Below are 115,343 nucleotides of genomic sequence, written 5' to 3'. Positions count from 1 at the left end.
TCCTGTCTGCGGCGCTGTCGCTGCTCCCGGCCAGGATCAGGGCCCGGCTGGGCTGGACGACGGCGGTGCTGCGCGCCCTCAGCCTGCTGGGGTTCGCGGCGATGGCCGTCGCACACCTCGGCATGGAGACCGCGTTCAGCGACGCGGGTTTCCGCGGCAACGTGCAGTCCCTGATCCACAGCGCCTTCACCGGCATCGACGGCCTGCTCATCCCGCTGGTCTTCATCACCGCGGTGGCGATCGTGGACTTCGCGACCGATGTCTCCACCAGCCTGGCCGAACCGGTGCGGTCCGCCCAGGCCCGGCTGCTGAGGTGGCTCAAGGCGGCCCTGCTCGCGGTGATCCTGGTCAAGCTCTGGTTCGCGGTCGTCCGGCACTTCGACTACTGGTCGACGGTGCTGGCCCACCAGCCGGTCGCCGTGGTGAGGACGCTCCTGGTGTTGGGCCTGATGGCCGGCGTCTCGGCGTACGTCCTGCGGTCCACCCCCGCCGGCACGGACACCCACGTCGACGAGGTCAAGGAGCGGCTCACGATGACCGGTTCCTTCGTGCTTTCCGCGGCCGTCCTCGGCGCCCTGGTGGTGGTGGGCCTGGGGCAGCTGATCTTCACGGTCACCGAGGACGCCTGGGCGGTCGAGTACTCCGACGACTACCCGGTCGACACCCTCTCCGACGCCATCCCGATCGTCGCGTCGGTCCTGTGCCTGGGTTTCGGGATCTGGCTGCTCCGCACCGGGTCGGCGCGGCTGGGTCCGCAGCGTTCGCGCGAGCTGGGCTCGGGGCTGCTGATCCTCGGCGCCTGGAACCTCCCCGCCTGGATCGATGCCGCGACCGAGCTGAGCTGGGGCTTCTCCTACCCGACCATCGACGTCGGCGTCACCCTCGTGGCGCTGGGCTGGCTGCTGGTCCGCTGGCGCCGGGTCGACACCGGCGAGGTCTCGCTGCTCCTGGCGGTGGTGGTCTTCTCCTGGCTGGTGATCAGCCGTGGCGACTACCTGTCGTTCCTCGGCGGGCTGCTCGGCCTGCCCGGTGTCGTCGTGGTCGTCTTCGGCGTCCTCTACACACTGCTCAGCGGGTCCGGCTTCACGACCGAGTCGAGCAAGCGGCTGCCTCGCGAGTCGCGCACCCTCATGTTCGTGGGCTACCTGCTCCTGTCCGTGACGATCCTCAACTGGCACGAGGTCATCCACGACCCGCAGTCGCCGCTGTTCGCGACCTCGGCGTTCTACTTCCTCGGCCTCCCGCTGGCGATCTGGCTGCTGATCCGCCGCGTGGTGCCGCGGCAGCTGGCCCCGGCGGGTGCCCGGGACGTCTGACCGCTCAGGCCGCGGTCTTGCGGTGTCCGACCATCACCACGCCGTCGACCACCTTGACGTCGTAGGCCGCCACGGACACGTGCGGGTCCTCCAGGCACTGGCCGGTCCGCAGGTCGAACGCGTGCTTGTGCAGCGGCGAGGCCACGAACGGCACACCCTCCCGGGAGCCGACGATGCCCCGGGCCAGCAGGGACTGACGGGAGAACGGGTCGTGGTTGGCCAGCGCGTAGACGGTGTCCTCGTCGTACCGGAAGATCGCCACGGCCTGACCGTGGACCAGCGCCGCGACCCCCCGCGCCACCTCGAGCTCGGCCACCTGACACACCGGCTGCCACTCCTCGAGAGCGTCGGTCCGAGACGGTGTCACGGAGCCGACCGTAGGCAAGGCAGGTTTCGGCTCGGCGCTGCTGTGTAACGAGCATGTGAACCCGCACGCCCCGGCCTCGGGCTACCGTCGGGCCGTGCCCGCCGCCGTCGTGATCCTCGCCGCCGGTTCCGGGAGCCGGGTGGGTGCGCACACCAACAAGGTGCTCCTCCCGCTTGGGGATGTTCCGGTCTTGGCCTGGTCGGTGCGCACGGCACTGGCGCTCGACGACGTACGCCGGATCGTGCTGGTCGTGCGCGCCGGCGACGAGTCAGCCGTCCGGGACGCCGTCGCTCCCCTGCTCGGTGCGCGGGAGGCGCTGCTCGTGACCGGCGGTGCGAGCCGGCACGGCTCGGAGTGGCAGGCGCTGCAGGTCCTGGCGGCCGAGATCGACAACGGCGACCTGGACGCCGTCGTGATCCACGACGGCGCCCGGCCCCTGGCCTCGGCTGCACTGTTCCGGGCCGTCCTCGAGTCGGCCCGCCAGCACGGCGGCGCGCTCCCCGTGGCGCCACTCCACGGACTGGTCCGGTCGGACCTCACCGCCGTCGGGGGCGACCTGGTCGGCGTCCAGACCCCCCAGGCGTTCCGGGCCGGGCCACTGCTCGCGGCCTACCGGGCGGCGCAGGCCGACGGCTTCGAGGGCACCGACACGGCGGCGACGTTCGAGCGATACGCGTCGGGCCGCGTCGCGGCGGTGTCCAGCGGTGCCACGAACCTCAAGATCACGTTCCCCGACGATGTCGGGGTCGCGGCACGGCTCAGTGAGCGGTGAGCGCCTCCAGCAGCGGGAGGTCGTCCGGACCGGTCACCCGGCGGGCGGCGGGCGGGGCCTCGATCGTCACCACCGGGTGAAGTTCGGCGAGCCGGGCCACGAGCTCGGGGAGGTGGGTGCTGGGCAGGCCAGGCAGCGCCGCCACGAGGTCGGGCGGGAGGACCACCGGTGACACCACCTGGACCAGCCCGTCGCGATCGATCGTGCTGCCGGCGTAGCCGTCGGCGACCACCTTCACCGTGTCGGTGACCGGGCGGACGGCGACCACGACGGCGTCCGAGCAGGCCGCGACGCAGGTTGCGATGAACTCGGGCGGGGTGAGGGGGCACAGCGGGTCGTGGAGGACGACCGGCTCTCCCGAGGCGACCAGGGACGACCAGGGTGTGCCGGCGTCGACGAGCGTCACGCCGGCTTCGCCGAGTGCCCAGGCGGCGCACGCCACCAGCGGCTCCCCGTGCACCAGAGCGAAGGGCAGCGAGCCGCGGTCCTGGTCGAGGACCAGGCCGAACGCGGAAATGTCGAGACCCCCGGGATCGTGGTCCCGGGGGTCTCGGTCGTCGTGGGTGCGTCCGGTCAGGAGGCGAGCACCTCGTCGAGGATGGCCTCCGCCTTGTCCTCGTTGGTGTGCTCGGCCAGGGCCAGCTCGGAGACCAGGATCTGGCGCGCCTTGGCCAGCATCCGCTTCTCGCCCGCCGACAGGCCACGGTCACGCTCGCGGCGCCACAGGTCGCGGACGACCTCGGCGACCTTCATGACGTCTCCGCTGTGGAGCTTCTCGAGGTTGGCCTTGTAGCGGCGCGACCAGTTGGTGGGCTCCTCGACGTGCGCGGCACGCAGGACGTCGAAGACCCGGTCGAGGCCCTCCTTGTCCACCACGTCGCGGACGCCGACGAGGTCCAGGTTGCACGCGGGGACGCGCACGACCAGGTCCTGCTGAGCGACGATCCGGAGAACGAGGTATTCCCGGTCCTCCCCCTTGATGGTCCGCGTCTCGATGTCCTCGATGATCGCGGCGCCGTGGTTCGGGTAGACGACGGTCTCGCCGACGGTGAAAGTCATATGCTGCGTTCCCCTTTGTTCGGTACTCAATGTTACCACGCAGATCCCTCGACAGATTCGGTGTTTCCGCAGGTCAGAGCCACAATCCGCACTTGACAGATCTCGGCTCGGTGTGGTGCAGCCCACGTCGCACCACCCTTCGCGGGGGCGTCGAGAACCACGAAGTCGCAGGTGAAAGGGCCCGTCGGGCCTCGCGGGCCGGACGCGTGGTCGATACTGCCGGACATGGTCGGGATCGGCCGGCGGCGCCGGCGGGAGGACGTGGCAGACCCCGGGGACGCCGTCGCGGAGCCTGTGGAGGAGCCGGAGCCGGTGGAGGAGCCGGAGCCCGTGGAGGAGCCTCGGCCCTTCTCGCTGCGCAACCTCACTCCTCTGCTGCTCGTCCAGGCCGCCCACCCACGACAGGCGATCGTCACCGCGCTGGCGATGGGTGTCGCGGCCGCCCTGGCGGGCCGTCCCACCCGGGAGTTCCTGCTGGTCATGGGCACCGTGCTCGTCGGCCAGGCCTGCCTGGGGTGGTTCAACGACCTGGTCGACCGGCACCGCGACGCCCGGCACCAGGCCACCGGCAAGCCGGTCGCCGACGGGCGGCTCGACCCGGGCACGGTCTGGTTCGTGCTGGCGGTCGGGGTGTTCGTCGTCGTACCCCTGTCGGTCGCCAACGGCGTCTACGCCGGTGGGGCCTACCTGATCTCGCTCGGCGTCGCCGTGCTGGGCACCTGGATCTGGATCCGCAAGGGCTTCTTCTCGTGGGTGCCGTGGGCGGCGTCGTTCGGCTTGATGCCGGCGTTCCTCTCCTACGGCGGCTGGGGCGGGCAGGACAACGGTGCGCCGCCGGAGATCCTGGTCACCGTCCTGGCTGCGGCGCTCGGGATCGGCGTCCACTTCCTCCGCGCCCTGTGGGGTCTCGTGCCGGACAACGCCGACGGCTGGACCTACCTCCCCCTCAAGCTGGGGCTGCGGCTCGGGGCCTCGCGGCTCCTCTGGGTCTCCTCGGTCTACACCGTCGGCGTCGCGGTGGGGCTCGCGTTCGCGGCTACCTCGGTCGGCCTCGCGCAGTAGCCCCATTAGGGTGTGCGCATGCAGCTGCGACGCCCCTTGGCGCTCATGACCGGGGCCCTTGTCTTGTCCCTCGGTGGTCTCACCTCCTGCGGCTTCGACCTGGCGACCGACCAGCCCTACACCCCGGGCGACGGGACCAACGCCTCCGACGGCGGTGTGGACGTGCTGGCCGCCGTCGTCGTCGCGGCGCAGCCCAACGAGGGCACTCTCGTCCTCACCCTGGTCAACAACTCAGAGACCGACATCTCGCTCAACGGCGTGGCCGGGGCCGAGCTCGAGGTGGACGACTTCGAGCCCGTGGAGGTGGCCCCGGGCGACGCGGTCAACCTCGCGGAGGAGGGCGGGATCCTGGTGGCCGGCGACTTCGACGCCGGCCAGATGCTTCCGCTGACGCTGACCTACGCCGACGGCAACACGATCGGGCTCAACGTCCCCGTCGTGACCGCCTGCGACCACTACGAGGGCCTGGACCTGACCGAGGACTCGGAGTTCATCCCCTACGACTGCGAGTTCGAGGCGCCTCCGGCCGGTGGCGAGGGGCACTAGATGACACTCACCCTGGTCCTGCTCCGCCACGGCGAGAGCGACTGGAACGCCAAGAACCTGTTCACCGGCTGGGTCGACGTCCCGCTCAGCGAGAAGGGCGAGGCCGAGGCCGAGCACGGCGGCCGCCTGCTCGCCGAGGCCGGGCTGCTGCCAGACCTCGTGCACACCTCGCTGCTGCGCCGCGCGATCACCACGGCGCACATCGCGCTGGACGTCGCCGACCGCCACTGGATCCCGGTCCGCCGCGACTGGCGGCTCAACGAGCGCCACTACGGCGCACTCCAGGGCAAGAACAAGAAGCAGACCCTCGAGCAGTACGGCGAGGAGCAGTTCATGCTCTGGCGCCGCTCGTTCGACACACCGCCCCCGCCGATCGACGACGACTCCGAGTTCTCCCAGGCGGGACTACCGCAGTACGCCTCGCTGGGCGCCGAGATGCCCCGGACCGAGTGCCTCAAGGACGTCATCGAGCGGTTCCTTCCCTACTGGGAGTCCGGCATCGTCCCCGACCTGCGCAGCGGTGCCACCGTGCTCGTGGCTGCGCACGGCAACTCGCTGCGCGCCCTCGTCAAGCACCTCGACGGCATCAGCGACGACGACATCGCCGGCCTCAACATCCCGACCGGCATGCCGCTGCTCTACGAGCTCGACGACGACCTCCAGCCGACCGTCCCCGGCGGCCGTTACCTCGACCCCGAGGCCGCGGCTGCCGCAGCCGCGCAGGTGGCTGCCCAAGGCAGGTAATCGTCAGCCCACGTGCGAGCGAAGCGAGCGTTGCGACCGGAGGGAGCGCGCCTCGTGATCGGCTCCGGCGGCCACGACGACGGCGAAGCCCGCGAGCGGAGCGAGCGTCGTCGTGGGCCCGGGGCCGAAGCTCACGAGGGTAGAGAACCAGCGAGCGTCGTCGTGGCCCCGGGGCCGAAGCTCACGAGGGTAGAGAAACAGCTCCCGGGTTCTCGCCCGTCACGACGAACACCACCCGGTTGGCCACCGAGACCGCGTGGTCGGCGATCCGCTCGTAGTAGCGGCCGAGCAGGGCCACGTCGACGGCCGCCTCGACCCCATAGCTCCAGTCGTCGGACAGCAGCTCGGTGAACGACGTACGCCGCAGGCCGTCCATGACCTCGTCGTCGCGGCCGAGCTCGATGGCGGCGGCCACGTCGCGGTCGGTGATGATCGCGCTGAGCTGCTGGACCATGTGCTCGGCCACCTGGGCCATCTTCGCCACGGTCGGCTGCACCTCCACGGGCACGGCGACGTTGGGCACGCGCAGGCGGGCGATCTTGGCGACGTGGACGGAGAGGTCGCCCATGCGCTCCAGCTCGGTGACCATCCGCAAGGCGGCCACGACGGTGCGCAGGTCACCGGCGACCGGCTGCTGCAGGGAGAGCAGGGTGAACGCCTGGTCCTCGATCCGCTCCCGGGCCAGGTCGATCTCGACGTCGGCGCTGATCACCCGTTCGGCGGTCTCGCTGTCACCGGTCAACAGCGCCTCGGTCGCCAGGTGTACGGCGTCCTGGACCCTGGCGCAGATCGCGGCCAGGTCGACGAAGATCGAGTCGAGCTGCTCATGGAAGGCCTCACGCATACCCGTGAGCCTAGGCGCACGACATGACCAGTCGGGGTGACGACGTGAACGGGCGGTGAACGTTTCGAAGCCGCGTCGCCGTCGGTCAAGACCCGTCTCACCAGGCAATACCCTGAAGACGTGGATCCGACGTTCCAGGCGTTCCTCGCCGCGGTCATCGGCGCCGTCGTCGCCGGTGGCGCGGTGCTCGCCTGGCACATCAGCGACCGGCAGCAGTCTGCCGCGCTGGTCGTCCCGCCACCCGTGGTCCCCCCGGAGGTCGCTGCGGTCCTCTCGGTCCTGCGCAGCAGCTCGGTCGTCGTCGACGACGCCGACCTGGTCGTGAAGGCGTCCGCACCGGCCTACGCCTTCGGCCTGGTCCGCGGGTCGCAGGTGGTCAACCCGGAGCTGAGCGAGGTGGTCGCGCAGGTGCGCCGGGACGGCCAGATCCGTGAGGTCGAGCTCGTGATCGGCCGCGCGGGCGAGCCGGCGCGCCACGTCACCGCCCGGGTCGCGCCGCTGGGCAGCCGGCTGGTGCTGGCGCTGGTCGAGGACCGTACGCGGGAGCGACGCATCGAGGAGGTACGCCGCGACTTCGTCGCCAACGTGAGCCATGAGCTCAAGACCCCCGTCGGCGCCATCCGGCTGCTGTCCGAGGCGGTGGCCGAGGCCTCCGAGGACCCCGAGGCGGTCAAGCGGTTCGCGGAGCGGATGCTCACCGAGACCGACCGGCTCGGCCGGCTGGTCCAGCAGATCATCGAGCTGTCCCGGCTCCAGGCCGCCGACCCGCTCGAGACCCCCACCCGGGTGTTCCTCGACGACGTGCTCGGGTTCGCGGTCGACTCCAGCGCCATCGACGCCAGCTCGAAGCGCATCGAGGTCGTCACGTCCGGGACTCCGGGGCTGGAGGTGCTCGGCAACGAGAAGCAGGTCACCGCCGCGGTGGCCAACCTGGTCTCCAACGCGGTGTCCTACTCGCCGGAGGACTCGACGGTGCTGGTCTCCACCAAGGCCGTCGACGGCAACGTCGAGGTCTCGGTGGTCGACCAGGGCATCGGCATCCCGCACGGTGAGATCGACCGGATCTTCGAGCGCTTCTACCGGATCGACCCGGCGCGGCACCGCTCCACCGGCGGCACGGGCCTGGGACTCTCGATCGTCAAGCACGTCGCCGCGACCCACGGCGGCGAGGTGCGGGTCTGGTCAGTGGAGGGGCAGGGGTCGACGTTCACGCTCACGCTGCCCCAGCACGTGCCCGACGAGGACACCGCCCTGCACGACGCCGACGAGACCACCGAGCAGGGACCAGTGAAACCCGTGCAAGCCGAACAAGAAGGAGTGCGCTCGTGACCCGAGTGCTCGTCGTCGAGGACGAGGTCAGCTACAGCGAGGCCCTCGCCTACATGCTCCGCAAGGAAGGGTTCGAGGTCGCGGTCGCCGCCGACGGCAACGCGGCGCTGGCCGAGTTCGACCGCAACGGGGCCGACATCGTGCTCCTCGACCTGATGCTCCCCGGCATCCCCGGCACCGAGGTGTGCCGCACCATCCGGCAGACCTCCAGCGTCCCGGTGATCATGGTCAGCGCCAAGGACGACGAGGTCGACAAGGTCGTCGGGCTCGAGCTCGGTGCCGACGACTACGTCACCAAGCCCTACTCCCCGCGCGAGCTGGTCGCTCGCATCCGGGCGGTGCTGCGCCGCGGCATCGAACCGGACCTGGCGCCGACGACCCTCGAGGCCGGCCCGGTCCGGATGGACGTCGAGCGGCACGTCGTCACCGTCGACGGCCAGGAGCAGCGGTTGCCGCTCAAGGAGTTCGAGCTGCTCGAGATGTTCCTGCGCAACCCGGGCCGGGTCCTGACCCGCGGCCAGCTGATCGACCGGGTGTGGGGTTCCGACTACGTCGGCGACACCAAGACCCTGGACGTCCACGTCAAGCGGCTGCGCTCCAAGCTCGAGCCCGACCCGGCCGACCCGAAGTACCTCGTCACCGTGCGCGGCCTGGGCTACAAGCTCGACCTGTGACGGCATCTCCGAGCGCGGCGTCCGAGCTTGCGAGGACGCCGATCAGCGAGGATGTCTCGAAACCGTCGTACGACGACCGATAACCGCTCGTGGATGTCGGCGGTCGTTCCTAGGCTGGGTCCGTGACCGCCGCCCCCGAGATCCGTCCTTCCGAGGCGGCCCGGCCCGCCCCGCCGGTGTGGCTGCCGCCCGCCGCCGTGGGTGTGACGCTGGTGCTGTGGGCGTCGGCGTTCGTGGCGATCCGCCACCTCGCCGACGCGTTCTCCGCCGGCTCGCTGTCCCTCGGCCGGCTGCTGGTCGGCTCGCTCTGCCTCGGTGTGGTCGCGCTCAGCCGCGGCGTGCCCCGGCCCACCGGCCGCCAGTGGGTCGCGCTCGTCACGATCGGGGTGCTGTGGTTCGGCATCTACAACGTCGCGCTCAACGCCGGCGAGCAGCACGTCGATGCCGGCACGGCGGTGATGCTCATCCAGGTCTCGCCGGTGCTGGTCGCCCTGCTCGCGGCGACGTTCCTCCACGAGCGGTTCACCACCTACCTCGCGCTCGGTCTCGCCCTGGCGTTCGGTGGCGTCGCGCTGATCGCCACCGCGTCGGACTCCAGCGGCGACCGCAGCGTGCTGGGCGTGGTGCTGTGCCTGGTCGCTGCGGTGGTCTACTCGGTCAGCCTGGTGCTCCAGAAGCCCCTGGTCGCCACCATCCCGGCGATCCACGTCACCTGGATCGCCTGCACCATCGGCGCCGTGGTCTGCCTCCCGTTCGCGGGCCAGCTCGTCGGCGACGCCCGCGACGCGTCGGCCGCCGACCTGTGGTGGGTCGTCTACCTCGGCGTCTTCCCGACCGCCATCGCCTTCACCACGTTCGCCTACGCGCTGCGCACCATGACCGCGAGCAGTCTCGGCGTGACGACCTACCTCGTGCCGCCGATCACGATCGTCATGGGCTGGCTGTTCCTCGACGAGGTCCCGCCGACGATGGCTTATGTCGGCGGTGCGCTGGCACTCGTCGGCGTGGCCGTGGCTCGCCGCAAGCCCCGAACGCTGGCGGAGGAGACCGTCACTCCAGCATGATCGCGGCGTGAGTGCTGTCGCGGACGTTCTGGTCGGCCTGGTCGCCGCCCTCCATCTGGGCTTCCTGGTCCTCGAGATGTTCCTGTGGACCACGCCGACGGGGCGCCAGGTGTTCGGGCTGGACCCGGCGTTCGCCGAGCAGAGCAAGGCGCTGGCCGCCAACCAGGGGCTCTACAACGGCTTCCTGGTCGCGGGACTCGTGTGGGGGCTGGTCGCCGACGCGACCGACGTCAAGCTGTTCTTCCTCGCCTGCGTGGTCGTGGCCGGGATCTACGGGGCTGCGACGGTCAGCCGCCGGATCCTGGTGGTGCAGGCGCTACCGGCCGTCGTCGCGTTCGTCCTGGTCCTCGCCGGCAGCTGACTCGGACTCCTCCTCGGCTTCGAGCCAGCCGCGGAACGCCTCGAGGTTGTGGGTCGGCTCGCCGCGGTCACGGCGCCACTGCCACTCCTTGCGGATCGACGAGGCGAAGCCGAGCTCGAGGATCGTGTTGAAGGACTCGTCGGCGGCCGACAGGACGGCGCCGAGCAGGCGGTCGAGCTCGGCCGGGTCGTCCGGGTCGAGGACCGAGAGGGGCAGTCGCGCGTCGAGGTAGATGTCGCCGACGGCGTCGATGGCGAAGGAGACGGCGTAGAGGCGCAGGTTGCGCTGCAGCAGCCACTCGTAGACGCGCTCGTGGTTCTCGTCCGGCTTGCGGCACACGAATGCATGCACACCCAACGCGTGCCCGCCGACGTCGAGACGCACCGCCGTCTGCAGCTTCTTCTCGCCGGGCAGCGAGAAGCTGAACAACCCCTCGCCGGTCTCGTCGAAGTCGATCTCGTGCTCGGTGAGGTAGTCGCGGACCACCTGGCGGGCGTCCGTCGTCCGGTTGTGGGTCATGCCGGCTCGCGGAGCGCGGCCGCCGCCCGCTCGTAGACCTCGTAGGTGCGGTCCGCCGTCGCGTCCCAGGAGAACAGCCGCGCCTGCGCGAGTGCGCCGGCCTCCAGGCGTAGCCGCAGGTCGTGGTCGTCGAGGATGCGGGTGAGTGCCTCCGCCCAGTCGTGCGAGTCGTGGCCCTCGACCAGGAGACCGCTGTGTCCGTCGCGGACCACCGTGGTCAGACCGCCCACGGCGGCCGCCACGACCGGGGTGCCGGTCGCCTGCGCCTCGGCGGCGACCAGGCCGAAGGACTCGTTGTAGGAGGGGACGGCCACGGCCGTCGCCGCGGCGAACCACCGCGCGAGCTCGTCCTGCGAGACCGGCGGAACGAAGCGGACCACGTCGGCGATGCCGAGGTCGGCGGCGAGGTCGGCCAGCGCCTGCGGCTTCTCCAGCCCCGAACCCGAGGGCCCGCCGACGACCGGGACGATCAGCGAGCCGCGCCGCCCCGGCTCCCGCTGCAGCATCTCGGCCACCGCGTGCAGCAGCACGTCCGGGGCCTTGAGCGGCTGGATCCGGCCCGCGAAGAGGAGTACGTCGGCCTCGGCGGGGATGCCCAGGCCGGCCCGCGCCTCGGCGGCCGCAACCGGGCGGAACACCTCGAGGTCGACCCCCGGATGGACCACCTCGACCCGGCCGGGGTCGGCGTCGTAGAGCTCGATGAGCTGCTTGGCCTCGATGTCGGTGTTGGCGATGAGCATGTCGGCGGCCTCGACGACCTGCTCCTCACCGATCAGGCGAGCGAGCGGCTCGGGGATGTCACCGTCGGCGAGCGCGTCGTTCTTGACCTTGGCCATCGTGTGCATGCTGTGGACCAGCGGCACGCCCCACCGGTCCCTGGCCAGCGCGCCGACCTGGCCGGACAGCCAGTAGTGCGAGTGGACCGCGTCGTAGTGACCGAGGGGCTGGGCGGCCTCGGCGCGCAGCACCTCGCGCGCGAACACGCACAGCTGGGCCGGCAGTTCCTCCTTGGTCAGTCCTTCGAAGGGTCCGGCGTGGATGTGCCGGACGGTGACCCCGTCCATCGGTCGGACCGCAGGCTCCAGCGCCGAGCTCGTGGCGCGGGTGAACACGTCGACCTCGAGGCCACGCTGCACCAGACGCTTGGCCAGCTCGATGACGTAGACGTTCATGCCGCCCGCGTCGCCCGTGCCCGGCTGGTCCAGCGGGGAGGTGTGCAGGCTGATCATGGCCAGCCGCCGCAAGGGCTCGCCCATGTATGCCTCCGTCCGGGGTAGTCCGAGACACACAACACTGCAGTCCGTCCCCCGATTCCCGAGTGAGGAGGGGTGTTCTACTTCGAGGTTCTACTTCGAGTGGGTGCCACCCCTGGGAGCCGCCTCGTCGGCCGAGCTGCCGTCGCCGCCGAGCAGGGCCGCCGCGCAGATCAGTGCGAGCGCGAGCCCGAGCCCACCGTCGACGATGTCGTCGGAAGCCTCGGCGCGGAGGACCTCGATGATCGACCAGACCAGGAGCGGGACGCACAGCCCGACGATCAGGCGCAGCCAGGTCGCCCCTGACACGAGGGACGCACCCAGGCCCACGAGAGCCACCAGGATGAGTGCCGCGCCACCCCAGTAGAGCGCGTTGGCCGCGGCCGAGGCGGCCTCGTAGTCGTTGACGGCGGCCTGGCCGAGCCAGCAGAGGCCGCCGAGCACACCCGCGATGCGGACGAGTGTCCGGTGGGACATGTGGGCACCTCCCCCCGAAGGTCATGTGCAGTCCGGCGGACAGTGTGGCAGGCCCGGCCTCCGATGTCCCGGGTGCCTCACCAGAATGGTCTGCGTGACCACCCCACCCCAGCAGGCCGAGCACTCCCGTTCCGCGGTCGTCACCGGCGCGAGCAGCGGCATCGGCGCCGCCACCGCCCGGCGGCTGGCCGCGGAGGGCTTCCACGTCTTCTGCGCGGCCAGGCGCGCCGACCGCATCGAGGCACTGGCGGCCGAGATCAGCGGCACGGCCGTGGTCTGTGACGTGACCTCGGCCGACTCCGTGGCCGGGCTCGCCGCCGCGGTCGGCGAGCACCTCGGCGTACTGGTCAACAACGCCGGTGGCGCGTTCGGTGCCGCGCCGGTGGCCGAGGCCGACACCGAGGACTGGCGGGCGATGTACGACGTCAACGTGATCGGCCTGATGCAGGTGACCCGGGCGCTGCTGCCGGCCCTGATCGCCTCGGGCCGGGCGTCGGGCGCGGGCACGATCGTCAACGTCGGCTCGACCGCCGGCCGGGTCGCCTACGAGGGCGGTGGGGGCTATACCGCCGCCAAGCACGGCACCAAGGTCGTCACCGAGACGCTCCGCCTCGAGCTGTGGGACCAGCCGGTCCGGGTCTGCGAGGTCGCCCCCGGCATGGTGCGGACCGAGGAGTTCGCGCTGGTCCGGCTGAAGGGCGATGCGGAGAAGGCGGCCGCGGTCTACGCGGGGGTCGCCGAGCCGCTGGTCGCCGACGACGTCGCCGATGCCATCGCCTGGATGGTGACCCGGCCACCGCACGTCAACGTCGACGAGGTGGTGATCCGGCCGCGGGCGCAGGCCGCACAGCACTTGGTGCACCGGGTGTTCGACGAGTGACGACGAACGATCTCGTGGAAGAGTGAGCCTCATGGGTGAGATGCAGACCATCGGCCTCGTCGGCGGGATGAGCTGGGAGAGCAGCGCGGCCTACTACCGCGACCTCAACCTCGGCGTCCAGCGCCGGCTGGGCGGTCTCTCGTCCCCCAAGCTGGTGCTCAGCACCGTCGACTTCGCTCGGCTGACCGAGCTCGAGGACGCCGAGAAGTGGGACCAGATCGGGGCGCTGCTCGCCGAGGCCGGACGCGGCGTCGAGCGCGCGGGCGCGGACTTCCTGCTGCTGTGCACGACGACGTTCCACAAGGTCGCCGACCAGGTGCAGGCCGCCGTCGGCATTCCGCTGCTGCACCTCGCCGACGTCGTCGCCGACGCGTGCCGGGCGGCGGGGGTCACGAAGGTCGGGTTCATCGGCACCTCCGTGGCCATGTCCGACGGCTTTTTCACCGACCGCATGGAGACCCACGACCTGGAGGTGCTGGTCCCCGACCCGGCCCACCATGACTACCTCAACTCCGCGATCTACGACGAGCTCGTGCACGGCCATGTCCTCGACCGCACCCGGCACCGCGTCGTCGAGATCATCGACGAGCTCTGGGACGCCGGCGCCGAGGGCGTCCTCCTGGGCTGCACCGAGCTCGAGCTGCTCATCCACCAGGCCGACTGCGACATCCCCGTCTTCCCCTGCACGACGCTGCACGTGGAGGCGGCGCTGGACCGGGCTCTGGGCGGGCAGGCTGCGGGATAGTCCCAGACGTTCGGCACGGCGACACGCCGCGCCGGCGTCCCGAAGGTCGGGGACTATCGCGACGGGTCGGCCGCCGGGTCACCGTCCAGGACCAGATCGGCGATCCGGCGCAGGTCAGCGGTGAGGTGCTGCTCGGGGACGGTGGCCCGGTCGCCGCAGAGGTCGAAGTCGTAGACATACGTGTCCGGCTTGGGCAGTCCGCCGGCCACCTCGGACAGGTCGACGCGCTCGACCAGGGACGCGACCTCGACCTCGCGAACGCCGTCCCGGTCGAGGTCGAGCTCGCCGGCCACGGTCCGGCCCAGGAACCCGCCGGACCGGCTGACCACGACCCGGCGGCCGGCCGTCGGGGAGGATGGCGGAGGCCCGGGCGGCGTGGACGAGGTCGCGGCGGGAGTGACCCCGACCGTCTCCCATGCCTCGCGTACGACGTCGGCGTGCTCCCCCGCGGCGGCGACGGTCGCCGCGGCGAAGCCGGCGAAGTCGGTGCGGGCACCGACCTGACCGCCGGTGAGGGCGGCGTACCAGATCAGGCCGGCGCCCTCGGCCGACGAGCCGCCGATCCCGGTCGCGGCGAGGTGGAAGGCGCGGTTGGGGATGCCGGAGTTGAGGTGGACGCCGCCGTTGTCCTCGCGGGTCTCGACGTAGTCGTCGAGGTGGGCCGGCTGCGGGTCGCGGCCGAGCACCGGATCGTCGTAGGCCGTCCCCGGGGCGGCCATGTCCCGCAGCCCCCGCGCCTGCACGCCGGGCAGGAACAGGTCCGACCCGATCAGCCAGTCGGCCTCGGCGGCCGACTGCCCGCGCAGCCGTTGTTCGAGACAGGCCGCGAAGACGTCTGACACGGACTCGTTGAGCGCGCCGGGCTGGCCCTGGTAGGCGAGGCCGGCAGTGTGCTCGGTCAAGGCGTGCGCGAGCTCGTGCCCGACCACGTCGACCGGCTTGGTGAACCTGTCGAACACCTCGCCGTCGCCGTCGCCGAAGACCAGCTGGGTGCCGTCCCAGAACGCGTTGACGTAGTCGCGGCGGTAGTGGACGGTCGCCACCACGGTCGCGCCGGCGCCGTCGTAGGAGGCGCGCCCGTAGACCTCGTCCAGCATCGCCAGTGCGCCGGTCAGGCCGTAGGCCGCCTCGTCGACCGCGATGTCGCCGGTCTCCGGATCGCCGGCCGACCGCACCAACCGGCCCGGCAGCGAGGAGCCGGACGCCGCGTCGTGGACTGCCCACGCCGGGCCCCTCACCAGGGCAACGGTGTGTCCGGGCGCCTGTCGCCGGAGCCTGACCTCCTCGTCGAGCGCGATCATCCGCTCGAGCTCCGCGGCCCGCTGGGGCAGCCGAAGAGCCAGCTCGCGCAGGAGGTAGGGCGGCAGGAAGCAGGTAGACCCCGAGATCATGGCCCCGAGACTAGGGACCGGCCCGGACAACCGACTAGGTCGCCAGCCGGACCCGGCCGTAGCGGAATCCCACCATCCGCTGGAAGTGCCGCAGGCCGTTCTTCTGCGCGCCGGGCGGCTCCGTGTCGATCAGCCAGCGCACTCCGCGGCGCGACAGCTCCGCCACGAGTGCGTGCGTCATCAGGTAGCGGCTGTCGCTGTGGACCGTGCTGCGGCCCAGCGTGCGGAAGTAGCGCAGCGTGGCCAGCTCCCCGTCGACGGGGGTGACCGAGAGCAGGAGCGGCTCCCCGTCACCATCCACGGCCACCAGCCACAGGTCGTGATCGAGCAGGTCGTCGTTGTCCGGCGTCGCGACCCGGTGGGTGTCATCGGGGTGGTTCTGCTCAGCCCGGTTGGCGAGCGCGAGCAGCCGCAGCCGCTCGTCTGCGTCGGTCACGGAGCGGCAGGTCACCCCGGCCCGCTCGGCGGCCCGGATCTTGCGGCGCAGGGTCTGGGCACGGCGGCCGGTGACGTGGTCCCGCGGGTCGTCGGGGACCGCGAGCATCGCCGAACCCAGCAGCCGCGCCGGCACCCGCAACGGTCCGCGGGCGTCGAGCGTCGCACGGATCGCCCGGCCCCCCGGGATGTCGGAGGGCCGCGCCTCGACGACCGGGAGACGCAGGGTCGCCCGAACGGCTCCCCAGAGGCGCAGGGGGTGGCGCAGCAGGTAGCGCGGCCCGCGCCACGGCGACTCGACATAGGACGTCCAGAAGTCGGCCAGCTCGCGGTCCGCGGGGTCGGTGGACACCCTTCTCACGGTATCGGCGATGCGGGTGCGAAGCGCCCAGAACCGTAGAGTCGACCCTTGTGCCTGAGCTCCTCCACGCCCCGCTGCGCAACGTCGCGATCGTCGCCCACGTCGACCACGGCAAGACCACTCTGGTCGACGCCATGCTGCGCCAGGCCGGTGCCTTCACCGTCCACCAGGCCGAGACCGTCGTCGACCGGGTCATGGACTCCGGCGACCTCGAGCGCGAGAAGGGCATCACCATCCTCGCCAAGAACACGGCGGTGAAGTACGGCGACCTGACGATCAACATCATCGACACCCCCGGGCACGCCGACTTCGGCGGCGAGGTCGAGCGCGGCCTGTCGATGGTCGACGGCATCGTGCTGCTCGTCGACGCCAGCGAGGGCCCGCTCCCCCAGACCCGGTTCGTGCTGCGCAAGGCCCTCAACGCCGACATGCCGGTCGTGCTCGTGGTCAACAAGGTCGACCGTCACGACGCCCGGATCAGCGAGGTGGTCGACGAGACCTACGAGCTGTTCCTTGACCTACTGGACGAGAGCCACGGCCAGGACGCCCTGGACTTCCCGGTCGTCTATGCCAGCGCCAAGGCCGGCATCGCCTCGCTGACCCAGCCCGCCGACGGCGGCCTGCCCGACGGCTCGGACCTCACCCCGCTGTTCAAGACGATCCTGGACACGATCCCGGCGCCGACCTACGTGCAGGGCGCCCCCCTCCAGGCCCACGTCACCAACCTGGACGCCTCGCCGTTCCTGGGCCGGCTGGCCCTGCTGCGCATCCACGCCGGTGAGCTGCGCAAGGGCCAGAACGTCGCGTGGATCCGCCGCGACGGCGACGTCAAGACCGTCAAGATCACCGAGCTGCTGGTCACCGAGGGCCTGGAGCGCAAGCCGGGTGACGTGGCCCGCGCGGGCGACATCTGCGCGGTCGCGGGCATCCCCGACATCACCATCGGCGAGACGCTCGCCGACCCGGAGAACCCGGTCGCGCTGCCCCTCATCCACGTGGACGAGCCGGCCATCTCGATGACCATCGGCACCAACACCTCGCCGCTGGTCGGCCAGGTCAAGGGCCACAAGGTCACCGCCCGGCTCGTCAAGGACCGGCTCGACGCCGAGCTGGTCGGCAACGTGTCGCTGAAGATCCTGCCGACCGACCGCCCCGACGCCTGGGAGGTGCAGGGCCGCGGCGAGCTGGCGCTGGCGATCCTGGTCGAGCAGATGCGGCGCGAGGGCTACGAGCTGACCGTCGGCAAGCCGCAGGTCGTCACCCGCGAGATCGACGGAAAGGTGCACGAGCCGATGGAGCGGCTGACCATCGACGCCCCGGAGGAATACCTCGGCACCATCACCGAGCTGCTCGCGTCCCGCAAGGGCCGGATGGAGTCGATGACCAACCACGGCACCGGCTGGGTGCGGATGGAGTTCAAGGTGCCGGCGCGCGGCCTGATCGGCTTCCGGACCGAGTTCCTGACCGACACCCGCGGCACCGGCATCGCCCACCACATCTCCGACGGCTACGAGCCGTGGGCCGGGGAGATCCGCTCGCGCAACTCCGGGTCGCTGGTCGCCGACCGCAAGGGGGCCGCGACGGCGTACGCCATGACCTCGCTGCAGGAGCGCGGCGTGATGTTCGTGGAGCCGACGACCGAGGTCTACGAGGGGATGATCGTCGGCGAGAACTCCCGCGCCGACGACATGGACGTCAACATCACCAAGGAGAAGCAGCAGACCAACATCCGCTCCTCCACGGCCGACAACTTCGAGAAGCTCATCCCGCCGCGCAAGCTCTCGCTCGAACAGTGCCTGGAGTTCTGCCGCGAGGACGAGTGCGTCGAGGTGACGCCCGAGTCGGTGCGGATCCGCAAGGTCGTGCTCGACGCCAACGCGCGCGCGAAGACCGCGAGCCGAGCGCGTAAAGCCGACAAGTGACCCCCTGAGGCACGCCGGCGTGCATGGCGACGGTCCGGGGTCACTTGTCGGCTTTCTGCGAGGCGAGCGGTCGCGCGACGAAGGAGCGCCGACGGCCAGCCAGGCGCGCAAGGCCAACAAGTAGCCCCATCGGCCGACGGCATCTTGGTAACGATTTCATCTCATCCATGGAAGCGCTCCCACGTATGGCGTACGTCGGCCCAGGCCTTTCCACGCGTGACTCTTGACGAGGTCTGTGACGCGTGCCATGGTGACGCCCGTCACTGAGTGAGAGCGCTCTCACGGCTCTCACCGCCCAACCGGCAGGAGTTCACCGTGTCGCACCCAACCTTCAGGCCGGTCGCCCGGCCCCGTCCCCGGTCCCGCATCCGGACCGGCCTGACCCTCGGCGCGCTGGCCGCGCTGGTCCTCGGAGTCACCACCGCGTGCGGCAGTGACGACGAGGGCGGCGAGGGTGGCAAGACCACGATCACCGTGGCCACGTTCAACGAGTTCGGCTACGAGGACATCATCGAGGAGTGGAACTCCACCCACGACGACATCCAGATCAAGCAGGTCAAGGTCGGCACCTGGGACGACGCGAAGGCCAACCTCTACACCAAGCTCGCCGCGGGCTCCGGCCTCTCCGACATCGAGGCGATCGAGGGTGACGCCATCGCGGCCGTCCTTGCCGAGAGCGACGCGTTCGAGGACCTGACCGACCCCGCCCTCGACGGGCGTTGGCTCGACTTCGTGGTCGAGCGTGGCACCAACTCCGAGGGCCAGCTGATCGGCTACGCCACCGACATCGGCCCCGAGGGCATCTGCTACCGCGCCGACCTGTTCGAGCAGGCCGGTCTGCCGACCGACCGCGAAGAGGTCGCCGCGCTGATGGGCACCTGGGACGACTACTTCGCCACCGGTGAGAAGTTCGTGGCCGCCGTGCCCGACACGGCGTGGTACGACTCGTCCGGTGGCCTCGCTCAGGCGATGCTCAACCAGGTCGAGAACCCCTTCGAGACCGACGACGACGCGATCGAGGTCGACAACCCCGAGCTGAAGGCGGTGTGGGACGCGGTGACGAGCAACGTGGAGACGCTGTCGTCGCGCAACTCGCAGTGGGGTGACGACTGGACCGCCTCGTTCCAGAACAACGGCTTCGCGACCATGGCCTGCCCCGGATGGATGCTCGGCGTCATCGAGGGCAACGCCGAGGGCGTCGAGGGCTGGGACATCGCCGACGTGTTCCCCGGCGGTGGCGGCAACTGGGGTGGCTCCTACCTGACCGTCCCCGCGCAGGGTGACCACATCGAGGAGGCCAAGGAGGTGGCCGCCTGGCTGACCGCTCCGGAGCAGCAGATCAAGGCGTTCAAGGCCAAGGGCACCTTCCCGAGCCAGGTCGAGGCGCTCTCCAGCCCGGAGATCACCGACGCCGTGGAGCCGTTCTTCAACGACGCCCCGGTCGGCGAGATCCTGGCCAACCGCGCCGAGGCGGTCACGGTGCAGCCCCACAAGGGTCCGAAGTACTCCGACATCCTCCAGGCGTTCCAGGCCGCGATCCTCCGGATCGACGACGGCTCTCAGGACGCTGACGAGTCGTGGGAGCAGTTCCTCGTCGACGTCGAGGCCCTGGGCTGAGACTTGTCCCAGCCCAAGCCCGACGATGCAGACACCCGGAGCGGGAGGGACGCCTCCTCCCTCCCGCTCCGGGCGCCGGACTCCCCCGGGAGCGGCGCAACCCGGCTGACCTGGCGGCAGCGTCTCTCACACTGGGACGCCAGGTGGTCGCCGTACCTCTACGTCTCGCCGTTCTTCCTCGTGTTCGCGGTCGTGGGCCTCTTCCCACTCGTCTACACGGCCTACGTCTCCCTGCACGACTGGAGCCTGCTGGGCGGGAAGGGCGAGTTCGTCGGCCTGCAGAACTACCGCGAGGTCTGGGACAACCCCTACTTCCTCAAGCAGACCGTCAACACCCTCAGCATCTTCGTGCTGTCCTCGGGTCCCCAGATCGTCATTGCCGTGGTCCTGGCCGCGCTGCTCGACACCCAGCTGCGCGGCCGGACCTGGTGGCGGATGGGCATCCTGCTGCCGTTCGTCGTCTCGCCGGTCGCGGTCGCGATCATCTTCGGCAGCCTGTTCGGCGACAAGTACGGCGTCATCAACGAGGGCCTCAACGCCCTCGGCATCGATGGGATCGCCTGGCACACCGACCGGCTCGCCAGCCACGTCGCCATCGCCACGATGGTCAACTGGCGCTGGACCGGCTTCAACGCCCTGATCTTCCTGGCGGCCATGCAGGCCGTCCCCCGCGACCTGTATGAGTCGGCGGCGCTCGACGGCGCCGGCAAGGTCCGTCAGTTCCTGTCCGTCACGCTGCCGATGATCCGGCCCACGATGATCTTCGTGGTCATCACCTCGACCATCGGCGGGCTGCAGATCTTCGCCGAGCCGCGGCTCTTCGACGAGACCAACGCCCGCAACGGCGGGGCGGACCGGCAGTTCGGCACCATCACCATGCTGATCTACGACTTCGGCTGGCAGCTGCGCGACCTGGGCCGCGCCTCGGCGACCGCCTGGATGCTGTTCGGCCTCATCCTGGTGCTGGCGCTGGTCAACCTCATGCTCAGCCGCCGCATCGGCAGCCTCGGAGGCCATCGATGACCCGCCGTCCCGGTTTCGTCGTCTACGGCCTGCTCGCCGCCTTCCTCCTGGGCTCGGCGGCCCCGTTCTACTGGTCGTTCCTGCTCGGCTCGCACACCGCCGAGATCGCCGCTCAAGGTGTCCCACCGCTGCTGCCCGGCGGCCACTTCCTCGACAACGCCAAGCGCGCCGTCGACACCATCCCGTTCTGGAAGGCGGTCGGCAACAGCATCTTCGTCTCGTCGGTCGCCGCCACCTCGACCGTGGTGTTCGGGACGCTGGCCGGCTACGCGTTCGCCAAGCTGCGCTTCCGCGGCAGCAACGGCCTGTTGGCCTTCGTCGTGGCCACGATGGCGGTGCCGACGCAGCTCGGGGTCGTCCCGCTGTTCATCCTGATGTCCAAGCTCGGCTGGACCGGGACGACCTGGTCGGTGATCGTCCCGTCGCTGGTGACGGCGTTCGGCGTGTTCTTCATGCGCCAGTACCTCGTCGACGCCGTGCCCGACGAGCTCATCGAGGCCGCCCGGATCGACGGCTGCTCGCAGATCAGGATCGTCTGGCACGTCGTCGCGCCCGCGGCCCGCCCGGCCGCTGCGATCCTGTGGCTCTTCACGTTCATGGCGACCTGGACCGACTTCTTCTGGCCGCTCATCGCCCTGCCCCCCGACAACCCCACCATCCAGGTGGCGCTCAACCAGCTCCAGAGCGGGTTCTTCAAGGACTACAGCCTGGTGCTGGCCGGCACCACCCTGGCCACCATCCCGCTGCTGGTGCTCTTCATCCTCACCGGCCGCCAGCTGGTCGCCGGCATCATGCAAGGAGCCATCAAGGGATGACCGACCTCAACACCCGGCCGCAGGCCACAGCCGAGCTCGCCTTCCCGACGGGGTTCCTGTGGGGAGCGGCCACCGCGGCCTACCAGATCGAGGGCGCCGTGGCCGAGGACGGCCGCACCCCGTCAATCTGGGACACGTTCTCCCGGATCCCCGGCGCGGTGGTCGACGGCGACACGGGCGACGTCGCCTGCGACCACTACCACCGGATGCCCGAGGACGTCGCGCTGATGCGCGAGCTCGGGCTGGCGTCCTATCGCTTCTCGGTGGCCTGGCCCCGGGTGCGGCCCGACGGCGGCGCCGTCGACCAGCGCGGGCTCGACTTCTACCGCCGCCTGGTCGACGAGCTCAACGACGCCGGCATCCGCCCCTGGCTCACGCTCTACCACTGGGACCTGCCGCAGGCACTCGAGGACGCCGGCGGCTGGACCAACCGGGACACCGCCTACCGGTTCGCTGAATACGCCGCGACGGTGCACGACGCGATCGGCGACCGCGTGCCGGTGTGGACGACGCTCAACGAGCCGTGGTGCTCGGCGTTCCTCGGCTACACCGGCGGCGAGCACGCGCCGGGGCGGCAGGAGGGCGTCGCCGGTCTTGTCGCCGCCCACCACCTGATGCTCGGGCACGGCCTGGTCGTGGACGAGCTGCGCCGCCGCGGCGCCGACAACGACCTGGGCATCACCCTCAACTTCACGGTGGCCGACCCGCACGACCCCGACGACCCGGCCGACCGGGATGCCGCCCGGCGGATCGACGGCCTGCACAACCGGTTCTTCCTGGACCCGGTGTTCCGCGGTGCCTACCCGGCCGACGTGCTCGCCGACACCGGCGACCTGCTGTGGCAGGGCGAGCCGTGGCCCACGGTGGTTCGCGACGGCGACCTCGAGCTGATCAGCACCCCGCTGGACGCCCTGGGCGTCAACTACTACAACGGCGAGTCCGTCTCCGGCAGGCCGCACGCCGCGGTCACCGGGGTCGACGGGGCGCACCCGGCCCGGCCGACCCGGATGCCGTTCGTGGGCTGTGACGACGTCACGTTCCCCAGCCGCGGGCTGCCGGTCACCGACATGGGCTGGGAGGTCCAGCCGGAGGGCCTCACCCGGCTGCTCGCCCGGCTCGCGGAGGACTACGACGTCCCGCCGATGTACCTCACCGAGAACGGCGCGGCCTACGTCGACGTGCCCGACGCGGACGGGCGGGTCCACGACTCGGAGCGGATCGCCTTCGTCGCCGACCACCTGCGCGCCGTACACGCCGCGATCGAACGGGGCGTCGACGTGCGGGGCTACTTCTACTGGTCGCTGCTGGACAACTTCGAGTGGGCCTACGGCTACGCGAAGCGTTTCGGCATCGTCTACGTCGACTACGAGTCGCTCCAGCGGACGCCGAAGGAGAGCGCCCGGTGGTACGCCGGCGTCATCGGCCGCAACGCGCTGGGAGCAGTACCGTGACGCGCGTGCCGGACCCGCGCGACAGTCCGAGCCCCGGCGGGTCGCCGACACTCGAGGAGGTCGCCCGGCTGGCCGGCGTCTCGCGAGCCACCGCGTCCCGCGCGATCAACGGCGGCAACCGGGTCAGCGCGCAGGCGCAGAACGCGGTCGACGAGGCGGTGCGGGCCCTCGGCTACACCCCCAACCCAGCGGCCCGCAGCCTGGTCACCCGGCGTACCGACTCCGTGGCGCTGGTGGTGCCCGAGCCCGACGAGCGGGTGTTCTCGGACCCCTTCTTCGCCCGGACCCTGCGCGGGGTGTCCCGGGTCCTCACCGAGCGCGACCTGCAGCTGGTGCTGCTCATGGCCCGGCCCGGGCCCGAGGAGCAGCGGATGCTGCGCTACCTGCGCAACCGCCACGTCGACGGCGCCGTGGTCGTCTCCCACCACGAGGCCGACAGCCTCGCCGACCACCTCGCGGCGCTCGACCTGCCCTGCGCGTTCGTGGGGCGCCCCTGGACCAGCGCCGACCGGGTCTCCTACGTCGACACGGACAACGAGGCGGGGTCCAGGCTGGCCACGCAGGTGCTGCTCGACCGCGGGTGCCGGCGGATCGGCGCGATCGCCGGCCCGGCGGACATGACCGCCGCCCAGGACCGGCTGACCGGGTTCCGGGCCGCGATGGCCGACGCCGGCTTCTCGGCCGACGCGGTCGTGCACGGCGACTTCACCGAGCGCGGCGGCGAGGCCGCGGCCGTCGCGCTGCTGGAGCAGGCGCCCGACCTCGACGGCATCGCGGTCGCCTCCGACCTGATGGCGGTGGGCGCCCTGCGGGTCCTCGCCGCCCAGGGACGCCGGGTGCCCGACGACGTCGCGGTCGTCGGTTACGACGACCTGGGGCTCGCCGAGATGACCGACCCGCCGCTCACCACGGTCCGCCAGCCGACCGTCGACATGGCCGAGCAGGCCACCCGGCTCCTGCTCGAGCAGATCGACGGCGGGCGGGGCGGCCACCCGATGCGGGTGATCTTCCCGCCGTCGCTGGCGCGGCGTGCCAGCGCCTGAGTTTCATCGGCCGGCCGATGAAACTGGCGCCTGGACGACGAAGGTTCATCGTCCGGGCGTGAGTTTCATCGGCCGGCCGATGAAACTCGCGCCTTGCCGGTCCGCCACAATGCGCGCGTGCTCCTCGACGTCCAGCTCGACGGCCGGCCCGACCAGGCCGCGACACGCGCGCGGGAGCTCGTGGACGCCGGGGCGGCCGGGCTGTTCACCTTCGAGGGGCCGCACGACGTGTTCCTGCCGCTCGCGGCGGCCGCCGGTGTCGTCGAGGCCGACCTGATGACCAACGTCGCGATCGCGATGCCGCGCTCGCCGATGCACCTCGCGCACGCGGCCTGGGACCTGCAGCTGATGTCCGGCGGCCGGTTCCGGCTCGGGCTGGGCTCCCAGGTCCGGCCGCACATCGAGAACCGCTACGGCGCCACGTGGTCGCCGCCCGCCGCCCGGATGCGGGAGATCGTGCTGGCGGTCAAGGCGATCCTGGGCTCCTGGCAGGACGGCACCCGGCTCGACTTCCGCGGCGAGTTCACCAAGCACACGCTGATGCCGCCGACGTTCGTGCCCGGCCCCAACCCGTTCGGCGCGCCACCCGTGCTGCTGGGCGCGCTCGGCCCGGTGATGACCCGGACCGCGGCCGAGGTCGCCGACGGCCTGCTCGTCATGCCCTTCCACAGCCACCGGCACGTCAGGTCGCGGACCCTGCCGGCCGTCGCCGAGGGGCTCGCCCGGGCCGGCCGCTCGTCCTCGGACTTCTCGATCTATCCCCAGGCGATCCTGGCCATGGGGCGCAGTGCGGCCGAGCTGGACGCGGCGACCCTCGGAGTGCGCGGGCTGCTGGCGTTCTACGGCTCCACCCCGGCGTACCGCCCGGTGCTCGACATCGAGGGCTGGGGCGACCTGCAGCCGCAGCTCAACGCCCTGTCGAAGACCGGCGATGTGGCGGCGATGATCGACCTGGTCACGCCCGAGATGGTCGAGACGCTCGCGGTCCGCGGCACGCCCGAGGAGTGCGCCGCCGAGCTCTTGCGGCGGTTCGGTGACTTGACCGACCGGGTCTGCTGCTACTTCCCGGGCTACGACGTCCCGCTGGACCAGGTGTCGGCGTTGGGGGCCGGGCTGGCGGGCCGCCGCTTGTAACCCGGTGTCCGGACCACTCCCACGGTGGCCGGACACCGTGGTAGAGGTCTGGACACCGGGTTACAGCTCCGCGGCCAGGCCGGCCACCCGCTCCACCTGGCCGACGTCCGACGACGTGGGGATCAGGTGCACCTCGTCGCACCCGATGTCCTCGAGACGGCGGAGTACGTCGCGGAGCTCGGCCTCGGTGCCGGCGAAACCGGTCGTGGGAGCCATCGCGTCGACGAACTCGGCCGGGATCCAGTTCATGTAGTGCCGCAGGTGCCGGTGCACCTGGTCGCGGGCGGCGCCGGAGCCGTCGTCGAGGGCGAACCAGAACGACGTGGTCAGCCGCGGGGCCGCCCGGCCGGCCTCCGACCAGGCGGCCCGGGCCAGGTCGAACAGCGCGGCGACCGCGGCCACGTCGAGGTCGAGGGTCACACCGGCCAGGCCGTCGGCCCAGTGGGCGGCCGAGCGGATCGTCTTCGGCCCCATGGTCCCGACCAGCAGCGGGGGTCCGCCCGGCTGCAGTGGCGCCGGGCCGACCGGGCGCATGGCCTCGGTGACCTTCTGGCCCGCCCAGACCCGCTTCATCACGGCCACCCGCGAGGCCATCTCCGCCATGGTCTGGGAGACCGGGTCGGCCGAGACGGCGCGGTAGTCCTCCTCCCGGCCGCCGACGCCGAGGCCGACGGTGAGGCGGCCTCCCGACAGGCGGTCCGCGGTCGCCAGCGACTTCGCCAGCAGGACGGGGTCGTGCAGCTGCGGGACGATCACGGTGGTCACCAGCCGCACCCGGGAGGTCCACGCGGCGCAGGCGCCGAGCAGCACCAGCGTCTCCGGGTTGTCGAAGGCCATCCGCTCGCCGAAGCACAGCGAGGCGAACGGCCCGTCGTCCACGGCCCTGGCCCAGCGCTCCAGCGTCGAGTCCGCCTGCCACAGGTCCGGCTCCATCACCGGCAGCGTCATGCCCAGGTCCACGGGCGAAGACTAGGAGGTGCGCACGCCCAGCCCGTCGATCCGGACCGGCTTGCCGCTGCGGGTCACGATCCGCACCACGCCGCTGCGGGGCGAGGCGAACGCCGCCAGCGGGACCACCTTCGCAAAGCGATGTGGACCCGAGAGCCGCACCCGCCCGACCAGTACGCCGCCGAGATAGACGCGCACCCGGCCGTGACCCGTCCCGGTGCCGACGACCAGCGCCAGCGCCTCCACACCGGACACCCGGTAGGTGAGCGCCGCCTTCTTGGTGGCGGCGGCGGTGTAGGTGCCCCGGTAGGCCGCGGCCGAGGTCCGGCGCTTCCACCGCTTGCCCGCGGACAGCCGCCGGTCGTCGACGGGCACGGTGAACACCGTGGCGGCCGGCGTCGGGTCGAGGCTTCCCTCGGCGTCCCGGGCGGCGACGGTGAGCCGGTGCGTCCCCGCGGACAGGCCGGACAGGGTGAGCGGCGACGAGGTGCACGCGACGACGACCCCGTCGAGACGGCAGACGAACGTCGACCCGGCCTCCGACGAGGCGTAGGCCACCGAGGTCGACGACGACAGCAGCCAGGTCGGTGGCCCGGAGGTCAGCCAGGTCTCCGGCGGGGTCGGCGGGGTCGGCGGGGCCGGCGGTGGCGGCCCTGGGGCGGTCACGACCACGGCCGTCGGTGCCGAGGAGCCGCCCACCCAGGACCCACCGAGGGACAGGACGACCTGGTAGGTCCGGCCGCCGGTCGCCGGCAGGTCGGCGGAGTGGGTGCAGGACGCGGTCCCGGCATCCGACACGGGCACCGCGCCGCACAGCACCTCGCCGGTGGTCGCGTCGGTGAACGTCAGCGTCGCGGTGCTCAGCGGAGCCGGGGTGCCGTCCGGCACCTCGACGACGGTCGCGGACAGCGCGAGGTCGACCGCGTCGGGGCCGCCGGTGGGCGCCGCGACCTCGGTGGGCCCGTCGTACGTCGCCGTCGCCGACTCCCCCGTCACGACGACGTTGCGGTCGAAGGTCTTGGTGTCGACGCCGTCGGTGACCTCGAGGTGGACGGGGTAGGTACCCGGCGGCGCGAGCGCCGTGCCGGTGACCGCCCATGACCCAGGCCCGTCCTCGGCGAGGGACAGCCCCGACGGCAGTCCCGTGAGGTCGGCGGTCAGCGCGTCCGGCGGCGCGTTGCTGGACTCGGCGGCGAAGGCGAAGACGAGAGGGTCGGAGTGCTGGGTCGCCGGCGCGGCGGGCACGCCGGTCACCGTGAGGCCCGCGGGAGGCGGCGTGACCGAGACGTCGGCGTCGCTGACGTCGAAGAAGTAGCCGTCCACCGCCTCGACCATGAACCGCACCGCCGCGGCGTCGACGTCCGGGAGCGTCACGGTGTGCGAGCCGTCGTTGGGGGTGGTCGCCGCCAGCACGGTGCCGAAGGTCTCGCCGCCGTCGGTCGACATCCGGATCCGGACGTCGGCGGCGAGCGCGGCGGTGTTGGCGGTCCAGGTGACCGTCTGGGAGGTCCCGCCGGTCAGGATCGCCGGCTCCGCGTGGCTGGTGACCCGGAACGGCCCGGTCGTCTTGTCGACGGTGAGCGTCACCTCGTCGTTGGCCACCCCGCCGGCGGCGTCGCGGTCGCGGGCGACCAGCCGGAAGTGCAGCTGGGTTGGGGTGTACGCCGCCGTGGGCAGCCACTCCGCGTAGCACTCGGCGGCGCCCGGCCCGGCCGCGCAGGTGCCGGTCTCGGCGTTGGTGTGGCCGGCGACCACCTGGGCGAGGTCGGGGAAGGTCCGGGTGGCCGAGGCCGCGGGCACCGGCGTACGGAACAGCGGTCCGTCGGTCTTGGCCGGGTCGGTCAGCGCGAGACCATCGAGACCACCGAGGTCGGCCTGCTCCCACTGGTAGACGAGCGGGTCGCCGTCGGCGTCGGTGGCGGTGCCGGTCAGCGCGAACGGCGTGCGCAGCGGGATCGTCCGGTCCGCGGGTGCGGTGACGACGGGGTGGTGGTTGGCGGAGGTGGCGGCGGTCCCTCCCGGGGCCTGCAGGCCGCCCTGGTCGATGTCGTTGACCGCGGCGGTGAACGTCCCGGCGAGCGGCACGACCGTGGGCTCGACGACGTCGGTGAAGCTGGCGAAGGTGAGCTCGAAGCCACGGTCGTCGAAGACGCCGGTCTGCCAGAACGGCCGGACCTTGGAGATGATCGCCTCCGGCACGGCGGCCAGCACCGCGGCCTTGATCGCCGTCTCGTTGTAGTTGACGCCGCGGGTGATCGGCGCGGTCTCCACGCCGGCGAACGACAGCTTGAACGAGTCGGAGCCGTCGAAGTCCTTGAACGCGACCGACTGCACCTCCATGGCGAGGGCGTCCTCGGGCACCGCGCCGTCGCCGACGACGTAGGTGCCGACCTCGGCCCGGCTCACCGTCGAGAACCACGGGTCGGCGTCCGCCTGGACGTCGTCGACGCCGCAGGTGCCCGCGCCGCCCATGATGCTGGTGCCCGAGCCCGGCTCGACCGCGGTGTCCTGGTTGCGGTCCTCCTCGCACCAGACCCCGTCGAAGGTCGGGCTCGCACCCAGCTGGTGCCCGAGCTCGTGCGCCACTCTGTCGACGACGAACCCGTCCCCGGACGGCGTCGGGCTGCCGGAGCAGCCGAACGCGCGGTACTCCGTCCCGGCCGTGGCGGGGTACGCCGCGCCCCCGGCCGCGGAGCCCAGCAGCAGGTGCCCGATCTCGTAGCTGCGCGCCCCGAGGAGCTGCCCGATGACCAGGCGCGTGCGCCGCAGCGTGTCGTCGGTGCAGGACGCGAGGTGGTCCGGCGTGAAGCACGGCTGCGCACCGCACGGGCCGTTGGCGGCGGTGGCCTCGGCGGTGGTGCGCAGGTTGAGGTCGATGGAGCCCGGCGCCAGCACGAACCGGATCGCCAGCTCCTCGCCGAAGAGCTGGTTGAGCCGGTCGACCACGAGGCCCTTCGCGGCCAGCACCTGGGCGTCCGACTCCGCGTCGGTCGTCGCCGTGGGCGCCACCGCGGCGGCGTACGCCGGGTCGCTGAGCAGCGCCAGCCGGTAGGTCCGGAGCACCACGGACGCGCCGGGTGCCTCGCCGACCGACGCGGCAGGAGCCGCCGGCAGGAGGGCAAGCGCCGACGCGCAGAGCACGAGAGCGAGAGCGCGGCGCACGGCGGTTCCTACGGGGTCCGGCCCGAGTGGCGGGGGAGGTCGTTTTCGACGGTACGACGCGGGCGCGGGCGGCGAGGGCCGAACGGGAGAAGTCGAGTCCCTACGATGCTCGGGTGACTGCCGAGCGTGATCCCATCCGTGAGGCACACCGCCAGTGGGTCGCCCACGGCTGGGAGGCCGCAGCCGACGGCATGGCGATGGTCACCTCCGTCGTCCGCGTCCAGCAGCTCCTGCTCGAGCGGATCGACGCCGTGCTCCGCCCGCTCGGCCTGACCTTCGCCCGCTACGAGGTGCTCCGGCTGCTGTCGTTCTCCTCGGCCGGCGCGATGCCGATGACCCGGATGGGGTCCCTGCTGCAGGTGCACCCGACCTCGGTGACGTCAGCGGTGGACCGCTTGGAGAAGCAGGGCTACGTCGCCCGGTCCCGCCGCGACTCCGACCGCCGCGTGGTGCTGGCCTCGATCACCGACTCCGGCCGGGCCGTCGTGGACCAGGCGACCGCCGGCCTCAACTCCTCGGTCTTCGAGAACCCCGGCCTGTCCTCCCCCGAGCTCGCCGACCTCACCCGTCTGCTCGGCCTGCTGCGCGCCGGTGCCGGCGACCACGTGGGCTGAGGATCCGGCGGTCGGGGGCCGCGCGATAGTCCCAGACGTTCGGGACAGTCGTACGGCGTGTCGGCGTCCCGAACGTCGGGGACTATCGCGTCGCGCGCGCGGGAAGGTACGATTACTAGGACGTCCAACTAATTCCGCGAGGTGTCGATGTCCGACCTCCATGTCCCGACCAACCCGGTGCGGGTGGTGACTGCGTCCAGCCTGTTCGACGGGCACGACGCGGCGATCAACATCATGCGCCGGATCTTCATGAGCCAGGGCTGCGAGGTGATCCACCTCGGGCACAACCGCTCGGTCGCCGAGGTGGTCGACGCGGCGGTCGAGGAGGACGCGCAGGGAGTGGCCGTCAGCTCCTACCAGGGCGGCCACGTCGAATACTTCGAGTACCTCGTCGAGTCGCTGCGCGACCGCGGCGCCGGGCACGTCAAGGTCGTCGGCGGCGGTGGCGGGGTCATCGTCCACGACGAGATCGAGCGACTGCGCGCCAGCGGCGTCACGATCTTCTCCCCCGAGGACGGCCAGCGGATGGGCCTCCCCGGGATGATCAACTCGGTCGTCCGCGACCTCGACGTCGACCTCTGGGAGCAGCGACCGGTCAGCGTCGACGCCGTGCTCGGCGGCGACAAGGCGGCCGTGGCCCGGGCGATCACGGGCGTCGAGCTCGGCCGGGTCCCCGACGCCGACCTGACGGCGCTGCGCGACGCGGCCAACCGGCGGCACGTCCCGGTGCTCGGCATCACCGGCACCGGCGGGTCCGGCAAGTCCAGCCTCACCGACGAGCTGGTACGCCGCTTCCGGGTCGACCAGCAGGACAAGCTGCGGATCGCGGTGGTGGCCGTCGACCCGACCCGGCGCAAGGGCGGCGGCGCGCTGCTCGGTGACCGGATCCGGATGAACAGCCTGTCGCTGGGCCGGACGTCGGACGACGACCGCGCCTACTTCCGCTCGCTCGCCACCCGCGGCGCGCACGAGCTGCCCGACCACCTCGGCGACGTCCTCACGGTGCTCAAGGCCGGCGGCTTCGACCTGGTGGTCGTGGAGACGCCGGGCATCGGCCAGGGAGACGCGGCGATCATCCCGTTCGCGGACACCAGCCTCTACGTGATGACGCCGGAGTACGGCGCCGCGTCCCAGCTGGAGAAGATCGACATGCTCGACTTCGCCGACGTCGTGGCGATCAACAAGTTCGAGCGCCGCGGCGCGGAGGACGCGCTGCGCGACGTCGGCCGCCAGCTGGTCCGCAACCGCGAGGCGTTCGGCAAGCAGCCGGAGGACATGCCGGTCTTCGGCACCAGCGCGGCGACGTTCAACGACGACGGGGTCACCGCGCTCTACCAGCACCTGCGGGCGCGGCTCGCCGACGACGGCCTCACCCTCGACGAGGGCGTCCTCGAGCGGGTCGACGTCCGGCACTCCTCACGGATCCGCCAGGTCGTTCCCGGCGACCGGGTGCGCTACCTCGCCGAGATCGCTCAGACCGTGCGCAGCTATCACGCGCGGACCGACGAGCTGGTCGAGCAGGCCCGGCGGCTGCAGCGGCTCGACGCGGTCGCCGCCGAGCTGGCCGAGGGCGAGCGCGGCGGCGTACCCGCTCTCCTGGAGCAGGCGCGGTCCGACCTCGACAAGGACGTCGCGAGCCAGCTCGAGCACTGGCCCTCGGTCGTGCAGGAGTACGACGGACACCCCGGCCGCGAGTCGCTCTCGGGCAACCGCGTGCCCCGCGTCGCCGTACCCCGCTACGCCGACCACGGCGAGCTGGTGCGCTTCTGGCGACGCGAGAACCTGCCCGGCCGGTTCCCGTTCACCGCGGGTGTCTTCCCGTTCAAGCGGGAGAACGAGGACCCGGCCCGGATGTTCGCGGGTGAGGGCGACCCGGCGCGCACGAACCGCCGCTTCAAGCGGCTCTCCGAGGGGCAGCCGGCCACGCGCCTCAGCACGGCGTTCGACTCGGTCACCCTCTACGGCCGCGACCCCGACGAGCGGCCCGACATCTACGGCAAGGTCGGCACGTCCGGGGTGAGCGTCGCGACGCTGGACGACATGAAGGAGCTCTACGACGGCTTCGACCTGCTGTCGCCGACGACGTCGGTGTCGATGACGATCAACGGCCCGGCGCCGACGGTGCTCGCGTTCTTCCTCAACACCGTGCTCGACCAGGCGAAGGAGAATGGCGTCGACCCGGCGTACGCCCTCCAGACCGTGCGCGGCACCGTGCAGGCCGACATCCTCAAGGAGGACCAGGGCCAGAACACCTGCCTGTTCTCCACCGAGTTCAGCCTGCGGTGCATGGCCGACATCCAGGAGTGGTTCATCGAGCAGGGAGTGCGCAACTTCTACTCGGTCTCGATCTCCGGCTACCACATCGCCGAGGCCGGGGCGAACCCCATCAGCCAGCTGGCGTTCACGCTCGCCAACGGGTTCACCTACGTCGAGTCCTACCTGGCGCGCGGCATGGACATCGACGACTTCGCGCCCAACCTGTCGTTCTTCTTCAGCAACGGCATGGACCCCGAATACTCCGTCATCGGCCGGGTCGCGCGCCGGATCTGGGCGGTCACGATGCGCGACAAGTACGGCGCCAACGAGCGCTCCCAGAAGCTGAAGTACCACGTCCAGACGTCGGGGCGGTCGCTGCACGCGCAGGAGATGGACTTCAACGACATCCGCACCACGCTGCAGGCGCTGATCGCGATCTACGACAACGCCAACTCGCTGCACACCAACGCCTATGACGAGGCCGTGACGACGCCGTCGGACAAGTCCGTACGCCGCGCGCTCGCCATCCAGATGATCATCAACCGCGAGTGGGGCCTGGCGATGAACGAGAACCCGCTCCAGGGTTCCTACGTCATCGACGAGCTCACCGACCTGGTGGAGGCGGCGGTGCTGGCCGAGTTCGACCGGATCTCCGAGCGCGGCGGCGTACTCGGGGCGATGGAGACCGGCTACCAGCGTGGCCGGATCCAGGACGAGTCGATGCTCTACGAGCACCGCAAGCACGACGGCTCGCTGCCGATCATCGGCGTCAACACCTTCCGCAACCCCGACGCCTCCGACGGGACCCCGGACCACGTCGAGCTCGCCCGGGCGACCGAGGAGGAGAAGGCCTCGCAGCTGCGGCGGGTCCAGGACTTCCAGGCCGCCCACGCCTCCGAGGCCGAGGCCGCCCTGGCCCGGCTCAAGGCGGCCGCGGTCGCCGGCGACAACGTCTTCGCGGTGCTCATGGACGCCGCCCGGGTCTGCACGCTCGGCCAGGTCACCGAGGCGTTCTTCGAGGTGGGCGGGCAGTACCGGCGGAACGTGTGAGGGTCGGGTGATGCCGCCCGCCCGCCCAGCCACCCGCGTCGTCAGCCTGGTCCCCTCGATCACCGAGGCCCTGGCCTCGGTGCGCCGCGAGGCGGTGGTCGGCGCGACCGACTGGTGCACGCATCCGGCCGACCTGGACGAGACGCTCGAGAGAAGGGTCCGGGGCACCAAGAACCCCGACCTCGACGCCATCCGCAGCCTGCGCCCCGACGTGGTAATCGCCAACCGCGAGGAGAACCGCGAGCTCGACGTACGCCGTCTCGAGGAGTCCGGCGTCCGGGTCGAGGTGACCGACATCGAGACCGTGCCGCAGGCCGTCGACGCGTTCGAGCACCTCTTCGACGACGTGCTGGGCTGGGACCGACCCGCGTGGTTGGCCGAGGTGCGCGACCGATGGTGCGGCGACCTGCCGCCGGTCACCCGCCGGGTGGCGATCCCGATCTGGCGGGACCCCTGGATGGTCGTCGGCCGCGACACCTTCACCGGCGACCTCGTCCGCCGCCTCGGGTGGCACAACGTCTACGCCGGCGCGGCCGACCGCTACCCCAAGGTCGGCGCGGCCGAGATCGACAGCAAGGGCGCCGACGTCGTACTGCTCCCCGACGAGCCCTACGTCTTCACCGCCGACGACGGCCCCGAGGCCTTCACCCGCACCCCGACCGAGCTCATCTCCGGCCGGCTCATCACCTGGTACGGCCCCTCGCTGCTGGAGGCGAGCCGGCTGGGCGGATAGTCCGTGACGAAACGGCCCCCAGGCGGAGGCACCGAGGGCAGAAACGTCACGGACTACCCCCCGCTAGATTCGCTTGGTGCAGATGATCCTGGGCCCGACACCCGGCCGACTCGAGGCCGACGAGGTCGTGGCCGCCTATCCGTGGCCGGAGGGCCGCCGGTGGGTGCGGGCGATGATGGTGACCACGCTGGACGGCGCGGCGGCCGGGCCGGACGGGCTGAGCGGGTCGATCTCGGGCGAGGCGGACAAGCTCGTCTTCGACGCCGTACGCCGCCACGCCGACGCGGTGCTGATCGGCGCCCAGACCCTGCGTGCCGAGCGCTACGGCCCGATGCGCGCCAAGGGGGAGGACGCCGAGGCACGCCGCGCCCAGGGGCTGGCGCCGGCGCCGCGGCTGGCGGTCGTCAGCCGGTCGCTCGACCTGCCGTGGGACGAGCCGGTGTTCACCGAGTCGGCGCTGCCGGTGCTGGTGCTGACGGGTCCCTCCGCCGACCCCGAGCTGGTCGCGCGGGCCTCCGAGCGGAGCGAGGTCGTCAACGTCGCCGCCGACGGGGACCCCCGGGCGTTCGTCGACGCCCTCGAGCAGCGCGGCTTGCGGCGGATCGTCTGCGAGGGCGGGCCGACCCTCCTGCGCCACCTGGTGGCGGCCGGGATGGTCGACGAGGCCGACATCACCGTCTCGCCCGTGATGACGGGCACCGGCACCAGCCCGGACACCCCACGGCTGCCCTCGGTGGTCGGCTTCGACCTGGTGCAGGTGCTGACCGAGGACGGCTTCCTGATGGGCCGCTACGTGCGGCCGGAGGCCTCGTGATCTCCCTCGAGACGCTGGCCGGCCTGGCCGCCGCGCACCTGCAGGACCTCGGCGTGGCGGTCCCGCCGCTCGAGGTCAAGGGCCGGGTCCTCGACACCGACCAGCGGGCCGCGGTCATGGGCGTGGTCAACCTGTCGCGCGACTCGACCTACCGGCCCAGCATCGCCCCCTCGACGGTCGACGCCGTACGCCGGGGGAAGGTCCTGGCCGCCCAAGGTGCCGACCTCGTCGACGTCGGCGCCGAGTCGACCAACGGCCCGGCCGCCCGGGTGGGGAGCGAGGAGCAGGTCCGCCGGCTCGTCCCCGTGGTCGAGGCGCTCGCCGCCGACGGGATCCTGGTCTCGAGCGAGAGCTATGACCTCGAGGTCGTCCGGGCGACCCTGGCCGCCGGTGCCGCGGTCGTCAACCTCACCGGCTCGACCGACGACGACCCGGTGTTCGCGCTGGCCGCCGAGCACGGCGCCGCCGTCGTGCTCTGCCACGTCGAGGGCGCGCATGCCCGCGACCTGGACGGAGCGGACCTCGCGGCCGACCCGCTCCCCCGGATGCTGGAGGGCTTCGCGGCGCGGATCGACCGCGCCCGGGAGCTCGGGGTGGCGGGCCTGGTCGTCGACCCCGGTGTCGGCTTCCACTTCGGGGTGGCGCAGACACCGGCCGAGCGCCTCGACCACCAGACCAGGATCCTGCTCAACGCCTTCCGGCTCCGGAGCCTGGGCGTGCCGGTCTGCCAGTCCGTCCCGCACGGGTTCGACCTGTTCCAGGACGAGTTCCGCACCGGCGAGGCGTTCTTCACCGTGCTGGCCCGGCTCGGCGGCGCGGGCCTGATCCGCACCCACGAGGTGCCCCGGGTCGTGCCGGTCCTGCGCGCCCTGAGCGAGCTCACTGTCGCCTGACCCCTACTCTCCTCTCCATGCCCGGAGCCGCGGTGAAGAGGTTGGCCGTCGCCGGCCTGCGCCGGACCCCGTTGGCGCTGTCGACGCCGGTCGTCCGCCGGCGGGTACGCCGGGCCCAGGCCGACCCGGTCGCGCGAGATGTCGCCCGGCGGCAGATGGAGTTCCTACTCGGCGCCAGCCGACCCGAAGCCGACCTCGACGCAGCGGCACTGCGACACCTCGAGTACGCCGTCTGGCGCCGCGAGCTGCGCTGGCACCCGAAGGTGATCACACGTCAGCCCGTCACCGGGATCGAGCACCTCACACGAGTGCGGGGCGCTGACGGAGGCCTCATCCTCTGCTTCCTGCATCACGGTCGCTTCGACGGGGCGTTCGGAGCGCTCAAACGGGCCGGGGCCCCGCCGATCACCACGGTCGGGCACCAGATGCTTTTCGACTCCGACAAGCCCGCCTACCTCGCCGCACACCTGCGCGTCGTCGAGAAGGGGTCGACCATGGTGCCCGCGACGCTCGGCTACGACGGACTGCGCGACCTCGTCTTGGAGGGGCACACGCTGGCCATCGCCGTGGACCTCCCGGGAAGCACCCGGGTTCGTTTCCTTGGTCGGGACCTCCGGTGCGCGTCGGGCGCCGCCCGGATCGCGTTCGAGACCGACACGCCAGTCGTTCTCGTGCTGGCCCGCCAGACCGACGGCGTGAACCAGCGCCTGCAGCTGACCGAACCCCTCATCCCCGGTGAGCATGGGAACGCCGTGGCTCTGCTGCAGAGCATGCTCGACCGCTTCGAACCCGCGGTCCTCGACTGGCCCGAGGCCTACGACTGGCCCCGGCCGAAGTTCGTCCAGCTCGACGCGGACGGTCAGCCGGTGTCGTACGAGCGCGACCCCGGAGAACCGGACCACGTCAACCCATGAGTCGCCACGGAGCGGTGAGCAGGTTCCTGCGCCAGCTGGGCTGGTCGTTCACCAGCAAGATCGTCTCCGCGGCGCTCCAGCTCGTGGTGATCGTGCTCCTGGCGCGCGGGCTGGAGCCGTCGCAGTTCGCCGCCGTCGCCTCGGCCAACGCCGTCATGCTCGGCGTCGTCGCTCTCAACGGGTTCGGCCTCATCAGGCAGATCCAGTACCGGCGCTCCGTCCACCGCGACGACCCGAACCTGCCAGCGATCTTCGCGGTGTGGCAGCGGTTCACCAACGCGAGTGCCGTCCTGTGGCTGGTCGGCTGCCTGGTCCTGTGGACAGCAACCGGCCACGAGCTCTTCGCCCAGTTGGCGCCGATCGCGGTCTGGCTCCTCTTCGAACAGCTCACGACGCTGTGGAACGGGGTCTCACTCGTCGACGACCGGGCCCAGGACCTGATGCCGTCGTACCTCTGGCGGCGCGGCCCCGTGGTTGTCGCACTCGCCGTTGCACTGGCGCTCGACCTCGACGTTGTGTGGACCTGGTCCCTCTCGCTGACCGCTGGCTCGGCGCTCGCCTACCTGACCGGCCTGCGGCGAGCGGAGCCGTGGGCGCGCAGGCTCGTCGTCGCCCGTCGCCCGGCGGGTGAGGTCACCTTCGACTTCGGCTACTGGTGGACCGAGGTCGGTGCCACCCTGCGCGACTTGGACGTCGCTGCGGTCACGCTGGTGAGCGCCACCCTCGGTGGTGCGTACGCCCTCCCGGCGCGCCTCGTGCGACCCATGAACCTGGTGACCGTGGCCGTGACCTCGGTCGCCTTCCCCAGGATCGCGCGGCTCCGCCAGGTGACCCAGCGCCAACTCGTAGTGGGCTCGTTGCTGGGGACCGCACCGGTCGCGGGCGTCGCCGGCGTCACCGCCATCGCAGCCGGACTGCTACCGCGGGTGGTCGGGGACGAGTACGCCGGCGCCGTGCCCGTTCTTCGCGTGCTGTGTCTCAACGCGGTTGTCGTCGGCTTCGGTGCGCTGCTGGTGGCCTTTATGCAGGCGCGATCAACCGCGGCGAACCGGTTCACCGGGCGGCTCACACTCGCGATCGCCGTCGGACAGGTGTCCTCGGCCACGATCGCCGCCGGGCTGGGGAATGCTGTGGATGTTGCCTGGGCGGTCACGGCCGTGCTCGCCGTCGGGGTCGCGGTGCTCTACGCCCGCGCGGCCCACGAGTGCCGGCTGGAGGCGGTCAGCGGAGGAAGAGCCGAACCGCCCGGGCCAGCGCAGCGGCGTACGCCGCCCGCCCCTTCGGCGTCGTCATGAGCCGGGCGTCGGCGGCGTTCTTCATGTTGCCGAGCTCGACCATGACCGTCGGCACGTCGGAGAGGTTGAGGGTGCCGAGATCGCTGCGGAAGTCGAGGCCGTCGCCGCCGGCGATGTAGTTGGCCCGCGGCACGTGCTTCTTGACCAGCGAGGCGCGGGCCAGCAGCGCGAGCCGCTTCGACGGCTTGTAGATGTCGTGGGTCCACGGCTTGCGGTCGGTGGGGGCGATCACGTGGAAGCCGCGGGCGCCGGCCGCATAGGAGCCGTCCGCGTGGATGCTGATCTTGAGGTCGGCGGGGATCCGGTTGCCGGCCCGGCCGCGGCGGTCGACGCACGGGCCCCAGCGCCTCTGGCTGTTGACCTTGCGGGTCAGCACCACGCGGGCGCCGAGCCGCTCGAGCTGGGCCTTGAGCCGCAGCGACACCCGCCAGGCGAACGTCGCCTCCGGCCAGCCGCCCCGAGTCGCGGTGCCGGTCGTGTTGCAGGCCTTCTTGAACCCACCGGCCGGCACCAGCTTGTTGATCTGGGCCGGGAAGTTGTGGTTGCCCAGCTGGTGACCGGGGTCGATCACGACGACCCGACCCTGCAGCGGCTCGGCCTCGCGGACCAGCAGCGTGCGGTCCTCGGCGTGCGCCGGCGCGGCCACGACCAGCGAGGCGGCAAGAGAGGCGGCAAGAGAGGCCAGGAGCACCCGCGCGGCGTACGTCACTACTCGTAGCCCAGGATCTCCTGGCGCTTCTCGCCCCAGGCCAGCGCGGAGGCGATCGCGTCCTCGATCGAGAGCGCCGACCGCCAGCCGAGCAGCTCGGCGGCCCGGTCGACGTTGGCGTAGGCGCCGACGGCATCGCCGGGACGAGGCGGCGCCTCCTTGATCGGCACCTCGTGGCCGAAGACCTTCTCGAACGCCGCCACGAGCTCGCGCACGGTGGTGCCGTCGCCGGTGCCGAGGTTGATGATGACGCTGGGCTCGCCGACCGCGGCCAGCACCTCGTCGAACTGCTCGACCGCGCGGACGTGGGCCTGCGCGACGTCCCACACGTGGATGTAGTCGCGGATGCCGGTGCCGTCACGGGTGGGGTGGTCGGTGCCGGTGATCGTGAAGGCGTCCTTCTGGCCACGGGCCGCCATCACCAGCTGGCCGAGGACGTGGGAAGGCTCCTTGGCATAGATGCCCGACTCGAGGTCGGGGTCGGAGCCGATCGGGTTGAAGTAGCGCAGGATGATCGCGCGCAGGTCGGTGGCGACCGCCATGTCCTGGAGGACCTGCTCCATCATCCGTTTGGTGCGGGCGTACGGCGACGGCGGGTCGAGCGGGTCGGTCTCGACGACCTCGAAGCCCTCCTTGGCGGCGTAGAGGCTGGCCGAGCTGGAGAACAGCACCCGCGGCTTGCCGAGCCGCTCGAGCTGGTCGAAGAGCTCCAACGACTTGGCGACGTTGTCGCGGTAGTACTCATACGGCTGCTCGACCGACTCGGGGACGACGATCCGGGCCGCCATGTGGATGGTGGCGTCGAGGTCGGGATGCTCCTCGACGACCCGGGCGAGCAGGGCCCGGTCGGCGATGTCGCCCTCGTAGAAGATCCGGTCGCGGACGAAGACCTGCGGTCCGGTGAGCAGCGAGTCGAGGATCACGGGCGTGTGCCCGGCCTCCTCGAGCGCCTTGGCGGTGATCGAGCCGATATAGCCGGCGCCGCCGGTGACCAGTACCTTCACCGGCCCCACTCTAGTGACGGGCGAAGCAGCCCTCGGCCCGGCTCTGGTCGAGGATCGCCTGGGTGAGCGCCTTGTTGCCCTTGCGGGTCGGGTGGACGCCGTCCTCGAGGGTGGTGGTCTCGGTCAGCAGGCCGAGCGTGTCGATGAAGGTGAACCCGTGGCGGGTCGCGGCATCCCGGACCACGCGGGTGATCCGGTCGCGGTTGTCCATGCGCCCGGCGGGCCCCCAGGGCACGACGACGATCGTGCAGGTCCGGTCGGGGCCGCGCAGCCGCTGGATCTCGGCCATGAACGACTCGGCCGCGCGGCGTACCTGCTGGTTGGGCACGAGGTCGTAGCCACCGCCGGGACGGCAGGTCTGGGTGTCGGTGCGCCCACCCTCGATGATGACCGCGCCGGCTCCGGCCACGACCTCGGCGACGCCCGGGCGGGCCAGCTGCTGGGCGAAGGTGCTGCCGGTGCAGCCGACGAGCCCCGGGTTGACGAAGCCGGCGCCGCCCTCGGCCCGGACCTCGGGCCGAGCGCCGAGCTCGTGGGCCACCATGCTCCAGAAGCCCTGCGCGGCGTCACCGCCGCGGTTGTTGAACCGGGCCGAGATGGAGTCGCCGAAGACCATCAGCGTGCGCGCGAGCCGGGTCTTCGCGTGCACCGTCTCGGCGGTGTCGGCCATAACCCGGGTCACTGCCTGGGTCACTGCCTGGGCCACCACCTGCGGCGCCGCCGGGGCCGGGCTGGCGAACCTGGTGGACGACGAGGCGGCGGGCCCGGTGGCCACCAGTCCGGCGGTCACGGCGAAGCCCAGCACCACGGTCGTGGCCACCACGAGCGCGACGACGCGCTGCTTGCGGACCGCCAGGCGGGACACGGGCACGGGCTCGACCAGTTCGACGGGGTGGACAACGGGGGACAGCGACAGCCGAAGGTACGGCGCAACGGCCCCCTGGCGTGCCCGAATCCGCCAAGTCGAACCGAACGGTTGAGCTCGGTCCGGGCCGGGAGCGACCTCCGCGGACGCTCGCACCGGCCCGGACCGTTGGGAACCAGCTTCCGCTGATCCCAGTGTGACTCCCCCCAGAGCCACAAAGCAAAAACGCTTGCGCACACCCTGGGGTTACGCCGGAAGACTTCCGGCGTCCTGCGGTCTAGGCCAGATGGGGCCCGTGTGACACGTGGGGCGTCTGGCCGCGCTCACGCCACCCCGATGGGTGGGTCGGCCCCACTTTCGGACCCGGGGCCGTAGCGCGAGGGGAGGGTGGCCGTTGGACGGACGCGACGCCAGCACAGGCGTCGCGCTTCGCTCGTTCGGCAGGGGGTTGCCGGACGAACGCCACCCAGGGGGAACCACCGCATGTCCGCCTTCGCTACAACGCGCCGCCGCCACACCAGGCGACCGCGCGTCAGCATCGTCATCCCAGCGCTCAACGACGCCGCCAACCTGGCGATGCTCCTTCCTCGGCTACCGAAGGTCCACGAGGTGATCCTCGTCGACGGCGGGTCCGTCGACGGCACCATCGCCACCGCGCGCCGGTTGGTGCCCGATGTGGTCGCGGTGCTGCAGGCCCGGACCGGCAAGGGCAACGCGCTGGCGTCGGGCCTGGCCCGGGTCTCCGGCGACGTCGTGGTGGTGCTGGACGCCGACCACTCCGGCCACCCGGCCGAGATCGCTCTGCTCGTCAGCGCGCTGGTCGACGGCGCGGACGTCGCCAAGGGCTCGCGCTTCATCCCCGGCGGCGCACCCGCCGACCTCCTTGCCGGCCGGACGTTCGGCGACCGTGCCATCAACGCGGGCGCCAACCTGGCGTTCCACGCCCGTTTCACCGACCTGCGCTACGGCTTCACGGCGTTCTGGTCCGACCTGATCCCCGTCCTCGCGCTGCCCGACCACACGGCACCGCCGACAAGCAACCGTCGGATCCCGTGGGGTGACGGGGCCGAGGTCGAGACCCTCATCAGCTGCCGCCTCGCCGCCGCTGGGCTCGACATCGTCGAGGTCCCGTCCGTCGACCTGCCGGGCCGCTACGTCGAGTCCGGCCCGGCCGCCCTGCGCGACGGGCTCCGGCTGTTCCGCACCCTGCTCGTCGAGGCGTGGCGCGCCCGCAGCGCTCGCCGCCACTCGGGTCGGGGACACCACGGACTGGGTGACCTGCCGGCGGCGCTGGAGCACGTGCGTGAGACAGCGGCCGCCGAACAAGTCACCAGGGAGCGCGGCGCGGCCTGAATCGACCGCCACATTTCGGCGCGGTCGTCACCCGTTAACGGGCCGTGAACAATTCGACTTCTCCGGCCCCTTTCCCCTCGTCGGGGTCGCGAAATCCCAGGTCAGCACGTAACGTCTGGACCTGTCGTCTCTCGACGTCGGACCCACCGACCGACGTCAACCGGGGGAGAGTCGATGCGATGGCTGGGCAGATTGGCTCAGGTGCGCACACCCCGGTGGTGCACGGAGCGGGGCCCACCATGACGACGACGACGACCGAGATGCGACAGCGCATCGACACCGGGGCGTCGAGCCGAGCGCTGCGGCTGCTACCCGGCACCGCGCTCCTGACCGACCTGGGTCTGGTCGCCGCATCGGTGCTGCTGGCGGCACTGGGCCGCAAGCACCTGGCGCTCTTCTCCAGCAGCGCGGACGTCTCCTCCTCCCTCGTGGTCGTCGGCCCGCTCCTGGGCCTCGGCTGGCTCGCATTGATCTACTTCTGCGGGGGCTACCGGGCGGAGGTCTTCGGTGCCGGCACCGACGAATACAAGCGGGTCGCCAACGCCTCCGTCATCACCGCGGGACTGCTGGGTGTCGGCTGCTACCTGGCGAAATACCCGATGTCCCGCGGCTTCTACTTCCTCGCCTTCGCCATCGGCATCCCTCTCCTGCTCGTCGGCCGCTGGGTGGGCCGTCGAGCCGTCCACCGGGCCCGGATCGCCGGTCGGCTCCAGCAGGGCGTGCTCATCGCCGGCACGGCCTCCCACATCGACGAGATCGCCGGCGTCCTGCGCCGGGAGAGCTGGCTCGGCTACCGGATCATCGGCGCGGCCACGCCCCCGAGCGACACCCGCGAGGAGACGCCCGCGGGCATCCCAGTGCTCGGTGACACCGACGACGTCACCGCCCTGGTGATGAAGACCGAGGCCGACGTCATCTTCTTCGCCGGCGGCTCCATCGGCACCGGCGCCAAGATGCGCCAGGTGGTGTGGGACCTCGAGCCCCACAACGTGCAGGTCGTGGTCGCCCCCAGCGTCACCGACATCTCCCGCGAGCGGGTCAAGGTCCGCCCGGTGGGCGGCCTGCCGCTCATGCACATCGACCCACCGACCTGGTCGAGCGCCACCCGGCTGGGCAAGCGGCTCTTCGACCTCGTCGTGGCCGCGCTGCTGGTCGTGGTGTTCGCGCCGCTGCTGCTCGCGAGCGCGGTGGCCGTCAAGGCCGCGGACCGTGGCCCCGTCCTCTTCCGGCAGCCCCGGATCGGCCGCAACGGACACGAGTTCTCCTGCCTGAAGTTCCGCAGCATGGTCGTCGACGCCGAGGAGCGGCTCGCCGACCTCCACGCGGAGCACGGCTATGAGAGCGGCCTCTTCAAGATCCAGGACGACCCCCGGGTGACCCGCCCCGGACGCTGGCTGCGCCGCTACTCCCTCGACGAGCTCCCTCAGCTGTTCAACGTCCTCCACGGCGACATGAGCCTGGTCGGACCGCGGCCGCCGCTGCCGCTCGAGGTCGAGCAGTATGGCGAGGACGCCTCCCGCCGGCTGCACGTGCGGCCCGGGATGACCGGCCTGTGGCAGGTCTCGGGACGCTCGGACCTGACCTGGGAGGAGGCCCTGCGGCTCGACCTCTACTACGTCGACAACTGGTCGATGCTCCAGGACCTCAGCATCCTGGCCAAGACGTGGCGGGCCGTGGTCTCGCGCCGCGGGGCCTACTGACGCCGTCTCGCAGGGTCGGGCAGACTGCGCTACATGCGCACCGCCCTGATCACCGGCATCACCGGCCAAGACGGCCTCTACCTCGCCGAGCTGCTGCTCGCCAAGGGCTACGACGTGCACGGGGTGATCCGCGGGCAGAACAACCCGAAGCGCGACCTCGTCGAGGACCTGCTGCCCGAGGTCACGCTGCACAACGGGGATCTCACCGACATGTCGAGCCTGATCCGGGCGCTACGCGACTCCGAACCCGGCGAGGTCTACAACCTCGGCGCGGTCTCCTTCGTCGCCTACTCCTGGGAGAATGCACATCTCACCACCGACGTGACCGCCAAGGGCGTGCTCAACATGCTCGAGGCGATCCGGCTGCACACCGGCGACAACCCGGCGGGGGTGCGCTTCTACCAGGCGTCGAGCTCGGAGATGTTCGGCAAGGTGCACGAGTCGCCACAGACCGAACGGACGCTGCTCTGGCCGCGGTCGCCCTACGGGGTGAGCAAGGTCTTTGGCCACCACATGACGATCAACTACCGCGAGTCCTACGGGATGCACGCCTCGTCGGGGATCCTCTTCAACCATGAGTCCCCGCGGCGAGGTCAGGAGTTCGTCACCCGCAAGGTCAGCCAGGCGGTCGCCCGGATCTCCCTGGGACTCCAGGACGAGCTGGTGCTGGGCAACTTGGACGCCGAGCGCGACTGGGGATTCGCGGGCGACTACGTCGAGGCGATGTGGCTCATGCTCCAGCAGCCGGTGGCCGACGACTACGTGGTGGCGACCGGGGAGACGCACTCGATCCGCGAACTCGTCGACGTCGCGTTCCGCCACATCGGCATCACCGACTGGACCCCCTACGTCAGGCAGGACAAGCGATACATGCGCCCCGCCGAGGTCGACCACCTCATCGGCGACGCGACCAAGGCGCGCGAGGTATTGGGCTGGAAGCCGAAAGTCGGGTTCGAGGAGCTGGTGCGGATGATGGTCGAGGCAGACATCGCCGCTCAGAGGGCTGGCTGGTGACACGCGCCTTCGTCACGGGTGTCGGCGGTCAGGACGGGAGTTACCTGACGGAGAGGCTGCTCGGCGAGGGTATTGAGGTCCACGGGCTCATGCACGCGGACGACCCGGTGCCGGACTGTCCAGGAGTGGAGCTGCACACTGGGGACATCGCCCTGGTGGGCGAAGTCCGCTCGCTGCTCCTCGACCTCGCCCCCGACGAGGTCTACAACCTGGCCGCAGTCAGCTCTGTGGCCCGTTCCTGGGCCGAACCCGACCGCACCGCGGCGGTCAACGGCACTGGGGCGGTCGGCCTGATGGAGTCGGCGCTGCAGGTCCAGCAACGAACCGGCCGCCGGGTGCGCTTCGTGCAGGCGTCGAGCGCGGAGATCTTCGGCATGCCGGAGTCGTCACCTCAGAACGAGGGGACACCGGTGAGGCCGGTCAACCCTTACGGCGCGGCCAAGGCGTATGCCCACCTCGCCGTCGGTGTCTACCGCGCCCGCGACCTGCATGCGGTCAGCGCGGTCCTCTACAACCACGAGTCCCCGCGGCGACCAGAGCAGTTCGTGACCCGCAAGATCACCACCGGTGTCGCCGCCATCGCCCGCGATCAGAAGCAGCGACTGGTGCTCGGCAACCTGGAAGCGCGACGTGACTGGGGGTGGGCTCCCGACTACGTCGACGCGATGGTCCGCGCCGCCAGAGCCGACTGCGCTCAGGACTATGTGGTGGCCACGGGCGAGAGCCACTCGGTCGCGGAGTTCGTCGCGGCCGCGTTCACGCACGTCGGGATCGACGACTGGGAGGCGTACGTGGAGGTCGACCCGCACCTGCTCCGGCCCGTCGACGCGGTTGAGCTCAGGGGCAACCCCTCGCGGGCCCGGTACGCGCTCGGCTGGACACCGAGCGTCACGTTTGCCGAGTTGGTCGGGCGGATGGTCGCCGCCGACCTGGAGCCGGCCACTCGACAGTGACGGACCTGAGGTTTGCCGGGCTGGTCGACGTCATGCCCCAGCTTGGTTGCCAGCTCACACGCGAAGAGCTGAAGCGGGACCGCCGCCAGCAGGTGTGCAGCAGACCGGCACGCCAGAGCCGGGCAGGGTGAGCGGTCCCAGGAGGTCGCCCGCCATGCACTAGGTCAGGAAGGCCTTGGTCCAGTGCTCGACGGCGTGCTTCGCCACCATGGCGGCGTAGTGCGAGGTGACGCAGGCGACGACCACGATCTTGTCGTCGGAGTGACTCGTCGGCCGCAGCGGCACCCGCAGAGTGATGCCCCTCCGCGAACCCCAGGGGTGGTGACGCGAGGCGGGCCCCGTTAGCGCGGGTCGTCGAGCAGGCTGAGCAGATAGGTGCCGTAGCCGCTCTTCATCAGCGGCTGGGCGGCCTCGGTCAGCTCCTCGTCGGACAGGAATCCCATCCGCCAGGCGACCTCCTCCGGGCAGCCGATCTTGAGGCCCTGCCGGTGCTCGATGGCGCGGACGAAGTTGCCGGCCTCGTCGAGGTCCTCGAAGGTCCCGGTGTCGAGCCAGGCCGAGCCGCGCGGCAGCACCTCGACCTGGAGACGGCCCTGCTCGAGATAGACCCGGTTGAGGTCGGTGATCTCGAGCTCGCCGCGCGCCGACGGCTTCAGCTCAGCGGCATGGTCCACCACGTCGGAGGAGTAGAAGTAGAGACCGGGCACCGCGTAGTGGCTCTTGGGGTGGGCCGGCTTCTCCTCCAGCGACAGCGCGCGGCCGGACTCGTCGAACTCCACGACGCCGTACGCCGTCGGGTCGGCCACCCGGTAGCCGAAGACCGCCGCCCCGTCGATGTCGCTGAAGCGCACCAGCCGCTCGCCGAGGCCGCCGCCGTAGAAGATGTTGTCGCCGAGCACCAGCCCGACCGGCTGGTCGCCGACGTGGTCGGCGCCGATGATGAACGCCTGCGCGAGACCGTCGGGGCTCGGCTGCACGGCGTAGGTGATCGAGACACCGAACTGTGACCCGTCGCCCAGCAGCCGGCGGAACTGGTCGGACTCGTGCGGCGTGGTGATGACCAGGACGTCCCGGATGCCCGCCAGCATCAGCGTGGTGAGCGGGTAGTAGATCATCGGCTTGTCGTAGACAGGCATGAGCTGCTTGCTCACCGCGAGGGTGATCGGGTGCAGTCGTGAACCGGTGCCACCGGCCAGGATGATTCCGCGCACCTGCAAGACCCTAGACTGGTGCCCCGTGACTCGCTTACTCGTGACCGGCGGCGCCGGGTTCATCGGCTCCAACTTCGTGCACCACGTGATGCAACACACGGATGCGACGGTGACGGTCCTCGACAAGATGACCTACGCCGCCAGCCGGGAGTCCCTCGACGGGCTGCCCGAGGGCCGAGTGAGCCTGGTCGTGGGCGACGTCGCGGACGCCGAGACCGTCGACCCGCTGGTGGCCGAGCACGACGCGGTGGTCCACTTCGCCGCCGAGTCCCACAACGACAACAGCCTCGACGACCCGAGCCCCTTCATCCGCACCAACATCCTCGGCACGTTCACGCTGCTCGAGGCGGTCCGCAAGACCGGCACCCGGCTCCACCACGTCAGCACCGACGAGGTCTACGGCGACCTCGACCTCGACGACCCCAAGCGCTTCACCGAAGACACGCCCTACAACCCGAGCAGCCCCTACTCGGCCTCCAAGGCCGGCTCGGACCACCTGGTCCGCGCCTGGGTGCGCAGCTTCGGGGTCCAGGCCACGCTGTCCAACTGCTCCAACAACTACGGCCCCTGGCAGCACATCGAGAAGTTCATCCCCCGCCAGATCACCAACATGATCGACGGGGTGCTGCCCAAGGTCTACGGCGACGGCCTCAACGTGCGCGACTGGATCCACGCCGACGACCACTCCTCGGCCGTGCTCCGGATCCTCGAGCAGGGCCGGATCGGCGAGACCTACCTGATCGGCGCCGACGGCGAGAAGAGCAACCTCGAGGTCGTCACCGCGATTCTGAAGTACTTCGGCCGCGGCCCCGACGACATCGAGTTCGTCACCGACCGTGCTGGCCACGACCGCCGCTATGCCATCGAGTCCGGCAAGCTGCGCGCCGAGCTCGGCTGGGCGCCGCGCTTCCAGGACTTCGAGGCCGGGCTCGCCGACACCATCGAGTGGTACGTCGCCCACGAGGACTGGTGGCGGCCGGCCAAGCAGGCCACCGAGGCGGCGTACGCCGCCAAGGGTCAATGACCTCCCCACGTGCTGGTCGAGCAGCGAGCTCTGGCGAGCGTCGTCGAGACCTCGCAAGCCGAGGCTGGAACTGATGGCTGAGCTGTCCATCGAGACGACCGACATCCCCGGCCTGCTCGTCGTCCGGCTGCCGCTGCACGAGGACAGCCGCGGCTGGTTCAAGGAGAACTGGCAGCGCGCGAAGATGACCGCGCTCGGCCTGCCCGACTTCGGGCCCGTCCAGCACAGCGTGGCCTACAACGCGCGCCGTGGCGTGACCCGTGGCGTGCACACCGAACCCTGGGACAAGTTCATCTCCGTGGCCCAGGGCCGGATCTTCGGCGCCTGGGTCGACATGCGCGAGGGCGACTCGTTCGGCAAGGTCTTCACGATCGAGGCCGACCCGACGGTCGCCGTCTTCGTGCCGCGTGGCGTCGGCAACTCCTACCAGGTGCTCGAGGACGGCACGACCTACTCCTACCTGGTCAACGACCACTGGCGGGCCGGCCTGGCCTACCCCGCGCTCAACCTGGCCGACCCGACCGTCGCCATCCCCTGGCCGATCCCGCTGGCCGAGGCGGAGATCTCCGACAAGGACCGGACCACGCCGATGCTGGCCGACGTGGAGCCGATGAAGCCGAGGAAGACGCTGATCATCGGCTCCCTCGGCCAGCTGGGCCGCGCCCTGACCGCCGCGTTCCCCGGCGCCGACCTCGTCGACCTGGACGAGCTGGACGTCACGGACTCCGCCCAGGTGGCGGCGTTCCCCTGGCGCGACTACGGCCTGGTGCTCAACGCCGCCGCCTACACGGCGGTGGACGCCGCCGAGACGCCGGACGGGCGCCGCACCGCGTGGGCCGCCAACGCCGGCGCACCGGCGACCCTGGCCCGGCTGGCCGCGGAACACCGGTTCACGCTGGTGCACTACTCGACGGAATACGTCTTCGACGGCACGGCCGACCCCCACACCGAGGGCGAGCCGCTCTCCCCGCTCGGGGTCTACGCCCAGAGCAAGGCCGCCGGTGACATCGCGGTGGCCGCGGCGCCGCGCCACTACGTGCTCCGCACCTCATGGGTGATCGGCGAAGGCAACAACTTCGTCCGCACGATGCAGACCCTCGCCGCCAAGGGCGTCAGCCCGTCGGTGGTCGACGACCAGGTGGGGCGGCTGACGTTCACCGACGAGCTGGCCCGGGCCACCGTCCACCTCCTCGACACCGGGGCGGCCTACGGCACCTACAACCTCAGCAACGGCGGCGAGCCGATGTCGTGGTGCGAGATCGCCCGCGAGGTGTTCGCCCTGAGCGGCCGGGACCGTGAGGACGTCACCCCAGTGACGACCGAGGCCTACTACGCCGGCCAGCAGGGCCTGTCCCCGCGCCCGCTGCGCAGCGTGCTGGACCTGTCCAAGATCAAGGCCACCGGCTTCGAGCCCGAGGATGCGATGGTGGCCCTGAGGCGCTACCTCAGCGCGTAGGTGGTCGAGCAGCGACCCGGTAGGTGGTCGAGCAGCGACCCCCAGTAGGTGGTCGAGCAGCGACCCCCAGTAGGTGGTCGAGCAGCGATGCGAGCGCAGCGAGCGAGCGTCGTCGAGACCACCCTCACGAAGGCACCCGCTCATCCACAGCCGCTTACCCACCAGGTGCGACCCGCAGCAAAGAGGGCATGCACCAGACATGCCCTACACCTACATCCTCGAGTGCGCAGACGGGTCGTTCTACGTCGGCAGCACGATCGACCTCGGTCTACGCCTCTTCCTCCACAACGAGGGCGTCGGCTCGGCGTACACCCGGCCGGCTCGGCGCCGCCCCGTGACGCTTGTGTGGTCAGTCGAGTTCGAGACGATCGGTGCCGCGTTCGCCTTCGAGAAGCAGGTGCAGAACTGGGGTCGGGCCAAGCGAATAGCCCTGATCGAAGGCCGCCTCGACGACCTGCCCGCCTTGGCTCGCGGCCGCAACCGGCCACCCAAGCCGGACTAGGCCCACTCAGGCGCGACCAGATGGTCGCGCAGCGACACCACCAGGTGGTCGAGCAGCGATGCGAGCGCAGCGAGCGAGCGTCGTCGAGACCACCCTCACCCAGGCACCCGCTCCACCACAGCCCCAGCACCAACTCACCAGGTCTCGACGACGCTCGCTAGCGCTCGCTGCTCGACCAACGAGGGGCGCCAGCGCAGCGAGCCAGCGTCGTCGAGACCACCCTCACCCAGGCACCCGCTCCACCACAGCCCCAGCACCAACACACCAGGTCTCGACGACGCTCGCTCGCGCTCGCTGCTCGACCAACGAGGGGCGCCAGCGCAGCGAGCCACCGTCGTCGAGCCCACCCTCACCCAGGCACCCGCTCCACCACCAACACACCAGGTCTCGACGACGCTCGCTAGCGCTCGCTGCTCGACCAACGAGGGGCGCCAGCGCAGCGAGCCACCGTCGTCGAGCCCACCCTCACCCAGGCACCCGCTCCACCACAGCCCCAGCACCAACTCACCAGGTCTCGACGACGCTCGCTAGCGCTCGCTGCTCGACCAACGAGGGGCGCCAGCGCAGCGAGCCAGCGTCGTCGAGACCACCCTCACCCAGGCACCCGCTCCACCACAGCCCCAGCACCAACTCACCAGGTCTCGACGACGCTCGCTAGCGCTCGCTGCTCGACCAACGAGAAGGGCTAGCTCGCCGCTCGACCAACGAGGGGCGCTAGCGCTCGCTGCTCGACCAACGAGAAGGGCTAGCTCGCTGCTCGACCAACGAGGGGCTAGCCGCTGCGGCCGTAGTCGTCCTCGAGCCGGACGATGTCGTCCTCGCCGGTGTAGTCGCCGCGCTGGACCTCGATGATGACCAGCGTCTGGTCCTGCTCGTTGCTGATGCGGTGGGGCTGGCCGAGCTCGACGTCGACACACTCCCCCGGGCCGGCGATCCGGGTCTCGCCGTCGACCACGCAGGTCGCCTTGCCGGTCACCACGACCCAGTGCTCGGCGCGGTGGTGGTGGTACTGGTAGGACAACCGGCTGTGCGGGTCGACGACGATCCGCTTGACCTTCCATCCGTCGCCCTCGTCGAGCACGTGCCACGACCCCCACGGTCGGGTCTCAGACTCCACTCCGCTGCCCCTTGCTCCCTCACGACTACGTCAGGCGCCACCCTACGTTCCGCGACCGCATGATCGACGAAGGCCTCGGTTACAGTTGACTGGACATTTCCGGGCACTGTCCCGCGAGACACCCATGGTGAGCGGGGACCAGACGTTGGAGCTCAAGGACTACTGGCGGACCATCAAGCGCCGCTGGGTGTCTGTCGTCGTCATGCTGCTGCTGTGCGTGAGCGCGGCGGCGTTCGTCACCTGGCAGACCACGCCGCAATACTCCTCCACCGCCCGCCTCTTCGTGGCCACCAACCAGGGCGGCGGAGACTCCGTCTACCAGGGCAACCTCTTCGCCTCCGAGCGGGTCACGTCCTACGCCGACCTCGTGCCGAAGTCGCCGAGCATCGCCACCGAGGTGGCGAGGCTGTTAGACGACGGCAGCGAGCCCGACGAGCTGCGCGAGCAGATCACGGCGACCGTGGTGCCCGAGACCGTCAACCTCGAGCTGACCGCCACGGATCCCGACCCGTCCCGCGCCCGTGACATCGCGCAGGCCTACGCCCAGGCGCTGAGCGACCTCGTGCCGACCCTGGAGCCGGCCTCGGCAACGGGCGAGCAGATCATCGTGGCCCGGGTGGTCGACAACGCCCAGGTCTCCACCACGCCGGTCGCCCCGCAGCCCACCCGCAACCTAGGCCTCGGCATCGTGCTCGGGCTGCTGCTCGGGGTCGCCCTCGCGGTCGTGCGGGAGCTGATGGACACCACGGTGAGCTCCGCCGAGGACGTCGCCGAGGCCACCCCGGCGCCGATCCTCGGGCGGATCAACGCCGACCCGGCAGCGGCGAAGCTCTCCCCGGTCGCCGCGCTGTCCGGCCCCACACGCTGGGCCGAGGCCTTCCGGGTGCTCCGCACCAACATGCAGTATGTCGAGGTCGACCACGACAAGAAGGTCTTCGTGGTCACCAGCTCGCTCCCCGGCGAGGGCAAGACCACGACCTCGGTCAACCTTGCCGTCACCATGGCGATGGGCGCCCACAGTGTGGTGCTCGTCGAGTGTGACCTGCGCCGCCCGATGGTGGCCAAGCGGCTGGAGATCGACGGCGCGATCGGCACGACCAGCGTGCTGGTCGGCCGGGTCAAGCTCGAGGACGCCCTCCAGACCTACGGCGACACCGGACTGCACGTGCTGGCCTGCGGCCCGATCCCGCCTAACCCCTCCGAGCTCCTCCAGTCACGTGCGATGGCCGAGCTGCTGGCCGACCTCCGCGAGCAGTTCGACATCGTCGTCATCGACGCCCCGCCGCTGCTCCCGGTCACGGACGCGGCGCTGCTGGCGGCGATGTCCGACGGCGCGATCGTGGTGACCCGTCACGGGCGCACCACCCGCGACCAGCTCGCGCACGCCATCGAGCGCCTCGACGCGGTCGACGCCAAGACGCTGGGCGTCGTCCTCAACCTGACCCGCGGCAAGGACGGCGGGGACGCCTACGCCTACAGCTACAGCTACAGCTATGCCCCGCAGCGCACGGCTAGCGACGAGTCAGGCCGGCGAGGGCGGGACGGACGTCGGCGAGGTAGACGAAAGCCGCGATAGTGAACGCCAGGCTGAGGATCAGCAGTCCCCCGCCGAAGAGCAGCTGTAGCACCACCCCGAGGCCCAGGATGATCGTCCACGCGGGCTTGGTGAGCTTGCCGGCGGCCTCGTAGCTCTCGGCCGAGAACGTCAGCGAGCTGACGAAGGCATAGATCTTGACGGCGAGCACGACGAAGTAGACAAGGAGCATGATGCCGCTCTGGATGCCGAACACGTCCACCACGACAGGGTAGTTGGTCGGCGCGAGCCCTAGCCCGCCCACACCGCCTCGATGACCGCCGGCGCCTGCGTCGGTCCGCTTTCGATCAGTCCCCACGAGGCGAATGGGCCCAACAACTCGTCCGCCCGGGACTTCGTCGCAGTCGTGACCAGCCCGGTCGGGTCGACGACGAAAAGCTCGTCGCCGTCACGCACCACCCGGAACTCGAGTGGTCCAGCGGCGGGGTCGAACGTCCCCTCGGCCAGCACCTGCCTTCCCCCGGCGCTCATGAACGCCAGGCTCCACGTGCCGGGGGTGGCGACGAACCGCATGCCGCTCGGCAGGTCCCCGGCGTCTTCCTCGAGCGCGACGACGGCCGAGGACTCCCAGGCCGCCAGGACGGCCGAGCCCGGCTCGTCCTTCGCGAAGCGCACCCGGAAACCCAGGGAGCGAACCGCCGACTTCAGCTCGGTCTCGACGAGACCGAGCCCGCCGGCCCCTGCGATGTCGACGGATCCGTGGGTCAGACCCTTGGCCGTCGCCTTCATGCCGGTGGCGTTGCCGGGCGAGTCGTAGACGACCGACCCGTCGGGCAGGTCGTCACCCTTGGTGAAGTCGGCGAGCCGCTGGTCGGGGACCTTGGGGACCTTGACGTCCCCGGCGGCGGTCGGCTCGCCGGTGGGGGTCGGCTGGTCAGTCGACGTGGGGGTGTCCGACGCACTCGGCGAGGTGTCCTGGGCGAGCTCCGAGTCGGCAGCGGTCTCCCGGGTCAGCGCCAGGTAACAGAGGGCGACGGTGACCGCGGCCAACAGCAGCAGCCCGAGCCACTGCAGGGCTCGGGCACCCGATCCCCGTACGGCCGCCATTCATTCACCGTAGCGAACAGACACGAGGCCCCCCGCAGCACATACCTGCGGGGGGCCTCGTCGCTGACTGGGTCAGCTGAGGGTCAGCTGACGGTCTTGGCCGCCGACTTCACCGTCTTCTTCGCCGCCGTGCCGGTCGCCTTGGCCGACTTCTTGGCCGGGGACTTCTTGGCCTGGGTCACGGTGGTCTTCGCCTTGGCCTGGGTGGTCTTGGCGTTGGCCACGGTCGCCTTGGTGGCGGGCTTGTTGCGGAACTGCTTGACGACGGTCTCGCCGCGCTTGGCGAGCTCCTCGTAGGTGTCGGTCGCGGTCTCGACGTTGGCCGTCACGAACTTCTCGGCCTCGGCCCGCAGGGCCGCGACGCGCTTCTCGATCAGCTCACGGCGAGCCGCGGCCTCCTTGGTGGCCTCCTGGCGCAGGGCCTGGGGCTGGAAGTCGAGCTCGGTGAGGGTCTTCTGGACCTCGGCGAAGCGCTTCTGGGCGTCCTTCTGGACGTCCTCGAACCGCTTCTGCGCGTCCTTCTGGATCTCCTCGAAGCGCTTCTGCGCGTCGGTGGCGAGCTCCTTGACGGTCTCGACCGCGAGGTCGACGACGCCGACGCCGGCGTGCAGCGTGCGGGTCGCTTCAGTCTTGATGTCGAACTTGGCCTTGGCCATGTCCATCTCCTTCTCGTTGGGGCCGGCGTCTGCCGGCGATGTCTGGTTGCGGTGAGGGTCGGTCGGGCCTACTCGGCGGAGTGATCCGCGCCCGTGTTGAGGGCGAGGAACGACGAGTAGACGTCGAGCAGCGACTGCTTCTGGCGCTCGGTCAGCCCGGTGTCACCGAGGATGGCGAGCTCGACCGAGCCCCCCACTCCGTCCTCCGGGCTGAGGATCCCGGCCCGGACATAGAGCGACTCCGCGGAGATCCGCAGCGCCTTGGCGATCTGGGCCAGCACCTCGGCCGAGGGCTTGCGCAGGCCGCGCTCGATCTGGCTCAGGTAGGGGTTGGAGACCCCTGCCTGGTCAGCCAGCTGACGCAAGGAAAGCCGCGCGTTGATGCGCTGCTCCTTGAGGTAGTCACCGAGCGACTCGACAGCGCTGTTGACGCGCTCCCCGACCCGCTCGCCGACACTCGCCTTGGCCATACCTCCATTGTGCTTGCTGGAGTTAGCAGATGCAAACTGAGCGACTGTCTGGAGTGTCACATTTCCGCTAGGAATAAGGCCTTCCCGAGTCATCCAGCGCTTGCAGAATTCTAGAGTACGGCGCGGACCTCGCCCACCGGCTCGCCACCCCCCAGCAGGTGGTGGACGCCGGTCGCGCGCACCGCCTCGGTGTCCACGCCCGGCTCGGAGTCGACGCCCGACCGCCGGAGGGCTGCGGCCATCACGACCGGACGCGCCCGCTGGCCGCCGTCGTCGGTCTTGAGCGCGAAGGCCCGGCCGTCCGGCAGCGCCACGGCATAGCAGGACTCCGCGCCCGCCTTGCCGATGGCTCCAGGGATGGCGGTCAGCAGGGTGAGCTCGTCGCGCCGCGAGCCGGACACCATGGCTGGGTGGGCCCGGATCGCCTCGGCGACCCGGTGTCGGCTGCCCTCGGTGGCGGTCGCCAGCGCCGCGAAGCCGCGGGCCAGCCCCACCAGCGAGGCCGAGAAGAGCGGCGCGCCACACCCGTCGACCGCCGTCGCGACAATCGGCTCTCCGGTGAGGCCGGCGAAGGTCCCGGCGAGCGCGCGCTGCAGCGGGTGTGCGGGGTCGCGGTAGGTCGACACGTCCCAGCCGTTGGCGACGCAGGTGGCGAGCATCGCCGCGTGCTTGCCCGAGCAGTTCATGGCGATGGGCTCGCGGCCCCGGCCGTCGCGGAGCCAGGCGTCGCGGTCGACGTCGTCCAGCGGCACGTCGGGCGGCGTCTGCAGCGCCGACTCGTCGAGCCCGGCGCCCGCCAGGATCCGCCTGGCGCCGTCGAGGTGCATCGGCTCGCCGGAGTGGGAGGCGCAGGCCAGCGCCAGCAGGTCCGGAGGCAGGTCGAGCCCCAGCTCGACCATGCCGACGGCCTGCAGCGGCTTGTTGCTCGACCGCGGCAGCACCGGTGAGGTGACGTCGCCGACCGCCCAGTCGACCGACCCGTCCGCGGCCAGCGCCACGACCGACCCGTAGTGGTGGCCCTCGACAAAGCCGGAGCGGACGACCTCGGCGATGACGACCGGGTGTGACACGGATTCCCCTCGGTGGTTGAGGAGGGCGCGCAGCGCCCGTCTCGAAACCTCGCAAGCCGAGGCTGGAACCCCACCGTATCGACCGCCCCTGGCAGGATGGCCGCCGTGTCCGCGCCCGTCCCCCAGCACTGCCCCACCCCGGTCGAGCTGGACGACCTCGAGCTCCTGCTGAGCGGCGCGGTGCCCGGCGTCGACGGCTTCAACCAGCCCGACAGCCCGCTGACCCTGCGGCTTCCCGACACCGTCGGCGAGCAGGCTGCCGCCGCCGGCGCCGTCGAGCTCGTCGACCCCGAGGGCCTGCCGCTGGCCCGGGTGGCGTGGCCCGACGGCACGGTCGAGCCGCTCGCGCACCCGACGTTCGGCGCCTTCCGGCACCTGCGGCTCACGCCCGCGCAGTATCGGGCGGCCCATGTCGGACGCACGGTGGTGCCCGTGACCGACGCCCTCACCGAGAGCCAGCTGCACGAGGTGGCCGTCCTCGGGCCGGTCGCGCTGCTCGCCCTGGTCGGCCACGGCACCTCCGCGCTGTCGCCGGTGGCCCTGGTCCGCGCGACGCTCGCCGCCGCCGCCCAGTTCGACGACGCGGTGGTGGTGACCGTCCCGCTCGCCTCGCACGGCGACCCCGACACCGACCGGATGCTGCACTGGGCCGTTCTCTCGACCTACGTCGACCATGACGCACAACCCCCGCTGGTCGAGCTCGCCGCGCCCGACCCAGGCGGCGCGCGCTACCCGGCCGAGATCGCCGACATCGTCCACACCGACAAGCCCCCGCCGGACGAGCGAGGGCTCGTGCTGTTCTTCACCGGCCTCTCCGGGAGCGGCAAGTCCACCCTCGCCCGGGCCCTGGTCGACCGGCTGCACGAGCAGGGCCGTCGGACGGTGACGAGCCTCGACGGCGACGTCGTACGCCGCCACCTGTCCGCGGGCCTGACCTTCTCCAAGGAGGACCGGGAGACCAACATCCGCCGGATCGGCTGGGTAGCCGCCGAGATCGCCCGGCACGGCGGGGTGGCGGTCGTCAGCCCGATCGCGCCGTTCGACGAGACCCGCCAGCAGGTGCGAGCGATGGTCGACGACGCGGGCGGCGCGTTCTTCCTGGTCCACGTCGCCACGCCGCTGGAGGAGTGCGAGCGCCGCGACCGCAAGGGCCTCTACGCCAAGGCTCGGGCCGGCGAGATCCCGGAGTTCACCGGCATCTCCTCCCCATACGAGGAGCCCCAGGACGCCGACGTCCGCGTCGACACCACCGGCCGCACCATCGAGGACGCCCTCGACGACGTGCTCCTCGCCCTGCGCGACGCCGGCCTTCTCGATCTGACGTCTTCGGTGGTCGAGCAGCGAGCGCCAGCGAGCGTCGTCGAGACCCCGACCGAGCTGGTCGAGCAGCGAGCGCCAGCGAGCGTCGTCGAGACCCCGACCGAGCTGGTCGAGCAGCGAGCGCCAGCGAGCGTCGTCGAGACCCCGACCGAGCTGGTCGAGCAGCGAGCGTCAGCGAGCGTCAGCGAGACCCCGACCGAGCTGGTCGAGCAGCGAGCGCCAGCGAGCGTCGTCGAGACCCCGACCGAGCTGGTCGAGCAGCGAGCGTCAGCGAGCGTCGTCGAGACCCCGACCGAGCTGGTCGAGCAGCGAGCGCCAGCGAGCGTCGTCGAGACCCCGACCGAGCTGGTCGAGCAGCGAGCGTCAGCGAGCGTCGTCGAGACCCCGCAAGCCAACGCTGGAACTGGATCCAAGCCCTTCCACGTCCTCTTCGTCTGCACCGCCAACATCTGCCGCTCGGCCTCGCTGGAGGCGATGGCCCGGCACGCCGCGGGCGACGACACCGACCTGGTCTTCAGCAGCGCCGGCACCCACGGCTGGACCGACCACGGGGTCGAGGACGCGATGCGCGCCGCGCTGCCGGCCGACCTCGACACCGCCGAGTTCCGGAGCCGGCCCTTGACCAGGCAGATCGTGGAGGAGGCCGACCTGGTGCTCACCGCCGAGACCGCGCACCGCTCGTTCATCCTCGACGACCAGCCGCAGCTCTTCCGCAAGGTCTTCACGCTCGGCCAGTTCGCCGAAGCCGTGGCGAAGGCGCCGGCCGGCCTGACCCGCTACCAGCTCCTCGAGCACGTCGCCACCACCCGCGGTCACGCCGACCCCGGTCTCGACGTGCCGGACCCCTACCGCCGCGGCCCCGCGGCGGCCGCCGCCTGCGTGACCCGGCTCGACGAGCTGCTGCGCGCCGTCCTCCCCGCCCTGTCCCGCTGACGCAGCGCCCATTCGACCACTCGGCGCGGTGAGTTGGCTTTCTTTACCGACTTGATAGACAATCTCGCCCATGGACCTCGGCACCGCCTTCCTCTCCATTCTCGCCGCGGGGTTCTTCGTCGGCATCGTGGTGGGGCTGACCGGCATGGGTGGCGGGGCGCTGATGACGCCGGCACTGATCTTCCTGGGCGTGGGTGAGGCCGCCACGGTCGTCACAGCGGACCTGACGGCGGCCGCGGTCTACAAGACCGGCGGCGCTCTCGTGCACGCGCGCGAAGGCTCGCCCCACCTCGACCTCGCCAAGTGGCTGATCCTCGGCTCGGTGCCGATGGCCCTGCTCGGCCCCTACCTCGTGGCCGGGCTCACCAGTGACGAGGACCAGCTCAACTACGTGCTGAAGATGTCGATCGGCTTCGCGCTGCTGCTGGCCGCGTCGACCTACGCGCTGCGCCTCTACATCAACCTGCGCCGGGTGCGCGGCGGCGTGCCCAACGCCGACCCCAACCCGGCCGTGCGGCCGGTCCCCACCCTGTTGGTGGGCGCCCTCGGCGGCCTGCTCGTCGGCATCACCAGCGTCGGCTCCGGCTCGGTGATCATGGTGGCGCTGCTGATGCTCTACCCCGGTCTGGCGGCGGTGCGGCTGGTCGGCACCGACCTCGTGCAGGCCGTCCCGCTCGTGCTGGCAGCGGCCATCTCCAACATCGTCCTCAACGGCATCGACTGGGACATCCTCATCCCGCTCGTCATCGGCTCCGTGCCCGGCACCCTCATCGGCGCCCGGATCGCCCCCAAGGTGCCGCAGTCGTTCATCCGGCGCGGCATCGTCGTGGTGCTCACCATGAGCGGCGTGGCCCTGCTCGACAAGGCCGGCTGGGCCCCTCTGGGCAAGGAGGAGACCCACCCGGTGCTCATCGGCGTGATCGGCCTGGTGATGGTCGTGCTGGTGCCGGTCGTCTGGGGTTTCCTGCGGCGCAGCCAGGGCCTGCCGATGTTCGGCGCACCGACGGTCGCCCAGCTCGAGGACCCGGACTTCGTCGCGGGACGACGGCGGACCTAAGCCGCCTCACCGTCAGGCCGAACGTCCCTGGCCCTGCGGGTCCGTGCCCGAGTAGGCAGGACCATGGCCACCCCGCAGACCAGCCTCGAGATCGCCACCGCCGCCACGTTGCGCCCCATCTCCGAGGTCGCCTCCGACCTCGGCCTCGACGAGGAGCAGCTGGAGCACTACGGCCGGGGGGTGGCGAAGGTCGACCTCTCGGCGCTGGACGGCTCGGCCGCCGCGGCCCGCAGGAAGGCCAGGTATGTCGTGGTCACCGCGGTGACCCCCACGCCCCTGGGCGAGGGCAAGACCACCACCTGCGTCGGCCTGGCCCAGGGGCTGGTGGCTCGTGGCTCCAAGGCGGTCGTGACGCTGCGGCAGCCGTCGATGGGCCCGACGTTCGGGATCAAGGGCGGGGCAGCCGGCGGCGGCTACAGCCAGGTGGTGCCGATGGAGCGGCTCAACCTGCACCTGACCGGCGACTTCCACGCCATCACCGCCGCGCACAACCTGCTGGCCGCCGTCGTTGACAACGACCTCCACCAGGGCAGCGCCGTGGGGCTCGACCCGCGCAGCGTGACCTGGCGCCGTGTCATGGACGTCAACGACCGGTCGCTGCGCAACGTGGTGATCGGGCTGGGCGCCCGGATGGACGGGGTGCCCAGGGAGAGTGGCTTTGACATCACCGCGGCCAGCGAGGTGATGGTGATCCTGACCCTCAGCACGTCACTGCAGGACCTGCGTGAGCGGCTCGGCCGGATCGTCGTGGGCACCACCTGGACCGGCGAAGCGGTCACTGCCGAGGACCTCAAGGTCGCCGGCGCGATGGCGGTGATCCTCAAGGACGCCCTCAAGCCCAACCTGATGCAGACACTCGAGGGTGGCCCCGCCCTGGTGCACTGCGGCCCCTTCGGCAACATCGCCACCGGCACCTCCTCGGTGATCGCCGACCGGATCGCGCTGTCGCGGGCAGACATCGTGATCACCGAGGCCGGGTTCGGCGCGGACATGGGGGCCGAGCGGTTCTTCGACGTGAAGTGCCGAGCCGACGGGTTGACGCCCGACGCGGCCGTCGTGGTGACCACGGTGCGGGCGATGAAGGCCCACTCCGGGCGCTACGACATCCGCCCCGGCAAGGGGCTCCCGGCGGCCATGCAGGCCGAGAACCCCGGCGACGTCACCGCGGGGCTGCCCAACCTGCAGGCGCACATCGAGATCGTCCGGCGCTTCGGGGTCACCCCCGTGGTTGCCATCAACGCCTTCCCCGAGGACCACGACTCCGAGCACGAGGTGATCCACCGGCTCTGCGAGCGCCTCGGCGTCCGGTGTGCGGTCACCCGCCACGTCGCCCAGGGCGGGGCCGGCGCGGACGCCCTCGCTGAGGAAGTGCTCGAGGCGCTCAAGGAGGGCTCGTCGTTCCGCTATCTCTACGACCTGTCGGCGCCCCTGGTGGAAAAGATAGAGACCATCGCGACCCAGATCTATGGCGCGGACGGGATCGACATCTCGCCGGCGGCGGCCAAGGCGCTCGCGGAGTTCGAGCGGCTCGGCTTCGGCAGGCTGCCGGTCGTCATCGCCAAGACCCACCTGTCGATCAGCTCGGACCCGACCCTCCGTGGGGCACCGACCGGGTGGCGGATGCCGGTGCGCGAGGTGCGGGCCGCGGCCGGAGCCGGCTATGTCTACGCGATCTGCGGGGACATGCGCACCATGCCCGGCCTGCCGAAGCACCCCAATGCCACCCGGATCGACCTCGACGCCGATGGCAAGGTGACCGGCCTGTTCTGAACGGGCTGTCCTCGCCAGTCCGCGGGAGCGGGCCGAGTAACGTCAGGCGCGTGCGACGAGGGTCGGTGCTGCTCGTGTTCGTCGCGGTGACGGTGTTGACCCTGATGCTGCTGGCAGGCCACGGTCCTTGGGCAGGACAGGTGATCTTGGAGTTCGACAGCGGCCACGGACTCAACAGTGGCGACCTGCTCCCGTTGGTGCTGTGGGCGGGGTCGGCACTGGCGTGCCTGGTCCTTTGGCGGACCCGCGACTGACTCAGGTCCCTTGGACACGCGTGCGTCAGCCCGCCCGGACCGCCTCAACCGACGCCGGGCCCTGTTCGGGACCGGTGTCGGAGACCCCCAGGAGGCCGGTCAGCGCGGGCATGTCCAGCCCGATCACCTGCACGTCGCCGTAGAGAGGCCCGGCGGAGGACACATCGCCGCAGCCGCTCCGCCGAACCGATGGCGGCAGACCGTACAACTCAATCTGCGAGTTCTACGAGAGTCCGTGAGAGTGACCACCATCGCGCCCGGGGCCGATCGCACCCACCCATCCAGCATGACAAGGCCCTTACTGCGACGGCGTCCCCTTCCAGGGGGCTAGGTCATCGGCGTAAGACCTGCCACTCCTCCGTGCGATAGGCCTACTTCAGTCGCAGAGCGACCCGCCAGCCTCCTGTGGTCTGCCCGACCACCTCGAAGTCCCTGAGGAACGACCGCGAGTAATCATCGAAAGCCTTGGCCTCGCCGTCAGCGCCGCCGAACTCATCGAAGATCAGGATGGTGCCGGGTTTCGAGATGACGTCCAGCTTGCACAGCCCGTAGAGCGTCGAGGTGTAGAGGTCGGCGTCGTAATGGACGACTAGTTGGTTTCGTTGCTCGAACCCGTCAAGGAACGGCGGGATGGTCTCTTGGAACCACCCTTTGACGAAGTGGACCCTTTCGTCGTCGACTACCGGCACGTTGCCGCCGGTGTCGAAAGTTCCTTCCGCCATGGAGTTGAAGGCGCCGCTCCACGCTTCGGGCAGGCCCTCGAATGAGTCGAACCCCCAGAACCGGGAGCCGGGGTTTGTGTTCGCCTGGGCCCAGTACTTGATCGACTCGCCTTCGTAGACGCCGAGCTCGAGGTAGTCAATGGGGCCATCGATCCCCTCGAGCAAGAAGTCGTATAGGCGGCGGCGATCGCTGAACTCGTTATCCGTTGGATGGGCCTTTAGCCACTGACCAAACCAGGCGTGCGCGTTGAGCGCCTGAAAGTACGGCCGGAAGGGACCTAACCCATGGCGGACCACCTGTTGCTTGACTGATTGACGAAGCACTTGTCGCAACCCTTCGATGCCGGCGTTTCGTGAGAGACGACCAGATCACGTCAGGGTCGACCGCGTCCAGAGAGGCTTCCAAATGGCGCTGGGGGTTGGGAGCGGTCAGGCCATCCAAGTATTGCGGGCAGACGTGTTGACATGGGTCACCCGGGCCAGTGTCGGACTCGAGAGGTGCCGTAGCCGCTACGCACGCTGGTGTCGGTGGGCTGCAGGCGCGGTAGCCAGGCCGCCCGGATGCGCAGGGTCGCCTCATACTGGAAGTCCAAGGAGACCGACCCAGCGCCGTGGAGCGGATCCAATCGCTCACGGTGACGATGGTGGGACCGCGCTGTCGGTCTTATCGACCGCGAGGTCCGCCGGAGGCGTCGACCTTGGTCAGCCTGCCGTTGCTCACAGCACCGCACCCTTGGCGCGGGTCAAGATGTTGTCCACCGTGGACACGAGCGTGTGTATGACGCATCCGGTCTCTCTTTACGCAATATGGGTGGCTGCCTCGCTGCCCCGCGAAGGGACACCTTGCGGTCCTGATGCCCGCGCCTACCCCGCCCAGACCGCCTCGATCGAGGCGGGGACCTGCTCGGGACCGGTCTCGGAGAGCCCCCACGAGGCCCAGGGCCCGGCCAGCCGGGCTGCTCGCTTGTCCTCGACCACGGTGACCGCCCCGGTCGGGTCGACGACGTAGAGCCGGCTCCCGCTGCGGCGCACCTCGAAGGTGGCCGGGCCGTCGGTGGCCGCATAGGTGCCGGATCCGATCACGATCACCTCGCCGTCGACGACGGTGAGCTCCCACCGCCCGGGCGAGGCGACCAGGCGCATGCCGGTGGCGGGGGTGCCGGCTCCCTTGCGGTCGGCGTCCACCAGCGAGGTCTGCCAGCCGACGAGCGCCACGGACCCCGAGCTGGCGTCCGGGAAGCGCACCCGGAGGCCCAGGAGCCGCACCTCACCCTTGAGCTTGGTCTCGACGAACCCCACCGCACCGGACGACTCGGGCTCGCCGTGCACCAGCAGCCCGCCGGTCAACGCCATCCCGCTGCGGTTGGCCCCGGTGTTGAAGACTCGGCCACCGTCGGGCAGCCCGTCGCCGATCGTGAAGTCGGTCTGCCGCTGCAGCTTCACCTCGGGAAGCGGGACGGAGGGCGCCCGGACAGTCACGTCCACGGGCACCTCCGCGGGCGAATCCACCTCAGCTGGCTGTTCCCGCTGCTCGGCCGACGACAGCGCCGGGCCCGGAGCCGCGGGCGCGATGAGCACGCCCATGCCGGTCACCGTCAGCGTGGTGAACGCGGCAACGCCCAGCAGGCGCTCAGCGAGACGTCGGACGGACACACTCGACGGTAACGAGAAAGACGCGCACCTCTCAGGGGAATGGGAAAGGTCAGTCCCGGCCGTAGATGTCGCGGGTGTAGACCTTCTCCGCCACGTCCTCCAGCGACTCCGACCGACGGTTGGCGACGATCACGTCGGCGCGGCGCTTGAACTCCTCGAGATCGGCGACGACGTCGGAGTTGAAGTAGGACTTCTCCTCGAACGAGGGCTCGTAGACGATGACCTCGACGCCTTTCGCCTTCAGCCGCTTCATGACGCCCTGCACGGACGACTCCCGGAAGTTGTCGGAGCCGGCCTTCATGATCAGCCGGTAGATCCCCACCGTCGCGGGCTCGCGGCGCAGGATGTCGGCGGCGATGAAGTCCTTGCGCGTCGTGTTGGCCTCGACGATGGCACTGATCAGGTTCTGCGGGACGTCGCGGTAGTTGGCCTGCAGCTGCTTGGTGTCCTTGGGCAGGCAGTAGCCGCCGTAGCCGAAGCTCGGGTTGTTGTAGTGGGTCCCGATCCGCGGGTCGAGACCCACGCCCTCGATGACCTGCGCGGAGTCGAGGCCGCGCACGGCGGCGTAGGTGTCGAGCTCGTTGAAGTAGGCGACGCGCAGCGCCAGGTAGGTGTTGGCGAACAGCTTGATCGCCTCGGCCTCGGCCGCGTCGGTGAGCAGCACCGGCACGTCGGGCTCCAGCGACCCTTCCCGCAGCAGGTCGGCGACCAGCCGGCCCCGCTCGCCTCGGTCGCCGACGACGATCCGCGACGGGCGCAGGTTGTCGTGCAGCGCCCGGCCCTCGCGGAGGAACTCCGGGCTGAACACGACGGCAGCGCCCGGATGTGCGGCCCGCATTCGCAGGGTGAACCCCACCGGCACCGTCGACTTCACGACCAGCGTCGCCTCGGGCGCGGCGGCGTGCGCCTGCCCCAGCACCTGCTCGACCGAGCTGGTGTCGAAGAAGTTGGTCTCCGAGTCGTAGTCGGTGGGTGTCGCGACGAAGACCACCTCGGCACCGGCATAGGCGACAGCAGGGTCCATGGTCGCGACCAGGTCCAGCTCGCGGTGCGCGAGGTAGTCCTCGAGCTCGGCATCCTCGATCGGCGACACGCGCCGGCTGAGCTGGTCGACCCGCTCGCCGTCGATGTCGAGCACCCGCACCTCGTGCCGCTGGGCGAGCAGGACGGCGTTGGACAGCCCCACATACCCCGCCCCCACGACCGCGATCTTCACCCGCGAAGTCTGTCACTGCCGGTGGTTGAGGTGTGAGGAACGCTAGCGACAAGCCTCGAAACCATCCAGGCCTGGGCACCCGCGCAACCAACCAGCGTCGGCGATTAACCACCGTGACTTACCCGACATTCGACACGCTTTCGTGACCTACGGCGGTCGCGGCTAGTGTGGGGCGTCGCAGTTCCCGACCCGAAGGCCTCAACTTCCCTATGACAGCCACGCACGTCGACTACCGGCTGAGCCAGCTCGACCAGCTCGAAGCGGAGTCGATCCACATCTTCCGCGAGGTCGCCGCCGAGTTCGAGAAGCCGGTCCTCATGTTCTCCGGCGGCAAGGACTCCATCGTCATGATGCGTCTCGCCGAGAAGGCCTTCTACCCGGCGAAGATCCCGTTCCCGGTGCTCCAGGTCGACACCGGCTACGACTTCCCCGAGGTCCTCGCGACTCGCGACAACTGGGTGAGCCGGCTCGGCGTCCGCCTGATCGTGGCCAGCGTCGAGGAGGCCATCAAGGATGGCATCGTCGTCGACGACGGCAAGACCTCGCGCAACCGCCTCCAGATCGGCACCCTGCTCAACGCGCTCGAGGAGGGCGGCTTCACCGCCGCGTTCGGCGGTGGCCGACGCGACGAGGAGAAGGCCCGGGCCAAGGAGCGCGTCTACTCCCACCGCGACGAGTTCGGCCAATGGGACCCCAAGAACCAGCGTCCCGAGCTGTGGAGCCTCTACAACGGCCGCCTGCACGAGGGCGAGCACATGCGGATCTTCCCGATCAGCAACTGGACCGAGCTCGACATCTGGGACTACATCGGCCGCGAGGGCATCGAGATCCCGTCGATCTACTTCTCCCACCTGCGCCGGGTCTTCGAGCGCGACGGGATGCTGCTCACGGAGTCGGAGTTCAACCCGTGCCGCGAGGGTGAGACCGTCGAGGAGCGCACCGTCCGGTTCCGCACCGTCGGCGACCTGACGCTCACCGGCTGCGTCGAGTCCGGCGCCGCCACCATCCCCGAGATCATCGAGGAGATCGCGGTCGCCCGGCTGACCGAGCGCGGCGCCACCCGTGGCGACGACCGGTTCTCCGAGGCCGCCATGGAAGACCGGAAGAAGGAGGGCTACTTCTGATGGCCGACCTCAACCCTGGAGAGATCCACGGACTCGCCGGCCGCAACGCCGACCTGCTCCGCTTCGCCACCGCCGGCAGCGTCGACGACGGCAAGTCGACGCTCATCGGGCGGCTGCTGCTCGACTCCAAGTCGATCTTCGAGGACCAGCTCGAGGCCGTCGAGGCCACGTCGGCGTCCAAGGGCTACGACTACACCGACCTCGCGCTGCTGACCGACGGCCTGCGGTCGGAGCGCGAGCAGGGCATCACCATCGACGTGGCCTACCGCTACTTCGCGACCCCCAGCCGCAAGTTCATCATCGCCGACACCCCCGGCCACGTGCAGTACACGCGCAACATGGTCACCGGCGCCTCGACCGCCGACCTCGGACTGGTGCTAGTCGACGCCCGCCAGGGCCTCACCGAGCAGTCCCGCCGCCACGCGGTGATCCTGTCGCTCCTCCGGGTGCCCCACCTCGTGCTCGCGATCAACAAGATGGACCTCGTCGAGTTCTCCGAAGACATCTACGAGAAGATCCACGCCGAGTTCACTCAGTTCGCCACCAAGCTCAACATCCCCGACCTCGAGGTCATCCCGATCTCGGCGCTCAACGGCGACAACGTCGTCAACCGCTCCGAGAAGATGCCCTGGTACTCCGGGCCGACGCTCATGCACCACCTCGAGCACGTGCACGTCGCCTCCGACCGCGACCTGGTCGACGTCCGCTTCCCGGTGCAGTACGTCGTGCGCCCGAAGTCGGACGAGCACCACGACTACCGCGGCTACGGCGGCATGGTCGCCGGCGGCGTCCTCAAGCCTGGTGACGAGATCGTGGTCCTGCCGAGTGGCATGACGTCCAAGATCGCCGCCATCGACATGTTCGACCGGGAGATCACCGAGGCGTTCCCGCCGATGTCGGTCACGGTGCGCCTCGAGGACGACGTCGACGTGTCCCGCGGCGACATGATCGCCCGCGTCCACAACGCCCCGAAGCCCAGCCAGGACATCGACGCGATGGTCTGCTGGATGACCCCGACACCGCTGCGGCCGCGGCAGAAGCTCGCCATCAAGCACACGACGCGCACCGCGCGGGCCCTGGTCAAGGACATCCAATACCGCCTGGATGTCAACTCGCTGCACCGCGACCAGGAGACCAAGGAGCTCGGACTCAACGAGATCGGCCGCATCCAGCTGCGCACCACTCAGCCGCTGCTCTGCGACCCCTACTCGAAGAACCGGACCACCGGCTCCTTCATCCTGATCGACGAGGCGACCGGGGTCACCGTCGGCGCGGGGATGATCAACTCAGGTAGCTAGACGACGCGAGGGCCGCGTCAATCGTGTGCCCCGCAGATCCGCACCAAAGGCCAGACTCAGTTGGCTAGTTGTTCAACATCGACACCTACCTTCCAACACATGAGGACTGAGTTGGGGTGCTGGTCGTTCTGCAACTCACCGCATGTCGCAACCCCGTTCGAACTCTGGTGTGAGCGAAATGGGGTGAGCCCTGAGCACCCTGATGCGTGGCCGACGTTCGCTACTGAGCAAGAGCTTGACACCCTACGCGGCGATGCCTCCCCACCCGGGGTTTCGCCACTCGAATCATCGCTGCCGATGGTCGGCGAGGAACGACCTCGGATCTGACTCAACGCCTCGCGTCGAGTGCGGTGAATCGCCTTGCATCGTCCTGACGTCCGCCGGGCCGAGATCGATCGACCCGGCGCACGTCCGGGCACGAACACCGCCGAAGCACAGCCGATCGCCCAGTCCGAACAGCTGGTCCGCGAGCGGGTCCCAGGGGGCGGCGCAGCGTCCCGGGAGATGACCGGCGACGGCTCGGAGACTGAACAGCCGGACGAACTGCTGAGGTGCAAGTTCGTCGCGACCGCACAGATCCACACAGAACCCGGCGATTCGAGCTGATCTGACCATTCGCGCGCGCCCCTCCATGGACGCGGAAAGGAGGACTGCCCGCCGAATCGGGTTCTGCCAGGTGCTGTGATTGGATTAGATCTCCAGACCATTAGGCAAGAACACTCTTGAGCACCACCATTCATGGGGAGTCCCGATGGCGCAGTCTCGTCCCAGCCCAGAGGATGGTGGCCTCCCATCTGCCCCTTGGCGTCGTTGCAGTCGCTGGTGAGTTCGCAGAATGCGCTGCTGCGCGGTTCTCCCCTGGACGTCCAGGCCCGGGCGAAGCCCGGGGGGCCTGACGTCTTCACGCGGTGCGTGACACCGCGGGGCAGGTTGAAGCGAGTCCCAGTCAAGAAGGGCAGATCAACGAAACCCAAGACGGCCCTCCGCTGCTCGGCCAAGATCTCAACCTCCACAGTCGACCCCACGCATCCAGGTTGCTTCAGGTGGAGGAGTGGTTGGTGTGACAACGGTGCTGAATGGCCATGCCGAACCCGACGATCCGTGCTTTGGAACGGCGGGATTGAGCGGGATCAGGTCCAGCACGTTCTCGAAAGTCTCGCCCAGGTCAGCTCTCAAATCAGAAGCAACAACTCCGGGCGCGATTGGCGTGACCCGGGGTGCGACGCAGGTGCTGGGCCGGCGAGCGAGCCTGGAATGACCCAAGTGCGTCTGAGGTCGCGATGAACATCAATCAGCGGACTCCCAGCGCGACGCTCGTTACGGTGACGTACAACAGTCGCGCGGATCTCGAGGCGCTCCGCAACCAGACCCCCCGTGGAGCAGAGTGGGTTGTCGTCGACAACGCTTCAACGGACGGCTCGGCTGATCTGGCGGTCGATCTGGGGGCAACCGTTCTGCGGCTGCTAAGGAACGTGGGCTTCTCGGCAGCGAACAACGTTGGCGCCCGGACAGCGACCGGCGACGTGCTGATCTTCTGCAATCCTGATGTTAAGACCACCGCAGACGGCATCCGGCAACTGGCCGCGACCGCCTGGGCGACAGGTGCGGTGGTCGCTCCCCAACTGGTCAATGGGGACGGCTCGTTACAAGAGAACGGCCGGGGCATGCCGTTCCCGCATCGAAAGGTGCGTCACTTCTTTCAGCGCGCTGTTGATCCGACGACGGACCGCTACGTGCGGCATGCGGCACCTGGTCAAGTTGTGCAGACTGTATGGGTAACGGGAGCAGTCGTCGCTATCCGCGCTGACCAGTTCTCGGCCCTCGGCGGCTGGAACGAGAAGTTCTTCCTCTATTGCGAGGATATCGATCTTTGCCTCCGGGCCTGGGAGGCCGGGATGCGGGTCTACATCGACGGATCTGTTCGCTGGGAGCATCGATGGGATCGCGCGGGCCATAAGTCGTTCCGTTGGCAGGTCTGGCGACACGAGGTCCGCTCGAATGCACTCCTGTACCGCCTACATGCCTATTGCCTGGCGCCTCTGGGTTGGAGGGGAAGACACCTTCGCCGGATTGAACGGGATCGCGTGGTGATCGAGGCGTGAAGTCACTTCTGAGGTACCTGGCCGTCGCGGTCGTGTTCGCTCTGAACACCCCCCTGTATCTGATCTCCAGAGTCACCCCCCGTGATCGCGCACTGTGGGTGTTCGGTGCCTGGTTCGGCAAAGAATATGCCGATAATCCGAGATATCTGGCGGAGTTTATCCGAACAGCGTACCCAACCGTACGATGCGTGTGGTTGTGCAAGAGCGAGGAGGCGGCCCGACTGGCTCGAGAGCATGGCCTCGTTGCGTGCAAGCTGTTCAGTATTCGCGGCTATTGGTATACCATGCGTGCCGCAATCGCCTTCACATGCACGGGGCGATTTGACATCAACTACTTCGTTCGTCCTCCGGTCGTGATCAACCTTTGGCACGGCATCCCGTTGAAGAAGATCGTTGCGGACGACGATATCACCGCCATCCCATGGGGCAAGCGCGCGGTATTCAGGGCATTCCCGCACTTCTCGACGCTCGACCAGCCGGTGACGGTTTCGTCGGATGCGGAGGCGGCAATTATGGCCTCCGCGTTCCGAATCCCCCGGTCGAAGGTCTTCATCACCGGGTCACCTCGCAACGACGTCCTATCGACCCGACCGATGCGTCGTTCGGGCATCAAGATCGCTTATCTCCCTACCCACCGCGGGGAAGGGGCGGTGGCGATCCACCCTCTAACCCAATTGGATCTGGACGCCGCTGAGACGATCCTGGCGAGACTTGATGCCGAACTCCTGATAAAAGTCCACCACTATCACGCCAGACACTTCTCGATGATCCAGAGCGACCACGTGCGCCTCATCGGTGGTCACGACATCGGCCATGACACGTACGGCTTCTTGGACGACGCCGACATCCTGCTCACCGACTATTCCAGCGTCTACCTTGACTATCTGCTGACCGATCGGCCAGTGATCTTCGCCCCGTTCGACCTCAACTCCTACGTGGTCCAAGATCGAGAGCTCAACTGGGACTACGCGGACGTCACCCCGGGGCCGAAGTGCACGAATTGGCCAGAGGTCTTCGACGCAGTGACCCAAGCCATTCTCGACCCACACCAATGGTCCGCAGAGCGTGCTCGGGTGCGGGACTTGTTCCACGCCCACCGTGATCGGCGAAACGCTGAGCGCGTCTTCCACCTAGGGCTCCGCCTGATCGACGAGACGGCGACCCCGAAACGGGGCTCGTAGCGGTGGAGAGTCCCAAGCGCCACTCGGTGCTGCTTAATGTCGTCTTCGCAGTCTCGCTCGCCGCGTCAGTCTCGCGCGGGGTGTTCGAACTCCACACCTCGAAGCAGACAGGCTACGTCATACAAACCACGTGCTGGTTGCTCCTATTGACCATTCTAGCCCTCGGCGGAGCCAGCCGGCGACCTCAATTCGGACGCCTTATAGTCGTCGCGTATTCCTTCTGCGTCGTCGCGTTCGTGTCGACCGCGCTCACAGACGTGCTCAACCGTTTCCCGAGCGCCTGGTTGTATTCGGCAGTGATGGGCGTTTTCGCATTATCCCTATTCGTAGTCGCATCCGTCACCCTTGATAGGGCGAGGGACATCTGGATCGAGTTCTGGCTATCGCTGACGGCGATCGCGCTGCTGGCGGTCGCCGCACTCCAGCAGTTCGCCTCCGACCCATTTGCCCTTCCAGGCAACGACACGTCGAGCCTTTCCGGTGCAGTTCGCCCCTCGTCACTCACTGGGAGCTACCTCCACTACCCGCTGGTTATGGCGCTTCTGGCAGTGGTCTTCGCGCAGTTCTACATCACTACCCGACGGATACGATCCGTCCTGATGGCGGCGGTCTGCGCCTTGGGCGTCGTCGTCTCCTACTCGCGCTCGGGCGCGATGATCTTGGCGCTTGCCGTCATTATCTTCTTCTTCATCGTCGGGGGCTCGCGGGCGCGGGCTCGCTACGTCATCGTCACAGCGTACGTGGCTATACCAGCCCTGCCATTCGTCTGGGACAGCAGTTACGCAGCGCGGATTCTCAGTGCGCTGAGTAAGGGCGGTGCTGGCAACACGACCCGCATCAACCGATGGAGCGAGGGAGTCGGAGTGTGGCTGGACGGTCCGCTAATTGTCGGACGGGAGGCCGGCGTCTACACCAACGTAACTCGCAACCTGACGTCGGTGCAAACCGGAGTCGTGGAGTCCGGATTGATTCAGCAGTTGTTGAGTTACGGGCTTCTCGGCGCCGTACTGTTCTACGTGCTGCTCCTCGCCCCGTATGCCGCCCTCGACAGGCGGCTGTCAGCGCTCCGCGCCGGCTACCTCGCCGCAGTCTTGGAATCCTTTGTTTACCAATCCATCGAGGTGTTCCCCTTCATGATCATGCTATGCCTGTTCCCGCTGGTTGCCGGGGCGATCATGCGGTCCCCCGAGGTGGCAGCAGCGTCGCTCGAACGTGCCAAAACGACCAGGCTCGGTGAGCGGTCGCCCGCAGCAGGCCTGAACGCGTCCCCCTAGTTCAGACCAGTGTCCTTTGCTTCGGATCGACACTGCCGGTCAGCGCGCCAGAGCAACAACAGCGCCAGGACCGTCTGAGCGGTTACGGCTCCTATCGTTGCGCCCACCGCCCCGTCGACCAGCGCTCCTGCAGCCGCCAGGCAGATCTGCGCGGCACCCAAGAGGAGCGTGGCTCCGCCAGCGAAATGAATCGCTTGGCTCGACCGGGCCTGCAGGTAGACGGTGAGCAGAGTAGTCGTGCCGCTCACGGCTGCCGCCAGGCACAAGATTTGCATCGGGTGGACGGAATCGGCATAGGCAGCTCCTACGATGGTCGGGATCAAGGGCGCCGCGGTAGCCACCAGCCCACTTATGGCGACTACCGGTAGGTTGCCGACAAGCAGACCGATTCCGAGTTCCCTTCGGGTGATGCTTTGCCGCCGGACCAACCTCGGAAAGGCGACCAACCCCGCCGCTTGGGTGACAATGTTCATTGGGCGCACCAGGCGTGTCGGGAGGGCATATATACCAGCGGTATAGGGGCTGACCAATGCAATGGCCACCACGTCCAAGTCACGGAGTTGACTGCCCAGCTCCTGGAACCAGAAGCCGAAGTCGAGCGACACCTTGGAGGTGACCAGCCTTTTTGCCGGCCAGAGCGTTTGCGCCCAACGATCCTGGCTTCCGTATCCCCGCCAGAAGGCAAGGACCGATCCGAACGCGAGACCGAGAGACCAGGCCCAGACAGCGTGCGCATCGATGAGTGACGCGGCCACCAAGGAGAGCACCACCGGAAGGCGCCGGTAAAGATACGAGGGCAACAGCCGCTGGATCTGGCCGTCGACAATGGATATTCCGTTCCAGACGATCGTTGTCTGCTCGACCGCCAACCAGACGGCTGTCGGTGCGATCGCAATGAGGAGCACGTTCTGCATCACAACGGCGGTCACGAGACAGCACCCCAGCCAGAGGATCGCGCTGGCGTAGGTGTAGCGGAGGCGTACAACGAACAGGGATTGGAGCGTCGGATCCGCGGGATCGCGAGCCCGGCGGAGATCGATCTGTTTCTGGAGGCCAAAGCCGTTGACGGCAACCACTATTTGAAGGGCTACGTTCACCGAGGACACAAAGGCGAAGAGACCCGGTGAAAGTGCGCGCGCCAGCAACACCAGTGTCACTACCTGGAGCAGAGCGGCGATCGCTCTGGATCCGAAGGACCATCCCACCTGACGTCCGAGCTTCCGTGCACCAGGTGATGTGCGCGTGGTCGCAGATGGCCTTCTGCTGAGGGGTCCGCCCGACCCTTCGTTGCCTGTCAAGTGCCTAGCCGAGCTCGATACCCAGCTCGTGGAGACTGAGCACGGGCTGCATCGAAACACCAGGTGCCTCTATCGACGCTGACAGTGAGGCCTGCCAGAAGGCGCGGCAACCGGTCGTTCTCAGGTTGCACGTCGAGAAGCCGGGGGCGTGCGGCTGCCAGAGGGCGCGAACCACCTTGACGGCTTGACGCTGCGCGACATCGGTGGCCCGACCTCGGGTCTCCGCGAGAGACCCTGATGGGTGTGAGTTCAACGGTCCCCGGCTCCCAGGTGATTGGCTAGCGCAAACGTATCGTGACGCATTGCCCGACCCGGCATCCGAGCAAGGACGTCTGATCTGCTTTTTCCGATACCCGTCTGGAGGGACCTGCACCTTACGCCAAAGGCGTCATCTTGAAGCGCCGCTCGATGACAAGGCGAACAGACGACGCACGCTGCTCGAGCAGGAGAACGAGTTCTCGTCGAGGGCTGACCCTGAGCAGGTAGCCGGTGGCGACTACCGAGCTGAGCGAAGTGCTCCGGCTCGTCGCCTGGACTTAGAGGAAGTATTAGGGGGCCGTCGCTGAGATTGCCCTCGACTGATTGACCCCGTTCGAATCCGAATTGTCGACGAGCACGACCGTCGCACAGGTGGCCATGCCACTCGTGCGTGCAGCAAGCCGAGCCGTCGCACAAGCACTAGTGTCCTCTCTCCTTGCCGCGCGCGTTCATCACCGGCATCACTGGGCAGGACGGTTCGTACCTGGCCGAGCTGGTGTTGGCGAAGGGCTTCGAGGTTCACGGCCTGGTGCGCCGTTCATCGACGATCAACCACGGCCGGATCGATCACGTCACGAGCCTCAACCTCCACCTCCGCTAGGGGGACCTCAACGACGGTGTCAGCTTGGTGCGCGACATCTCCCCTCACGAGGTCTACAACCTCGGGGCGCAGAGCAATGTCCGGGTCTCTTTCGAGATGCCCGAGTACACCGCGTGGACCGACGGTGTCGGCGTTGCGACTGCTCGAGGCGATCCGTTCGGCGGGGCGCGATGCGCGCTACTACCGGGCCTCGACCTCGGAGACGTTCGGCGCGACTCCCCGACCCAGCACGAGCAGTCGCCATTCTCGCCTCGCTCGCCGTAGGGGGCGGCGAAGCTGTACTCGCATTGTGTGACTGTCAACTACGGGGAGGCCGACGACGTCTTCGCGGTCTCCGGGATCCTCTCGAACCACGAGTCGTCGCGACGTGGCGAGAGTTTTCGTGTTCCGCAAGGTCACCCTGGGCGTGGCCGCGACCAAACTCGGAGTCCGCGACGACCTCCATCTCGGCAATCTCGACGCCGTCCGCGAGTGAGGATTTGCCCCCGAGTATGTCGAGGGTGTGGCCTCTGCTCCAGCGCGACGAGCCCGAGGACGTCGTGCTGGCTACCGGCAGGGGCGTACCGTCCGCGACGTTGGCGCTGCCGCCTTCAGCCACGCAGGTCTGGTTAGGCGCGACCACGTCACTATGACGAGCAGTACGACGTCCGCTCGAGGTCCACGCACTGATCTGGGATCCCTCGAGGGCACGCGAGGTGCTCTGCTGGAAGGCCGAGACTCACGCCGACGGCCTGGCCCAGATCATGGTCGATGCCGACCTCGAGCACATGCGGCATCTCGTGCGCGACTGATCCGCAGCAGCCATGTCTAGACCGAGCCGCAGACGGAGTTAACCGACCAGTAACCCCAAGTTCGGACGACCGTTGCTACTCCATGGCGGTCATCAGCGCGGGGGCGGGGACGCAGTCCTCGGCGCTGATCAGTCTGTCCCCGAGTCGGGCTCTGCGCCTGCTCCCTTGGGTGGCCTTCGCGCTCGACGCGGCGCTGATCGGGACCGTCTCGCTGGTGGCGGTGGTGCTGCGCGGCCGGCTCGGGCTGTTCGATGCGGCGACGGACCTCAGCGCCTCGCTGCAGTTCGCCGGGCCGCTGATGGTGGTCGGCTGGCTGGTCGCCCTCGCGTTGTTCGGCGCCTACGACCACACCGTCTTCGGTGCGGGGCCCGAGGAATACAAGCGGCTGCTCAACGGCACCCTGCTGGCCCTGGCGGGCGTGGCGATGGTCAGCTACTTCGCCAAGTTCGACCTCAGCCGCGGCTTCGTCGCCTACGCCTTCGTGCTCGGCATCCCCACACTGCTCGGTGGCCGCTACGCTCTCCGCTCCTCGCTCAAGAACGCGCGCCGGCGCGGCGCGCTGCGCCACCGGGTGCTGATCGCCGGAGACGTCGGCCACGTCGACGACGTGGCCCGGGTCCTCCAGCGCGAGACCTGGATCGGCTACGAGGTCGTGGGCGCGCTGACGCCCGCGCCCGAGCAGGACGAGGAGACGCCGTACGGCGTGCCCGTGCTCGGACGCTCGGCCGAGGCCGCCTCGATCTTCGTCGACTCCGGCGCCGACCTGATCGTCATCGCCGGTGGTGCGATCGACTCGGCGGAGGCCATGCGCGAGCTCGTCTACGAGCTCGAGCAGCACGACGGCGAGGTCGTGCTCGCCCCCCACGTCAACGACATCGCCCAGGAGCGGATCCGGATGCGCCCGGTCGGGGGCCTGCCGCTGCTCCACATCGACCCCCCGCGCACCGTGCACGCCGCCCGGCGTGCCAAGCGCCTCTTCGACGTCCTCGGCGCGGCGGCGATTCTGCTCGCAGCCAGCCCGCTGCTGGTCTTCGCCGCGCTGAGGATCAAGCTGCACGACGGCGGCCCGGTGCTCTTCCGCCAGACCCGGATCGGCCGCGAGGGCGTGGAGTTCGGCTGCTTCAAGTTCCGCACCATGTGTGTCGACGCCGAGGCCAGAGCCGCCGAGCTCCAGGCCCAGCTGGGCGCCAGCGCGTTGCTCTTCAAGATGAAGGACGACCCGCGGATCACCAAGCCCGGGCGATGGCTGCGCCGCTTCTCCGTCGACGAGCTGCCCCAGCTCTTCAACGTCGTCCGCGGCGACATGAGCCTGGTCGGCCCGCGGCCGCAGGTCGCGGCCGAGGTCGCGCTCTACACCGGCCGGATGGACCGCCGGCTCCGGGTCAGGCCCGGGATGACCGGTCTCTGGCAGGTCTCCGGGCGCAGCAGCCTGACCCTCGAGGAGGCCGTCCGCCTCGACCTCTACTACGTCGACAACTGGTCGATGCTCCAGGACCTCGCGATCCTGGGGCGGACCCTTGGGGCTGTGCTGAGTTCGCGCGGGGCCTTTTGACTCGTCCAGCGTTTACGTCCCCCGCCCCTGCTGAGGGACTCGACGGAACTCACCCGAACTGAGTTCGCTGGAGATTGAGTAGGGCACGCGATCTCCCCGAGAGAATGGACGCCAGAAGCAAAGTTGCGTGCGGTCGTCCAAGAGGCTCGGCCGAGCAGATCCCGGCGGTTAGCATGTCCCCCCACATCCGACACAAGGGGACAGGTCGTTAGCGATGGCGCAGCTCACGAGTGAGCCAGATGCGTCTCGGACAGTTCGAGGGCCTTCGATGCGACTCGACATCCAGGGTGTACGCGGCGTGGCCATCCTCATGGTGGTTCTCGGGCACCTGTTCCAGCGGCCGGAGGGCATGTTCACCGCCCTCGACATGTTCTTCGTTCTTTCCGGGTTCCTCATCACCGGATTGCTGTTGGACGCCCACGCCCGAGAGGGTCGGATCCATCTAGCTCCGTTCTACCTCAGCCGGATGCGAAGGCTGCTTCCAACAGCCGTGCTGGGCATCACCGTCACAGTCCTGATCCACTACCTGCTGTTCTCCGACGCGCGTGGCGACCAAGTGCGCGAGGACGGGCAATGGGCTCTTCTTTTCGCGTCGAACTGGCATTTCGCCCAGCAAGAGGGGGACTACTTCGCAGCCCAGGCCGCATCGCCCCTTGTCCACTTCTGGTCCTTGTCCGTGGAGGAGCAGTTCTACGCGGTCTGGCCCTTTATTTTGATTGTTCTTCTAGCAGTCGGTCGACGGCTGGCGACGGACAGGATTGTGCTGACCGTCGGCCTGGTCGTCTTCACGCTCAGCATGTTCGGCTACTCCATGTGGCATTCGACTGCAGACCCGGCAGTCGCCTACTACTCTACACTCGATCGCTCCTGGGAGTTCGGAGTCGGCGGGTTGCTCGCGGTCATAAGACCACTCCTCGCGCGGATTCCGCCCCGCGTGGGAATGACGATGACCACGATGGGATTCGTCGGCATCTTCGTGCCGATCTTCGTCCTGAAGCAGGGCATCGCGTTCCCCGCGCCCTGGGGATTGCCGGTCGTCGTCGTGGTCTGCTTCCTCCTCGCCGGAGGCGTGAATCCCGAAACCCGCGATCTCCCCGTGATCACTAATCCGGCCCTGGTGTACGCGGGCAACATCTCGTACTCGCTCTACATCTGCCATCTGCCAGTCAACATGATCTCGGAGGAGTTCATCTCCCGCGGAGCCACCTACTACGCCGTCACCCTTTTCATAACCGCCACCCTCTCCGCCCTTTGCTACCACTTTGTCGAAAGACCGATGCGCTACGCGCCCTGGTTGATGATCGAGTCGGAGCGAGAGCGCTTCGGAGACGCCTCGTGGAACTCACGCGGTCGTCGAGGTGCTGGCCTCCTGGTCAGCTCCACCGCGACCGTGAGCCTTCTGTGCGGAATCGCTGTCATGACCACCCCGGCAACAGCGGGAGAGAGGGCCTTCCCAGTTGCGGCGGACTTGGACGCCGATAGTCCCGCGTCCCTCCTGGATCAGCAGAAACAGCGTCTCAGCCAAGCCCTCGGCCAGGACCCGTTCCCCGCCTTCGATCCTCCTTTGGAACGGCTGGGGTGGGAAAGACTGGTGGAGAACCTTGACCGAACCTACTGCACCAACGTGAACTCGGAACTCGTCGCCGAATGCCACTTCGGGTCAGAACGGGCTGAACGGCAAGTCGTTGTGGTCGGCGACTCGTACGCCATGGCGTGGATGCCAGCGATCGTGTCCGCCCTTGACACCCAACATTGGTCAGTTCAGCAACTGACGTTAAGAGCATGTCCGACATGGACGCTGCCTAGCTACATCAGCTCGGATGGCAAGCCATACCCCGACTGCGCCAAGCATCACCAGCTCGTGCGCGACTACATCTCTTCGCAACGCCCCGATCTAGTGATTCTGATGAGCGGTCAGGGTCACGTCAGGAACGGGCAGCGCTCTGATATCGACGAGGCGCCGATCATTCTCGCCGAGCAAGCCCTCGGAGAGACACTGGATCTGCTGCAACCGCTGACCGAACGCCTCGTGGTCATAAGTCCGAATCCGCGTTCCGGGAACCTAGTCGACTGCGTAACCAGGTTGAATGAACCACACGACTGCACCATCTCGACGGATCCGGAGTGGGTCGACATGACCTCGGGCGAAGCGGCTGCCGCTGCGACTCGAGGAGTCACCTACATCAATACGGGGCAGTGGTTCTGTCTGGGCGGGCGATGCCCTGCCTTCGTAGGACGGACGCCGGTCACCGTGGACGGAAGTCACCTCACGATGCAGTTCGCCGCAACCCTGGCACCTCTACTCCGCGAGGCGCTCGGGATCGATTCACTGATGGGTTGAGCTTCCAGTGCCACGATCACGTCAGGCGCGGCTGGCTCGACACACCCCCGGGCCGCGCCGGTGGGTGCCCTGCTTGCTGGTCGACCAGTGGGCGTAGAAGTTCCAGCAGCGGCTCACCTAGTCTCACGACAGGCGTTGCGTCGCGTGCCTTCTGCGGGGGTCTCGACGGGCTCGACCAGCGGGAGTTGAGTCCCAGCACGCGCCCACCTGGTCGGGGGCGGGTCAGGTGGGTTGGCCCCAGCGGCTGAGGGGGCTGTCGTAGGCCTCCGGCCAGGCGCGGACGGCTTCTTCGTGCTGCGCCAGCATCGCTGCCAGCAGGTCCTCGACGGTCGCGAAGTCCGCGGGCAGCAGGGGCTCGCCCAGGTGGACGTAGCGCTGGCCGCGGTCGTCGCGGCGGGTGGTCATCACGACCACCGGGGCGTCGGCTGTCGTGGCGATGCGGGCGGCGCCGGAGGACCCCAGCAGGTCGCGGCCGAGGAACCGGACCGGCGTCGTGCCGGCCACGTCGCTGGCCAGGGTGACGACCTCGCCGGCCTGCACGAGGCCGAGGATCCCGGCGTAGCCGATGTCGGTGAACTCCAGCCGGTTGCCGCCGAGCTCCGACAGCACGAGGTTCTGCCGGCGGGAGTCGGGGCAGTCGTCTCGGAGGTATTTGGTGTCGTTGATCGTCACCTGCCGAACCCCGGCCAGGCCCACGGAGCCGATCGCGGCCTCGTAGTGGCCGTGGTGGGAGAAGTTGAGCACCACCCCCCGGCCGATTGCGCGGGCGCCCTCGAGCCGCTCGATCCCCCGCACCGGCATCAGCATCATCCGCGGCCGCCAGCGGAGCTCGGCCCGGGTGAACCACTGCTCCACGTAGCGGCGCGCCGCGGCCTCGACCTCGGCGTCCGGGGCGTCGTCGCCGAGCACGAAGCGCATCTCCCGGCGGCCGCGGTCCAGCATCGCCGGGTCGGCCAGACCTCGCCTCGTCCGCACCGCGATCAGCCCCCGGACCAGCGGGTCGGGGGTGTAGCGGCGGGCCCTGGCGAGCAGCGGCCGCTGCATCCGGGTGTGGTAGCGCGGGGCCTCGATCATGCCCTGCCCTTCACCGGCTCCTGCGCGAGCGCGTCGGGCGGGTCGGCGTCGCTCGGCCCAGTCACGACGGACATGGCGAGCACCAGCCCGAAGTAGATCCACACGTAGCGCAGGTTCTGCAGGTTCAGGGTCATGAACTGGCTGCACAGGACCAGGACACCCGAGAGCAGGGCGTGCTTCGCCTGGCGCGGCAGTCGGCTCGAGTAGAGCCGAGCGACCAGCCAGCCGAGGAGTGCCAGGAACAACCCGAGCCCGAGGACGCCTAGAGCGACCAGGAAGAAGAGGAACGTGTTGTGCGTGACGTAGCCGAGGCCGGTGGTCTTGAGGGCGCCACCCGCGGCGATGGAGAAACGCTCGAACTGGCCGAGCCCGATGCCTGTCAACGGGTTGTCGAGCCACTTGTCGACCGCGACCCCCCACAGTCGCAGGCGCGGGTCGTCGCCCACGTCGTCCGAGGCGCCGACGAGGCGGTTGATCCCGAGGATCGAAGGTCCCTGGGCGCCCATGGTGACGAGCCACATGATGAACCCCGTCGCCACAGCCACCAGCCCGAGGATCATGCCTCTGATCCGCGCCGAGTTGATGATCAGCAGCGCCAGGACGAGCAACAGGACGAGGGAGGCCAGGCCGCCGCGCGAACCCGTCATCAGCACGCCGCCGACGATGGCGAGCCCCTGGAACGGCAGCCAGGCGAGGTCACCCATCGTCCCCAGGAAGAGCACGATTGACAGCGACACCAGCAGATAGCCGGCGTACAGGTTCGGATCTTCGAAGTAGCCGTTGGAGCGATAGCCGTCCGACGGGATGATCTGGACCGCGCCGGTCACGCCCGCCAGCGAGCCGACCGACAGGGCGGTGGCCGTCCAGGACCAAAGGCGGAACGCGCGCATCGCCGTGGCCTGGCCGCCCTGCCGCGCCAGCACGTAGACGACGATGAAGTACGCGACGCCGATGCCGAGCTTGACCGCGTCCGCGATCGAGCGCTTGGCCAGGAAGTCGGGGTCGACGATCGTCCAGATGCAGGTGGACGCGGTCACCAGCACCGCGGACACGACCAGCATCGGCGCCGCGAACGACAGCCGCGGGAGGCGGTCGGGGACCCGGCTCCCGACCACGGCTGCGACGACGATCACGCCGACCACGACCGGCAGCAGGAGGTCCGAGGACCCCACGGTCAGGATCCCCCCGACCGGCGAGAGCGTGTAGAACATGAACGGGCTCAGCGTCACGATCACGTCGAGCGCACCGCGCGCGAACGGCGCCACGAGGATCAGCGCCACCCCGCCCCCGAGCAGCCCGTCGGGCAGGATCCATGACGACCCACGCAGGCCGAGCCCGGCGACAGTCATCAGGGCGCCCATGCCGACCAGCGACAGCGTGAGCAGCGGCGCCTGCGGGCGCCACGCCGGCCCGGCCGCGCTGGTCGACGCGGCTGGGGCCTGACGCGGGCGCTGGCGCATCGTCGCCGTGGTCACGCGAGCACCCCCTGCTCCTGCAGCGGGCGTACGAACGAGGCGGTGGCGTGCACGAGCTCGTCGTGCTGCCGCCCGGGGTCGACGGGGGTGCGGTAGTCGCCGTAGACCTGGGTGAGCACGGCGTCGGCGTCGCCGGGCAGCGGCAGGGCGCGGCCGAAGACGTCGTACGCCGTGGCGCCGGCGAACCACTCGCGCGCGAAGACCTCGCGGGCGCCATAGGAGCCGCACGAGTTGGCGACGAGGGGCGAGTCCGGGCGGCCGGACGCCTGGAGCCTCCGGAAGACCCTGATCAGGACGCGGTCCGGGACCGGCCTGGCGACCGCCCGCAACAGCCGGGTCAGCAGCCGCTTGCCGGCCGAGTAGTGCTTGCGCACGTCGGTGCGGGCCCGCTTGACGAAGAGGACCTGGGCGAGCAGGTGCATCCCGGCGACGTAGGCCGCCGCCAGCCGCCGGCTGGTCGGCGCCGGGTCGAGGGGGAAGACGTCGACCCGCACGAACACGTGGTGCACCGAGCGCAGCACCAGCCGCGGGAAGAGGTATTCGTAGTCGTCGTGGGTCTCGGGGGTGAGCAGCTCGTAGTCCGGCCCGAGCAGGGCCGCGACCTCCCCCACGAACCGCGCGTAGTGCTCGTGGGCCAGCCACACGTCGGCGTCGACGTCCCACGGGATGAGGTCGCCGTCGCGGACCGCGCCGAGCGCGGTGCCGTAGGCCAGGAAGTAGGGCACGCCCGCCAGCGACGCGACCCGGTCGAGCTCGACGAGCAGGCCGCGCACCAGGCCCTGGATCGCGGCGACCCCGGCCCGGTCCACGGTGCCGGCCGCGGGCCCCAGCTCCTGGCCGGTCACGAGACCGCCACCCTTCGGGCCTGGAGATAGAGCGCCGCGGCGAGCCCGGCGTTGACCACCGCCACCAGCGCGGCGGCCAGCACCGCCCCGTCCAGCGCCGCGCCGACGGCCGCGGCCGCGATCTGCAGGACGGCGAACGCCAGCGCAAGGTAGCCGGCGGTGCGCGCCGCCTCAGTGGAGTGGCCCTGCACCATGAAGGCCAGCATCGTGCCGGCCCCGGACACCACCGCGGTCACGCAGGTGACCCGCAGGACGTCGACCGAGCCGGCGTAGGCCTCGCCGAGGACGACCGGCAGCAGCGGCGCCGCCAGGGCGAGGGTGGCCGCGACCAGGGTCACCGGGAGCAGCCCGACGCTGAGGCCCAGCCGCAGGTGGCGGCGGGTGAGCCCACCGCGGGCGACCCGCGGGAAGACCGAGGTCGCCGCGGCGACCGTGACCAGGTTCATCGGCGCGACCAGCCGGGCCGGGAAGGCGTAGAAGCCGGACACCGCGTCGCTGACGGAGTGCACCGCGGCCACGTCGAAGTCGCGCAGCTGCTGGCCGACCAGGCCCCACCAGTAGCCCAGGTCGAAGGGGACCTTGGTGGTGATGCTGCCCCGGCGCGGCCACATCATCCGGGCCCACTGCTCCTGGCCGAAGTATCCCCACGCGTAGGAGAGGACCGAGCCGGCCGCCAGGCCGATCGACCACGCCCACACCATCCAGAGGTCGAAGACCAGTGCGACGATCAGGAAGGCCGCGACCGGCAGCCGGCGGGACATGTAGGAGCCGACCAGGTTGCGGGTGTTGCCGTCCACGACGGACACGCCGTTCCAGACCTGCGTCGTCTGCTCGACGAGCAGCCAGAACGCCGCCGGCAGCAGGGCGATGGCGAAGACCTGGCCGGTGGCGGCGTAGAGGATCAGGCAGAACACGACCCAGGCGGCCGCGCTGGCCCAGCTGAACGCCAGCCGCAGCGCGAACAGCGACGCCAGGGTCGGATCGCTGCGGTCGCGGCTGCGGCGATACTCGATCTGGCGGAGCAGGCCGAACCCGTTGACCGCCACCGTCACCTGGAGCATGACGTTGATGCTGATCAGCAGCGCGAACCAGCCGGGGTCGAGTCCGCGGGCGAGCAGCACGAGCACCAGCACCTGCAGCACCGCCGAGGTGACCCGGGCGACCATCGACCAGGCGACCTGGTGGCCGAACGACCCCTCGCCGTCGGGGCCGGCGTCTCCGGTCGGCTCCTTCGGCTCTTTGGCCTGGGGGGCGACCTCCCAGGTGCGCGTCCCCAGGCTGACGTCCAGGCCGCCGCGGATGTGGACCGGCTGGCGGTCGACGACGTCGGGCGGGGTGAGGAACGTCGGCCCGTAGAGCTCGGTGAGCACGGCGGTCGGGTCGCCGGGCGCGGGGTAGGTGCCGCCGGAGAACTCGACCTGTCCGGCCGGGAGATACCAGTCGCGCTCGAACGACATCCGGCGGCCGCCGGGGGTGGAGTAGTTGACCGCGACGAAGCGGCCGCCACGCCCCAACCGGGCCGGCAGCCGCACCAGCCAGGTGCGCAGCGCGTGCCAGCGCCGCCGCGGCATCACCCTGGACAGGAGGACGCCCACCGTCTCCATGGCCTTGCGCGCGGGGCCGATCGCCGACTCCTGGACCACGTCGCGCAGCGAGGTGTAGCGGGCCACCGCGACCTTGTCGAGCGCGTGCGCGGTCAGCGACCAGGCCTTGCGCAGCCGGGCGTTCCGCGGGCCCTCGTCGAGGATGAAGATGTCGAGCGGGATGTGCTTGGTCTCGATCGGCACCAGCGAGCGGTGTCGTCCGACGTGCACGCGCCGGCTGTCGAGATAGAGCAGCCGCGGGATGACGGTGATGTGGTCCGCCCGCGTCTCGGGCGAGCTGAACACCACGTTGGCGGGCAGGAGGCCGCCGATGCGCGGGACCAGCCGCTCGTAGTCCTCGCGGAACATGATGACGTCGACGTCGTCGTCCCAGGGGATCCAGCCCCCGCTGCGCACCGCGCCGAGCAACGTGCCGGAGGTCAGGAAGTAGGGCACGCCGGCCGCCCGGCACGCCTGGTCGAACGTCTCGAGCAGGTGGTCGCCCACCGCATGCGCCGCCTCGAGGTAGTCGTCGACGACGGCCTGGTCGAACCTCACCGGGTGACCCCGTAGGCCTCGAGCAGCGCCTCGCGCTGGCGTTCGTCGGTGCAGTCCTTGAAGTAGCCGTCCCAGGCGGTCACGTTGCCCCGCCGCTCCTCCGGGTCGGCCAGCAGTCCGCCCACCATCGCCGCGAGCTCGACGGGGTGCCTGGCCACCGCGCCCGCGGGCCCGTCGGCGACCGCGGGCGACCGCAGCGCGACCTGCGGCAGCCGCAGCGCGTGGGCCTCGATCATCGTCATCGGCGCGCCGTCCCAGCGGGCCGTGTGGACATAGACAGTGGTCTCCCCCAGCAGCCCCAGCGCCGTGCTGCGCGGCAGCCAGCCGGTCACCTCGACCCCGCCGGCCCTGAGCCGCGCGGCCAGGTCGGGGCTGCCGTCGCCGATCCACCGCGCCGTCACCGGGTGGTGCCCGGCCTGCTGCAGCGCACGGACGACCTGCAGGAACGCCACTGGGTCGCGCTGCGCGGTCAGCCGGCCCATCCCCGTCATGACCGGCCGCTCGGTGGCGGTCGGCACCTGCGGCCGAACGTCGGTCACGGTGCTCGAGACATTGGGGACGAAGACGTGCCTGGCCCGCGGGGCGACGCGGCGGGCCAGGTCGACCTCGCGCGGCGAGCAGCCGGCGACCACGTCGGTGTTGAGGGCGAGCAGCCGCTCCGCCACGGCGTACGCCGCCCTGGCCGGCCGGCCGAGGTCCCGCCGCTCGGTGGCGTAGCAGTGGGGCGTGTGCACGACCAGCGGGCCGCTTCCCCGGCCGCCGCGGCGGACGGCCAGCCGGGCGAACGCGCCGCCGAAGCTGGAGTGGCCGTGCACGACGCCGGGACGCACCGCGGCGACCGCCGCCCGCACGGACCTGATGGCCGGCACAGTCCCCGCCGCCATCTCGGTCACCGACGCGAAGTGGGCGAGCTCGCCGTCGTCGGCGTGGTCGGCGTCGTTCCTCAGCCGCCGGACGAGGTGGTGCTCGAGCTCGGGCGTCGCGCGCACGTAGTCGAGCACGGCGCTGGCCGTCCCGGCGCCGTAGGACTCCACCACATGCAGGACCCGCACGTCACTTGCTCCGACGCTGTCCTCGAGGGGTCGGCTGCGGCTTGTAGGACCCGTAGGCGTAGCCGGAGGTGGCGTCCGAGGACGGCACCATGTTCATGACCACGCCCAGGGTGGTGGCGTCGACCTGCTCGAGGCGCGACTGCGTCTCGCGCCACTGCTCCTTGGTGGTGCGGCCGTGCCGGAGCACCACTACCGCGCCGTCCGCGCGGGCCGCGAGCAGCGCCGCGTCGGTGACCGGCAGCAGCGGCGGGGAGTCGATGATGACGACCTCGTAGCTGGTGCGCACGTGGTCGAGCAGCTTTTCCATCGCGTCGCTCTGGAGCAGCTCGGCGGCGTTGGGCGGCGGGGTGCCGGCGGTCAGCACCTCGAGCCCGCCGGAGCGGTAGCGCTGGATCGCGTCCTCCAGCGAGACCCGGCCGCGCAGCACCGTGGTCACGCCCACGTCGTCGACCAGGTTGAGCGACGCGGCCACCTTGGGGCGCCGCAGGTCACCGTCGATGAGCAGCGTGCGCACCTGCGCGGTCGCCAGCGAGACGGCGAGGTTGACCGCCACCGAGGTCTTGCCGTCGCCCTGCATCGGCGACGTGACGACCAGGACCTTGTTGGGCTGGTCGATGTCGACGAAGGAGATGTTGGTGCGCAGCATCCGGAACGCCTCGACGCGCGGAGCGCTCTGGGGGAGCTGGCTGACGATCGTGGCGTGGTCCTTGGCGGACTCGGCGACCAGCGCACCCAGCAGCGGTGGCCCCTCGGGACCCAGGTCCTCGACCTGCTTGATCGTGTTGTCGAGCACCTCGCGCAGCAGTGCCACGGCCACCGCCAGGACCAGCCCGAGGATCAGCGCCAGGGTCAGGTTGAGCACCGGCTTGGGGAACACCGGGCTCGCTGGCGAGGTGGCCGGGTCGATGATCGTGACCGTGACCGGTGTGCCCTTGTCACCGCGCGGGCTCTCGATCTCGGCCGCGGCGCTGACCAGCTGTTCGGCGTAGGTCTGGCTGAGCAGCTGGGCCAGGTCGGCGTTCGCGTCCTTGACGTGGATCTCGAGGACGGGCGTCTCGCCGACGGTGTTGGCGCTGACCTTGCGGTCGATCTCCTCGGCGCTGTCCGCGAGGTCGAGCTGGTCGTGCACCCGGGTGGCCAGCAGGGAGCTCTCGACGATCTCGACGTACGCCGCGACTCGCTGCTCCGACAGCAGGCCGCCGGCGTAGGCCTCGCCCGTGTCGGCCTGGGCGGCCGAGACGTAGAGCCGCGAGGTCGACTGATAGACCGGCGTCATCAGGAACGTCGCCAGGGCGGCCAGCGACGTGACGACGAGCACGCACACGACCATCAATGCGAGCCGCCGGCGCAGCACGTCGAGGAATGCACGGATCTGCACGGGGGCTCCCTCCCTGGGCCGGTCACGATCCGGAGCGGATCGGTCGATCGATGAACTGGCCGGAGGGGCTCCCCGTGTGCGGGATCGATACCCGCTCCCCTATCGGCTAGCAGATCAACGCTCAGGTGCCGTTGAGGTCACGCCTCACGTCGACCACGTGCCCGGTGAAGTCGGAGGCGAGCACGTCGAGCGACTGACGGGCGACGGCGCGCGAGGTGAGCAGCGTGCCCGGCGCCTCCTCGCCGAAGGCCTGCAACCGCATCGGCGTGGCGGTCCGCTCGGGGTTGACGCAGTTGACCCGCACCCCGTCGGCGGCCCACTCGTCGGCGAGCGCCTGCGTGAGGTTGACCAGGGCCGCCTTGCTCGAGGAGTAGAGCGCGTAGCCGGCCCGGCCGCGCGTGTAGGACGACGAGGTGAACAGGAGCAGCGAGCCCCTGGTCTGGACCAGGTGCGGGTGGAACTCCTGGGCGATGAACACCGGCGCCAGGTAGTTGACCTCGGTGGCGCTGACCACCGTCTCCTCCGTGGCGTCGGTCAGCAGGCCCTGCGGCAGCACGCCGGCGGTGACCACCACGAAGTCGACCCGGCCGGTCTTGGCCAGCGCCTCGGCGGCGGCCGCGGCGACGTCCTCGCGGCGCTCGACGTGGGTGCCGGTGCTGGTGCGGCTGAACGTCACCACCGTGGCGCCGTACTCCTCGGCGAGCAGCGCGACGTCCCGGCCGATGCCGTAGGAGCCGCCGAACACCACCAGGGTGCGGCCCTCGAACGCGCGCCGGTAGTCCTCCGGGCTCATCGCCCTCGGGGCCTCCATCGACCTGAGCTGGAACAGCTTGTCGGCCAGGTAGACGTCGATCGGCTCGGTGACCTTCATGTTGCGCTCGTGGCCGGCCACCACCGCGATCGGCACGTCCGGCAGGTAGCGCAGCACGACCGTGCAGTCGTCGGTGGCCACGAAGTCGGGGTCGCCGGCCGCGAGCCGGTAGGCGTCCCGCAGCGTCGACAGCCGGAACGACTGCGGGGTCTGGCCGCGACGCAGGACGTCACGGCGCAGCACGTCGTCGATCAGCAGGTGGTCGTCGTCGACCTGGATGATCGTGTCAGCCGACGGGATCACGGTGTCGACGGCGTCGTAGTGCTGCAGCGCCTCGACGTTGGCCTCGATGATGTCCTGGGAGAGCAGCGGCCGGACGGCGTCGTGCAGCAGCACGAAGCAGTCCTCCTCGCCCAGCCGGTCGCTCAGCGCGTCGAGCGCCGCCCGGGTCGTGTCGTTGCGGGTGCCCGACCCCTCGAGGATCCCGCTCACCTTGGGGTAGCGGCCGCCGCGGACGATCGCGTGCACCGGGTCGAGGTAGCCCGGCGCCATCATCACCAGCACCTCGTCGACCAGCGGCGAGGCACACAGCGCCGCGATCGTGTGCTCGATGATCGGCTTGCCGGCGATCTTGATGAGCTGTTTGGGCACGTCGAGGCCGACGCGCGTGCCTGTGCCACCTGCGAGCACGACCGCTATGCAGCGCATCCGACCCCCATGTTCCTGCCCGGGTGAGACTAGCGGCCCGGCTGGGGCGCCGGCTGCGCGTCCCCGATCGGCAGGCGGACGGTGAACCGGCTGCCACGGCCGGGCTCGCTCTCGAGCTCGATCTTGCCGGCGTGGGCGTCCACGATGGACGAGGCGATATTGAGCCCCAAGCCGGTGCCCGGGATCTCCCGGCGCCGCGCTGCCTCGCCTCGGAAGAAGCGGGTGAAGGCCCTCTCCGCCTCCTGCTCGGTCATGCCGATCCCGTCGTCGCGGACCGTCAGGACCGCGTCGTCGCCGTCTCGGGACAGCGCCACCGTCACCGAGCCGCCGGGCGGTGTGTACTTCACGGCGTTGGAGACGAGGTTGTCGACGACCTGCCGCATGCGCGGGCCGTCGACGTGGGCGACGAGGGTGTCGGGAACGTCGACAGCGAGGTCGAGTTCGGCGGCGCCGGCCAGGGGGCGGGCGGCGTCCAGGGCCTCGAGGACGAGGGCGGTGAGGTCGGTGTCCTTCCGGTGCAGCTCGAGGCCACCCTCCCGGGCCTGGGCGACGTCGAGGAGGTCGGAGACCAGGAGCTTGAGGCTTCCCGCGTTGCGGTGGATGACGTCGAGGTGGGTGCGCACCCCGTCGGGGAGGTCGTGCCGGGCGCGCAGGAGTTCCAGGTAGCCGAGCACCGAGGTGAGTGGGGTGCGGAGCTCGTGAGACACCGAGGCCACGAACTCGTCCATCACGTGGAGCGCACGCGTCAGCTCGGTGATGTCGAGGATCTGGGAGATGAAGTGGAGCGGCGAGCCGTCCGGCTGCTTCACCAGGGCGACCGAGAGGTCGCCCCAGACAATGCGCCCTTCGGCGTGGAGGTAGCGCTTCCTCAGCCGGTAGGAGTCGATCTCCCCGGCGAGGGTCTGGTGGAAGAGCTCGAGGTCGCTGTCGAGGTCGTCGGGATGGGTGAGCTCCTGGAACCCCTTCGTGGTCAGGGTGTCGGCGTCGTAGCCGAGCATGTCGCAGAGCGCACGGTTGACCACCAGCAGCTGGCCCTCGAGCCCGACCAGGGTCATGCCGACCGGCGAGTGCTCCAGCGCAAGCCGCCAGAGCTCGCCTCCGTCCGGTGCGTTCACCCCGCGCCTCCCTCCCCGCAGTTCAACCGTAGGTCGCAAGGAAGGCGCTGGGGCGCGTATGGGCAGAAACCCGGGGGTTCCTGCCCATACGCCGCGCTCAGAGCGTGACAGTCACCTCGGCGACGGAGCCGACCGCGGCGTGCACCGGGGAGTCGACCGGGTCCGACTTGGGCGCCAGCGTCCGCAGCGTCCAGTCGCCGTCACCGGCGAAGAACCGGAAGTGCCCGGTCGCCGAGGTCGGGACCTCGGCGGTGAACTCACCGGTCCGGTCGAGCAGCCGGACGTAGGCGTTGGACACCGGCTCGCCGTCGCGGACGACCTGGCCCTGGATCACGGCCTCCTTGTTGACGTCGATGCCGTCGAGGGACAGACCACCCTCGGTCGCGCCGCACATCAGGCGTCACCTGGCTCGTCGCCCAGGGCGACGGGAACGCCGACCAGCGAGCCGTACTCGGTCCAGGAGCCGTCGTAGTTCTTGACGTTGTCCTGGCCCAGCAGCTCCTTGAGCACGAACCACGTGTGCGAGGAGCGCTCGCCGATGCGGCAGTAGGCGATGGTGTCCTTGCTCCAGTCGACGCCGGCCTCGGTGTAGAGCTCCTTGAGGTCCTCGTCGCTCTTGAACGTGCCGTCGTCGTTGGCCGCCTTGCTCCACGGCACGTTGGCCGCGGTCGGGATGTGGCCCGCGCGCTGCGCCTGCTCCTGCGGCAGGTGGGCCGGGGCGAGCAGCCGGCCGGCGAACTCGTCGGGGCTGCGCACGTCGACGAGGTTCTGGGTGCCGATCGCGGCCACGACCTCGTCACGGAACGCCCGGATGCTGGAGTCCTGCTCCTGCGCGACGTACGTCGTCGGCGCCCGGTCGGGCAGCTCGTCGGTCAGCTCGCGGGAGTCGAGCTCCCACTTCTTGCGGCCGCCGTCGAGCAGCTTGACGTCCTGGTGGCCGTAGAGCTTGAAGTACCAGTAGGCGTAGGCGGCGAACCAGTTGTTGTTGCCGCCGTAGAGCACCACGGTGTGGTCGTTGCCCACGCCGCGCGAGGACAGCAGCGCCTCGAACTGGCCCTTGTTGACGAAGTCGCGACGGACCTGGTCCTGCAGGTCGGTCGTCCAGTCGAGCTTGATGGCGCCCTTGATGTGGCCCTTGTCGTAGGCCGTGGTGTCCTCGTCGACCTCGATGAGGACGATGTCGGGGTTGTCCAGGTTGTCCTCCACCCACTGGGCGGAGACGAGCGAGCTCTCGCGAGTCATGACGGTGTTCCTTCTCTGTTGTTGAGTCTGGTTCGAAGCTTGCGTGGTTTCGAGACGGTCGCTGCGCGACCTCCTCAACCAGCGATGGAGGTGAGGCGCTTCAGCAGGAGATACATCTCGCAGCCCAGGCAGAACCTGAAGACCGCGTTGAGCACGGCCGCCACGAGGGCCAGGCCGAGCGCGACCTGCGCGACGAGCGTGGCGCCGGCGGCGAACCCGAGGACGGCGACGGTGGCAAAGGCCAGGCCGACCGCCTGGGCGAACCGCGGCGGCGCCGGATCCTCCAGCTCGGCCGGTGGGGCCAGCCGCGGGCGCACCAGGGTGCGGAACAGCCACGACTGCGGGGTGCGCTGGACGCCGCGGGTCGCGCCGACCGCGAACAGCGCGGCCTGCACCGTGGCGATCACCAGCCCTGCTGCCGGCGGCAGCAGGAGGGCGGCCGCCAGGGTGACGGCGGTCAGCGCGGCGACGAACTGCGGTCCGCGCGGGTCGATGCCGGCGCGGACGCCGGCTGTGGAGATCGCGCCGGTGGACGGCGTACTGAGAACAGACATGGGTACTCCTGCGAGGTGCGTGTGAGAGGGGATGCCGCGGACGCGGCCGGTCTTCTCAGCAGGAGCGACAGAGGCTGGAGCGCACGCGGCAGTGGTCCACCGCGCGCCTCTTCGTCAGCCAAGTCGTAGTCATCGCCACCAACGGTGACAGGTGTGTGACCGGATTCCGACCGGTCGCCCACATTGTGGACATGCGTCTCGAATTTCGAGACACGGGAACTGGTACGGCAGGCGCTACTGTCCTCTCGTGCGTCGCGCCCTCATCACCGGTATCGGCGGCCAGGACGGTTTCCTGATCGCCCGCGACCTGCTCGCCGAGGGCCGCCGGGTCGTGGGGACAGTGCGCCCCAGCAGCTCGTGGCGGCCCGACGTCCTCACCTATCTCGGCGGCCTCGACGGGCTCGAGGTCGTCGAGCACGACGTCCGCGACGGGGTCGGCTTCGCACACCTCATCGAGAAGCACCGGTTCGACGAGATCTACAACCTGGCGTCGTTCAGCTCCGTCGGCCTCAGCTGGGACAACGCCGAGCTGGTCTCGGAGATCAACGGGATGGCCGTGCTCCGGATGCTCGAGGCGCTGCGTCTCTACCAGGACCGGCACGGCGCCGCGCCCCGCCTCTACCAGGCCTCCACGTCGGAGATCTTCGGTCTGGCCGACGAGCAGCCGCAGACGGAGACCACCCCACATCACCCGCGAAGCCCGTACGCGGCGGCGAAGAGCTTCGCGCACCACCTGACCGTCAACTACCGCGAGAGCTATGGTCTGTTCGCGAGCAGCGGCATCCTCTACAACCACGAGAGCCCACTGCGCGGCGCCGGCTTCGTGACCCGCAAGATCACCCGAGCCGCCGCTGAGATCGCCCTGGGCCGCCGCGAGAGCCTCAGCCTCGGCAACCTCGACATCCGCCGGGACTGGGGCCATGCGCTCGATCACGTGCGCTGCATGCGGCTGATGCTCGAGGCGACCGAGCCGATGGACTACGTCGTGGCCACCGGCGTCTCCCACCGGCTCGAGGACTTCCTGGTCGCGGCGTTTGCCGCGGCGGGCCTGGGTGAGCCGTGGCCCTACGTGCACCAGGACCCCGACCTGCTGCGACCCGCCGAGGTGATGGAGACCCTGGGCGACGCGACGAAGGCCCGCCAGCAGCTGGGCTGGGTGCCGGAGATCGGCTTCGAGGCGATGGTCCGCAACATGGTGGAGGTCGAGCTGCGCCGCGTGGAGTCAGGCGTCGAGCACTCGCTCGACTACGTGCCGCAGCGCTAGCCGGTCATAGGGCGGCGAGCGCTGCCTCCACCTGTTCGCGGCGAGGGGCACCGCTCGCGCGCGTGCGCTCGCGTCCGAGGTTGTCGAGAACGAGTGTGGTCGGGGTGCGCATGATCCCGAGCCGGCGCACCAGGTCGAGGTGGTGCTCGGCGTCCACCTCGATGTGGGTGACCCCCTCGTGACGTTCGGCCACATCGGCGAGCACGTGCCGGGTGGTGCGGCACGGCGCGCAGAACGCCGAGGAGAACTGCAGCAGGGTGGCGTGCTCCCCCAGTTCCGGAGCCCAGTCGGTGCCGGCCAGCACCGAGTCCTCTCCCGGGGCGGTCACCGGGTCCGGCTCTACGTGGCGGATCCGGTGGGTGCCCCGGAACCGGCCGTCGGTCAAGGCGCGCACCAGTCCCACACCCAGCGCCAGCAGGAGCGCGACGACCAGGACCCACGCACCAGTGCTCACGCGGCCACAACCTACGACGTGACCGACACATTCCGCCTCCGCCCCTCGCGGGACGTTCCGGGACGTCGTCGCTGTGACCTTCCGGCCGAGCAGCGACGACGCCCTGGGACGGGCCGTCTGAGCGGTTAGGCCGGGGTCACCACAGGCGGCCGACCTGCCTCGAGATGACCGCGGCCCGGGGCGCCGGCATGGTGAACTTCTTGCCCTTCTTGCTCCACGGCCCGGTCCCGACCGCGTTGGTGGCGCGGACCTTGCACTTGTAGGTCTTGCCCGGGGTCAGCTTCTTCACCTTGATCGGGCTGGCCGGGCCGGTGGCCGACCGCGTCTTGCCGCCGTTCTTGCTGACGCACCGCACCTTGTAGGAGGTCACCGGGCTGCCGCCGTCGGAGGCCAGGGTGAAGCTGATCTTGGCCTTCTTCTTCGACACCGGCACCGACGAGGTGATCACCGGCTTGCCCGGCACTGTGGCGGCGGGCGGCGGTGCGGGCAGCGTGACGGTGGCACCGAACCCGCTGTAGGGACCGTCCCCGACCGCGTTGGTCGCCCGCACCCGGCAGTGATAGCTCTTGCCGGCCGACAGACCAGTCACGCTGATCGGGCTCGACGCGCCCGTCGCGCTGTTGGTGACCCCACCATCGGTGGACACGCACTCCGCGGTGTAGCCCGTGATCGCGCTGCCACCGTCCGAACCCGGCGTGAACGCCACCGACACCGCACCCGCCGACGGGGTCGAACCCGTCACCGTCGGAGCACCCGGCACCGTCGCAGGCACGACCACCGTGTCGCCGAACCCGCTGTAGGGACCGTCCCCGGCCGCGTTGGTGGCCAGCACCCGGCAGTGATAGCTCTTGCCGGCGCTCAACCCAGACACCGAGATGGGACTCGCCGCCCCGGACCCAGTGTTGGTGACCCCACCGTCGGTGGACACGCACTCCGCGGTGTAGCCCGTGATCGCGCTGCCACCGTCCGAGGCCGGCGGCGTGAACGCCACCGACACCGCACCCGCCGACGGAGTCGAACCCGTCACCGTCGGTGCACCCGGGACATTCGCCGGCACGACCACGGTGTCGCCGAACCCGCTGTAGGGACCGTCCCCGACCGTATTGGTGGCCAACACCCGGCAGTGATAGCTCTTGCCGGCCGACAGACCAGTCACGCTGATCGGGCTCGACGCGCCCGTCCCGGTGTCGGTGACCCCACCATCGGTGGACACACACTCCGCGGTGTAGCCCGTGATCGCGCTGCCACCGTCCGAGGCCGGCGGCGTGAACGCCACCGACACCGCACCCGCCGACGGGGTCGAACCCGTCACCGTCGGAGCACCCGGCACCGTCGCCGGCACGACCACCGTGTCACCGAACCCGCTGTAGGGACCGTCCCCGACCGCATTGGTCGCCCGCACCCGGCAGTGATAGCTCTTGCCGGCCGACAGACCAGTCACGCTGATCGGGCTCGACGCGCCCGTCCCGGTGTCGGTGACCCCACCATCAGTGGACACACACTCCGCGGTGTAGCCCGTGATCGCGCTGCCACCGTCCGAACCCGGCGTGAACGCCACCGACACCGCACCCGCCGACGGAGTCGAACCCGTCACCGTCGGAGCAGCCGGGACCGTGGTGGTCGGCTCCACGATCTCCGTGGTCACCGAGTTGTTCTGGAGCGGAGCACCGGTGGCCGCCGCTGTGCCGGTGCTCGTCGTGAACACGTTGGTGCCGATCCGCACGTCGTCGACCGTCCAGCCGACATCCCCGACCGAGGTGTCGGAGGCCATCCGGAACCGGACCCGGATCGACTGGCCGACGTACGCCGCCAGGTTGGCCACCGACTCCACGTAGGGCGAGACTCCCGAGAAGGCCGGTCGGCCGGCGATGGGGCTGCTGTAGGACGAGCTGATCGTGTGGCTGTAGCCGTTCTGCACGAAGTTCGCGGCCCCGATGTCTGTCCACGTCGTGCCATCCGTCGAGACCTCGACGACTCCGCCGTCGAAGCCGGTGGCCGCTCCCTCCAGGTCACGGGAGTGCCAGAAGGAGAGCTGGTCCCCGGCCGCGACCGTGACAGGTGTCGCCAGCGTGAGGTACTGGTCGGAGATCACGGTCGGGTCGGCCGCGAACGCCGCGTTGGTGGGGCTGTGCGGGCCCACGACGGTCAGCGCCCAGTCGAGGGTGCCGGCGCCATGAGTGGTCGTCCAGGCTGACAGGTCGGGCTCGAAGTCGTCCTCGAAGTTCGTCGTGGACCACGGCGAGGCATCGATCGTCACCTTGAACTCACAGTCGGTGCTGGCGCCGAGGGCCATCGCACCGATCGGGAACGTGACGACCTCGGTCCCCGAGTCATAGGTGCCGCTGCAGGTGGCCGAGCCGGGCAGGTAGGTCGCGTGGTCGCCCACGGCTCCGGTCGCCGAGACCCCGGTGATCCCTCCGGGGGCGTCCGAGGTGTTCTCGATGTGGAACCCGTAGGTGAGCTGGTGTCCGGCCTGGACGGGGTCTGGTGCCGCGGTACGGGTCACCGTGACCCCCAGGCACGACGGCGCGATGTCGAAGGCCTCGACGTTGTCACCATTGGTTGCCGACGAGCCTTGGGAGGCGCTGAAGCCCAGCCCCCGCTTGGCGAACGCCGTCCAGATCAGGCAGGTGTTCGCCCCGCCGTTGTTGGCCTGGTCGGCCGCCAGGATGGCGTTGCGCGCATCGACGAAGCCGGGGCTGCAGGGCTGCAGCTTCATCCCGTCCATGACCAGCTGCAGGGAGATCTTGTTGCCACCCACGCTGCCGTCGTCGAGGTTGGCGCTGAAGCCGTGCTCGCCGATCAGGGCGTAGGTCATCTCCCAGAGCATCTCGGCCCACACCGAGCCCACGCCGTGCGGGACGGCGACGGTCTTGGTGTCGTCGTAGGTGTGCGGGTTGGTCACCATGTTGGTGCTGTAGGGGTACTGCCGGATGCCGGGCCCGGTCGTGGGTTCGTTGAGCGCGTAGGTGCCGATCCCGCGGCCCCCCACCGGCTCGGTCCCGTTGGGCATGGTCAGCATGTAGGCGAGGTAGTCGCTCCACCCCTCGCCGCCCTGCTCGGAGTTGCCCAGGCAGGCCACGTTGGCCGGGCCGCCGGTGAGCCGGTTGGAGACGCCGTGGCCGTACTCGTGGACGATGATGCCGTTGTCGAGGTCACCGTCCCGGTCGGGTGTGGGTGCCGTCCACACATACATTTGCATCCGGGGGTTCAGACCGTCCGCGGGCGTCGCGAAGTTGGCGTTGTTGGTGCCGCCACCGTCCTGGGCCTCGGCGTTCACGTAGTCGCTGCCCAGGCCGCCCTCGCCGTAGTTGCTCTCCTGGAAGTTGCCGGCGGCCGCGTCGAACCCGTAGTGGTCCAGGATGTCGTGCATCCGGTTGCTGGTGACGAACAGGTTGGTGACCGCGGCGGGGCGGTAGGTCGACGGCGCCTGGGTGAGGTCGAGCGGGAAGTTGAAGTCGAGGAGCGCACCACCGTCGGGCGAGCTGCCCGCGTCGGGCAGGTCGTTGTCGTCGAGGTCGGTGTAGGCGTGGACGTTGTTGCCCTGCGTGGTGGTGAACTCGGCGCCGGCCACGCCGTTGGTGTCGTGCCAGCCGAACGGTGAGGCCGCGGCGATCGCCGGGTTGGTCACGTTGGTGCGGCCGTCCGCCGGAGGCGCCGGGGACGCGAAGGTGGGCGCCTCGACGGGCAGCGGGTAGACGTTGTAGCTGTCGGCGGCCACCAGGTCGTCCTTGCCGAGCTCAGCGCCGGTCTCGGCGTCGATCCGGCTCTGCCACCAGTGCTCGCCGTCGAGCTGGTAGATGCCCAGCTGCCAGGCCAGGCGCAGCGCCCCGCCCTTGGTCAGCTGGTAGACCAGCCGGACCGGGATTGCGTCCTGAGAGATCCCGCCGTCGCCGAGCTCGCGGGCCTGCTCGGCTCCGGCGGCGACATCGTCGCTCGCGAACGGCTCGGTCGGCTTCAGCCCCAGCGCCGCGGCGGCCCGCTTCGCCGCCTGCACGTCGCTGATCCCGGGCTTGGCGTCGTTGGCGAGCTTGGCGGCGCTGCCGACCGCGTTCTCCGCGACCTGGAAGACCGTCCCGTCGGCCCGGACCGCCACGTTGACCATGGCGTTGGCGATGTCGAGGGAGTTGACCCGCTGCTGGAAGTAGACGTGGGTCAGCCCGTTGTGGTCACTCGGCACCACCGAGGAAACCTCGAGCTGCTTGACGTCGGCGGCACTCAGCTCGAGTTCGGCCGCGTTGGCACGCAGGTGCTCGCGGGCGACGGCGACGGCGTCGTCCCCGAGCGGCTCACCGGCCGACGGGGCCGACGCGGCCTGGGCGGCGGGGCCTGACTGTGGCGACGACGAAGCCTGGGTGGCCCCACCGAGGACGAGCAACGAGCTCGACACCAGGGCCAGGACCGAGATCAGTGAGCGTTTGCCAGGACGGTGCATGGGTTCCTCCTGCAGCCGGAGACCAGGCGCGGGACAGCACCTCTGGGCACCCTTCCCCGCGGAGTGGTGGAGCACAATGGCCCGAAGTGACCGCCCCGCTCATGACCCGCCTGTGCTATGCGGCACCCGGCCCTCAGTCATCGAGCTGTCGAGGTGTCCCTCGTTCACACCGCTCCCACCGCCGGGCCGCGGCTCTGACGCGCCCCAACGTCGTGAAGCGGGTCGGTGCATTGGCAGAGCTCAGCGCGAAGCGGGCTGATGTCGTCCCCGACTGCATAGCAGCACGTTCGGGCCAGCCTCCAGTTGTGGAGCGGCGCAGGGAAGGATGCTCGGCGCACGAGATCCTCGTGTCCACAGGTTGGGCAGGTCGCCAGCGCCCGTCGATGACGCGGCGTGCGACGGCCGACCAGGAACATGTCACCGACGCTAGGAGTGCACCCTGCGGACGCGGCGCCATGGGCGACGATTTCCCCAATCTCGTGTAGGGCGAAGCTGCGCGACGGCGCGCCTTCTGAGACGGTGACGGGTCGTCGCGCCTTCCTCAGCCGCCGGCGAACGGGGGCAGGAACTCGACCGAGGCCCCGGGCTCGACGCGGACGTCGACGTCGGCGCGCGAGCCCGCGGGCTCGTCGCCGACCAGCACCGAGCAGGCCTCGAGGACCGCCTCGAGCCGGGTGCCGGGGTGGAGCGCGATGGCCTGGCGGCGTACGTCGGCGAGAGTGAGCGGGCCGGTCACCGGCAGCAGGTCCTCGGCGGTCCCGGCCGCCGCTTTTGCTGCGGCCCAGTAACGCACGCGAATCACAGCAGCCGTGATTGCCGTCTCACCCACCGTTTGGATCCTTCCAATCGAACGGCCGCGTTTCGTAGACTGTGCCCATTGATCGCTCGTTGACCGAGTGTCGCACCGAGACCCAGCGCTGTGTTTCGGTCCCACCTCCATGACGGGGAGGACCACCCGTGAGCACCCTGCTCCTTCTCACCAGCGCCCTGCAGCCCTCTGCCGAGGTCATCCCCGGGCTCGCCCTGCTCGGCCACCAGGTGCGGATCCTCCCCGCCGAGGGCAGCGCCCTGCTCGAGGCCCCCGACTCCGACCTGCTGCTCGTCGACGGCCGCCAGGACCTCGCCCACGCGCGCGACCTCTGCCGGCTCATCCGGACGACCGGCACCGACGTCCCGGTCCTGCTCATCGTCACCGAGGGTGGCCTAGCCGTCGTCAACCACGACTGGGGCATGGACGACGTCGTGCTCCACACGTGTGGGCCCGCCGAGCTCGAGGCCCGGATCAAGCTCTCCATCGGCCGGCTCGTCGCCCAGCGCGAGGCCGCCGACCCCGAGGCCCACGTCATCCGCTCCGGTGAGGTGGTCGTCGACGACGCGACCTACACCGCCAAGATCGGCGGGCGCCACCTTGACCTGACGTTCAAGGAGTTCGAGCTGCTCAAGTTCCTGGCCCAGCACCCGGGCCGGGTCTTCAGCCGTCAGCAGCTGCTCCAGGAGGTGTGGGGCTACGACTACTTCGGCGGCACCCGCACCGTCGACGTCCACGTCCGGCGGCTGCGCGCCAAGCTCGGCCCCGAGAACGAGACGCTGATCGGCACGGTCCGCAACGTCGGCTACCGGTTCGTCGTGCCCGCCAAGGAGCAGTCAGCGGCCGCCGACGCCCGCCAGACCGACGCCCACGCCGAGCCCCGAGCCTGAGCCCCGCCCTGCTCAGCACGCCGTCGCTCAGCAGGCCGTCGCTGCCGTCGACGACTCGTTGGTGGGCTCCACGCCTGGCGTGACGCTGACCACGACGTCGCCCCCCTGGCCCGGGCCGGAGGTCATCGTCCACCCGACCTCCTCGGCCTGCTGCGGCCCGAGGAACGGGTAGACGGTCGCGACCGGGCGCCCGTCGTGGTCGACGGTCCGGACCTTGCCGAGATCCTCGCCGTCCAAGCTCAACGAGTCGATCGTGCCGCCGACCGGACCATAGATCCGCATGGCGACGAGCTGGAAGCCCGGGTCGATGCCGAACTGACCACCGCCGGTGACGTAGGCCGGAAGCGACGTGGCCGCGTCCTCAGGCGCCTCGGACCGGAAGTCCGCCGTGCCGGTGAGCGACTGGAGACCGTCGCGGCACGACGTCGCGTCGACCCTGACGTCAGTGCGCAGGAAGTAGGACATCTTGGCCCCGGTGTTGTCGTTGAGATAGACACCGACCTGCGGACCGTCGGCGGCCGCGGAGGTGTGCTCCCCCGCCACCAGGGAGCCGGCCAACAGGTCTTCCTCGGCGTGGTCGAAGCTGTGCACTAGGAGGCGGTGCTCGGCGGCGCCGCGGCCGAGCGCGTCCAGTAGGACCTGCGGGTCGGCGGCGCCCTCGATCATCCGGTCGAACACGGTGCGGGCCGTGAGCTTGAAGAACTCGTCCTGGTCCGCGGTGTCGGTCAGGACGACGTAGACCAGGTGGAGCAGCGCCTCGACGGCGTTCTGGGAGGTGAGCTCGTAGTCGCCGACCTCGACCGGGCCGGTGGCGGCCAACACGTAGGACATGGCGACCGGGTCGACCATCACCACACCGTCGACGGGGGTGAACGACTGCTCCCACCGCGCCTTCATCAGCGCCGCGGCGCGGGGGACGTCGGGTGTGAAGCCCGCGTCGAGCATGAACGTGCCCAGCTGGGTGCCGTAGAGCTCGGTCTCGGCCGCGGTGAGCGGCAGCACCGGCTGGCCGGTCTGGCCCAGGGACGCCGCGGTCACCTGCTCGGTGATCTCCAGCCGGCCGTCGTCGGCGGTCACCAGGCTGATGGCGCCCGGCACGCCGCCGGTGGCCCGGACCTCGGCGTTGTTCTGGAAGACCAGCAGGTAGGAGCGCGGCTCGTCGCGGCCCAGCATGGTGGGCAGGACCTGCAGGGCGGTGTCCGCCGCGGACAGCATCCGCGCGGCCTTCGCGACCCGCTCGGCGAGCTCGACGTAGCTGTCCTCGAGGAGCCAGACGTAGCCGCTGGGGTCCTCGGCGGCGAGTCGACGGTCGGCGTCGGCGAAGCTCGCGCGCGCCTCGCCCACCGGCTGCCGCAGTGACGCGAGCTTCTCGATCTGCACCCGCCCGTCGACCGGGACCAGGGCGTCGAGACGCGCCGCGTCGTCGACCAGCGGGGGCATCCCCTCGGCGGCCAGGTCGGCGAGCACCTGGGAGACCACCCGCAGGCCGCGGGCGTCGTCGCCGAACGAGGGGAGTCTCGACACGGCCGACCAGGTGACACCCTCGGCGCGGCCGGCGGCGGACTCGGTGTGCCCGGCGAGCGAACTCAGCGCCGACTCCGCGGCGGGCTGGTCGCCGGAGCGCAGCGCGTGCTCGAGCAGGGTCGCGTCGTCGACCGCCGCACGCAGGTCCTGGTTGAGCTGGTAGGCCTGCCAGCAGGTCCACGCGCCGACGACCAGCAGCAGCGCCGGCACCCCCAGTAGCAGGGCGCGACGCAGGAGCCTAGGAGCCCGGGCGGAAGGTGCCGGCACGCTCGCAACCCAGGAAGACCGAGCCGGACTGCGGGGTGAAGGTCACCCGGGCCTTGTACTTCTTCGACCGGGCAGACCGGGGCGCGAAGAACTTCATGGTCCGGCCGGTGGTGGAGGCGTAGGTGCGCGCGAAGACCACACCGCCGCCCTTCTTGCGCACCACGACCTTCACCGTGCCCTTGGGGTGCGCCCGGCTGTTGGGCACCTCGACGAGGACCAGGACTCGGGGCTTCTTGCGCTTGCCGCCGTTGTGGTCGACCTTGACCCGGCAGTTGGTGGGGACGTTGCCGACGTAGGGGTCGGCGGCCCCGGCGCCCTGTGCCGCGGCGACCAGGCACGTCGAGGCGAGGAACGAGACGACCAGTGCAAGCAACGGCTGCTTCATCCGGAGTGACCCCCATGGCTAGGTGTCCGGCGGGTGATCGGCGGACGTACGTCCGAACGACGACCGGACGCCCGGGGTTACATCGGCATTGCTCCCCGGGCTGCGCCGGTATAGACCTTTGAGGCACCCTTGACTCCTGGGCTCGTTGACCATGGGCCGGGAGTCACTACGGGGAAAGGCTCGACGATGGAGCAGCGCGGACTCGGCCGCCGCCGGCTCGTGACCGGCATCCTGGCCGGTGGCGTCGCAGGCGCCAGCAGCACCGGCACGGCACAGGCGAAGGCCGGCAGGTCTCCTGACCTGGTGCCCGCCAAGAAGCTGCGGCCCGGCTACGTGATCGTCGGGCCGGGTGCGACCGTGGTCCGCGTCGCCAGCGTCGACAAGCTGCCGTCGGGTCGGCGCCGGGTCCGCGGCACCGACCCCCACACGGGTGCGGCGGTGCCCCTGGCGGGCGACGTCGACAGGACCGGGTTTCCCTCGCGCTACCGGTTCGTCGTGCTGGCCCGGGGCGCCACGGTGGCCAGCGTCCGGCTCACCGGTCCGACGCCTGTCACCCCCACTGTGATCGACGGCGGAGCCCCCTGATGGCCGACGTCATCAAACTGCGCCGCGGCACCGCGGCACAGTGGGCCGCCGCCGACCCGGTGCTCGCGGCCGGCGAGCCCGGATTCGAGACCGACACGGGACTGCACAAGATCGGCAACGGCGGCAGCCCCTGGTCGACGCTGCCCTACTTCCTGCACGAGCCGGCCCTCGAGACCTGGTATGGCGAGCACCCGCCGAGCATCACCCCGGGCGGGCTGGTCATCAACGTCAAGGACTCCCGCTTCGGCGCAACCGGGGACGGCTCGACCGACGACACGGCCGCGATCCGCCAGGCTCTCGACGAGGCCGATGACGGCGGGGTCGTGTTCTTCCCGCCCGGGACCTACCTCGTCGCGTCAGCGACGTCGAGCATCCTCACCGGTCGCGCCGGCGTGACCCTGGCGGGTGCCGGGCCGACCGCGTCGGTGATCACGGTCGCCCCGACCTCGGCGGCGACCCGGGTGCTCGACCTCTCCCGGGCCTCGGACTCGGGCGTGCGCGATCTCGGCTTCGAGGCGTCCGGCAACACCGCCGTCCTGAGCGCGGTCTATGCCTCTGCCCTGCGCGGCCAGCAGAACATCTGGGTCCGGGGCTGCCGGTTCGCCGACTTCATGCCCGGCAACACGATCACGACCTTCGCCGCCGTCTACACGTGGACCAGCGACGGGGTCCACGTGCTCGACAGCGAGTTCACCGGCTGTGGCCGGGCAGTCACGGTCGACCAGCCGGAGGGGCCCTGCGAGGTCAGCGGCAACCGGGTCACCGCCGACGGCGCCACGACCATGGCCACGGGCATCTACGTGCGCAGGTCGTCCGGGGTGTCCACCGGCCACGTCGTCGTCTCGGGCAACACGGTGAGCGGGGCGTTGCACGACCCGGGTGGCGTCGGGGCCGAGGGACACGGCATCGCGGTCTTCCGCTGCCAGGACGTGCGGGTGATCGACAACCACTCCCAGGGCAACGGCCGTGGGGTCCTGGTCTCCAACCAGGCGTTCGGAGCGCTTGTGCAGGGCAACACCTGCGTCGACAACCACGACGCCGGCATCCGGTGCGAGCCCGAGATCACGGCCACGGACACCTCCGTGGGAGCCAACGGCGCCAACCGCGGCGTCACCGTGATCGGCAACGTCTGCCGGGCGAACCACGCCATCGGCACACCGAGCGGAGCCAACTCCGGCAAGGGCATCACTCTGTCTTACGCCGCCGGCTCGACGGTGGCCGGCAACGTCGTTCGCGACAACAGCGGCGACGGCATCCACTGCGACTCCGACCGCGTGAGCATCGTCGGCAACGTCGTCTCCAACAACTGGACCGGCTACACCATCGACCCGAACCACGGCCGGCGCGGGGGGATCCGGATCTACGCCGGCAGCGGCTGCAACGTGGTCGCCAACCAGTGCTTCGACAACCAGTCGACGAAGACCCAGCAGTACGGCCTGTCGCTGTCCGGCCCGGGCGGCGGCCACCGGGTGCACGGCAACACCTTCGCCGGCAACGCGGCCGGTGAGGTGTTCGGCGCCGAGCGGATCGTCGACGGCTTCTTCGGCGCGACCCCCGTCACCCGGCGCCCCGACCCGGGCACGGCCAACGCACTCAACACCCCGACCGTGCTCAACAACCTGGTGCAGTCGCTGCGCGAGCTCGGCCTGATCACCTAGCCGCGATCAGCGGCCCTGGTCACCTGAGTGGTCTGGGTCAGCAGGACGAGCTCGCCGAGCTCGACGAGCTGCCGGGCTCGATGGTCGGCGTGACTGTGACCACGGCGTTGCCGGTCTGACCCGGCCCGCCGCGCATCCGCCAGGCAAGGTCCACCGTCTGCTGGGGCTCCAGGAAGACGAACGTGGTGACGACCGGCCGGCCGTCGTGCACCACGGGCTCCAGGTCCTCGAGCACCTCGCCGTTGAGCGTGACCCGCTCGATCTCGCCGTCCACCGGGGCATAAAGGCGCACGGCGACCAGCTGGGACCCGGGCTCGAGGCCCGTGGCACCGCCGCCGGTCACGGAGTCGGGGAGTGTCTCGCCGGCGTCGGCGGGTGCCACCGACGTCAGGCGGGCCAGGCCGTCCAGCACCTGCACGTCGCCGCTGCACGAGGTGGCGTCGACGCGGACCTTGGTGCGCAGGAAGTAGGACATCTTCGACGCGGTGGTGTCGTTGAGGTAGACCCCGACGTGTGGTCGCTCGGTCGGCTCCTTGACCAGCTCGCCGGCCACATCCGTGCCGGCCAGCACGCCCTGCTCGTCGGTGTCGAAGCTGTGGACGTAGAGCCGGTTCTCCGAGCCCGCCCGGGCCAGCGCCCGCAGGATCTCCTGCGGGTCACCCTCGCCCGCGGTGACCTTGTCGAAGACGGCCCGGGCCACCCGCTTGAAGTAGCGGTCCTGGGCGTCGGGGTCCTCGTAGCGCAGGTAGGGCGCGTGCAGGAGCTCGGCGACGGCGTTATCGCTGGTGATCTCGACGTCGCCCACGTTGACCGGCCCGGTGGCGGACAGCAGGTAGGACAGGGCGACCGGGTCGATCGCGAGCACCCCGTCGACCTGGTCGTCGTAGGCCTGCTCCCACCGCGCCTTCATCAGGTCTGCAGTGCGCGGGAAGTCGGGGGTGAAGTTGGCGTCGAGGAAGAAGATCCCGAGCTGGGGGCCGTAGATCTGCTCCTCCGCCTCGGTCAGGGGGAGCACGGGCACCTCGGTGTGGCCGAGGGACGAGGCCGCCACCTGCCGGGTGAGCGAGAGGCGTCCGTCGGTCGCGTTGAGCACGCTCACGGCGCCCGGGAGACCGCCGGTCGAGCGCACCTCGGCGTTGTTCTGGAAGACGAGGAGGTAGTTGCGCTCCCCGGCCCGGCCGAGCATGTCGGGCATCACCTGCAGGGCGGTGTCGGCGGTCTCGAGCACGCCGGCGGCGTCGCGGACCCGCCGGGCGAGCTCGCGATACTTCGACTTGAGGGGGGCGACGTACGACGAGGAGTCCTCGTCGTCCAACCGGGACGAGGCGTCGGCGAACGCGTCGTGCGCGGCGGCCACAGGGGCCTGCAGGTCACCGAGGCGGTCCACCGGGACCCGGCCCTCCTGCGGGAGGAACGACTCGAGGTCGGTGGCCTCGTCAACGAGAGGGGTGAGGGCGTCCTGCGTCAGGTCGCTCACCACGTCCGCGGCCAGCCGGACCCCGTCCACGTCGTCACCGACCACCGGCAGGCGGGCCAGGACGCCGAACGTGACTCCACCGGTGCGGCCCGCGGCGGAGTCGGTGTGGCGCTCGAGACCGGCGAGTGCCGCCTCGGCGGCCGGCTGGTCACCGGTCTCGACGGCGTCCTCGAGCGCGGAGGCATCACTGATGGCGGCCCGGAGATCCTGGTTGACCCGCCAGGACTGGTAGCCAGTCCAGGCGACGGCGACCAGGACGAGGGCCAGAAGAACGAGGAGGCCGACGCGGACTGCGCGCGAGCTCACGATGGCAAACCTCTCGGGGTCAGGTCTCTGCGTTCGACGACGTCCGGCTCACACTCTCAGACGACGTCCGGCAACAGCGAAGGGGCCCTCTCGACGAGAGGGCCCCTTCGGCTGTGGAGCGTGTGGCTGGGTCAGCCGACGACGTCGAAGCCGCCGCCGTTCCTCGAGTTGATGAAGATCGAGCCCTTGGGCGACTTGTACTTCGCGACGACGCTGTAACCGCCGGTCTTGCCCAGGCTGCCGGTCTTGATGCAGGCCTTGCCGTTGGCGTTGAGGTCCTTGGACGACTTGAAGAAGTAGCCGCCCAGGTTGCGCTTGACCTTGAACACCACCCGGCCGACGGGCGTGGCGTTGGTGCCTCGGGCGTTAACCGTCGCGCAGACCTTGGCCTTCTTGCCCTGGGGCACGACGCCAGGCGTCGTCACCTTGGTGACGGTGGAGACGCACCCGCTGTATTGGGTGGGCGTGCAGTTGGCGGACGCAGTGCTGCCGGTGGCGACCACCAGTCCGGCCGCCATGAGAACGGCGGCGAACAGGGCCGCGATCAGCTTCTTCATGTATTTACTCCCCGCTGTCGACGTGGTGGCGTCGACGCTCGGCTGGTGGATGACTTGACTAGACAATCACACCGTTTGCGAATCCGCACCCCTAGGGCCCGAGACTCGGCAGAATCTCACCCCTCGGAGGGAGATTTAACCTCCGGGTAACCCGGGCCGGACCGCGGCCACGGCCCCGCGTCAGCGCAGGGGCCGCACGTGCAGGCCGACCTCGGGGTCGACCACGACCTCCTGGGCCGCCGGCATCCCGTCGACCGTGAGCTCGGCGGCGAGGTCGACGTTGCGCTTCACCAGGGCCAGGGCGATCGGGCCCAGCTCGTGGTGACGGGCACTCGAGCCCACGAACCCGATGGCCTTCTCTCCGAGGAGGACGTCCGCCCCGGCGGCCGGCAGCCGGTTCTCGGTGCCGTCGAGGTGCAGCAAGGTGAGCCGGCGCGGGGGTCTTCCGAGCGTGTGGACGCGGGCCACCGTCTCCTGCCCGCGGTAGCAGCCCTTGTCGAGGTGGACGGCGCTGCCGATCCAGCCGACCTCGTTGGGGATCGTGCGGTGGTCGGTGTCGATGCCGAAGCGGGGCTCGCCGCGAGCGATCCGCAGCGCCTCGAAGGCCCACGTCCCGGCGGCCGGGCCGGCCGCCTCGGCGTACGCCGGGAGCCGGTCGCGCGGGACCAGCTCGTAGGGGTCCTCGACCCGGCTCGGTCGCCACGCCACGGCGAGCTCGGCGGTCACGTCGGTGATCTCGACGCGGGTCATGAACTTCATCCGCTCGAGGAACTCGATGAGCGCGGCCGCGGCGCCGGGCTCGGTGTGCAGCGTGAACGCGGTGCCGTCGTCGGTGCCGCGGAAGGCGTGCTCGACGTGGCCCTGCGGGCTGAGGATCAGCGCCTGGGTGCCGGTGCCGGGCCGCAGGTCGGTGAGGTGCTGGGTGGTGAGCGAGTGCAGCCAGGTGAGCCGGTCGGGTCCCTCGAGGCGGACGACGTCGCGGTGGGACAGGTCGACGAACCCCTCGAGCTGCTCGAGGGCGCGCTGCTCCTTGTTGAACGAGCCGTAGTGGGCGGCCACCGGGGCGTCGGCGCCGTCACCGGCGACCGCGCCGGGCAGCCGGAGCAGCGGGCTGCTCGGCCGGCTGCCGGACGTAGCGCTCATGAGCAGTCCTCGCAGGTGCCGAACACGGTGAGGTGCCCGACGTCGGCCGTGAACGAGAACTCGGCGTCCAGGCGGGCGAGCAGCGGCTTGATCACATCAGGGTCAACCGAGATGACCTTGTGGCAATTCCGGCAGACCAGGTGGAAGTGCTCGTGGTCCCGCACGGAGTGGTAGGTCGGCGCCCGGTCGGACAGGTGTGCATGGCGCACCAGGCCGAGCTCCTCCAGCACCTCGAGCGTGCGGTAGACGGTGGAGACGTTGACCGCGTCGCTGTGCTTGCGCACCTCGACGAGCACCTCGTCGGGGGTGGCGTGACCGAGCGTGTCGACGGCGTTGAGGATCAGCTCACGCTGCGGGGTGAGCCGGTAGCCCCGCTCGCGGAGCGTCTCGCGCCAGTCCTGGTGGGACACGCCACCAGACTCCCACGACCGGTGTCGGTCCGGCTGTGGGTCGTCGGTCGCGGCCCGGCTCGTCAGCGACCGACGTCGAACCCGGTCGACCCGCTGGACGGGTTGAAGATCGAGCCCTTGAGCGGCACGAAGGCGACGTTGACGGTGTAGCCGCCCTTGCGCTTGACCTTCTTGGTGACCACGCACATCTTGCCGCCCTCGTAGGGGACCGTCTTGCGGAAGTTGTACTTGCCCCGGTTGCGCTTGACCACGAAGCGGAGCTCACCGCGGGGAGTGGCGTTGCTGCCCACGGCCGCGACCGTGCCGCACACCGTGGCCTTGCGGCGCTTGGGGACCACCTTGGGTGCCGAGGCCGTGGTCGTCGTGTCGACGCAGCCCGAGTAGGAGTTGCAGGCGGCAGCGCTGGCGGACGGCGTGGCGACGGCCATCAGGCCGGCAGCCATGAGCATGGCCGTGAACAGGCCGGTGAGGGTCTTCATGAAGGTGCGGTGCTCCCCGTGTCAGTCGGGTCGGAAGGATTGGCGGAGGATCAGGCGGCCCGGAACCGGGGGTAGCCAATCACGACTTCGTGTCGCGCGGAGGAACAATCCGTCAACAGGACGTGTCGCGGCCCCGGCTCAGGCGCGCTGCAGCCTGGCCCAGGTGTGCGGCTGGAGCTCCTGGCCCATCGCCGCCATGTCGTAGGCATAGAGCAGATCGCCCTCGACCAGACCGTAGAGCCGCTTGCCGGCGACGTACTCCTTGGCCGACTCGGTGCGCACCACGGCGTCGGTGGCGAGCTCGAACTTGGCGGTCTCGGCCTCGCCGTGCCAGACCTCGACGAACCCGGTGTTGTGGGCGAGCAGCAGCTCGAGCCGGCCCTCGGGGCGGCAGCGCAGGAACCCGGTCTCCAGGGCCGCGTCGCGCACCTTGTCGCCGTTGTCGTCGACGATCCAGGCGCGCGAGAAGTAGTGGAAGAACGGCCGGCCGTCGTGGGTGAAGATCAGCTCCTGGCCGAACTGGTAGGGCTCGATCGTCGGGTAGTCGCCGTGCCCGTTGCCCTGCCAGGTGCCGAGCAGCCAGGCGACCGGCGCGCAGTCGGGGTGGAGGTTGTCGGGGAGCTCGAACGCCACCCCTGCACCTTAGGGCGTGTCGAGCAGCACCGTGATCGGGCCGTCGTTGACCGAGGCGACCCGCATGTCGCCGCCGAAGACGCCGCGTTCCACGGTGGCGCCGAGCCGCTCGAGCTCGTCGCAGAACGCGTCGTACGCCGGCTCGCTGGTCTCCCGCGGCGCGGCGGCCTGCCAGGTCGGGCGCCGACCCTTGCGGGCATCGCCGTAGAGGGTGAACTGGCTGACCACCAGGACCGGCGCGTCGATGTCGGAGGCCGACTGCTCGTCGCGGAGGATGCGCAGCTCCCACACCTTGCGCGCCAGCCAGGCGATCTCGGCCAGGCCGTCGTCGTGGGTGACGCCGAGGTAGACCAGCAGCCCGGGCCTCGTGATCTCCCCGACCACCTCGCCGCCCACGGTCACCGACGCGCTCAGGACCCGCTGCACCACCGACCGCACCCGGGCAGCCTCGCACGCCGAGAACAGGCGGCGAAGGGTGAGGCCAGGCGCCGGTGGCGCCGCCGCTGCCGCCTGTTTGCGCGCGGTCGGCAGCCAGGGCGGGTCCACAAGTGCAGAGACGGGTGGTCTTCCACAGGTGCCGTCCCGTCGGCCCACGGGCGCCGCCGACGCCGGACATCCTCGTTACGTGTCCGACCCGACCCAGCGAGCCGAGCCGGTGCGCGGCCCCAGTCCCGGCGCCGGCTGGGTCCAGGTCACGCACGGCGTGCACGTCGTGGATGACGGTGACCCGCGCACCGCCTTGAGGGCCTGGCAGCTGCTCCTTCCGAGCCACGGTTGCTTCACTCATCTGACAGCGGTCAGCGCTCGAGGTTGGTGGTTGCCTCCCCTGCCCAACAAGCTGCCCGTGTTCGTGAGCATCGGCCAGGCAGACCCCCGTCCGCTCCGAGCAGGAGTGCGGTCGATCCGGTTGGCTCACCCCTGTGAACCGGACGTCGTCGACGGCGTGCGGCTGGCCCCACCGATCGACACCCTGCTCGCATGCGCGACCGACCTCGGGCTCCTCGATCTCGTGGTGCTGCTCGACGGAGCGGCGTACGCCGGCGACATCTCATTGATGGACCTGACCCGCGAGCTCGCGGTGACGTGGCGGGGACGGCGCGGGGTGACGACACTGCGGATGGCGCTCGATCTGGCCGACCCCAGGTCCGAGTCGCCATGGGAGACCCTGCTGCGTCTGCTGCACGTGGTGTGCGGGATCGAGGTGCAACCTCAGTACGTGCTGACCGGTGGGTCCGAGCAGGTGGCGCGTGCCGACCTGTGGGTGGTCGGCACCCGGAGCCTGCACGAGTACGACGGTGAGGTCCACCTGCCCAAAGGGGCCCAGCAGAAGGACCTGCGGCGCCTCCGGCGCATCAGCGGCGTCGAGTGGGTCAGACGCGGCTACACGTCGGACGACGTGCTCCATCGGGCGGTCACGATCCTCCGCGACGCCGACTCGGCCGTCGGCCGCGAGCACCGCCCTGAACGGGTCCGCGAGTGGCACCAGCTGCTCAAGAGCTCGCTGTTCACACCCGCCGGCACGACGCGGTTCCTAGGCAGGATCGGTCAGACGCCAGCGGCCTGACGGGTCCACTTCCGTTCGCACCTGGCCCACCGAGCCTGGCACGATGCCCAGGTGTCCACGCCGCTCCTGATCACCGTCGCGCCGACGGGTGCCGAGACCGCCAAGGCGGACTGTCCGCAGCTGCCGACCACGCTCGAGGAGCTGGTGGCGACGGCCAAGGAGTGCGAGGCCGCGGGGGCCGGGATGATCCACGTGCACATCCGCGACGACGACCACCGGCCGACCCTCGACCTGGTGCGACTCACCGACACCGTGGCCGCGCTGCGCGAGGCGACCGACCTCGTTGTGCAGCTCTCGACCGGGGGCTCGGTGCACGACCCGCTCGACCAGCGGCTGAAGGTCCTCGACGCGGAGCCCGACTCCTGCTCGCTGACCATGGGTACGACGAACTTCGGCGACGACGTGTTCTCCAACCCCTGGCCGTTCGTCTGCGAGCTCTACCAGCTCGCCCAGGAGCGGGGCGTGGTCCCGGAGTTCGAGCTGTTCGACCTCGGGCAGGTGTGGGCGCTGGAGCGGCTGCTCGGGAAGTACGGCCTGCCGAGCGGAGGGCGGGTGCACGTCGACTTCGTCATGGGCGTGCCCGGCGGGATGCCCGGCACGGCCGCCGCCCTGGTCGCCGGGGTCGCGGCGCTGCCGGCCGAGGTCACCTCGTGGTCGGCGACCGGCATCGGCCGGTCCACGCTCCCGGTGATGCTCGCCTCGCTCGCCCAGGGCGGCCACCTCCGGGTGGGCATGGAGGACGTCCTGACCATCAGCCGCGGCGTGCCCGTCGAGTCCAACGCCCAGCTCGTCACCCGGGCGGTCCAGGCGGGCACCGTCGCCCAGCGGACCCCGATGACCACCACCCAGGCCCGCGAGCTGCTGGGCCTGCCCGCGGACGCCGCCGCATGAGCACCCCCCGCATGACCCGCCCGCTCGTGGTCAAGGTGACCTGCGGAGCCGAGGCGGCGGAGCGGTGCAACCAGGGCTTCACCGTGGCGGCCACCGCGGTGACGGCCGGCGCCGAGGTGTCGCTGTGGCTGACCGGTGAGGCCGCGTGGCTCGCCGTCCCGGGCAACGCGGAGACCTTCGCGCTGCCGCTCGCCACTCCCCTGGCCGAGCTCCTGAACGCCGTCCTCGACAACGGCCGCGTCACCGTCTGCTCCCAGTGCGCCGCCCGCCGCTCGCTCGGCGAGGCCGACCTGCTGCCCGGCGTACGAGTGGCCGGCGCGGCCGTGTTCGCCGAGGAGGTCCTGGGCGAGGACGTGCAGGCGCTGGTCTACTGAGTGTCTACTGAGCGCATGGGGAGCATCGAGCGGCTGACCGACGACGAGCTGCGCGAGGCCGGGGAGATCACCGGCGCCGTGTCCGCCGCACTCGACGAGCAGGTGGTCGGCCAGGAGCGCCTCAAGACCGCGATGCTGGTGGCGCTGCTCGCGGAGGGACACCTCCTGGTCGAGTCGGTGCCCGGCCTGGCCAAGACGTTGGCCTCCTCGACGCTGGCGCATGCGGTCAGCGCGTCGTTCTCGCGCATCCAGTGCACCCCTGACCTGCTGCCCAGCGACATCGTCGGCACCCAGGTCTACGACCCGCGCGACCACAGCTTCGAGACCCAGCTCGGGCCGGTGCACGCCAACATCGTGCTGCTCGACGAGATCAACCGGGCGAGCGCCAAGACCCAGTCGGCGATGCTCGAGGCGATGCAGGAGCGGCAGACCTCCATCGGCGGCCACATCCACCCGCTCCCCCGGCCGTTCGTCGTGCTCGCCACCCAGAACCCCATCGAGCAGGAGGGCACCTACGTCCTGCCCGAGGCCCAGATGGACCGCTTCCTGCTCAAGGAGGTGCTGGACTACCCCACCGCCGACGAGGAGGTCTCGGTCCTCGACCGGGTCGAGGACGGCACCCTGTCCGGGGCGGCACCTGCGCCGGGGGTCGTCGGGCCCGAGGACATCCGCCGGCTCCAGTCGCTCTCCCAGCGGGTCTACGTCGACGCCGCGGTCAAGCGCTACATCGTCGACCTGGTCCACGCCACCCGCAACGCCCGCGAGGTGCTCGGCCCCGAGCTCGGGGGCTACGTCGAGACCGGCGCCAGCCCGCGCGGCACCATCGCGTTCTTCCACGTCGCCAGGGCCCTGGCGATCCTCGCCGGGCGCTCGTTCGTGGTGCCGGAGGACGTCCGCGAGCTGCGGCACAGCGTGCTGCGGCACCGGCTGCACCTGACCTTCGAGGCCCTCGCCGACCGGGTCGCGCCCGAGACGCTGGTCGACGCGATCTTCGGCGCCGTCCCCACGCCGTGACCCGGCACGTCACCCGGATCCGGGCTCGGCTCACCCTGCAGGCCCACCGGCGCGTGCTCGGCCTGCTCGAGGGTGAGTACGCCGCCACCCTGACCGGGCGGGGCATGGAGCTCAACGACCTGCGCGAGTATGTCCGCGGCGACGACCCCAAGGACATCGACTGGAAGGCGTCGGCCCGGCACGGCGACCTGCTCGTCAAGCGGTTCGTCGCCCAGCGCCGGCACACCGTCGTCCTCGTCGTCTCGACCGGACGCGGGATGGCGGCCGCCGCGACCCTCGAGGAGTCCAAGCGCGACCGGGCGGTCGAGGTCGCCGGCATCGTCGGCTGGCTCGCGGTGCGGCAGGGCGACCGGGTGGGGGCGGTCAGCGGCAGCGCGGCCGGCCACCACGTCCTCCCGCCGGGCGCCGGCGAGGCCCACCTCGAACGCGCCCTGTCCGCGGCGTACGACGCCGTCAGCGCGAGCGGGCCGGAGGCCGACCTGCCCGCACTGCTGCGGCAGGTCGCCCAGCAGGTACGCCGCCGCGCGATCGTGCTGGTGGTCGCCGACGACGACGAGGCGACGCCGGAGCTCGAGGCCGCGCTGCGCCGGCTGGTGGTGCAGCACGAGTTGCTGATGGTGACGATCGGCGACCTCGACCCGGCCGCCGTGCCGGCCGGGGCGCCGCGGTCGGTGGACGTCACCGAGGACGTCAGCAAGGACACGGGGCTCCCGGCGTGGGTGCGCGGCGACCCGCTCCTGATGGCCGAGCTCGCCGACGACCGGACCGGCCGGCTGGCGCGGTGGCAGTCCCGGATGGCCGATCTCGGGGTGGTGCACGAGCACCTCGACGAGTCCAGCACGACGCTGTCGGCCGTCCGCCGGCTGCTCGAGCGGAACAAGCATGCGCGCCGCCGATGAGCTGCAGGGCCCGGTCGGCTACGACGACCGCTGGCTGCTCCTCGCGCTGCTCGCGCTCGGCCTGGTGGCGGCCTACTACGCCGCGGTGCTCTGGTGGACCCGCGACCGGCCGACCCGCGCGCGGCCGGCGGAACAGCCGAGCACCTGGCTGACCCGGCTCGACGAGATCAGCGACGCGGTCGCCCGCGGCGACCTGACCGCCCGCCAGGGCCACCAGGAGATCAGCCGGACGGTCCGGGCGTTCGTCGTCGAGCGCAGCGGCGTACCGGCCTCGATGATGACCCTCGGCGACTTCCAGGAGCATGGTCCCGAACGCCTCGCCGACCTGGTCGCGCTGACCTACCCGCCGTCCTTCTCCCCTGACCAGGAGCTGCCCTCGTCGATGTTCGACGAGGCCGCGGCCCGGGCCCGGACGTTGGTGACCACGTGGACCTGACGCTCCCCGACGGGCTCACCCGCCCGTGGGCGCTGGCCGCGGTCGGGCTCGGCGTGGTGGTGCTGATGGCGTGGTGGGCGCGGCGGCGCCGGCCTCGCGGCGAGACCCTGCTGCTGGCCCGGACGGCCAGGCTGCGCCGGCTGCCGCGCTACCAGGCCCGGCTGCGCCGGCAGCGTCGCGCCGGTCTGCTGCTCACCGCCGGCAGCCTGCTGCTGGTCGCGGGGGCGGCGGTGGTGCTGGCGCGTCCGGACGTCGTCGAGACCGGACGGCCGGACGCGCGGAGCCGTGACCTGATGCTCTGCCTCGACGCCTCCCCCTCGATGGACCGCGACAACCTGTCCGTGGTGCGCGAGGTGCGCCGGGTGGTCGAGGGGCTGAGAGGCGACCGGGTCGGGCTGGTGATCTGGAGTGGCGCCGCGGTGGTGGCGTTCCCGCTGACCGACGACTACGCCTACGTCGACGAGCAGCTCGACCGGGCGGAGGCGGCGTTCAGCGGCGACAGCGACCGGTTCTTCGCCGGGATCCACGAGAACGACGAGGGGGTGTCCCTCATCGGCGACGGGCTCGTCTCGTGCGTGCGGAGGTTCGACCGCCCGGCCGGCGAGCGCACCCGGGCCGTGCTGCTGGCCTCGGACAACGAGCCCTTCGGCACCACGCTCTTCACCCTGCCGGAGGCCGCGGAGCTCGCCGTACGGCGCGAGGTACTGGTCTATGCCCTGGCCGGCAGCGCGCTGGCCAAGCCGAAGAACGCGCCCGCACTGGAGGAGCTCACCGAAGCCGCCCGCTCCACCGGCGGAACGCTGGTGCAGCTCGAGGAGGAGGGCGGCACCGACCGCCTGGTCGACCGGATCGACGACCTGGAGAAGGCGCGGGCGGTCGAGCCGGCCCGGCCGGTGTCCCGCGAGGCACCGGCCGCCGGACTACTGCTCGCGCTCGCCGGCGCGCTCGTCCTCGCCGCCGGCTGGGGCGTCGGCTGGGGCATCGGCCGCGACCGCCGGGTCCGTCCCGGAGCCGGGAGGGCCGACCGGTGAGGGCCCTCCGCGTCGTACGCCGGCTGACGCTGGCGTTGGCGCTGCTCGCGCTGGTGCTCGGTCTGGGCGACCGGGAGGCGGTCGCCCCCCAGGCCACCCCCGAGCTCGACGTGGTGGTGGCCATCGACCGGACCACCTCGATGTCCGCGCTCGACGACCCGTCTGGCTCGCGGATCACCGCGGTGCGTCGCGACCTGGTCGAGCTCGGCGACCAGATGGGCCCGGCGCGGTTCTCGGTCGTGACCTTCGGCGAGTCCGCGACCCTGCGGATGCCGGCCACCTCCGATCGCGACATCTACCGCGGCGAGGTGGCCTCGATCCAGGTCGAGCACGCCGACGGCGGCGCCGGCTCGTCGGTCGGCCTGGCGGTGCCGCTCCTGGAGGACCTGTTCGACCGCTCGGCCGAGAGCTCGACCGAGCGGCTGCCGGTGCTGGTCTTCGTGAGCGACGGCGAGAACACCTCGCCCGACCCGCAGGCGTCGTTCCGGGGCCTGGCGGAGAGGACCGAGGCCTCGGTGGTCCTCGGCTACGGCACCGTGGAGGGCGGCACGATGCCGCTGCGCCGGGTCGATCTGGACGAGACGCCGCCGCCCGCGTCGGACCCGGGCCCGGTCGTCACGGTCCCGGAGACCGGGGAGGCGGCCGTCTCCCGGCTCGACGATGCCAACCTCCAGCGGATCGCCGACGAGCTCGGGGCGACCTACCTCCCACCGGCCGAGACCCGGAGCATGGCCGAGGTGGCCACCCAGCTGGCCGAGCGGGCCTATGCCGGGCTCGAGCCCGGCCGGCCACAGCGCGAGCTGCGCTGGCTGTGGGCACTGCTGGTCATCCTGCTGGTCCTGCCCGAGCTGCGGACCGGGTGGCGGTTCTGGCTCCAGGCCCGGAGGGAGAACGCCGATGGCTGACGCACCTGACCAGCACCGCCGACTGCGGCTCCGCCGCCGGCTGCTCGTGCTCGGTCTGCTGCCGCTGCTGCTCGCCCTGGCGCTCTGCGCCAAGGTCGGGGTGATGCTGGCGCTCGACGACCGGGGCCGCGGTGCCTTCGACGACGGCCACTTCGACCGGGCCGAAGAGGCCTTCGGGACGAACGG

107 protein-coding genes and 1 pseudogene (2 of these 108 cut by a window edge) are annotated in these 115,343 nt (G+C 70.4%); 58 read left to right on the top strand and 50 right to left on the bottom strand.

Annotated elements, in window-relative coordinates:
- A protein-coding gene (locus ACYVC6_RS06545; RefSeq protein WP_460712169.1) for a hypothetical protein crosses the window boundary here: on the top strand, positions 1-1,316 show its 3' portion. The gene continues 523 nt to the left of window position 1, outside the view; only the last 1,316 of its 1,839 coding nucleotides appear in the window; its start codon lies beyond the left edge, outside the window; it ends in the stop codon at positions 1,314-1,316.
- 4 nt (positions 1,317-1,320) lie between these two features.
- Here ACYVC6_RS06545 and nirD read toward each other — a convergent pair whose 3' ends face one another.
- Complete coding sequence (nirD, locus tag ACYVC6_RS06540; protein ID WP_460712167.1) at positions 1,321-1,683, bottom strand: nitrite reductase small subunit NirD; 363 nt, start codon at positions 1,681-1,683, stop codon at positions 1,321-1,323.
- 94 nt (positions 1,684-1,777) lie between these two features.
- Between nirD and ACYVC6_RS06535 the strand changes: the two genes are divergently transcribed.
- Positions 1,778-2,455 carry an IspD/TarI family cytidylyltransferase gene (locus tag ACYVC6_RS06535; RefSeq protein WP_460712165.1) on the top strand — a complete coding sequence of 226 codons (678 nt, stop codon included), beginning with the start codon at positions 1,778-1,780 and terminating at the stop codon, positions 2,453-2,455.
- Here the strand turns inward: ACYVC6_RS06535 and ACYVC6_RS06530 are convergent.
- The gene (locus tag ACYVC6_RS06530) at positions 2,442-2,915 is read right to left on the bottom strand and encodes a 2-C-methyl-D-erythritol 4-phosphate cytidylyltransferase (RefSeq protein WP_460712163.1); all 474 of its coding nucleotides are present in this window, start codon (positions 2,913-2,915) and stop codon (positions 2,442-2,444) included. The two genes, ACYVC6_RS06535 and ACYVC6_RS06530, sit on opposite strands and share 14 nt — an antisense overlap.
- Before the next feature lie 113 nt (positions 2,916-3,028).
- The gene (locus ACYVC6_RS06525) at positions 3,029-3,514 is read right to left on the bottom strand and encodes a CarD family transcriptional regulator (protein WP_460712162.1); all 486 of its coding nucleotides are present in this window, start codon (positions 3,512-3,514) and stop codon (positions 3,029-3,031) included.
- Positions 3,515-3,739: 225 nt separating this feature from the next.
- Here ACYVC6_RS06525 and ACYVC6_RS06520 point away from each other — a divergent pair, with 225 nt between their 5' ends.
- From ACYVC6_RS06520 to ACYVC6_RS06510, 3 genes are read left to right on the top strand one after another with little or no spacing between them, the layout of a single operon-like run.
- A complete protein-coding gene (locus tag ACYVC6_RS06520; protein ID WP_460712160.1) occupies positions 3,740-4,576 on the top strand; it encodes a UbiA family prenyltransferase in 837 nt (278 codons plus the stop codon).
- A gap of 18 nt (positions 4,577-4,594) precedes the next feature.
- Positions 4,595-5,122: a copper chaperone PCu(A)C gene (locus tag ACYVC6_RS06515; RefSeq protein ID WP_460712158.1), complete on the top strand. Its 528-nt coding sequence runs from the start codon at positions 4,595-4,597 to the stop codon at positions 5,120-5,122.
- Positions 5,123-5,866: a phosphoglyceromutase gene (locus ACYVC6_RS06510; protein ID WP_460712157.1), complete on the top strand. Its 744-nt coding sequence runs from the start codon at positions 5,123-5,125 to the stop codon at positions 5,864-5,866. It begins immediately after the preceding gene.
- A gap of 181 nt (positions 5,867-6,047) precedes the next feature.
- Here the strand turns inward: ACYVC6_RS06510 and phoU are convergent, their stop codons facing one another.
- Positions 6,048-6,710 (bottom strand): phosphate signaling complex protein PhoU, encoded by a 663-nt coding sequence (phoU, locus tag ACYVC6_RS06505; RefSeq protein WP_460712156.1) that lies wholly within the window; start codon positions 6,708-6,710, stop codon positions 6,048-6,050.
- 120 nt (positions 6,711-6,830) lie between these two features.
- Here phoU and ACYVC6_RS06500 point away from each other — a divergent pair, with 120 nt between their 5' ends.
- The 4 genes from ACYVC6_RS06500 to ACYVC6_RS06485 all read left to right on the top strand — a co-directional run bounded on the left by ACYVC6_RS06500 (position 6,831) and on the right by ACYVC6_RS06485 (position 10,138).
- Positions 6,831-8,039, top strand: coding sequence for a sensor histidine kinase (locus ACYVC6_RS06500; protein WP_460712154.1), 1,209 nt, complete (start codon positions 6,831-6,833; stop codon positions 8,037-8,039).
- On the top strand, positions 8,036-8,713 hold the full coding sequence (locus ACYVC6_RS06495; protein WP_460712152.1) for a response regulator: 678 nt from the start codon (positions 8,036-8,038) through the stop codon (positions 8,711-8,713). The genes ACYVC6_RS06500 and ACYVC6_RS06495 overlap by 4 nt, the downstream gene beginning before the upstream one ends.
- A 122-nt stretch (positions 8,714-8,835) precedes the next feature.
- Positions 8,836-9,777: a DMT family transporter gene (locus ACYVC6_RS06490; protein ID WP_460712150.1), complete on the top strand. Its 942-nt coding sequence runs from the start codon at positions 8,836-8,838 to the stop codon at positions 9,775-9,777.
- 7 nt (positions 9,778-9,784) lie between these two features.
- Positions 9,785-10,138, top strand: coding sequence for a DUF1304 domain-containing protein (locus tag ACYVC6_RS06485; protein WP_460712148.1), 354 nt, complete (start codon positions 9,785-9,787; stop codon positions 10,136-10,138).
- On the opposite strand, the gene ACYVC6_RS06480 is transcribed toward ACYVC6_RS06485, so the two are convergent.
- The 3 genes from ACYVC6_RS06480 to ACYVC6_RS06470 all read right to left on the bottom strand — a co-directional run bounded on the left by ACYVC6_RS06480 (position 10,094) and on the right by ACYVC6_RS06470 (position 12,387).
- Positions 10,094-10,657, bottom strand: a complete 564-nt coding sequence (locus tag ACYVC6_RS06480; RefSeq protein WP_460712146.1) for a type III secretion system chaperone family protein — start codon at positions 10,655-10,657, stop codon at positions 10,094-10,096. The genes ACYVC6_RS06485 and ACYVC6_RS06480 overlap by 45 nt on opposite strands.
- A complete protein-coding gene (gene mshA, locus ACYVC6_RS06475; RefSeq protein ID WP_460712144.1) occupies positions 10,654-11,913 on the bottom strand; it encodes a D-inositol-3-phosphate glycosyltransferase in 1,260 nt (419 codons plus the stop codon). Before mshA ends, ACYVC6_RS06480 begins: the two co-directional genes overlap by 4 nt.
- 90 nt (positions 11,914-12,003) lie before the next feature.
- Positions 12,004-12,387, bottom strand: coding sequence for a hypothetical protein (locus ACYVC6_RS06470; RefSeq protein ID WP_460712142.1), 384 nt, complete (start codon positions 12,385-12,387; stop codon positions 12,004-12,006).
- 94 nt (positions 12,388-12,481) lie between these two features.
- Here ACYVC6_RS06470 and ACYVC6_RS06465 point away from each other — a divergent pair, with 94 nt between their 5' ends.
- The gene (locus tag ACYVC6_RS06465; RefSeq protein ID WP_460712140.1) at positions 12,482-13,267 is read left to right on the top strand and encodes an SDR family NAD(P)-dependent oxidoreductase; all 786 of its coding nucleotides are present in this window, start codon (positions 12,482-12,484) and stop codon (positions 13,265-13,267) included.
- Between the two features lie 31 nt (positions 13,268-13,298).
- A complete protein-coding gene (locus ACYVC6_RS06460; RefSeq protein WP_460712138.1) occupies positions 13,299-14,012 on the top strand; it encodes an aspartate/glutamate racemase family protein in 714 nt (237 codons plus the stop codon).
- A 53-nt stretch (positions 14,013-14,065) separates the two neighbouring features.
- Here the strand turns inward: ACYVC6_RS06460 and ACYVC6_RS06455 are convergent, their stop codons facing one another.
- Together ACYVC6_RS06455 and ACYVC6_RS06450 are read right to left on the bottom strand one after the other, a co-directional pair.
- A complete protein-coding gene (locus tag ACYVC6_RS06455) occupies positions 14,066-15,403 on the bottom strand; it encodes a M4 family metallopeptidase (protein ID WP_460712136.1) in 1,338 nt (445 codons plus the stop codon).
- 34 nt (positions 15,404-15,437) lie between these two features.
- Positions 15,438-16,190 (bottom strand): hypothetical protein, encoded by a 753-nt coding sequence (locus tag ACYVC6_RS06450; RefSeq protein ID WP_460712134.1) that lies wholly within the window; start codon positions 16,188-16,190, stop codon positions 15,438-15,440.
- 59 nt (positions 16,191-16,249) lie between these two features.
- Between ACYVC6_RS06450 and typA the strand changes: the two genes are divergently transcribed.
- The 7 genes from typA (at position 16,250) to ACYVC6_RS06415 (ending at position 25,204) form a co-directional block, all read left to right on the top strand.
- The gene (typA, locus tag ACYVC6_RS06445) at positions 16,250-18,121 is read left to right on the top strand and encodes a translational GTPase TypA (RefSeq protein ID WP_460712133.1); all 1,872 of its coding nucleotides are present in this window, start codon (positions 16,250-16,252) and stop codon (positions 18,119-18,121) included.
- 315 nt (positions 18,122-18,436) lie between these two features.
- Positions 18,437-19,738, top strand: a complete 1,302-nt coding sequence (locus tag ACYVC6_RS06440) for an ABC transporter substrate-binding protein (protein WP_460712131.1) — start codon at positions 18,437-18,439, stop codon at positions 19,736-19,738.
- Positions 19,739-19,741: 3 nt separating this feature from the next.
- Positions 19,742-20,761, top strand: coding sequence for a carbohydrate ABC transporter permease (locus ACYVC6_RS06435; protein ID WP_460712130.1), 1,020 nt, complete (start codon positions 19,742-19,744; stop codon positions 20,759-20,761).
- Positions 20,758-21,576: a carbohydrate ABC transporter permease gene (locus ACYVC6_RS06430; protein WP_460712129.1), complete on the top strand. Its 819-nt coding sequence runs from the start codon at positions 20,758-20,760 to the stop codon at positions 21,574-21,576. Before ACYVC6_RS06435 ends, ACYVC6_RS06430 begins: the two co-directional genes overlap by 4 nt.
- The gene (locus ACYVC6_RS06425; RefSeq protein ID WP_460712128.1) at positions 21,573-23,027 is read left to right on the top strand and encodes a GH1 family beta-glucosidase; all 1,455 of its coding nucleotides are present in this window, start codon (positions 21,573-21,575) and stop codon (positions 23,025-23,027) included. The genes ACYVC6_RS06430 and ACYVC6_RS06425 overlap by 4 nt, the downstream gene beginning before the upstream one ends.
- Positions 23,028-23,032: 5 nt before the next feature.
- Entirely contained in the window at positions 23,033-24,070 is a 1,038-nt protein-coding gene (locus tag ACYVC6_RS06420) for a LacI family DNA-binding transcriptional regulator (RefSeq protein WP_460712127.1), read from the top strand.
- 117 nt (positions 24,071-24,187) lie between these two features.
- Positions 24,188-25,204: a TIGR03617 family F420-dependent LLM class oxidoreductase gene (locus tag ACYVC6_RS06415; RefSeq protein ID WP_460712125.1), complete on the top strand. Its 1,017-nt coding sequence runs from the start codon at positions 24,188-24,190 to the stop codon at positions 25,202-25,204.
- A gap of 60 nt (positions 25,205-25,264) precedes the next feature.
- Here the strand turns inward: ACYVC6_RS06415 and ACYVC6_RS06410 are convergent, their stop codons facing one another.
- Together ACYVC6_RS06410 and ACYVC6_RS06405 are read right to left on the bottom strand one after the other, a co-directional pair.
- Positions 25,265-26,164 carry an LLM class flavin-dependent oxidoreductase gene (locus ACYVC6_RS06410; RefSeq protein ID WP_460712122.1) on the bottom strand — a complete coding sequence of 300 codons (900 nt, stop codon included), beginning with the start codon at positions 26,162-26,164 and terminating at the stop codon, positions 25,265-25,267.
- A gap of 9 nt (positions 26,165-26,173) precedes the next feature.
- Positions 26,174-29,314: a M12 family metallo-peptidase gene (locus ACYVC6_RS06405; protein ID WP_460712120.1), complete on the bottom strand. Its 3,141-nt coding sequence runs from the start codon at positions 29,312-29,314 to the stop codon at positions 26,174-26,176.
- 113 nt (positions 29,315-29,427) lie between these two features.
- Between ACYVC6_RS06405 and ACYVC6_RS06400 the strand changes: the two genes are divergently transcribed.
- From ACYVC6_RS06400 to ACYVC6_RS06370, 7 genes are all read left to right on the top strand, one after another.
- Positions 29,428-29,928: a MarR family winged helix-turn-helix transcriptional regulator gene (locus tag ACYVC6_RS06400; RefSeq protein WP_460712119.1), complete on the top strand. Its 501-nt coding sequence runs from the start codon at positions 29,428-29,430 to the stop codon at positions 29,926-29,928.
- A 147-nt stretch (positions 29,929-30,075) separates the two neighbouring features.
- The gene (gene icmF, locus ACYVC6_RS06395) at positions 30,076-33,234 is read left to right on the top strand and encodes a fused isobutyryl-CoA mutase/GTPase IcmF (protein WP_460712117.1); all 3,159 of its coding nucleotides are present in this window, start codon (positions 30,076-30,078) and stop codon (positions 33,232-33,234) included.
- 10 nt (positions 33,235-33,244) lie between these two features.
- Entirely contained in the window at positions 33,245-33,967 is a 723-nt protein-coding gene (locus ACYVC6_RS06390; protein ID WP_460712115.1) for a helical backbone metal receptor, read from the top strand.
- A gap of 82 nt (positions 33,968-34,049) precedes the next feature.
- Positions 34,050-34,781, top strand: coding sequence for a dihydrofolate reductase family protein (locus tag ACYVC6_RS06385; RefSeq protein WP_460713313.1), 732 nt, complete (start codon positions 34,050-34,052; stop codon positions 34,779-34,781).
- Positions 34,778-35,674 (top strand): dihydropteroate synthase, encoded by an 897-nt coding sequence (locus ACYVC6_RS06380; RefSeq protein ID WP_460712113.1) that lies wholly within the window; start codon positions 34,778-34,780, stop codon positions 35,672-35,674. Before ACYVC6_RS06385 ends, ACYVC6_RS06380 begins: the two co-directional genes overlap by 4 nt.
- Before the next feature lie 17 nt (positions 35,675-35,691).
- Positions 35,692-36,588, top strand: a complete 897-nt coding sequence (locus tag ACYVC6_RS06375; RefSeq protein ID WP_460712111.1) for an LpxL/LpxP family acyltransferase — start codon at positions 35,692-35,694, stop codon at positions 36,586-36,588.
- Complete coding sequence (locus ACYVC6_RS06370) at positions 36,585-37,883, top strand: lipopolysaccharide biosynthesis protein (RefSeq protein ID WP_460712109.1); 1,299 nt, start codon at positions 36,585-36,587, stop codon at positions 37,881-37,883. The genes ACYVC6_RS06375 and ACYVC6_RS06370 overlap by 4 nt, the downstream gene beginning before the upstream one ends.
- Here ACYVC6_RS06370 and ACYVC6_RS06365 read toward each other — a convergent pair.
- The 3 genes from ACYVC6_RS06365 to ACYVC6_RS06355 are packed head-to-tail and all read right to left on the bottom strand — an operon-like array spanning position 37,810 to position 40,467.
- The gene (locus ACYVC6_RS06365; RefSeq protein ID WP_460712107.1) at positions 37,810-38,592 is read right to left on the bottom strand and encodes an N-acetylmuramoyl-L-alanine amidase; all 783 of its coding nucleotides are present in this window, start codon (positions 38,590-38,592) and stop codon (positions 37,810-37,812) included. The genes ACYVC6_RS06370 and ACYVC6_RS06365 overlap by 74 nt on opposite strands.
- On the bottom strand, positions 38,592-39,596 hold the full coding sequence (gene galE, locus ACYVC6_RS06360) for a UDP-glucose 4-epimerase GalE (RefSeq protein WP_460712106.1): 1,005 nt from the start codon (positions 39,594-39,596) through the stop codon (positions 38,592-38,594). The genes ACYVC6_RS06365 and galE overlap by 1 nt, the downstream gene beginning before the upstream one ends.
- A 10-nt stretch (positions 39,597-39,606) precedes the next feature.
- Positions 39,607-40,467, bottom strand: coding sequence for an SGNH/GDSL hydrolase family protein (locus tag ACYVC6_RS06355; RefSeq protein ID WP_460712105.1), 861 nt, complete (start codon positions 40,465-40,467; stop codon positions 39,607-39,609).
- Between the two features lie 477 nt (positions 40,468-40,944).
- On the opposite strand from ACYVC6_RS06355, the gene ACYVC6_RS06350 reads away from it, so the two are divergent.
- From ACYVC6_RS06350 to ACYVC6_RS06335, 4 genes are all read left to right on the top strand, one after another.
- Positions 40,945-41,814, top strand: a complete 870-nt coding sequence (locus ACYVC6_RS06350; protein ID WP_460712103.1) for a glycosyltransferase family 2 protein — start codon at positions 40,945-40,947, stop codon at positions 41,812-41,814.
- 179 nt (positions 41,815-41,993) lie between these two features.
- Positions 41,994-43,514: a sugar transferase gene (locus ACYVC6_RS06345; protein WP_460712102.1), complete on the top strand. Its 1,521-nt coding sequence runs from the start codon at positions 41,994-41,996 to the stop codon at positions 43,512-43,514.
- A 33-nt stretch (positions 43,515-43,547) separates the two neighbouring features.
- The gene (gene gmd, locus ACYVC6_RS06340; protein ID WP_460712101.1) at positions 43,548-44,528 is read left to right on the top strand and encodes a GDP-mannose 4,6-dehydratase; all 981 of its coding nucleotides are present in this window, start codon (positions 43,548-43,550) and stop codon (positions 44,526-44,528) included.
- Positions 44,525-45,481: a GDP-mannose 4,6-dehydratase gene (locus ACYVC6_RS06335; RefSeq protein WP_460712100.1), complete on the top strand. Its 957-nt coding sequence runs from the start codon at positions 44,525-44,527 to the stop codon at positions 45,479-45,481. Before gmd ends, ACYVC6_RS06335 begins: the two co-directional genes overlap by 4 nt.
- Positions 45,482-45,640: 159 nt before the next feature.
- On the opposite strand, the gene ACYVC6_RS06330 is transcribed toward ACYVC6_RS06335, so the two are convergent.
- Together ACYVC6_RS06330 and rfbA are read right to left on the bottom strand one after the other, a co-directional pair.
- Positions 45,641-45,766 (bottom strand): hypothetical protein, encoded by a 126-nt coding sequence (locus ACYVC6_RS06330; protein WP_460712098.1) that lies wholly within the window; start codon positions 45,764-45,766, stop codon positions 45,641-45,643.
- 56 nt (positions 45,767-45,822) lie between these two features.
- Positions 45,823-46,692 carry a glucose-1-phosphate thymidylyltransferase RfbA gene (rfbA, locus tag ACYVC6_RS06325; RefSeq protein WP_460712094.1) on the bottom strand — a complete coding sequence of 290 codons (870 nt, stop codon included), beginning with the start codon at positions 46,690-46,692 and terminating at the stop codon, positions 45,823-45,825.
- Positions 46,693-46,717: 25 nt separating this feature from the next.
- On the opposite strand from rfbA, the gene rfbB reads away from it, so the two are divergent.
- From rfbB to ACYVC6_RS06310, 3 genes are all read left to right on the top strand, one after another.
- Entirely contained in the window at positions 46,718-47,716 is a 999-nt protein-coding gene (gene rfbB / locus ACYVC6_RS06320) for a dTDP-glucose 4,6-dehydratase (protein WP_460712092.1), read from the top strand.
- A gap of 73 nt (positions 47,717-47,789) precedes the next feature.
- Entirely contained in the window at positions 47,790-49,172 is a 1,383-nt protein-coding gene (locus tag ACYVC6_RS06315) for a sugar nucleotide-binding protein (protein WP_460712090.1), read from the top strand.
- A gap of 199 nt (positions 49,173-49,371) precedes the next feature.
- A complete protein-coding gene (locus tag ACYVC6_RS06310) occupies positions 49,372-49,674 on the top strand; it encodes a GIY-YIG nuclease family protein (RefSeq protein ID WP_460712088.1) in 303 nt (100 codons plus the stop codon).
- A 772-nt stretch (positions 49,675-50,446) separates the two neighbouring features.
- Here ACYVC6_RS06310 and ACYVC6_RS06305 read toward each other — a convergent pair.
- Positions 50,447-50,791 (bottom strand): phosphomannose isomerase type II C-terminal cupin domain, encoded by a 345-nt coding sequence (locus tag ACYVC6_RS06305; RefSeq protein ID WP_460712086.1) that lies wholly within the window; start codon positions 50,789-50,791, stop codon positions 50,447-50,449.
- 127 nt (positions 50,792-50,918) lie between these two features.
- Between ACYVC6_RS06305 and ACYVC6_RS06300 the strand changes: the two genes are divergently transcribed.
- A complete protein-coding gene (locus ACYVC6_RS06300) occupies positions 50,919-52,367 on the top strand; it encodes a tyrosine-protein kinase domain-containing protein (RefSeq protein WP_460712084.1) in 1,449 nt (482 codons plus the stop codon).
- On the opposite strand, the gene ACYVC6_RS06295 is transcribed toward ACYVC6_RS06300, so the two are convergent.
- The 5 genes from ACYVC6_RS06295 to ACYVC6_RS06275 all read right to left on the bottom strand — a co-directional run bounded on the left by ACYVC6_RS06295 (position 52,303) and on the right by ACYVC6_RS06275 (position 55,628).
- Positions 52,303-52,587 (bottom strand): DUF2516 family protein, encoded by a 285-nt coding sequence (locus ACYVC6_RS06295; protein ID WP_460712082.1) that lies wholly within the window; start codon positions 52,585-52,587, stop codon positions 52,303-52,305. The two genes, ACYVC6_RS06300 and ACYVC6_RS06295, sit on opposite strands and share 65 nt — an antisense overlap.
- A gap of 29 nt (positions 52,588-52,616) precedes the next feature.
- On the bottom strand, positions 52,617-53,432 hold the full coding sequence (locus ACYVC6_RS06290; RefSeq protein WP_460712080.1) for a hypothetical protein: 816 nt from the start codon (positions 53,430-53,432) through the stop codon (positions 52,617-52,619).
- Between the two features lie 83 nt (positions 53,433-53,515).
- The gene (locus ACYVC6_RS06285; protein ID WP_460712078.1) at positions 53,516-54,088 is read right to left on the bottom strand and encodes a hypothetical protein; all 573 of its coding nucleotides are present in this window, start codon (positions 54,086-54,088) and stop codon (positions 53,516-53,518) included.
- A gap of 68 nt (positions 54,089-54,156) precedes the next feature.
- Positions 54,157-54,558 carry a helix-turn-helix domain-containing protein gene (locus ACYVC6_RS06280; protein ID WP_460712076.1) on the bottom strand — a complete coding sequence of 134 codons (402 nt, stop codon included), beginning with the start codon at positions 54,556-54,558 and terminating at the stop codon, positions 54,157-54,159.
- Between the two features lie 110 nt (positions 54,559-54,668).
- The gene (locus ACYVC6_RS06275) at positions 54,669-55,628 is read right to left on the bottom strand and encodes an asparaginase (RefSeq protein ID WP_460712074.1); all 960 of its coding nucleotides are present in this window, start codon (positions 55,626-55,628) and stop codon (positions 54,669-54,671) included.
- A gap of 105 nt (positions 55,629-55,733) precedes the next feature.
- Here ACYVC6_RS06275 and cysC point away from each other — a divergent pair, with 105 nt between their 5' ends.
- From cysC to ACYVC6_RS06255, 4 genes are all read left to right on the top strand, one after another.
- A complete protein-coding gene (gene cysC, locus ACYVC6_RS06270) occupies positions 55,734-57,881 on the top strand; it encodes an adenylyl-sulfate kinase (RefSeq protein ID WP_460712072.1) in 2,148 nt (715 codons plus the stop codon).
- Between the two features lie 70 nt (positions 57,882-57,951).
- Entirely contained in the window at positions 57,952-58,938 is a 987-nt protein-coding gene (locus ACYVC6_RS06265; RefSeq protein WP_460712070.1) for a sulfite exporter TauE/SafE family protein, read from the top strand.
- Positions 58,939-59,001: 63 nt separating this feature from the next.
- Positions 59,002-60,708 carry a formate--tetrahydrofolate ligase gene (locus ACYVC6_RS06260; protein ID WP_460712068.1) on the top strand — a complete coding sequence of 569 codons (1,707 nt, stop codon included), beginning with the start codon at positions 59,002-59,004 and terminating at the stop codon, positions 60,706-60,708.
- Between the two features lie 50 nt (positions 60,709-60,758).
- Positions 60,759-60,962: a hypothetical protein gene (locus tag ACYVC6_RS06255; protein WP_460712066.1), complete on the top strand. Its 204-nt coding sequence runs from the start codon at positions 60,759-60,761 to the stop codon at positions 60,960-60,962.
- Between the two features lie 25 nt (positions 60,963-60,987).
- Here ACYVC6_RS06255 and ACYVC6_RS06250 read toward each other — a convergent pair whose 3' ends face one another.
- The 4 genes from ACYVC6_RS06250 to ACYVC6_RS06235 form a co-directional block, all read right to left on the bottom strand.
- The gene (locus ACYVC6_RS06250) at positions 60,988-61,125 is read right to left on the bottom strand and encodes a hypothetical protein (RefSeq protein ID WP_460712064.1); all 138 of its coding nucleotides are present in this window, start codon (positions 61,123-61,125) and stop codon (positions 60,988-60,990) included.
- Between the two features lie 208 nt (positions 61,126-61,333).
- On the bottom strand, positions 61,334-61,849 hold the full coding sequence (locus ACYVC6_RS06245; RefSeq protein ID WP_460712062.1) for a TylF/MycF/NovP-related O-methyltransferase: 516 nt from the start codon (positions 61,847-61,849) through the stop codon (positions 61,334-61,336).
- Positions 61,850-62,548: 699 nt separating this feature from the next.
- Positions 62,549-63,337 carry a hypothetical protein gene (locus tag ACYVC6_RS06240; protein ID WP_460712060.1) on the bottom strand — a complete coding sequence of 263 codons (789 nt, stop codon included), beginning with the start codon at positions 63,335-63,337 and terminating at the stop codon, positions 62,549-62,551.
- Between the two features lie 49 nt (positions 63,338-63,386).
- Positions 63,387-64,553, bottom strand: a complete 1,167-nt coding sequence (locus ACYVC6_RS06235) for a nucleotide sugar dehydrogenase (protein WP_460712058.1) — start codon at positions 64,551-64,553, stop codon at positions 63,387-63,389.
- A 209-nt stretch (positions 64,554-64,762) separates the two neighbouring features.
- Between ACYVC6_RS06235 and cysD the strand changes: the two genes are divergently transcribed.
- The 5 genes from cysD to ACYVC6_RS06210 all read left to right on the top strand — a co-directional run bounded on the left by cysD (position 64,763) and on the right by ACYVC6_RS06210 (position 71,532).
- On the top strand, positions 64,763-65,677 hold the full coding sequence (cysD, locus tag ACYVC6_RS06230; RefSeq protein ID WP_460712056.1) for a sulfate adenylyltransferase subunit CysD: 915 nt from the start codon (positions 64,763-64,765) through the stop codon (positions 65,675-65,677).
- Complete coding sequence (gene cysN, locus ACYVC6_RS06225) at positions 65,677-66,975, top strand: sulfate adenylyltransferase subunit CysN (protein ID WP_460712054.1); 1,299 nt, start codon at positions 65,677-65,679, stop codon at positions 66,973-66,975. Before cysD ends, cysN begins: the two co-directional genes overlap by 1 nt.
- 1,280 nt (positions 66,976-68,255) lie before the next feature.
- On the top strand, positions 68,256-69,077 hold the full coding sequence (locus ACYVC6_RS06220) for a glycosyltransferase family 2 protein (RefSeq protein ID WP_460712052.1): 822 nt from the start codon (positions 68,256-68,258) through the stop codon (positions 69,075-69,077).
- Complete coding sequence (locus ACYVC6_RS06215; RefSeq protein WP_460712050.1) at positions 69,074-70,258, top strand: CDP-glycerol glycerophosphotransferase family protein; 1,185 nt, start codon at positions 69,074-69,076, stop codon at positions 70,256-70,258. Before ACYVC6_RS06220 ends, ACYVC6_RS06215 begins: the two co-directional genes overlap by 4 nt.
- Positions 70,259-70,260: 2 nt before the next feature.
- Complete coding sequence (locus ACYVC6_RS06210; protein WP_460712048.1) at positions 70,261-71,532, top strand: O-antigen ligase family protein; 1,272 nt, start codon at positions 70,261-70,263, stop codon at positions 71,530-71,532.
- On the opposite strand, the gene ACYVC6_RS06205 is transcribed toward ACYVC6_RS06210, so the two are convergent.
- Complete coding sequence (locus tag ACYVC6_RS06205; RefSeq protein WP_460712046.1) at positions 71,529-72,689, bottom strand: lipopolysaccharide biosynthesis protein; 1,161 nt, start codon at positions 72,687-72,689, stop codon at positions 71,529-71,531. The two genes, ACYVC6_RS06210 and ACYVC6_RS06205, sit on opposite strands and share 4 nt — an antisense overlap.
- A gap of 895 nt (positions 72,690-73,584) precedes the next feature.
- Between ACYVC6_RS06205 and ACYVC6_RS06200 the strand changes: the two are divergent.
- From ACYVC6_RS06200 to ACYVC6_RS06190, 3 genes and pseudogenes are all read left to right on the top strand, one after another.
- Positions 73,585-74,013 (top strand): annotated as a pseudogene (locus ACYVC6_RS06200) (GDP-mannose 4,6-dehydratase); the annotation flags it as partial.
- Between the two features lie 549 nt (positions 74,014-74,562).
- On the top strand, positions 74,563-76,032 hold the full coding sequence (locus ACYVC6_RS06195) for a sugar transferase (RefSeq protein ID WP_460712044.1): 1,470 nt from the start codon (positions 74,563-74,565) through the stop codon (positions 76,030-76,032).
- A gap of 268 nt (positions 76,033-76,300) precedes the next feature.
- The gene (locus tag ACYVC6_RS06190) at positions 76,301-78,373 is read left to right on the top strand and encodes an acyltransferase family protein (RefSeq protein ID WP_460712042.1); all 2,073 of its coding nucleotides are present in this window, start codon (positions 76,301-76,303) and stop codon (positions 78,371-78,373) included.
- A 222-nt stretch (positions 78,374-78,595) separates the two neighbouring features.
- On the opposite strand, the gene ACYVC6_RS06185 is transcribed toward ACYVC6_RS06190, so the two are convergent.
- The 11 genes from ACYVC6_RS06185 to ACYVC6_RS06135 form a co-directional block, all read right to left on the bottom strand.
- The gene (locus ACYVC6_RS06185; RefSeq protein WP_460712040.1) at positions 78,596-79,447 is read right to left on the bottom strand and encodes an LpxL/LpxP family acyltransferase; all 852 of its coding nucleotides are present in this window, start codon (positions 79,445-79,447) and stop codon (positions 78,596-78,598) included.
- The gene (locus ACYVC6_RS06180; RefSeq protein WP_460712038.1) at positions 79,444-80,922 is read right to left on the bottom strand and encodes an O-antigen ligase family protein; all 1,479 of its coding nucleotides are present in this window, start codon (positions 80,920-80,922) and stop codon (positions 79,444-79,446) included. Before ACYVC6_RS06180 ends, ACYVC6_RS06185 begins: the two co-directional genes overlap by 4 nt.
- Entirely contained in the window at positions 80,919-81,767 is an 849-nt protein-coding gene (locus ACYVC6_RS06175) for a LicD family protein (protein ID WP_460712036.1), read from the bottom strand. The genes ACYVC6_RS06180 and ACYVC6_RS06175 overlap by 4 nt, the downstream gene beginning before the upstream one ends.
- Positions 81,764-83,908 carry a LicD family protein gene (locus ACYVC6_RS06170; protein WP_460712034.1) on the bottom strand — a complete coding sequence of 715 codons (2,145 nt, stop codon included), beginning with the start codon at positions 83,906-83,908 and terminating at the stop codon, positions 81,764-81,766. The genes ACYVC6_RS06175 and ACYVC6_RS06170 overlap by 4 nt, the downstream gene beginning before the upstream one ends.
- Positions 83,905-84,960 carry a glycosyltransferase gene (locus tag ACYVC6_RS06165; protein ID WP_460712032.1) on the bottom strand — a complete coding sequence of 352 codons (1,056 nt, stop codon included), beginning with the start codon at positions 84,958-84,960 and terminating at the stop codon, positions 83,905-83,907. Before ACYVC6_RS06165 ends, ACYVC6_RS06170 begins: the two co-directional genes overlap by 4 nt.
- 1 nt (position 84,961) lies before the next feature.
- Complete coding sequence (locus tag ACYVC6_RS06160; protein WP_460712031.1) at positions 84,962-86,338, bottom strand: tyrosine-protein kinase domain-containing protein; 1,377 nt, start codon at positions 86,336-86,338, stop codon at positions 84,962-84,964.
- 121 nt (positions 86,339-86,459) lie between these two features.
- Positions 86,460-87,857, bottom strand: a complete 1,398-nt coding sequence (locus ACYVC6_RS06155) for an SDR family NAD(P)-dependent oxidoreductase (RefSeq protein ID WP_460712029.1) — start codon at positions 87,855-87,857, stop codon at positions 86,460-86,462.
- A gap of 29 nt (positions 87,858-87,886) precedes the next feature.
- Entirely contained in the window at positions 87,887-88,972 is a 1,086-nt protein-coding gene (locus tag ACYVC6_RS06150) for an ATP-binding protein (protein WP_460712027.1), read from the bottom strand.
- A 97-nt stretch (positions 88,973-89,069) separates the two neighbouring features.
- A complete protein-coding gene (locus ACYVC6_RS06145; protein WP_460712025.1) occupies positions 89,070-89,366 on the bottom strand; it encodes a DUF1416 domain-containing protein in 297 nt (98 codons plus the stop codon).
- On the bottom strand, positions 89,366-90,214 hold the full coding sequence (locus ACYVC6_RS06140; protein ID WP_460712023.1) for a sulfurtransferase: 849 nt from the start codon (positions 90,212-90,214) through the stop codon (positions 89,366-89,368). Before ACYVC6_RS06140 ends, ACYVC6_RS06145 begins: the two co-directional genes overlap by 1 nt.
- 74 nt (positions 90,215-90,288) lie before the next feature.
- Positions 90,289-90,768, bottom strand: coding sequence for a DUF4395 domain-containing protein (locus ACYVC6_RS06135; protein ID WP_460712021.1), 480 nt, complete (start codon positions 90,766-90,768; stop codon positions 90,289-90,291).
- A 247-nt stretch (positions 90,769-91,015) separates the two neighbouring features.
- Here ACYVC6_RS06135 and ACYVC6_RS06130 point away from each other — a divergent pair, with 247 nt between their 5' ends.
- A complete protein-coding gene (locus ACYVC6_RS06130) occupies positions 91,016-92,032 on the top strand; it encodes a GDP-mannose 4,6-dehydratase (RefSeq protein ID WP_460712019.1) in 1,017 nt (338 codons plus the stop codon).
- Between the two features lie 4 nt (positions 92,033-92,036).
- Here ACYVC6_RS06130 and ACYVC6_RS06125 read toward each other — a convergent pair whose 3' ends face one another.
- The 3 genes from ACYVC6_RS06125 to ACYVC6_RS06115 form a co-directional block, all read right to left on the bottom strand.
- Entirely contained in the window at positions 92,037-92,486 is a 450-nt protein-coding gene (locus ACYVC6_RS06125; RefSeq protein ID WP_460712017.1) for a thioredoxin family protein, read from the bottom strand.
- A gap of 136 nt (positions 92,487-92,622) precedes the next feature.
- Entirely contained in the window at positions 92,623-96,921 is a 4,299-nt protein-coding gene (locus ACYVC6_RS06120; protein ID WP_460712015.1) for a M36 family metallopeptidase, read from the bottom strand.
- 541 nt (positions 96,922-97,462) lie between these two features.
- A complete protein-coding gene (locus ACYVC6_RS06115) occupies positions 97,463-97,750 on the bottom strand; it encodes a MoaD/ThiS family protein (RefSeq protein ID WP_460712013.1) in 288 nt (95 codons plus the stop codon).
- 128 nt (positions 97,751-97,878) lie between these two features.
- Between ACYVC6_RS06115 and ACYVC6_RS06110 the strand changes: the two genes are divergently transcribed.
- A complete protein-coding gene (locus ACYVC6_RS06110) occupies positions 97,879-98,619 on the top strand; it encodes a winged helix-turn-helix transcriptional regulator (RefSeq protein ID WP_460712011.1) in 741 nt (246 codons plus the stop codon).
- A 27-nt stretch (positions 98,620-98,646) separates the two neighbouring features.
- On the opposite strand, the gene ACYVC6_RS06105 is transcribed toward ACYVC6_RS06110, so the two are convergent.
- Together ACYVC6_RS06105 and ACYVC6_RS06100 are read right to left on the bottom strand one after the other, a co-directional pair.
- The gene (locus ACYVC6_RS06105; RefSeq protein WP_460712009.1) at positions 98,647-100,410 is read right to left on the bottom strand and encodes a DUF4012 domain-containing protein; all 1,764 of its coding nucleotides are present in this window, start codon (positions 100,408-100,410) and stop codon (positions 98,647-98,649) included.
- Positions 100,382-100,795 carry a hypothetical protein gene (locus ACYVC6_RS06100; protein WP_460712007.1) on the bottom strand — a complete coding sequence of 138 codons (414 nt, stop codon included), beginning with the start codon at positions 100,793-100,795 and terminating at the stop codon, positions 100,382-100,384. The genes ACYVC6_RS06105 and ACYVC6_RS06100 overlap by 29 nt, the downstream gene beginning before the upstream one ends.
- Positions 100,796-100,981: 186 nt before the next feature.
- Between ACYVC6_RS06100 and ACYVC6_RS06095 the strand changes: the two genes are divergently transcribed.
- On the top strand, positions 100,982-101,380 hold the full coding sequence (locus ACYVC6_RS06095; RefSeq protein WP_460712005.1) for a hypothetical protein: 399 nt from the start codon (positions 100,982-100,984) through the stop codon (positions 101,378-101,380).
- Complete coding sequence (locus ACYVC6_RS06090) at positions 101,380-103,038, top strand: glycosyl hydrolase family 28-related protein (RefSeq protein ID WP_460712003.1); 1,659 nt, start codon at positions 101,380-101,382, stop codon at positions 103,036-103,038. Before ACYVC6_RS06095 ends, ACYVC6_RS06090 begins: the two co-directional genes overlap by 1 nt.
- 37 nt (positions 103,039-103,075) lie before the next feature.
- Here ACYVC6_RS06090 and ACYVC6_RS06085 read toward each other — a convergent pair whose 3' ends face one another.
- The 7 genes from ACYVC6_RS06085 to dtd all read right to left on the bottom strand — a co-directional run bounded on the left by ACYVC6_RS06085 (position 103,076) and on the right by dtd (position 108,481).
- The gene (locus tag ACYVC6_RS06085; protein WP_460712001.1) at positions 103,076-104,821 is read right to left on the bottom strand and encodes a DUF4012 domain-containing protein; all 1,746 of its coding nucleotides are present in this window, start codon (positions 104,819-104,821) and stop codon (positions 103,076-103,078) included.
- Between the two features lie 131 nt (positions 104,822-104,952).
- Complete coding sequence (locus tag ACYVC6_RS06080; protein ID WP_460711999.1) at positions 104,953-105,378, bottom strand: hypothetical protein; 426 nt, start codon at positions 105,376-105,378, stop codon at positions 104,953-104,955.
- Between the two features lie 180 nt (positions 105,379-105,558).
- On the bottom strand, positions 105,559-106,521 hold the full coding sequence (gene ygfZ, locus ACYVC6_RS06075) for a CAF17-like 4Fe-4S cluster assembly/insertion protein YgfZ (RefSeq protein WP_460711997.1): 963 nt from the start codon (positions 106,519-106,521) through the stop codon (positions 105,559-105,561).
- The gene (locus ACYVC6_RS06070; RefSeq protein WP_460711995.1) at positions 106,518-106,931 is read right to left on the bottom strand and encodes a Fur family transcriptional regulator; all 414 of its coding nucleotides are present in this window, start codon (positions 106,929-106,931) and stop codon (positions 106,518-106,520) included. Before ACYVC6_RS06070 ends, ygfZ begins: the two co-directional genes overlap by 4 nt.
- Before the next feature lie 62 nt (positions 106,932-106,993).
- Entirely contained in the window at positions 106,994-107,410 is a 417-nt protein-coding gene (locus ACYVC6_RS06065; RefSeq protein WP_460711993.1) for a hypothetical protein, read from the bottom strand.
- Between the two features lie 138 nt (positions 107,411-107,548).
- Positions 107,549-108,043 (bottom strand): heme-binding beta-barrel domain-containing protein, encoded by a 495-nt coding sequence (locus ACYVC6_RS06060; RefSeq protein WP_460711991.1) that lies wholly within the window; start codon positions 108,041-108,043, stop codon positions 107,549-107,551.
- Between the two features lie 9 nt (positions 108,044-108,052).
- Positions 108,053-108,481: a D-aminoacyl-tRNA deacylase gene (dtd, locus tag ACYVC6_RS06055; protein WP_460711989.1), complete on the bottom strand. Its 429-nt coding sequence runs from the start codon at positions 108,479-108,481 to the stop codon at positions 108,053-108,055.
- A 187-nt stretch (positions 108,482-108,668) separates the two neighbouring features.
- Here dtd and ACYVC6_RS06050 point away from each other — a divergent pair, with 187 nt between their 5' ends.
- The 9 genes in view from ACYVC6_RS06050 to ACYVC6_RS06010 are tightly spaced (at most 51 nt apart) and all read left to right on the top strand, a layout consistent with a single transcriptional unit that may run on beyond the window.
- A complete protein-coding gene (locus ACYVC6_RS06050) occupies positions 108,669-109,607 on the top strand; it encodes a hypothetical protein (protein ID WP_460711987.1) in 939 nt (312 codons plus the stop codon).
- Positions 109,608-109,658: 51 nt separating this feature from the next.
- Positions 109,659-110,498 (top strand): beta-keto acid cleavage family enzyme, encoded by an 840-nt coding sequence (locus ACYVC6_RS06045; protein WP_460711985.1) that lies wholly within the window; start codon positions 109,659-109,661, stop codon positions 110,496-110,498.
- Positions 110,499-110,509: 11 nt separating this feature from the next.
- Positions 110,510-110,872 carry a DsrE family protein gene (locus tag ACYVC6_RS06040; protein WP_460711983.1) on the top strand — a complete coding sequence of 121 codons (363 nt, stop codon included), beginning with the start codon at positions 110,510-110,512 and terminating at the stop codon, positions 110,870-110,872.
- A 15-nt stretch (positions 110,873-110,887) separates the two neighbouring features.
- Positions 110,888-111,886, top strand: a complete 999-nt coding sequence (locus ACYVC6_RS06035; protein ID WP_460711981.1) for an AAA family ATPase — start codon at positions 110,888-110,890, stop codon at positions 111,884-111,886.
- Positions 111,883-112,785 carry a DUF58 domain-containing protein gene (locus ACYVC6_RS06030; RefSeq protein ID WP_460711979.1) on the top strand — a complete coding sequence of 301 codons (903 nt, stop codon included), beginning with the start codon at positions 111,883-111,885 and terminating at the stop codon, positions 112,783-112,785. Before ACYVC6_RS06035 ends, ACYVC6_RS06030 begins: the two co-directional genes overlap by 4 nt.
- Complete coding sequence (locus tag ACYVC6_RS06025; RefSeq protein WP_460711977.1) at positions 112,769-113,221, top strand: hypothetical protein; 453 nt, start codon at positions 112,769-112,771, stop codon at positions 113,219-113,221. Before ACYVC6_RS06030 ends, ACYVC6_RS06025 begins: the two co-directional genes overlap by 17 nt.
- Positions 113,212-114,252 carry a VWA domain-containing protein gene (locus ACYVC6_RS06020; RefSeq protein ID WP_460711975.1) on the top strand — a complete coding sequence of 347 codons (1,041 nt, stop codon included), beginning with the start codon at positions 113,212-113,214 and terminating at the stop codon, positions 114,250-114,252. The genes ACYVC6_RS06025 and ACYVC6_RS06020 overlap by 10 nt, the downstream gene beginning before the upstream one ends.
- Positions 114,249-115,157 (top strand): VWA domain-containing protein, encoded by a 909-nt coding sequence (locus ACYVC6_RS06015; RefSeq protein WP_460711973.1) that lies wholly within the window; start codon positions 114,249-114,251, stop codon positions 115,155-115,157. The genes ACYVC6_RS06020 and ACYVC6_RS06015 overlap by 4 nt, the downstream gene beginning before the upstream one ends.
- Positions 115,150-115,343, top strand: the start of a protein-coding gene (locus ACYVC6_RS06010) for a hypothetical protein (protein ID WP_460711971.1). It continues 523 nt past the right edge of the window; the window shows 194 of its 717 coding nt (coding positions 1-194); it begins with the start codon at positions 115,150-115,152; its stop codon lies beyond the right edge, outside the window. The genes ACYVC6_RS06015 and ACYVC6_RS06010 overlap by 8 nt, the downstream gene beginning before the upstream one ends.

The sequence above is a fragment of the Nocardioides dilutus genome (genome assembly GCF_054779555.1).
Note: the sequence above shows the minus strand (reverse complement) of the source record. Positions and strands in the feature narration are given on the sequence as shown.

Excerpts from the sequence above, each read along its gene's own strand:
- ygfZ (WP_460711997.1), bottom strand. The coding sequence starts at position 106,521 with ATGAGCGCTACGTCCGGCAGCCGGCCGAGCAGCCCGCTGCTCCGGCTG.
- ACYVC6_RS06290 (WP_460712080.1), bottom strand. The coding sequence starts at position 53,432 with ATGGCGGCCGTACGGGGATCGGGTGCCCGAGCCCTGCAGTGGCTCGGG.
- ACYVC6_RS06525 (WP_460712162.1), bottom strand. The coding sequence starts at position 3,514 with ATGACTTTCACCGTCGGCGAGACCGTCGTCTACCCGAACCACGGCGCC.
- ACYVC6_RS06025 (WP_460711977.1), top strand. The coding sequence starts at position 112,769 with ATGCGCGCCGCCGATGAGCTGCAGGGCCCGGTCGGCTACGACGACCGC.
- ACYVC6_RS06065 (WP_460711993.1), bottom strand. The coding sequence starts at position 107,410 with ATGAAGACCCTCACCGGCCTGTTCACGGCCATGCTCATGGCTGCCGGC.
- ACYVC6_RS06185 (WP_460712040.1), bottom strand. The coding sequence starts at position 79,447 with ATGATCGAGGCCCCGCGCTACCACACCCGGATGCAGCGGCCGCTGCTC.
- ACYVC6_RS06350 (WP_460712103.1), top strand. The coding sequence starts at position 40,945 with ATGTCCGCCTTCGCTACAACGCGCCGCCGCCACACCAGGCGACCGCGC.
- ACYVC6_RS06040 (WP_460711983.1), top strand. The coding sequence starts at position 110,510 with ATGACCCGCCCGCTCGTGGTCAAGGTGACCTGCGGAGCCGAGGCGGCG.
- ACYVC6_RS06220 (WP_460712052.1), top strand. The coding sequence starts at position 68,256 with ATGAACATCAATCAGCGGACTCCCAGCGCGACGCTCGTTACGGTGACG.
- ACYVC6_RS06080 (WP_460711999.1), bottom strand. The coding sequence starts at position 105,378 with ATGAAGAAGCTGATCGCGGCCCTGTTCGCCGCCGTTCTCATGGCGGCC.
- ACYVC6_RS06145 (WP_460712025.1), bottom strand. The coding sequence starts at position 89,366 with ATGTGCGGCGCGACCGAGGGTGGTCTGTCCCTCGACGGCATCGACGTC.
- ACYVC6_RS06310 (WP_460712088.1), top strand. The coding sequence starts at position 49,372 with ATGCCCTACACCTACATCCTCGAGTGCGCAGACGGGTCGTTCTACGTC.
- ACYVC6_RS06460 (WP_460712138.1), top strand. The coding sequence starts at position 13,299 with ATGGGTGAGATGCAGACCATCGGCCTCGTCGGCGGGATGAGCTGGGAG.
- ACYVC6_RS06190 (WP_460712042.1), top strand. The coding sequence starts at position 76,301 with ATGCGACTCGACATCCAGGGTGTACGCGGCGTGGCCATCCTCATGGTG.
- cysN (WP_460712054.1), top strand. The coding sequence starts at position 65,677 with ATGGCCGACCTCAACCCTGGAGAGATCCACGGACTCGCCGGCCGCAAC.
- ACYVC6_RS06520 (WP_460712160.1), top strand. The coding sequence starts at position 3,740 with ATGGTCGGGATCGGCCGGCGGCGCCGGCGGGAGGACGTGGCAGACCCC.
- ACYVC6_RS06195 (WP_460712044.1), top strand. The coding sequence starts at position 74,563 with ATGGCGGTCATCAGCGCGGGGGCGGGGACGCAGTCCTCGGCGCTGATC.
- ACYVC6_RS06140 (WP_460712023.1), bottom strand. The coding sequence starts at position 90,214 with ATGACTCGCGAGAGCTCGCTCGTCTCCGCCCAGTGGGTGGAGGACAAC.
- ACYVC6_RS06425 (WP_460712128.1), top strand. The coding sequence starts at position 21,573 with ATGACCGACCTCAACACCCGGCCGCAGGCCACAGCCGAGCTCGCCTTC.
- cysD (WP_460712056.1), top strand. The coding sequence starts at position 64,763 with ATGACAGCCACGCACGTCGACTACCGGCTGAGCCAGCTCGACCAGCTC.
- ACYVC6_RS06095 (WP_460712005.1), top strand. The coding sequence starts at position 100,982 with ATGGAGCAGCGCGGACTCGGCCGCCGCCGGCTCGTGACCGGCATCCTG.
- ACYVC6_RS06385 (WP_460713313.1), top strand. The coding sequence starts at position 34,050 with ATGATCCTGGGCCCGACACCCGGCCGACTCGAGGCCGACGAGGTCGTG.
- icmF (WP_460712117.1), top strand. The coding sequence starts at position 30,076 with ATGTCCGACCTCCATGTCCCGACCAACCCGGTGCGGGTGGTGACTGCG.
- ACYVC6_RS06260 (WP_460712068.1), top strand. The coding sequence starts at position 59,002 with ATGGCCACCCCGCAGACCAGCCTCGAGATCGCCACCGCCGCCACGTTG.
- ACYVC6_RS06430 (WP_460712129.1), top strand. The coding sequence starts at position 20,758 with ATGACCCGCCGTCCCGGTTTCGTCGTCTACGGCCTGCTCGCCGCCTTC.
- ACYVC6_RS06155 (WP_460712029.1), bottom strand. The coding sequence starts at position 87,857 with ATGCGCTGCATAGCGGTCGTGCTCGCAGGTGGCACAGGCACGCGCGTC.
- ACYVC6_RS06090 (WP_460712003.1), top strand. The coding sequence starts at position 101,380 with ATGGCCGACGTCATCAAACTGCGCCGCGGCACCGCGGCACAGTGGGCC.
- ACYVC6_RS06120 (WP_460712015.1), bottom strand. The coding sequence starts at position 96,921 with ATGCACCGTCCTGGCAAACGCTCACTGATCTCGGTCCTGGCCCTGGTG.
- ACYVC6_RS06375 (WP_460712111.1), top strand. The coding sequence starts at position 35,692 with ATGCCCGGAGCCGCGGTGAAGAGGTTGGCCGTCGCCGGCCTGCGCCGG.
- ACYVC6_RS06370 (WP_460712109.1), top strand. The coding sequence starts at position 36,585 with ATGAGTCGCCACGGAGCGGTGAGCAGGTTCCTGCGCCAGCTGGGCTGG.
- ACYVC6_RS06280 (WP_460712076.1), bottom strand. The coding sequence starts at position 54,558 with ATGGCCAAGGCGAGTGTCGGCGAGCGGGTCGGGGAGCGCGTCAACAGC.
- ACYVC6_RS06135 (WP_460712021.1), bottom strand. The coding sequence starts at position 90,768 with ATGTCTGTTCTCAGTACGCCGTCCACCGGCGCGATCTCCACAGCCGGC.
- ACYVC6_RS06345 (WP_460712102.1), top strand. The coding sequence starts at position 41,994 with ATGGCTGGGCAGATTGGCTCAGGTGCGCACACCCCGGTGGTGCACGGA.
- ACYVC6_RS06515 (WP_460712158.1), top strand. The coding sequence starts at position 4,595 with ATGCAGCTGCGACGCCCCTTGGCGCTCATGACCGGGGCCCTTGTCTTG.
- mshA (WP_460712144.1), bottom strand. The coding sequence starts at position 11,913 with ATGGGCGAGCCCTTGCGGCGGCTGGCCATGATCAGCCTGCACACCTCC.
- ACYVC6_RS06100 (WP_460712007.1), bottom strand. The coding sequence starts at position 100,795 with ATGAAGCAGCCGTTGCTTGCACTGGTCGTCTCGTTCCTCGCCTCGACG.
- ACYVC6_RS06285 (WP_460712078.1), bottom strand. The coding sequence starts at position 54,088 with ATGGCCAAGGCCAAGTTCGACATCAAGACTGAAGCGACCCGCACGCTG.
- ACYVC6_RS06315 (WP_460712090.1), top strand. The coding sequence starts at position 47,790 with ATGGCTGAGCTGTCCATCGAGACGACCGACATCCCCGGCCTGCTCGTC.
- ACYVC6_RS06470 (WP_460712142.1), bottom strand. The coding sequence starts at position 12,387 with ATGTCCCACCGGACACTCGTCCGCATCGCGGGTGTGCTCGGCGGCCTC.
- ACYVC6_RS06265 (WP_460712070.1), top strand. The coding sequence starts at position 57,952 with ATGGACCTCGGCACCGCCTTCCTCTCCATTCTCGCCGCGGGGTTCTTC.
- ACYVC6_RS06510 (WP_460712157.1), top strand. The coding sequence starts at position 5,123 with ATGACACTCACCCTGGTCCTGCTCCGCCACGGCGAGAGCGACTGGAAC.
- phoU (WP_460712156.1), bottom strand. The coding sequence starts at position 6,710 with ATGCGTGAGGCCTTCCATGAGCAGCTCGACTCGATCTTCGTCGACCTG.
- ACYVC6_RS06035 (WP_460711981.1), top strand. The coding sequence starts at position 110,888 with ATGGGGAGCATCGAGCGGCTGACCGACGACGAGCTGCGCGAGGCCGGG.
- ACYVC6_RS06480 (WP_460712146.1), bottom strand. The coding sequence starts at position 10,657 with ATGACCCACAACCGGACGACGGACGCCCGCCAGGTGGTCCGCGACTAC.
- ACYVC6_RS06455 (WP_460712136.1), bottom strand. The coding sequence starts at position 15,403 with ATGATCTCGGGGTCTACCTGCTTCCTGCCGCCCTACCTCCTGCGCGAG.
- ACYVC6_RS06390 (WP_460712115.1), top strand. The coding sequence starts at position 33,245 with ATGCCGCCCGCCCGCCCAGCCACCCGCGTCGTCAGCCTGGTCCCCTCG.
- gmd (WP_460712101.1), top strand. The coding sequence starts at position 43,548 with ATGCGCACCGCCCTGATCACCGGCATCACCGGCCAAGACGGCCTCTAC.